This window comes from Aeromonas sp. 603404 (genome assembly GCF_049171775.1).
GTDB classification, from domain to species: Bacteria; Pseudomonadota; Gammaproteobacteria; order Enterobacterales; family Aeromonadaceae; genus Aeromonas; species Aeromonas veronii_A.
In genome coordinates, this window is the sequence record NZ_JAAKPE010000005.1 from 1 (window position 1) to 113,719 (window position 113,719).

Genomic DNA, 113,719 nt, shown 5'->3' on the forward strand with positions numbered 1-113,719 from the left:
CTGACCGTGACCGACGTGAACGGCAAGTCGGTGACCTTCGAGGCGACCGTGAGCGGCGGCAAGTTCAGCACCACCGTGGACCTGGGGGCCAGCGGCCTGGCGGATGGCAAGTTCACCGTCAAGGCGGACGTGACTGACCAGGCGGGCAACCCGGCGACCGACAGCGAGAACGCGATCCTGGACAGCGTAGCTTCCTCAGCACCGACCGTGACCATCGTTGATGACACCAATAATGACCAAATGCTGACCAAGGCCGAGATTGGCAATGATCAGATCCAGGTACGTGCCGGGATCAATCACGCAGACCTGGTTGCGGGCGGCAAGGTGACGCTGACTATCAACAATGGCGGGGTGAACAGCACTGTCCAATTGATGCTCAAGGCCGATGGCACCCTGCTGTCAAGCAATGGCAAGAGCTACGGCTATCAGAACGGCACCATCAGCTGGACGGAAACGACCCCGGCCAACGGCAAGTCGCTGACGGTGACGGCGACCCAGACCGACAAGGCGGGCAACGTCTCACAGCCGGGCAGCGACAACGCGCAGATCCTGAATGAAGCGCCGGAGACGGCGAACAAGCAGGCAAACGGCCAGGAAGATGCAGCCAGCATCGCCATTCCGACCCTCAGTGGCAGCGACATTGATGGCAACGTGGTGAGTTTCACCATCAAGAGCCTGCCTGCCAACGGCATCCTCTATCTGAACGGGGTTGCGGTGACAGTGGATCAGAGCATTGCGGTAGCGGACGCCGGCAACCTCACCTTCACACCGAATACGAACTGGAACGGCAACACCAGCTTCAACTATGCGGCGGTAGACAACGACGGCGCCGTGGATGCGAGTCCCGCAACCGTGACCATCAAGGTGGATGCGGTCAACGATCTGCCGACGCTGACCATCTCCAACGGGGTTGTCGTCTCTGAAGAGGGGTTGGCAAACGGCATTGCCGACACGGTCGGCAATCCGGATACCACCAATGCCATCAAGGCGTCCGGTACCCTCTCGGTGGGCGACATCGACAGCAGCACACTCAACATTTCCCTGAATGGACCGGCCGGGCTGACGTCCGGTGGGGCAAAGGTCCAGTGGAGCTGGGATGCGGGCAGCAAGACGCTGGTTGGCTACACAGGGGTGATTGGCGGCGCCGATTACAAGGCTGTGGTCGAGGTCAAGCTGACGGCACCCAATGCCAGTGGAAAGGGTGAGTGGACCTATGACGTAACCCTCAAAGGTCCCCTCGACCACGGGGATACGACCTCGGAAGACAAGTTGTCGTTCCAGCTGGATGTGGAGGTCTCCGATGGCAGCGGCGTCACCAAGGAAAAGCTGGATGTCAGCGTTGAGGACGACTCCCCCATTGCCGACAACAGCGATGCCGTTTCCGTGGTGAAGACCGATATTCCGAACGTGCTGACCGGGCTCTTTGACCTGACCAGGTACAGTGGCAACCAGAGCACTCTGAACATGGCGGGCTTTACTATCAGCGCCCTGGGCTTCAAGTCGGCAACAGACTCCTCACTGGTAACGGCGGTGGTCAACGGTTCCAGCTCGGGGCTGGGGGTGGCCAGCGGAGCTGCGCCTTACCACAACCTCGCCAACGAGATTGACTTCCGTCACTTTGCCGACGGATCGTCCGCCTCCGAGCAGCTGATCGTCAGGCTGGATGCAGGCAAGGTTGCCTACGGCGCCAACATCAAGTTCAGCAAGATGTTTGGCGGCGAGCTGGAGAGCGGGGTCGTGGAGTTCTATCGCGGTGGTGTACTGATCAGTACCCTGATATTCAACTCTAACGCATCGGGTGGGGAGTTCAACCAGAACTTCCAGGTGCAGCAGGGTGGCTTTGATACCATGGTGATCAAGGCGACCAACAACGGCAGCACCAATACCTCCGACAACAGCGACTTCACCGTACAGAGCATCGAGTTCCTCGGTTCCAACACGGCGCAGGCAATCGCCTATGGTTCTGGCACCGTGACCCCGCAGTGGGGGGCGGATGGCAAGGGCTCCATCGGGCTGGTAATGGACCCGGCAACCTTCGAAAATGGTCTGCGAACGGCTTCCGGTTCTGCCATCGCCATCACCGCCAGCGGCGCTAATACCCTGGTCGGGAAGGATGCGGACGGCAACCTCATCTTCAAGCTGGAGTTTACGCCGGCCACAGGCAAGTGGGAGTTCTTCCAGTATCAGCGCATGTCCAAACCTCTGGGTGATGGCGACATCGACTTCCAGGTCCGGGTGGTGGATGGTGACGGCGACGCCAGCATTGGCTCCTTTGCAACCAAGCCTCTCTTCACGCCGCTGGTTCAGGGAGTCTCCAGCGAGAGCGTAACCGAAGGGGGCAATCTGCTGCACAAAGTCACCCTGTCAGATGCGACCCAGGAAGCGACTGAATACGATTTCGCCATTCGTGGTTCGGGCAACAACCCCGCCTCCAACCAGGATTGGGGCAATGCCCAGTTCAGCAATGGTGTGACCTATAACAGCACTACCGGCAAGATCACGGTACCAGCCGGCGTGTCGGACTTCACTGTGACCATCCCGACGGTGAACGATCGCTTGGTCGAAACGAACGAGACCCTCTCGGTGACCATCGGTGGGCAGAGCGGGACCGGCACCATAGTGGACAACGATCGGGCGCCGGTGACCACGGGTGGCTACAGTGCCGGCAAGGAGGACGCGCCACTGGTGCTGAAGTGGGCCCAGTTTGGTGCCAGCGATGATCAGGCCGCTTCTGACCTGAGCGTGCAGATCAACACCCTGCCGCTGAGCGGCAAGCTGGAATACCTGAACGCTGCTGGCCAGTGGATTGCAGTGAAGGTGGGGGATCTTGTCTCCTACGCCGATATCGACAGCGGCCATCTGCGCTTTGTGCCTAGTCTCAATGAATCCAGCAGCAATGCCCTCAATGGTGGCGGTACGACGACGGGCAACCAGCAAGGGGACTACGCCACTCTGGGTTACCAGATCAGCGATGGTGCCAACCTGAGTAACTCAGGCAAGCTGGTGATCGATATCACGGCGGTCGCGGACAAGCCGGTGGTCGACATCAGCCTGACCGGCAACGGCGTCCCGCTTTATACCCAGTACCCGTCGTCCGGCATCTCCACCGGGGCGTTCCAGAGCAGCAACTTCAACAAGGGCAACTTTGGCATCACCAATAGTCTGACCGACAGCACCACCAGTCAGGATCAAGTGGTGGGCGGCAACGGCAATGACTATATCGTCAGCGTGAAGGGCGGCGGCGATTACTTCGTCGGCGGTGCTGGCAATGACGTGCTGGTCGGTGGCAACTCCACCTCAGGTGACACCCTCGACGGCGGTACCGGCAACGATATCCTGGTGGCCGGATTGGGTGGCGACACCCTGTTTGGCGGCGCCGGTACCGACCTGGCCGTACTGATGGGCTCGCGTGCCAACTATGTCATCGAGCGCAGAAGTGACGGCGGTTTCAACTTCCTGGTGAAGGAGAACGGCGTCACCATCAGCAAGTCGCTCTACGACATCGAGTTGGTGCAGTTTGATGACGGCATTTACCAGTTCAACCAGACCGACGGCACCCTGACGGCGGTAGAGCCGAGTGTGGTGGATTACCCGCTCGAGATCACTGCTTCCCTGACCGACCGTGATGGTAGCGAGCAGTTCGACAGCCTGGTGCTGACCGGCATGCCGACGGGGTCGACCCTCTATCAGGGCTCCACCGTGCTAGGTACCGTGGGGGCCGATGGCACGCTGACGCTGACCGGTCTGTGGAACCAGAGCGCGTTGGACGTCAAACTGACCGGTCTGACCCTGCGGGTGCCGGGCAGCAGTGCCGGCCAGTTCGACCTCAAGGTAGAAGCCATTGCCAAGGAAGTGGCGACCGATCAGACCAGCAGTGCATCGGATCAGGATTCGATCCGCATGAGCTACTTCCTTTCCACCGAAGGGGAGCCGGGCGATCAGAACCGCAGCTATGGCAACGAGCACAATATCGTGGTCGGGGATCTGGATGGCAGCGTGGTACTGCCGGGCCAGAACTACAACATCGCCTTTATGGTCGACAGCTCGGGCAGTATCGGCACCAGCGCCATGAACACCATCAAGAGCCAGTTGGCACAGATCTTCGCCAGCCTCAAAGCGAGCGCAGGTAGCGAAGGGGCTGGTACAGTCAACATCATGCTGGTTGACTTTGATGCTCTGTCGAATGCCAGTATTAGTGTGAACCTGAAAGACAGCAATGCCTTGAATCAGCTGCAGGCTGTAATCGATTCCATGAGTAGCGGAGGGGGGACCAACTATGAAGATGTGTTCAAGACGGTTGCTAACTGGTTCAGTAGTTCTACGGCTCAAAGTAACAGTAATGCCAAGAATCTGTCCTATTTCATTACCGATGGTCAGCCAACTTATTACCTCGGTAACGAAGGCTCCAACCCGAGGGTATTGAATTTCTCAGGTAGCAGCTATGACGTCTATCTCAACAGTCTGCTTGGTGGCACCTATATTCCGGGTCGGGTATATAGCTCCAATGGCTACACCATCATCGACAGCGCTGGCCGAGTGTATGCCGATGGTAGATACAGCAACCCGATCGGTTTTATGCGTCCGGATGGTAGGGGGGGATATACCTACTCAACACTGGATGGTGATGGCGGCACTACCTCCAGCTCAACTATCAATAACTCGGTAGCAGGTTTTGGGCTGCTTACTGGGATGGGGGTTACGGTAGAAGCGATCGGACTGGGGGCCAACATCTCCTACAACGATCTCAAGTCCTATGACTCTGACGGCGTCATCATGACCGGCGTCAACGCCAGCGATTTGGCCAACGCCATCTTGGGCACCTCGGTGAATAACCTGCCGGGCAGTGACCGGATCGACGGCGGTGCTGGCGACGACATCCTGTTCGGGGATGCCATCCACTTCGCCAGTATCAACGGTGAAGGCTACGCGGCCATCAAGCAGTATGTGGCCGGCAAGCTGGGCGCAGGCTCGGTGACCGATGCCCAGGTCCATGACTACATCACGGACCATGCCAGCGAGTTCGATCAGTCCTCCAGCAATGACAAGGCGGACGTGCTGATTGGCGGGGATGGCAACGACATCCTGTTCGGTCAGGGTGGCGATGACTTCCTGTTCGGTGGTGCCGGCAACGACATCCTGTTCGGTGGTGCCGGCAACGACACCCTGTATGGCGAGAGCGGCAACGATACCCTGTACGGTGGCAGCGGCAACGATACCCTGTTTGGTGGTATTGGCGACGTTAACCTGATCGGTGGTCTGGGCAATGACATCCTGGTTGGCGGGCTTGGCAATGACATTCTCAAGGGGGATAGCGGTGCCGATACCTTCACCTGGCTGCAGGGCGATACCGCCGCAGGCAGCGTTGCCAAGGATTACGTGGTCGACTTCTCCAAGGCGGAAGGTGACAAGCTGGATCTGAGCGACCTGTTGGATCACGACGGTTCTCGTAACCAGAACGATCTGAAGAGCCTGCTGTCGGTGTTCGAGGACAATGAAGGGGTACATCTACAGGTCAAGGAGAGCAGTACTGCGTCGGTGACTCAGGAAATAGTGCTGATGAACCATACTTTCGATAGTCTGACGGGGGGGGCAGGTACTACTGCCAACCAAGTGATCGATTACATGTTGACCAACAACATGCTCGATATCGACAAGTAAGCCCAACTCGGGACAGTAAAAAAGCGGCAGAGCAATCTGCCGCTTTTTTTATTTTGGCAGGGAGGCGAAATTAGTTGCCGAGTGTGGCAAACAGGCTCTGCTCAAGGGTGCCGCGGGAGACGCAGACCGGCTTGATGGACGGGGCTGATACGCGCTCGCCTGAGGATTCCACAAAGAACAGCTCGGTGTTGCCTTTGACGTTGACGGTGGCCACGCTGCTGTTGCCGCTCTGGGTGATGATCAGGTTGATCTGCAGGTCAGGGTTGCCCAGTGCTACTTTGGAACCCATGGTGCCGCAGTCCAGCCACTCAAGTCCGTCGGCCGACTGGTTGACATTGGCGGTCATCAGGCCGGCACCGCGCTGACTGTTTTCGATGGTGAGGCCGTGGTCGGTGAACCACTTTTCGGCGCGAGCCCACACCAGATCCACCGGGATCGCCATCTCCTGGGTATTGTTGGTCGCCTTGGCGACCGGCGGGTTGTAGCGATACTCCTCACCACCGTTATTGTCGCCAGCACAACCTGCCAGCAGCAGCGCCAATGCGCACCCCATCATCTTTTTCATCTTGCTTCTCTCGTCCATTTATCAGGCCATTGGCCAACCGGTGCCTATTATCACCTGAGCGACAACCTCTGTCAGCATGCGTGCTGCATCGGTGTAAACGGAGGGGTTACCGGGGGTGCTTTACAAAATTGGTTTGCTATCATAGATTTGCTCGAAATTCCTCCATAAGCGCCCCTGTGACCAACATGCTTACCCCGGATCTGCTTCAGCAGATCATCGACCAGTTGCCAATGAGTATCTTCTGTCGTGATAGGCATGGTCGCTACCTGTTTGCCAATCGTGAATTTGCCATTGAGGCCAAGCTGGGTTCACCCGCCGAGGTGGTCGGCAAGAGTGATGCAGAGATGCCATGGGGCGATGTATTTCGTACCGAGGACGCGCAGTTGCTGACGGGGGGCGTTCCCTTGCTTCATCAACAGTTGCACTGTAATCGGGGTGGTGAGACCTGCTGGATGGAGGTGCACAAGATCCCGCTTTACACGGCTCAGGGTGAGCCATATGCCGTATTCGGAATGGTCAACGAGATTGCCCAGCGCAAGCACCTGGAACAGACGGTCAAAAAACAGCAGGTGTTGCAGCGTTTTCTGCTCGATGCCATCCCTGACCTGATCCGTTTCGATGATCACAACGGTGTGTTGCTGGAGTGCAACCAGGCGTTTCTCGACTTTATTGGTCAGGGGGCGAATGAGGTGCTGGGTCAGCAGCTGCCGTTCCGGCTGGCGGCACCCCAAGGGATGGGCCACGGCGAATGTTGTCTGCTGGATGCCAGAGGGCAGGGACGGCACATGGAGATCACCCGGGTCGATGTCCCCGATGGGGATGGTCACTCCCTCGGGATCCTGACGCTGGGGCGCGATATCACTGGCTTGCGCACCACTCAGGCACAGTTGCAGCAGGAGCAGCACTACGACAGCCTCACCGGGCTGCTCAAACTCTCCCGTTTCTTGCAGACCAGCCGCCATTTGGGGGGCCGCAGCGCCACACTGGTGCTGGTCGATCTGCACCACTTTCGTGAGGTTAACGATCGCTTCGGGATCCGGATTGCTGATCGCCTGCTGAGCCAGGTGGCCAAGCGACTACAGCAATTGGTTCCGCCGCGAACCTTGCTCTGCCGGGTGGCTGCCGATGACTTCTGTCTGTTACTCCCCGATTTCAACGAGCCGTTGCAGGAGTGGAACCAGCATCTGCAGCAGCAGTTGATGGAGTACTATCAGGTGGAAGAGCATCGTATCCAGATCCCGGTGTTTCTGGGGCTGGCTCAGGGGCGGGCAAGCGATGCCGAGCGGTTGCTCAGCCATGCTGAAGCGGCGCTGGCGCAGGGCAAGCGGCAGCAGCAGTACTGCACTCTGTTTGATCCGGCGCTGCACGCCCGGCTCAAGCGGCGTCAACTGATCGCCGCCCAGTTACCGCTCGCCATCAAGTCATCCCAGCTGGTTGCCGTCTACCAACCCATTATCAGCAGCACAACCCATCAGCTTTGTGGTGCAGAATTGCTTTGCCGCTGGCCGCATCCTGAACTTGGCATGATCTCGCCGGAAGAATTTATTCCACTGGCCGAAGAGATGGGGATCATCGGCCAACTTGGTCAACTGATGCTGGAGTTGGGGTGTGCTCAGTTGGCCCAGTGGCAAACCGATCAGCCGGATATGGTACTCTCCATCAACCTTTCGCCGTTGCAGTTTCGTGATCCGGCGCTCTGCAAGCAGGTGCAGGGCTGCATTGCCCGTCATGGTCTGAATGCAGGCCAGCTGGAGCTGGAGATCACTGAAGGAGTCTTGATGGAGAATGCCGATGAGATCGAGACCAACCTGGATAACCTGATCGCCGCCGGTTTTCAACTGGCCATCGATGATTTCGGTACCGGGTATTGCTCGCTGGCCTATCTGCCAAGGCTCAAGGTCGCCACGCTCAAGCTGGATCGCAGCTTCACCCAGGGGTTGGTCAGCAACAGTGCCACCACCGCCATCGTGAGATCGGTCATCGGACTTGGCCATGAGCTGGGGATCTGCATTACTGCAGAAGGGGTGGAAACCGTCGAGCAACAGTTGTGGCTGACCCAGGCGGGGTGTGATCGGCTACAGGGTTATCTGTTCAGCCCCCCGTTGCCGCCCGAGCAGTTTGCCGCCAGTTATTTGTGACAGTCTGCAATAACAGAGAGGCCACCCGCAGGTGGCCTCTCTGTTTGTGGCAGGGATCAATCCTGAAAGTAGGTGCCCCAGCCATCGTAGTCCACCCCGTATTTTTCCAGGATGGGCAGCATCTTTTCGATATCGGCAACGATGGCTTCGACATCCAGCTTGCACTCGATGGTGGCATCGAAGCAGAAGATGGTTGCGCCGTCATCCAGTTCCATCTCTTCGGCATCGGTCACTTCAAAACCGGCCTTGAACAGGTCAACCGCTGCTTTTTCCAGACGGTCGAAATCCTGGCAGGCGAAGTGGTGCTCGATGTCGTAATCCGCATCGGGATTGCTGCCATCGGCCAGCAGTTCGTTGACGATCTCGGTGGTCTCTTCACGCCACTCTTGCATATTCAGACTCATGTTGCCTCCAGGCGGTATCATTGCGGCAAAGCATACTCGCAGAGTGGATTCGGCTCAATGTGGCAAAGCTATAGAGGCCGTGATTTCCCGCGGTTTGGTGATCATTCATATATGAGACGGGTCACGGTTAGGCAGATTTCTGCTCCGAAACGGCTAATAACCGTTCATTGCGTTCAGTTGTTGAGCGAACGTGCTTTTTATCGTGCCATCATGGTTGACACTCTGCGCTGGAAAGGGTTTAATGCGCGCCGTTGCCCAGATAGCTCAGTCGGTAGAGCAGGGGATTGAAAATCCCCGTGTCGGCGGTTCGATTCCGTCTCTGGGCACCACAATTCCTCCTTAGTTCAGTCGGTAGAACGGCGGACTGTTAATCCGTATGTCACTGGTTCAAGTCCAGTAGGAGGAGCCAAATTCGAAAAGCCCGCTCAATTGAGCGGGCTTTTTCATTTCTAGTTGCTGTTGCATGCTGCCAAAAAGAGCGTCGCGCTACAGGTGGCACTGAACAGCAGTATTCCGGTCTGCAGCATGCTGCCAGGGCATGGCTTCTTCTCTCTTTTTCTGGCCCTGATCCACTTCGGTTTCATCACATTCCCTTATCTATTTTGTCGGCCTGAATGGCTGCACTCCTGTGCAGGCGAGCCATCTTTGTTGAATGGCGCCATGGCGTCAATCTCCCCCGCAAAACAATTAATTCAGCACCGTTGAAGAGCTGCTTGTCTGGTGATGTTTCGACCTTTAAGCCATTGTTAACATTTTGGAAAACCGGAGTGACCCTGTGGCTGGGCGAGGATATGATGGGGTCAATGATGTTCCCATCCTGACGGAGAGATCCCAGATGAACAGCCCCTTGAGCTATGTACTGGACGGCATTCATTGCGAGCCGCACTTTTTTACCGTTCCCCTCGATCATGATGAGCCGGATGGTGACAGCATTACCCTGTTTGCCCGCACCCTCTGCTGCAAAGACAAACTCGATGACAAGCTCCCTTGGCTGCTGTTTCTGCAAGGGGGGCCGGGATTCGGGGCGCCGCGCCCGACGGCTAACAGTGGTTGGCTCAAGCGGGCGTTGCAGGAGTTCAGAGTGCTGCTGCTGGATCAGCGTGGCACCGGGATGTCGAGCCCCATCCATGGGCATATTCTGGCCAAAATGACACCGACCGAGCAGGCGGAGTATCTCAGCCATTTTCGCGCCGACAGCATAGTGCAAGATGCTGAGTTCATCCGGCAGGAGCTCAGCCCCAAGCATCGCTGGAGCCTGCTGGGGCAAAGTTTTGGCGGTTTTTGCTGCCTGACCTATCTCTCGCTCTTCCCCGATAGCCTGCGGGAGGTCTATATCACCGGCGGTATCGCGCCGATCAGCCGCAGTGCCGAGGAGGTTTACCGTGCCACCTACCAGAGGGTGGCTGACAAGAACCGTGCCTTCTTCGCCCGCTTCCCCCACGCTCAGGGGATTTCCAACCGGCTGGCCAACCATCTGCACCATCACGATGTGCGGCTGCCCAACGGCCAGCGCCTGACGGTGGAGCAGTTCCAGCAGCAAGGGCTGGATCTCGGCGCTACGGGTGCTTTCGAGGAGCTTTATTACCTGCTGGAGGAGGCCTTTATCGGTGACAAGCTGAGCCCGGCCTTTCTCTATCAGGTGCAGAGCATGCAGCCATTCAATACCAACCCGCTGTTTGCCATTCTGCACGAGGCTATCTACGCCGAAGGGGAGGCGACTCGCTGGGCGGCGGATCGGGTCAGAGGGGAGTTTCCTGCGGTGAACTGGGCGCCCGGCAAGGATTTCGCCTTCACCGGCGAGATGGTTTACCCCTGGATGTTCGAGCAGTTTCGCGAGTTGCTGCCCCTGAAAGAGGCGGCTCATCTGCTGGCCAACAAGGCGGACTGGGGGGCGCTCTATGACCCGGCACAATTGGCCCGCAACAAGGTGCCGGTAGCCTGCGCCGTCTATGCCGAGGATATGTATGTGGAGTTTGACTACAGCCGCGAGACCCTGCGTGGCCTGGGCAACAGTCGTGCCTGGATCACCAATGAATATGAGCACAACGGTTTGCGTGCCGATGGTGAAGCGATTCTTGATCGTCTGATCGCGTTGAATCGCGACCGTTAATTGCCGTTATCGGCAACCATCGCGGGAGCCCGGACTCCCGCGATGGTTGTGATGGATGGTTGTTATGAAAGCGTGACTCCCTGAACCTTGCCCCGTATCCGCCAGACGATGAGTGGATAGCCGGCTGATTAATTTCCCCCTCTTTCACTGTCTCTGTCGATCCCTCACCATATACTTGCCAAACGACTCTGTATTGAGCCGCGGTCCAACCGATTGACCAACCCGTGCTCGTTACCATTAGAAAGTCGCTCTGATGTTCTGTATCCCGCGTATCAGATATACCATCTCTGCATGCCCCGCTATCCGGGGGAGGGGATGGTCGTGCTTTTCAATCAAGATAAGGATGTATGATGAGAAAGTCTCTGTTGGCCTGCTCTCTGTTGCTGTGCCCTGTCGTGTTTGCTGCCACCCCCCACTGGGAATATAGCGGCGAGGCGGGGCCTGCCCACTGGGCCAAGCTGACCCCGGAATTTGGTCTGTGTGCGGGCAGCAATCAGTCTCCGGTCGATCTGAGCGGGCTGGTCGAGGCCAAACTGGCCCCGCTGGTACTCCACTATCATGCGGGTGGCAACACAGTGGTCAACAACGGTCATACCGTGCAGGTCGGTTATGCCCCAGGCAGCACCTTGCAACTCGATGGCACCAGGTTTGAGCTCAAGCAGTTCCACTTCCACGCCCCGAGTGAAAACCTCATTGAGGGCAAATCCTATCCGCTGGAAGGGCATCTGGTGCATGTCAGTGACAAGGGAGAGATCGCCGTGGTGGCGGTGATGTTCGAGGCTGGCAAGGCCAATCCTGCGCTGGCGGCTGCCTGGGGTGAACTACCGGCCAAAGTGGGGGAGATCCAGGCCCTCAAGGCGCCACTCTCTGCTGAGCAACTGCTGCCCGAGAATCGTGACTACTATCGCTTCAGCGGTTCCCTTACTACGCCTCCCTGCTCGGAAGGAGTGCGCTGGCTGGTGATGAAGCAGCCGGTTGAGGTCAGTCAGGCCCAGATCGACGCCTTCAAGGCGGTGATGCACCACCCCAACAACCGGCCGGTGCAGCCACTCAATGGGCGCGTGGTACTACAATAACGCAGCGTTGCAATAGCACAGTAGATAGCAAAAACAACAAGAGGGCCGCGAGGCCCTCTTTTACATGGCGAGGTATCGGCGTGCGATCACAGGCTGGCAGCGATCCGGGCACCGAGGGCCGCGTTGTTCAGTACCAGCTGGATGTTGGCCGCCAGCGAGTTGCCGCCAGTCAGCTCGCAGACGCGGGCCAGCAGGAAGGGGGTAGACGCTTTGCCCTTGATCCCCTGCTCATCGGCTTCACGCAGCGCTTGGGCAATGGCTGCGTCGATATCGGCTTTTGGCATGGCGTGTGCGCTCGGGATGGGGTTGGCAACCACGGCGCCGCCCGCCAGTCCCAGCTCCCACTTGAGGCGCAGCGCCTCTGCGATGGCTGCCGGGGTATCGAGGCGATAATCGACCTTGAAGCCGCTCTCGCGGGTGTAGAAGGCGGGCAGCTCTTCGGTTTGATAGCCGATCACCGGCACGCCCTGGGTCTCCAGATACTCCAGCGTCAGCCCGATATCGAGGATCGACTTGGCTCCGGCGCAGACTACGGCCACTGGCGTTTGTGCCAGCTCCTGCAGATCGGCCGAGATATCGAAGGTCTCTTGCGCACCGCGATGTACCCCGCCGATACCGCCGGTGGCAAAGACCCGGATCCCCGCCATGGCGGCGATGATCATGGTGGAGGCGACCGTGGTGGCCCCCATCCCCTTGCGCGCCAGCACGAACGGAATGTCGCGGCGGCTGCACTTGGTCACGTCGTGGCCAGCCCGGCCCAGCGCTTCCAGCGCCCCCGAATCGAGACCCACTTTGAGGCGGCCGTCGAGGATGGCGATGGTCGCCGGAATGGCGCCGTTATCGCGCACCACCTGCTCCACCTGACGGGCCGTCTCCACGTTTTGCGGATAGGGCATGCCGTGGGAGATGATGGTGGATTCGAGGGCAACGACCGGTTTGCCAGCGGCCAGTGCGGCAGCCACTTCCGGTTGGATATCGAGGTAAGCGTTCAGCATGAGTACTCCTCCAGTATGCGGTCAACGGCGGTCTTGCTCAGACCGGAAAAAACGGTATCGGAACAATTGACGGTGAGGGCGGCGCAGCCCAGGGCAAAGCGGGTGGTCTGGGCAATGTCGAGCTCTTGCAGCCAGGCGTGGGCGAGGCCAGCCATAAAGGCATCCCCGCCGCCGGTGACGTTGAGTACCGGACTGCCCAGCACCGGCAGGTGGCCCTGCTGCTCGCCATCGCTGTAGAAGATCCCCTGTTCACCCAGACTGAGGAACAGTCGCTTGACCCCGGCGCGGTGGAACCAGGCGGCCACCATGGGCCAGGTTTCGGGCCCGGCGATGGTCATGCCGCACAGCTGTTCGGCCTCACTGCGATTGGGTTTGAGGGTGTGGATTTTGCCGAGCCAGGGGCGGATCTTCTCCACTTTGGCCACCGAAACGGTATCGACAAAGATGGCGTGATCCCCCTGCCGTTCGAACAGCCAGTCGAGGGTATGGATGGCCAGATTGGTGTCGAGCACCCAAAGCCGGGCACCGCCGAGAAAGCCTGCGAGGGGTGTCAGGCGGGCAGGCGTGAGCTGCTCGATAATGGCCATGTCATTGATGGCACAGCTCATTTCGCCGCTGCCATCATGCAGGCTGAGATAACAGGAGGTGGTGTGGCCATCGAGCACTAGGGTCTGGCGCACATCGACGCCGGCCCGCTGGCTTACCTCCAGCAGATGATGACCATACTGGTCGTTGCCGACCGCTGTAAGCAGCCGGGTGTCGCTGCCGAGCCGCGCCAGATTCTCGGCGATATTGCGGCCAACACCACCTGCCGAGGTGCGCACCTTGCCCGGGTTGGAGTCGCCGAGCAGCAGGTTGTCATGGCTGGTGCCACAAATATCCATATTGGCACCGCCGATCACCACTACGTAGGGGCCTTCTCGCAGTACATAACCTCTGCCTTGCACATATCCCTGCCGGATCAGGCTGGAGATGTGGCTGGCCAGCGCGGAGCGGCTGATGCCGAGGCGATCGGCCAGATCCTGCTGGGCAATCATGGGATCCTGACGCAGCAGGGCTAGGATCTCTTGTTCACGCTCAGTCATAGACAAACATCCATTTACAAACGTTTGTCCATTATTGCTGGGAAACGTTTGCTGGCTATCGGCTTGTACAAAATTTGTCGGCTTGCGCACAAAAAACCGACATTCAAAGCTGGGTTGGCAAGCGGTTTAGCTGGGGAGGGGACTTTTAACGGGTCGGTGGCCCTGCAACGGCTTATAATGGCCGTCGCAAGATGAGGAGAGATGATGGAAAAGAGTGCATTCTGCTGCGTGGGGTTGGTCAATCCCAAGTCCCCGGAAAATGTCGGTTCCGTGATGCGGGCTGCGGGTTGTTACGGGGTGGACGAGGTCTACTACACCGGCAACCGCTTCGAGCTGGCGCGCCGCTTTGCCACTGATACCAAGCAGATGGTGGAGAAGATCCCGCTGCTCGGGGTGGATGATCTGATGGCGTTTATCCCGCAGGGATGCGTGCCCGTGGTGGTCGATCTGATCGACGGCGCTACACCGCTCCCCGACTATGTCCATCCGGAACGCGCTTTTTATATCTTCGGGCCGGAGGATGGTACGCTCGATCCTGCCCTCTATGGCGCGGTGAAAGATGTGGTTTATGTGCCGACCAGTGGCTGTATGAATCTGGCGGCCTCGGTCAATGTGATCCTCTACGACCGCTTGGCCAAGGGAATGAGGGGAGAGTAATTAGCGCAACGTTATCATTCAGTCTGCAGGACTGGCAGCCACTTTCTGTTCCAGTTCTTCGATAAAACCCTGATAGTAGTCATAGAGTTGATAGTGCTTATAGATCTCTGCCAGACCCCCGCTGCGGATCAACTCAACCATTCCCTTATCCCAGAGCTGTAACATCCGGTTGCCTTGCTGGGTATCGGCAAAAATGGGATAGGTCGGGATCCAGCGCAGGAAGACGCGATGCAGCTCGGGAGGGATAGCCTCATCCACATAGAGCACGCCGGCAGTGAGGTAAAAGCGATATCGCTCTTTACCAAGCAGTTGCAGGGCCAGCTCATCGCTGTCAATTTCATGCCACTGCATGGTGACCGCAATGTACTTGTCGAATGCCCAGCCCCGCCGCCATATCACGGTTTGCCCTTCCAGACTTTTCTCCCCTTGCCACTGGGGTTGCCATTTCTTGAGCATGAACACGGCCAGGTCATCCGCTGATGCCGGATAGCGAGATTGCTGGACGCCGGATACTTCATCGCGATATACCCCCATGGCGATATCTCCCCCTTTTTTTGCAATGACAGCGAGAGCGCGCTTATAGGGCACAATATGGGGGGTTACCTGATAGCCGTGAGGCTGGTAGATGGCTCGCACCAGATCTAGATAGAGGCCTTTGCCATCCTTTTGACAAAAACCGGGCCAATCATCGCAATAAACGTCAATAGACTCTGCCCGGCAATTCGCCGCAGTGAACAGACAACAGAGCAACAGACAGATGCGTAGCATGGTCAGAGCTGGCCTCGCTGGGGCAGAGGAAAAAACACTGATACCCTACTTTATACCATGGCATTGATGGCGACGGCGTACAGAAAAAATCCCTGATGTTCATTTTGCGACAGGGTCGAGAGTTATTTTCAATCTGATGGTTATGATGAACTCAAGATTCAATAGTACCCCAATCAGTAGAGGAGACTGCATTATGCCATCGATCAAAACTCTGCTTTGTCCTGTCGATTTTTCCCAAATGTCCCGGGCGGTACTCGACTATGCCGTATTCATGGCGCAGAGCCATGAGGCCCAGCTCAAGCTGATCCATGTCGTAGACCAACTGCACGGCTTTGACAGTTACAAAATTCTTCATATGACAGCCGTTGAGATCACTCACGAAATGGAGCGTCAGGCCAGAGCCCAACTCAAAGAGCTGATTGCCACCCTGCCTATTCCGGCAACGTTTGATATTCGCTTTGGCAGGGCAGCGGATGAAATCATTATCCAGGCCAAGGAAGACGAGGTTGAACTGATCGTTATGGGGAGTCACGGCCGCTCCGGCATCAGCCATCTGCTGGTAGGCAGCGTTGCCGAATCCGTGGTGCGTCATGCTCCGTGCCCGGTCCTGGTGGTGCGCCAATAACTCGTCCCGTTTAGTGTGAGAGCGTGACAAACAAGGCCAGCGATTGCTGGCCTTGTGTTTTATGGTGTTGTGCCCGTTAGCCGTGGGCGTAGATGACACTGCCCCCTTTTATGGTATCTATGATGGCCCTGGCTTGTTCCTTTGGCAGGGCGGGACAGCCCCAGCTGCGGCCCAGTTTGTCATATTTGCGCAGATGGTTTGGGCTGGCATAGGCGGCGCCATGCACCACGATGGCACGTTTGCGGGCATTGCAGTTTTTGCCGGGGCTGAGCCCATCCAGCCGCAGGGAGTAGCCATGCTTGCCCAAGTAGGTTTCTGCGGTACGATAGACGCCGAGGGAGCTTTGTCGGGAGTTGAGCTGGTTGGAAAAGCGCTCTGCGGCTAGTTCACCTGAGTTGCGGCCATGGCTTACCCAGGTGTGATAAAGCAGTTTGTGACGTTTCATGTCGATGACGAACAGCCTGCGCTGAGTCGAAGGCTTGCTGTAATCAATGATGGTCAGGATGGATTTTTGCTTGCTGCGTACGCTTTGATAGCTGACAAGGGCTTTTTGAAAGGTTTGTCTGTCGAGTTTGCCGGCCAGCCCAAGCTGCTGATAGAGGTTGCGCTCACTACTGGCGGCGCTATTCCCGCTCCAGCCGATGCTCACCAGCAACAGTAACACTGGCCACAGTGGCCCCCACCGTTTTCCGAGTAACTCTGTCATCCCTGCACCCCTCTTTGCGCATCCTTGCTTGTCCAACGGGCTGAAATTACAGCTATCCGCTCGATAGTTATATGCAAGGTGCTGAAAACGCGCAATAAAAAACCGGCCGCAGAGCGGCCGGAAGAAATTCAAACAGTAGACATTGGTTTCACAGGGTATAACCGACAGTCAACCTTTTAGAAGTTGTACTGCAGGGCGACAGCAACAACGTCGTCGGTGTTCTTGCCCAGAGAGTTGGTGGACTTGCCATCAACAGAGTCAAGCAGGTTCAGCTTGTAGTCAACGTAGGCGTTGAAGTTCTCGGTAAAGTTGTACCAGGCACCGATGGATACGTACTCGGTGTAGGTGTCGTCAATGCCGTGGGCAGTATCTTTGACGTCAGTGCGCAGGTAAGCCAGAGAAGGCTTGAACTTGCCGATGGTGTACTGGGCAACGGCTTCGTAACCATCCATCTTCTCGGCGTAGCCGTTGTTGACGAACAGGTGGTTCTCACCGTGGGAATAGGTTGCCGCCAGATAGAGGTCGCCTGCAGCATATTTGGCACCGAAGCCCATCAGCTTGGCATCTTTCTCGCCGCCAAAGGCTGCGTAGCGGGCCTGTTCGGCAGTTTTGCCAGCCTGGTTGTATGCAGCGCCCAGGCTCAGACCCATATCGAAGTCATAGTTGGCAGAGAAGGCAAAGCCCTCTTTGGAACCAGTGCTGTTCCAGCTCTCACCGTTGTAGAGGTTACCGTTGAAGGACTCGGCAATGGCGCTGCGGCCAGCATTTTGCGGGGTATTGTTACCAGTGAACTGGGCACCCAGAGTCAGACCTTCGTAGTTGAAGATGTACTGAGCCAGACCGTTGGTACGGCCGGTACCGAATACTTCGGTATCTTTGCCCAGGCCATCACCACCCCATTCGGGCAGTACGTCGGTATAGTTGTTTACGGCCTTGGTGAACAGACCATCCTGACGGCCATAACTGAAGGCACCGAAGCGATCGTGCTGGATGCCGGCATAGGCGTAACGCAGTTCATCGTTGTCAGAACCGGAGGTCGGCAGGTTGTATTCGGCAAAGCCGAATGCCTTCATCTCGGGAGCGATCTTGGTCTCGCCAGCAACGTGCAGACGGAAGTAGCTCTGATCTCCTTCGGCGCTGTTGTTGTCAGTGCCGTAGTAGGCACCCTGGGCACGGCCACCGATATCCAGCTTGGTGTCGTTCTGGTTGTAAACGGTAGCAGCGTGGGCGCCACTGGCCAGCAGCAAGCTGGAGATGGCCATAGTCAGTGCAGACTTTTTCATATCCTTATTTCCTCTGATGTAAACACTTCCGAACCTGTGGTCGGTTCTATGGAAATCGGAAAGGGTCCGATAGCCACACGGTAGGCGCTTGAACCTTGACTGGGCCTGAATCTGTCGTCGTTTAATTTGGTGCTGAAGGGCGCTGTTGATACTGGATATGACGTTTTTTGACAGGTTAAAAAGAGATTAAATTCAATGAATTATTCTCTATTGGCTGTTTTGACATTAAAGCTGGCCTGACCAATAAGGTCGATGACTCAAGTTGTGAGGCGAATCACGAAGGGGGAGAAGAGTGGCGGGAGGAAAATGGGACAGGAGCACTTGCCGTGCTCCTGTCAGGCGGTCAGCTTGCTTTTTGCCACAGTGTCATCAGCAAATCCTGTTCCAGCTGTGCCGGACCTTGCTGGATAAAGGCATGGCGCTGTTCGCCGTTGGCGCGCCAGCCGAGACGGCTTGTCTCCAGAATAAAGGCGCGCATGGTCTGATCCATAGAGATAGGGAACTGGCAGCGCTCCTGGCTTACCAGTCGGAGACCGGCAAGCGAGGGCCAGCTTAAAGGGTGTTCCATACTCACCGGATTGAGGCTGACCCGCAGTTGCCACTGATGACGGGGGCCCGGCTGCAGATAGAGCAGATAGCCACCGGGGGCCAGCCAGCTGACCAGCTGCTCGGTCTTGACCTTGAGATCGTTGACCAGCAGCACCTGAGCAGAGCCCGGTTGCAGCGGTGCACGGGCGGGATCGGCAATGACAAACTGGCCGTCCGGCTGCGCTTTTTTGGCGGCAAAGATGGTGTTCTTGGCGATATCAACCCCAGCAAACTGCCAGCCGGGCAGGCGCTCTGCCAGCGCGCGGCAGTAGTAGCCTTCACCACATCCCAGATGAACCAGCTCTTGCGGGGCCAGCGGAGCGAGTAGAGCGGCCATGGCCTCAACCAGCGGCAGTTGGTGGCCGGCTTCCAGGAAATGGTGTTTGGCGCGCATCAGGGCGCGGCTGTCGCTGTCTTTGGGGTTTTTCTTGCCGGGGATGAGATCCAGATAACCTTCCGGTGCCGGATCGAAGTGATGCTTGTTGTCGCAATAGCGCCCCTGGGAGGCTTCATGAAGATGGAGCGGACTGCGGCAGCGGGGACATTGAAGATGCATAGTAACTCTCTGGGCGAATGCCGGAACAGTGAAGGGCGTTCGGGATTATAGGGGAGAGGATCAAAAAAGGCTGCCGTAGCAGCCTTTTTTATCCCAAGGCCTCAGTCAGGCCTGCGGATGGGTTATCAGCGAGTGCCAAATACCACAATGGTCTTGCCGTGAGCAGAGATGAGCTCCTGCTCTTCCAGCATCTTCAGGATGCGGCCCACGGTTTCACGAGAGCAGCCGACGATCTGGCCTATCTCCTGACGGGTGATCTTGATCTGCATGCCATCCGGGTGGGTCATGGCATCCGGCTGTTTGGCCAGGTTGAGCAGGGTCTGGGCGATCCGGCCGGTCACATCCAGGAAGGCGAGGTTACCCACTTTCTGGCTGGTGTGTTGCAGGCGCTTGGCCATCTGGCCAGAGAGACGCATCAGAATGTCCGGGTTGACCTGGATCAGCTGGCGGAACTTCTTGTAGGAGATCTCTGCCACTTCGCAAGAGCCTTTGGCGCGAACCCAAGCGGAGCGCTCGGGGTTCTCGTTCTCCTCGAACATCCCCATCTCGCCCAGGAAGTCACCCTGGTTCAGATAGGAGAGGATCATCTCTTTGCCCTCATCGTCCTTGATCAAGACGGCCACAGTGCCCTTGACGATGTAGTAGAGGGTCTCCGCTTTTTCACCCGCATGGATCAGGGTGCTCTTGGCGGGATACTTATGAATGTGGCAGTGCGACAAGAACCATTCCAGGGTGGGATCGCTTTGCGGTTTGCCAATGACCATGAGAATTCCTCTGTAGTGTCTTTTTATGGACTTGTGCGTCCGGGCAAGCTGCCAATCTTGCCATTCCTTGTATTGGTCGCAGTAGGATAAGAGCCTTTGCCTGTGCTGACAAGGCTTTGCGGGCTTTTGACAGAGCCCTTTGAGTAATGCCTGCTGCGCCGCTTCGGCCATTCTAGGGAAGATAGAGGTCGGAGATGTTGATTTTGATCTATTTCCATCCCAACTCCCCCTGTTCGGCAGAGATAAGCGACTGGGTTATGCTAGGGATCCATCATCATGATTAACAGGAGAGAGTGCGAGATGAAAGCCAAGGTCAGCTGGGTGGAAGGGATGAAGTTTGTGGGTGAGAGTGAATCCGGTCACAAGGTGATCCTGGATGGTGCCAACCCCGGTGAGGGGGCCAGCCCGATGGAGATGATCCTGCTGGCGGTCGGTGGCTGCAGCTCCATTGATGTGGTCTCCATCCTCGAAAAAGCGCGCCAGTCGGTGACCGCATGCCATGTCGATGTCAGTGGCGAACGGGTCGATAGCGTGCCCCGGGTTTTCGAGAAGATTAATCTGCACTTCGTGGTGACAGGCAAGGGATTGGCAGAGAAACAGGTGGCCAGAGCGGTCGATCTGTCGATGGAAAAATACTGTTCTGTTTCCCTGATGTTGGAAAAAGCGGTACAAATTACCCATAGTTATCAAATTGTTGAAGCTTGATAACTGACGATTGTTTCGTTGGTACCCTGGCATAAGGCCGTCACATGAGGCCTCTGCACAAGGCCATTACATAAGGCCATCACATAAGGAAAGTGCAATGAAAAAATTGATCGCTCTGCTTCCCCTGTTGGGTCTGGCGGCGTGCAGCAGCCCGCAACCTACCCAGTATCAATACAGCCAATACCAGTGTGGCGAAGAGATGCTGGCCGTTACCTATGATGCCCAGGCTGACATGGTGCAGTTCCCCTATTCTGGGGTTTACCACAAGCTGGCGCGTGTGGAGTCAGAGTCTGGCGCCAAATATTCTGACGGCCAGACCACCTTCTGGAATCAGGAGAAACAGGCGCTCCTCACCCAGAAAGGGGTCACGCTGCTGACCTGTACGCTCAAATAAGTGACCACAGATATCTGAAGGCGTGCAGCTTCGTGTCCCAGTCCGGCCAAGACCAGACTGGGACAAAACTGTGAGACCACAAAAAACGGCTTGCCTGGAGGCAAGCCGTTTTTCTATCCATCCCTTTTCAATAAGCCAGCATTAACTGTTAATTGGTCGGGACGCTATGAAGCAGTTCGGCAGCGAGCTGCTGGCTGAGCGCCTGACGTTGGCTGTCAGCAATGCTCACGTCGCTGGTCAGCTGGATGATGCTGCTCCAGACTGCTTTCTGGGTTTTGCGATCGAGCAGCACTATGGCCAGCGAGCCTTTGCGCTGGTTGGCCGAGGCATAGACCCCGGGCGTCATGCCGAGGCGGGCGAAAATCTCGCCATCGCTCATATCCTTGCCGCCCGCGACGCCTATGGCGACCCACAGATCCGCCTCGTCGAGCGGTGCGCTTTGCCATCCCTTGCCATTGAGCTCCCGGCTCACCGCCTGCTGCATCGGCTCCAGCCACCCTTCCGCCAGCTCACCGGCGAATTGATACTGCTCGGCCAGGGCGTAGCGCGGGGTTGCGCCATAGGTCCAGTTGCCAATCGGACGAACCAGCATGGTGCCGGACTCCAGCGTGGGGGCCGTCGGCCCGCTGCTGCAGCCGCCAAGCAGGGCGGCCAATACCACAGAGATAAACGCTAACCGCATTGTGAACTCCTTGGCTTAAGTGATCTTGCCGGTTTCAAGTAGTTGCTGGATGAGTGGCTTAAGGATCAACTCCATGGCAAACCCCATCTTGCCACCCGGCACGACGATGGTATTCATTCGTGACATGAATGAGCCGTCGATCATCGACAACAGATAGGGAAAATCGACCTGTTTTATGCCGCGAAACCGGATCACCAGCATACTCTCGTCCAGACTCGGGATCACCTTGGCACTGAAGGGATTGGAGGTGTCCACTGTCGGCACCCGTTGGAAGTTGATATGGGTGCGCGAGAACTGCGGGGTGATGAAGTTGATGTAATCATCCATGGAGCGGACTATGGAGTCGGTTACGGCCTCACGGGAGTGGCCGCGCTCCGAGGTATCGCGGATCAGCTTCTGGATCCACTCCAGGTTGACGATGGGCACCACGCCGATGAGAAAGTCCACGTGGCGGGCTACGTTGTGATCCTCAGTGACCACACCACCGTGCAGCCCTTCATAAAACAGCAGGTCAGTGTCGCTCGGCAGATGCTGCCAGGGGGTGAAGGTGCCGGGCATCTGGTTGAAGGGGACCGCCTCGTCAAAGCTGTGCAGATAGCGGCGATACTGGCCGGTGCCATCCTGGCCATAGCCCTGAAAAAAGCTCTCCAGCAAGCCGAAGTCATTGGCCTCGGGGCCAAAATAGCTGATGTGGCGTCCTTGTTCACGCGCCTTGCGGATTGCCACATCCATCTCGGGGCGGGTGTAGCGGTGAAAACTGTCACCTTCCACCACGGCTGCCTGATAACCCAATTGGTGGAACATGGATCGAAAGGCGATGGTGGAGGTAGAGGTACCGGCACCGGACGACCCGGTGACGGCGATAATGGGATGCTTGGCCGACATAGAATGCTCTCTTCCTTGGGAGTTTCGTTATACGGGCGTGAACCCGAGATGGTCAAGACGGCTCATTGAAACGATCGCGTGGCACAATATTGACCGATTCATGCAACTCGCTATAGACGATCACGGCGATGCCTTGCTGTAATTGAGTCCTTACCATAGCGACTTTGGCTTCAAGCGAAACATCATGCTCGCCATATTCGGTGCCTTCTTGCAGCACAAACTGTTCGATCAGGTTGGTCAGGGTATCGGCATCCAACGCTTGCCAGGGGATTATCATGAAGGGATCTCGATGCAAAAGGGTATAACCGTCAGCTATTGTTGTGCGCAATAAAATGAGTGCAACCTCTTTTTACGCGTTTCGTGGAGTGTGAGACATGTTGTCTGAAGAGCAACGCCGGGCCCCCTCAACGATATCGGCTCACATGGATCTTGCTTGTCGCCAGGCCATCAGTCGCGGCATGGTCTGGTTCTGGTTGCTGAACTGGCTGGTTGTGCTGTTTCTGGCGATACGCTACCAGGTCTACAGCCAGGCAGGCCTGGCCAGTGACGGTACTCTGCCATGGCGCTTTCAGAGTGAGCTGGGCTTTGTCATGGTCGTGCTGCTGCTGCTGCCGGTTGCAGCCCTGCTCTGCAATCATCTGCAGGATCGAGTCTGGCTATGGTGCGCATTGGTCGTAATGCTGGTCTGGGGGGGCGTCTGGACGCTGCATATCTTCACCATTGGTGAAGTTGAGCTGCGGGGAGGGGCAAGCTATGCCAACGGGATCATGCGCCTCAATTTACTGGCTGCGCTGATCGCGTTTTATCCCGACCGACGCGTGTTGTATGCCTATCTCAGTGTACCGTTGCTATTTGGCGTTGCGCGTTTGTGGTGGCTGGAGGTGGATTTTCCGCAGCTTTATCTGCTTGAGGTGGTATGTACCATAATGGCGCTGGAGGTTGGTCGCCGGATGCTGCATCGCTGGTTTGAATTGGCCGTGATGCGTGAGCATGACAATCTGGCCCTGTTGCGGCGCCTCGATGCACTGGCCAAGCAGGATCCACTGACTGGTCTTGCCAATCGGCGCCACTTCAGTCAGGAGCTCGAACGCTGCAAAGCCCATAGTCAGTCGAGCGGCGCCCCGCTTGCCCTTATCCTCATCGATGTGGACTACTTCAAACGCTTTAACGATCACTATGGCCATCAGGCGGGGGATGTCTGCCTGCGGGAGGTGGCGCAGTTGATGATGCGTTCGGTGCGCAGTGAGGCGGATCTGGCCGCCCGTTATGGCGGCGAGGAGTTTGTGTTGCTACTGCCCGATGCCGACAGGCAGAGCGCCGCTGCGGTAGCGCGGCGGCTGCAGGATGGGCTGGCCGAATTGCAGCTTGAGCATCTGGCATCCGATGTTGCCAGTCGGGTGACCATCAGTCAGGGGATCGCGACACTGGAAGGCGGGGAGAGTGGTGAGCAGCTACTGGCGCGGGCCGACCAGGCCCTCTACATGGCCAAGGCTGGGGGGCGCAATCAGTTCTGCACCGCTCCCTGAGTCTGTTCGGCAATCCAGTGACTGATCCGCTCATCCAGCCAGAACTTTGGCCGCCAGGGCGTGCCATGCAGAAAACCGACATGGCCGCCGCGCTTGCTCAGCTCATAGCGCACCGTGGGCGAGAGTTGATCCGGCCGGGGAATGACCGCGTGTGACATAAAGGGATCGTCGGCGGCGTGGATAACCAGGGTCGGGATCGGGATCTGGCGCAGCATGGGCAGGCCGGAGCAGCTCTGGTAGTAGTGGCTGGCGCTGTGAAAGCCGTGCAGCGGAGCGGTGACCAGTTCGTCAAAATCACGCAGGGTGGCAATCTGCTCCACTTGCCGGGGCTGCCAGCGTTCACTCGCTTTCTGCTGTTGGCTGATCTTGCTGAGCAAATTGCGGCGCATGGTACGCAGCAGATAGTTCTGATAGACCTTTGAGAAACCCTGATTGACCCGTTCGGCACAGCTGGCCAGTTGCAGCGGGGCCGAGACTACCACTGCCGCTTTCAATGCCGCAGGACAGGCCCGTGCCAGCAAGTTGACCAGCATATTGCCACCCAGTGAAAAGCCGATGGCGATCAGCGGTTTGCCCGGGAAGCGTTGGCTCAGCTCGGCAATCAGCTCCTGCGCATCACCGATGGCGCCGGAGTGATAGGCATGCAGGTGGCGATTGGGCTCGCCGCTGCAGCCACGAAAGTGCATCAGCACGGCCTCTCTGCCCTCTTGCTGCAGATGGGTGAATAATCCCTTGGCATAGTGGGAGTGAATGCTCCCCTCCAGCCCGTGAAAGACCACCACCAGTGGTCGCGAATCTGTCGTGATCTCGCCGCTCCAGGCGAGATCGACAAAATCCCCGTCAGTCAGTTCGAAGCGCTCGGCCACAAATCGGGCCGGAGTCCGGCGCAGCCATTTGGGCAATATGGTCTGCAGATGAGGATTGCGGGCCCACCAGGGGGCGTGGAAGTGGCTTTCGGTCAGCATGGCGTCGTCGGTCTGGGTCGAAGATAGAGGGGCGAGAGGTGTTCAGCTCCCGCCAGTCATTGGCTTATTTCAGCAGGCGATCGTGATGTTCGGCACCGCGCAACATGGCCTGGATCAGCTCGTTGGCCTCGAACTTGGTCAGCGCCTCATGGGCGCCCACCTGATGGGCCCGCTCCACACTGATCTCGCTGGAGAGGGAGGTGTGCAGGATGATGTAGGCCCCCGCCAGTTTGCTGTCGCTCTGTACCTCGAAGGCCAGCTCGTAGCCATCGAGCCCAGGCATCTCGATATCGCTCACCAGAATATCGATGGGGGTCTGCTGGCTGGCACGTTGTTGCATCAGGGTCAGTGCGTCCTTGCCATTGGTACAGACCTCATAAGGGATATTGATGTAATCGAGGGCTGCCATCAGCTGGCGACGGGCGACCGAGGAGTCATCAACCAGCAGGATCCGCATCGGCTTGATCCGCTCCCGCTGCACATCGGTCAGCACCGGATAGAGGTGGCTCGGATCGTCCGGATAGACCCGGGAGAGGATCAGCTCCACATCCAGCAGCTGGATCAGCTGGTCATTTACCCGGGTGACACCAGTCACAAACACATTGTGGCCGAGGGCGGCGGGAGGTGACTCGATATCGCGCCAGTTGCACTCGGTGATCTTGTCGATGCCTCGCACCAGAAAGCCCACCAGGGTGCGGCGGCAATCGGTGATGATGATAAAGCAGTGGGGCATCTCCTCCTTGCTGATGGGGCGATAACCCACCGCCATCGCCATGTCGATCACCGGAATGGTGGCGCCGCGCATATTGGCGGCCCCCAGCACGGTCGGATGCGAGTGCGGCATGGCGGTCAGCTGGGTGTAAGGGACTATCTCCTTTACCTTGAGGGTGCCTATGGCAAAGGATTGCTGGGCTGAAAGGTGAAACAGCAACATGCCCTGGGATTGATTGGCTTTGCTCGTCATGGCAGATGTCCTGTTGGTCGAAAGGTTGGCAGTCACTTCAGGCCTTTAGCATAAAGGATTACGGGGGGGATGGCCCTTCCTTGTTAACGACCATCTGGCAAAAAACTGGACTCGTTCAGCCAATTTAGTTGGCGCATTCATACCTGTGTCCGGTTATTGAGCTCCATCTTCGCCAACACCCCACAGCTGGCAGGTCGCTTGTAATGCGGCCTCATCGGCATAACCCAGCTTGCTGGCCACCTGCGCGGGTTTGCTGCCGCCCTTGAGCAATCTGAGCGCCTGCAGCAGTTGCCACTGTTGTTGCAATTCACTCCCTTCCACCGGCACATCGGCTTGTTGTGCCCACAGTTGCAGAGACTCCGGCTGGCCATTGGCCAGCGCTTGCCAACAGGCTTGCAGCTTACCGTAACCCTGCTGGCTGATGGCGCACTGTTGCAGCTCATCCAGGATCACCTGCAGTCGCTGACCGTAGGCCCCTTGCCACTCTTTTGGACGTTGCCACCGGGCAAGCGAGTCGAGCAGGGCATCGAGCAGAGGCGTGGCCTGCAGCCAGCCAGCCTGCTGCGGCTGAGCCACGCGCAAAGAGACGCTCAGCTGATCGTACTCGCAACCGCTGAGGGGGCTGAAGGCAGCGAGGGCATCGGCGCAGAGCCAGAAGCTGCTGCCTGCCGGCAGCAATAGCTCATGTTGGCCCAGTCTCAGCAGCGCGGCGCCCCGGGTGATCCGCAACAGCTGCCCGACCGGAGTTCGTTTGCGATTGCCGGCGTGCAGGCCCTGGCAGGAAAAATGGTGATATTCGATGGCGTGATGCATGTAAAAACCCTGATATGATGCTGCCTGGAGGTAACAAATATGGAAACCAGACGTAAAAAGCGCTTCATTGCCGGTGCAGTCTGCCCGGCGTGCGGCAAGTTGGACAACATGATGCTGTATCTGGAGCATGGAGTCGAGAAGGTGACCTGCGTCGCCTGTGGCGATACCCAGGTACAAACGCCTGCCGAGGTCGACAAGCAGACTCGCGAGGCGGAAGAGGTGATCGGGGTGTTTCGCCCCTGATAAGGGAACGGTGGGTGGAATGCGGGTCTCCTCGCTGACGCAGTTGCCGTTTTTTTCGTCACTCAGTGGCGCCGCACGGCATATGCGCGGCCCGCTTTTTAGGGTATTCTGAGCCCGTTTTTTTCTATCCGCAGGATCCTGACATGAAAGTAGCTCCTCTGAGCGTGGTTACGCTGGAATACACAGTCACCGACGAGCACGGTGAAGTCATCGACAGCACTGTCGGCAAAGAGCCGCTGGTCTATCTGCACGGCACCCGTTACCTGGTCTCTGGCCTGGAAGCCGAGCTGGAAGGTCGCGCGGTAGGTGAAGCCTTCGAAGTGACTCTGGCACCGAGCCAGGCCTACGGCGAATATGACGAGACACTGGTACAAGAAGTACCGGGCGAGCTGTTCGACGGCATGGAAGTCTCCGAAGGGGATACTTTTGTGGCTGAAACCGACGATGGCCACCGCCCGGTGACCGTGGTTGAAGTGTCCGAAGAGTTCGTCAAAGTGGATGGCAACCATCCGCTGGCTGGCGTAACCCTGGGCTTCAAGGTCGAGATCAAGGACGTGCGTGCCGCCACTGCCGAAGAGCTGGCCCACGGCCACGTTCACGGTGCCGGTGGTTGCGGTCACGATCACGGTCATGACCACGATCACGGCGGCTGCTGTGGCGGTCATGGTCACGACCATGATGAGGATCATGGCCAGGGCGGTTGCTGCGGCGGTGCTGGCCACGGTCACGATCATGGCCACGACCACGGTGATGACCATGGTCACGGCGGCTGCTGCGGTGGCGGCGGTTGTGGTGGCAAGGGCCATCACCACTGATCACGGCCACGCCGATGATAAAAAACCCGCGATTATCGCGGGTTTTTTATTGGCTGACAGCTGTGCCAAGCCATGTTGCCTGACCAGAGATAGTGCCGGATCAGTAGTGCGGCGGCGGGGTCTCTTCGGCCATGCTGGCAATCTGGCTGGGTTGTACGCTTTGCAGTTTGTCGATCAGCAGCTGGATCTGGTATTTGAGTCGATCGAGTTCACGGCCCTGGGTGGTTACCTCGTCGTTGAGCTGCTCTATGGTGTATTCCGCATAGGCGAGACGGGTTTCCAGGGTTTCGATGCGATCGTTAAGTTGCTGACTCATGGGCCTTCGGGTCCTTACTTGATTGTCCAGATTTCGGCCAGACCACTGGAGCTGGCACTGACAAGGTGGCTATTGTCGCGCAAAGCGACGCCGTAGACCACTGCGCTGGGCGGTTTCACCTTGGGTTGCGGCGAGACGCGCCAGCTCTGCAGCAGGGCACCATCGCTCACTTGCCACAGGGAGAGCTGACGGGAAGGGGCGCCGGTGATGAGCCACTTGCCATCGTTGGCAAAGCGGGCGCTGGTGTAGACCTCGAAGCGGTGATCATATTGCAGCTGACTCACCTCCTTGCCGGTTTTCAGGTCCCAGATGCTGGCCCGGCTGCTGTCGGCGGTGAAGGCGTAGCGGCCGCTCGGCTCCAGTCTGGCCATGATCACCCGGCCACCATGGTTGAAGCGCCAGATCACCTGCCCGCTACGGGTATCCCACAGATAAGCGCTGTAGTCGTTGCCACCGGTCAGGGCGTAGCGACCGTTGGCGGAGAGATCCACCGTATTGACCTGTTCGGTGTGCCCCAGAAACTGCAGGCGACGGCCGCTTCGGGTGTCGAGCCACTCGGCCTTGCCATCTTCCCGCCCGATCAGCACATAACGACCGTCGGCAGAGAGCGCGATGTCCCTCAGCCTGGATTCAGGAAGTGAGTAGTAGCCTTGTGATTGCCCGTCGCTCAGCCGCCAGGTTGCAAAGGTGCTGGGGGTGGCGGTGACGGCATGGCTGTTGCCTTCGGAAAAGCGGGTAATGAATACCAGGTCTTCCGCAGAGTCGGATTGCTTCCAGCGCCAGCGTTGACGGTTCTGTTCCAGATCCCAGACGATGATGCCCTGGCTGATGCTGGAGACGATGGCCTGCTTGCCATCACTGGAGAGATCTGCGGTCAGCAGACCCGTGCTGGCGAGGGTCATTTGCTGGTTGGGTTGGGAGCTCTGCTCGCAACCGGTGAGCATTAAACAGAGGCTCACCAGATAAATGGCACTTTTTATCATTTTTGCGGTCTCACGCTTTTGTTACCTGCGATCACGGCGTTAGTATAAGGCGCTTATCACGATAAACCTCTCATTTCACGATGGAACCGAGAGCGGTATTTGGAGTTTGGAGAAACTGATGAACAAATTTCTGAAGGTGTCCCTGTTGGCGGCGGCCGTTGCCGTCGGTCTGACTGCTTGCCAAAAAGACGAGAAGCCTGCTGCGGCCAATACCGCCGAAGTGAAGGCTGAAGCCAGCAAGCCGGCAGAGGCGACCAAGGCCGAAGCCAAGAGCTTTGAAGAGCAATCTGGCTACGCAATTGGCCTCTCCATGGGTCGTTACATCGCCAATACCCTGGAGCGTCAGCAGGAACTGGGCATCAAACTGGACAACGCCGTGATCCTGAAAGGGGTGACTGACGGTCTGGGCAAAGAAGCCAAGATGACTGATGAAGAGATCCAGAAGGTACTGCAGGATTACGACGCCAAGATCAACGAGCTGACCAAGGCCAAGGCCGAGAAAGACGCCGTTGAGAATCTGAAGAAGGGCGAAGAGTTCCTGGCTGCCAACGCCAAGAAAGAGGGTGTGAAGAGCACTGAATCCGGCCTGCAATACGTGGTCGAGAAGATGGGCACTGGCGCCAAGCCGAAATCTACCGATATCGTCAAGGTGCACTACACCGGTACCCTGACTGATGGCACCAAGTTCGACAGCTCCGTCGATCGCGGCGAGCCGGCTACCTTCCCGCTCAACCAGGTTATCCCGGGTTGGACCGAAGGCGTTCAGCTGATGCCGGTTGGCTCCAAGTTCAAGTTCTTCCTGCCGTCCAAGCTGGCCTATGGCGAGCACGGTGCAGGCTCCATCCCGGCGAATGCCGTACTGGTGTTTGACGTTGAGCTGCTGGCTATCGAGAAGCCGACTGCAGACGATGCCAAGAAGTAATCCCTTCTTGTAGTTAAAAACGGCTCCTTAAGGAGCCGTTTTTACTTGTGTATTCCCTGCAATCGCGGGATAACAGAGTTGTCTTGGCGTTGGGTTTGCGCGCGAAAATAAGGCAAAATAGATCGCAGAATCAAATACAAGGATGAGTCCAGTGGCTGAAAATAAATCGCGTGTCCTACTGGTGGAAGATACCCGTAGTCTGGCGGTGGTCTATGAACAGTACCTGCGCCAGGAGGGGTATGAGGTGGTGCTGGCCGATTGTGGTCAACAAGCGTTGGCGCAGTTGCTGGCAAGTCCTCCCCCCGTGGTGCTGCTGGATCTGGAGCTGCCGGATATGTCCGGTATGGATATTCTGCAAATGATCACCGAACAGCAATTGCCCAGCTCGGTGGTGGTGATCACCGCCCACGGCTCGGTGGATGTGGCGGTGGAGGCGATGCGCCTCGGTGCCTTCGATTTTCTGACCAAGCCGTTTGACAGCAAGCGGCTCTGCGCCACCGTCCGCAATGCCTTGAAACACCAGCAGTTGAGCTCGCTGGTTGCCCACTATCGGGAGAACTTCGAGCGCTGCTCCTTCTTCGGTTTTATCGGTGCCTCCATGGCGATGCAGGCGGTCTATCGCATCATCGAGAGCGCGGCGCCCAGCAAGGCGACCGTCTTTATCACTGGCGAGAGCGGCACCGGCAAAGAGGTGTGTGCCGAGGCGATTCACCAGTGCAGTCCCCGCAGCGAGCAGCCTTTTATTGCCCTCAACTGCGCCGCCATTCCCCACGATTTGATGGAGAGCGAGATCTTCGGTCATGTGAAGGGCTCTTTTACTGGCGCCCAGGGGGATCGCAAGGGGGCAGCCAGTCTGGCTGATGGCGGTACCCTGTTTCTCGACGAGATCTGCGAGATGGACCTGGATCTGCAGAGTAAGTTGCTGCGCTTTATTCAGACCGGCACAGTGCAGCGAGTCGGCAGTGGCAAGCTCGAGACGGTGGATGTCCGCTTTATCTGCGCCACCAACCGGGATCCGCTGGTCGAGGTAAAAGCGGGCCGTTTTCGCGAGGATCTCTACTATCGGCTCCACGTCATTCCCCTCACCCTGCCGCCGCTGCGGGAGCGGGGCGAGGATATCCTGCTGCTTGCGCGTACCCTGCTGCAGAGCTACGCCAAGGAGGAGAACAAACGCTTCAAGGATTTCGATGTCGAGGCGGCGCGAGTGCTGCTCGACTACCCTTGGCCTGGCAACGTACGCGAGCTGCAAAACGTGGTGCGCAATATCGTGGTGCTCAACGACAAGGAGCTGGTGAGCCCGGATATTCTGCCGCCACCGCTCAATGGGGTTCGCCCCCAACTGCCGGCTGCGATTGCGGCAGCGGTGGCATCTGCTCCGGCCGCCACCGGAGTGGCCAACGGGCCTATCCGCCCGCTCTGGCTGGTGGAAAAAGAGGTGATCGAACAGGCCATCGCCAGCTGTGACGGCAACATTCCCAAGGCGGCGGCCCTGCTCGAGATCAGCCCCTCTACCATTTACCGTAAAAAGCAGGGGTGGGAGGAGTCCAATCGGGCCTGAACCATCTTGCCAGCAGAAAGGGCGGCTAGCGTGCCGCCCTTGCTATTTTGGGGATCAGAGTTTGGCGAGGCGCTTGAGGCGGGCCAGTCGCTCCCTCTCGTTGGCGCTGAACCAGCGGTCCTGTGACAGCAGAAACCAGGCGCGGGAGAAGTATTCCGCGGCCAGCGGATCGTCCAGCACCAAGGCATTCTCCCCCAGCTCCTCGAACAGATAACCATCCTCAGGTTCGCCAGCCTCGGCCATATCGGCCTTGAGCTGGTGCAGCTCTGCCAGCGCCTGCTGGTGCTGACCCTGGGCCCGAGTCAGGCGAGCCAGACTCCAGCGGGCGATAAACACCTTGGCCGGCTGGTTATGTTGCAGATGCCAGGCCAGGCACTTCTGTTGCTGGATTTTCGCCTCCTCGAAGCGGCCCAGTTCGAACAGGGTCCAGCCCTGATTGTTGTAAAGGGGGGCCAGCCAGCCGCGCACCTTCTCGTCACTGCTGCGTTCCGCCAGCTCCATCGCCAGTTGATGCCAGCGGCTCTGCTCTTCCAGCGGTGCGGCGATAGCGATCATGTGGGCGGCGTCGATAGCAAGATAGGTCTCCTTCTCCTTGAGCCCCCATTGCCAGGCTTGTTCAAACAGCGGTTTGGCACTGGCTTTGTCGCCCGCCGAGTTAAAGGTGCGGCCTCGCTCCAGCAGGGCCCGGATCCGTGCTCTGGGGGTTTGATCGGTGAGGCGAGGCTCTATCTCGTCGAGTTGCTGGTGGGCTTCGGCAAACTGGCGCTGCAGCGAATGGGTACGGGCAATTTGGGTCAGCAACTCCAGTTCGAGTTGCAGGTCGGCGGCGGCGCGCGCTTCGGGAAGAAGGGTATGAAAACGCAGGGCGCTGGCGGCGGGATCCTGATAATCCCACAGCGCCATGAAATCGGGCGGATTGTCCATCTGGCCTCCTTGCTGGTTATCCTGTCACCAAGATGCCTGCTGGCCATTATTTGTACAAGGGGCGCCCGTCACAGAGCGCCCCTTGAGTCATGTTAACGGCTGTGGCCAGTTGGTCAGTAGACCATGGCCAGGCTCATCAGCATCAGACCGAGGGCGGCAAAGGCCCCCTCCTTGATGGCGAGCCGTGGCACCAGCGCCTTGGGCAGGGCCGGAAACAGGCTCAGGGCAAAGCCAAGGCCCGGCATCAACCAGTGGAATGCCGGATCGCGCAGGGCGGGATCGGCGGCTCCATTGATGATGATCAGCAAAATAAACAGGGTGAAGGCCGGCAGGATAAACCAGCGTACCCCACCGGCGGCGACCGCCCGCAGCGGCGAAATGCGATAGAGCAGCATGGTCACAAGAAACAGAACAAAAGGGGCCAGCAGATAGAGCGGAGCGGGGTTCATAACATCTTTCCTGAAAACTGATCGTCAAAAAACCGGTTGTCCGGTGCAAGAGGCGCGGGATTTAACCACTCTTCGCAGGTAATCACCAGCAGCCCGGGCCCGGGCTGTGAAGAGGATCCCGGATAAAGGTTTGCTAGCACGTCTTAGTGCAACCAGAACCAGGCTGCTGCAAATCCCAGCCAGCTCAGCACCAGCAAGATCCAGGGAAGGGGATGCTGATGGCTTACTTCAACCAGTTCAAGCTGATCGTCTTGCTCTTCGGTTTGTGGCGCGTCCTGTGGTTGCCTGGCTTTGGCCTGCATTTTTTTCTGGCGGCTCGCTTCGCGGGCCCGCGCCTTCATCTGCTTCTTGTATTCGTCGATGCCTTTCTGGATCCCTTGCGCAATAAGCTGGGTCTGTTCCTTGGTCTGCCCCGGCTTCTGGTTGGCACGGGCAATTTTCATCGCCTCCTGCTGGGTCTCGGGGGAAATCTTGTCGTACTTGGCCATCAACTCTCTCCTCGGGCATGGTTGGCTGGGGAGTATGCCATAAAGGGGCGTATACGTGGCGCCACCTTGATAACAAGGCGTTGCAAGTGAGTGACATCTCAACGAAAAACTCTAGAAATCAATAAGAAGCTCTATGTTGGGGTGAAGATCACAATTAACGGAATTTGTGAGTCATCGATGAAAAACGGTCATCTGTTGTTTGTTATATTGGCGCCCGACCGGCTGGATAAGGTCATTAAATAACAAAACAATCAAGGTGATATGGATATGAATAATAACTTCATCAAAGGCGGCGTGGCACTGGCCGTGCTTGCTGCACTGACTGGCTGTAATACCTCGAGCAATGACACCGTTGCACCCTGCACCGAAAATGTCTGCAAACTGACCATCCTGCACACCAACGATACCCACGGCCGTTTCTGGCACAACGCCGAAAATGAGTATGGTATGGCTGCCCAGAAGACTCTGGTCGAGCAACTGCGTAGCGAGGCCAAGGCTGCTGGCAGCGAGGTGTTGGTGCTCTCCGGTGGTGATGTGAATACCGGGGTGCCGGAGTCCGATCTGCAGGATGCCGAGCCTGACTTCGTCGGCATGAACAGCATTCGCTACGATGCGATGGCGGTGGGCAACCATGAATTCGACAACCCCCTCAGCGTGCTGGAAAAGCAGCGCAAGTGGGCTCAGTTCCCCATGCTCTCGGCCAACATCTATGACAAGGCCAGCGGTAAACACTACTTTGACCCCTACAAGGTGTTCAAGCTGGAGAGCGGCCTCAAGGTCGCCGTGCTGGGGCTGACTACCGAGGATACCGCCCAGCTGGTGGATCCCAACAACGTGCAGACCCTGGAGTTCCGCGATCCGACCAGCGAGGCGGCCAAGCTGGGCAAACAGATCCGTGACAACAAGGAGGCCAATCTGGTCTTTGCCATCACCCACATGGGCCACTATGCCGATGGTCAGCACGGTAGCAACGCGCCGGGCGATGTAGAGATGGCTCGTGCGCTGCCGGCAGGGACTCTGGATGCCATCATTGGTGGTCACTCCCAGAATCCGGTCTGTATGGAACCGGGCACCACCAACAAGTACGCCAATTTCAAACCGGGTGATAACTGCCAGCCAGATCAGCAAAACGGTACCTGGATCATGCAGGCTCACGAGTGGGGCAAGTATGTGGGCCGCGCCCAGTTTGACTACCAGAATGGCAAGCTGACCCTGACCAGCTATGACCTGATCCCGGTCAACCTGATCAAGCGCAATGCCAAGGGCGAGGCGATCGATGCCAACGGTGCCGTGACCAAGGACCCGGCCAACATGGTGTTGATCCAGGATGAGATCACCAAGGACCCCGAGCTGTATAACACCCTGCTGGGTTATCAGGAGAAAGGTCAGCAAGAGCTGAATGTCGTCATTGGCTCGGCAGATGGCTTGCTGGTTGGTGATCGCAACTCGGTTCGCAACAAACAGACCAACCTGGGTCGTCTCATCACCACGGCGACCAGCAGCAAGCTGGGGGTCGACTTTGGTATCGTCAATTCAGGTGGTGTGCGTGACAGCATCCCGGCCGGTGATATCACCTACCGCAGCGTGCTGCTGGTGCACCCGTTTGGCAACACGGTCAACAAGGCGGCCATGAAGGGGAGTGATCTGGCGACCTATCTGGGCCAGGTGGCAACCAAGACCCGCAATACCGGTGGTTATGCCCAGTTTGGCGGTATCAACATGGCGGTGGATTGCCAAGCCAAGAGCGTCAATATCACCAGTATCGGTGGCAAGGCGTTTGATCCGGCAGCAACCTACAGCTTCGCGATCCCGAGCTTCAGCGCCTCCGGTGGTGACGGCTATCCGAAGATCGATACCATCAATGCCGGGTTGGTCGATGCTGCCGTGCTGAAAGAGTTCATCGAAATCAAGAAGACCATCAACGTGGCCGATTATCAGCCAGGCAATGAGGTGAGCTATCTGAACTCAACGTCTACCGAAGGGTGTAACTGATTCGTCAGCGGGGCGCATAGCCCCAGATGTGATCCGAAAGGGCAGCCGGTGGCTGCCCTTTGTCGTTGTTTGGGTGGCGGTTACAACTCTTCAATCATCAATGACGATAGCCACCGCCTGTATGAGGTCAGGTGAGGGGATGAAATGAAAAGAGGCAGCCCGTGGGCCGCCTCTTGCGTAGTGACAATCTAAACCTTACAGCTGTTCGATACCGACGATATGCCAGGGGGCATTGTTCTTGGCCAGATCGCGCTCGAGGTGCCACACCTCTTTAATGTCTTCCTCGACCTGCTCCTGACGGTCCATGTAGCGGCCGCTGAAGCGCACGCTTACCTGAGCCCAGTCGCTGCCGTAGTCGGCGCGTACCAGCTGGGTATCGACGTACATCACTTCCGTATGCTGGTCGCCAGTCAGTTCGGTGCGCTCGGCTTTGAGCTGTTCAAACAGCTCGGGGCTGACGTACTCGCGCACCTTTTCCAGATCGTTCTTGTTCCACGCCTCTTGCAGGGTGCGATAGTGATCGCGGGCACCGGCCAGGAAGCTGTTCATGTCAAAGCCTGGCGGCAGGCGGAACGGCACATCGCTGTCGGCAAAGCCGGTGGCTTGCGGTGCGCTGTTGCTCTGCTCAAACTGCTGCGGGGCCGTGGATTGCGGTGGCTGATAGCCCGCATAGGCCGCCTGTTGTGGCTGTGGCGTCGCGACCTTGCCCTTGCGCAGGGTACGGATCAGGAAGACGGCACCCAGCGCCAGCAGGGCGATCAGCAGGAAGTCCATTCCTTGCAGACCTTCAAAGGCACCGCTGCCCAGCAGGTAGGCAAACAGGCCGCCAGCCAGCAGGCCGCCCAGCAGGCCACCCATCATGCCGCTCTTTTTCGGCGGCGTCTGGGCATTCAGTGTCGGATTCTTGTTGTCGACCGGTTTGGCCGCAGGCTGGGCCGGCGCAGTTTTGTAACTTTTACCAAAGGATTTGCCGCCGCCAAATTTCTTGGCTTCGGCGTGAGGTGCCCCCAGGCCAATGGCCAGGATCACGGCAAACAGGGTCAGCATCTTTTTCATTTTGACTCTTTTCACTCTCGTCTGTGGGTGGGGCATGCTCCGCTTTGGCAAGCTCAGCAAGGCGCATGGCAGGCTGCCTGTCCCTAATTGTGTCGCAGCTTGTATTCATCAATATCACCTCTGGCATGAATTATTCATGAACGAGGTAGCCGCGATGCGGCGTCAAACAAGAGGAGTAAACCGGATGAAAAGCAGAAGATTGAGTCGCAAGGAGCGCAAAATGCGAAGCAAAATCAAAATGGTCAAGGTAGAGCAGACTCTGGTTTGGCCCTTTATGATGGTATGAGCCGCCAGATAGGGCTCGCCGTAGTTGGCTTTCTTTTGTAAAATTCCCGTCCCCTTCCCGCTGCGGTTTTTATGTGCATGGCAGAGCAAGTGACGGCGAAAAAAGACGCCAAGACACAACAGCTGAAAGTTCCTCCCCACTCTTTTGAGGCCGAACAGTCCGTACTGGGCGGCCTGATGCTGGATAATGATGCCTGGGATCGGGTTGCCGAACGGGTGATCGATCAGGATTTCTACAGCCGTCCGCACCGGTTGATCTTCCAGGCCATGACCCGCCTCTCCAACGCGGGCAACCCCATTGACCTCATCACCCTGCAGGAGGAGCTGGAACGCTCCGAACAGTTGGAAGAGGCGGGTGGCTTCGCCTATCTGGTGGAGATCGCCAAGAACACCCCGAGTGCCGCCAACATCAACGCCTACGCCGAAATCGTGCGCGAGCGGGCGGTGGTGCGGGAGATGATCTCGGTCGCCAACGAGATAGTCGAAGCGGGCTATGAGCCACAGGGCCGCACCTCCGGCGATCTGCTCGACCTGGCCGAGAGCAAGGTATTCAAAATTGCCGAGCAGCGCACCAGCGCCAACGAGGGGCCTCAGCCCCTGAAGCTGATCCTCGAGCAGACTGTCGACAAGATTGAAGAGCTGTTCAAGACCCCGCACAACGGGGTGACCGGGGTATCGAGCGGTTACAACGATCTCGACAAGATGACCGCCGGTTTGCAGCGTTCGGACTTGATCATCGTGGCGGCCCGTCCCTCCATGGGCAAGACCACCTTTGCCATGAATCTGTGCGAGCATGCGGCCCTCACTGCCGACAAGCCGGTGCTTATCTTCTCGCTGGAGATGCCCTCCGAGCAGATCATCATGCGTATGCTCGCCTCGGTCGGTCGCATCGATCAGACCAAGGTACGTACCGGTCAGCTCGATGACGAGGATTGGGCGCGCCTCTCCTCCACCATGGGATTGCTGCTGGAGAAGGGCAAGATGTATATCGATGACGCCTCCGGCCTCACTCCGACCGATGTGCGCTCCCGTGCCCGTCGGGTGGCACGCGAGCACGGTGGCCTATCCATGATCATGGTGGACTACCTGCAGTTGATGCGGGTGCCGGCGCTCTCTGACAACCGTACCCTGGAGATCGGCGAGATCTCCCGCTCCCTCAAGGCGCTGGCGAAAGAGCTGCAGTGCCCTGTGGTGGCGCTCTCCCAGCTCAACCGAAGCCTGGAACAGCGGGCCGACAAGCGCCCGGTCAACTCGGACCTTCGTGAATCGGGCTCCATCGAGCAGGATGCGGATTTGATCATGTTTATCTATCGTGATGAGGTTTATCACGATGACAGCCCGGACAAGGGGATTGCCGAGATCATTATCGGCAAGCAGCGTAACGGCCCCATCGGCCGGGTGCGCCTCACCTTCCAGGGTCAGTTCTCCCGGTTCGACAACTACGCCGGTCCGGCGTTTGACGACGATTATTGATAAGTAACAATCATGGCAATCCTGTGGTCAGGATTGCCACCACCGCTCTGACCCGCTTGCCATTCACTGCAAGGCAGCCCGTCAGAGCCTGTTTTCCCGGTTCGACAATTATGCCGGTCCGGCCTTCGACGACGATAAGTGAGTGGCGGTCTTCTGCCCGATGAGGGGGAGACCATTTGTGCCCTCGTAAGGGAAAACCATGAAAGCGGCTACTGCCCAAATCAACACTGCGGCCTTGCGCCACAACCTCGCCGTGGTCAAGCGCCACGCTCCCGCTTGCAAGATCATAGCTGTGGTCAAGGCCAACGCCTATGGCCATGGACTGCTGCCGGTCGCCCGCACCCTGGTGGATGCGGATGCCTACGCGGTGGCCCGCATCGAAGAGGCGCTGATGCTGCGCTCCTGCGCCGTGGTCAAGCCCATCGTGCTGCTGGAGGGCTTCTTCTCCGCCGATGATCTGCCGGTGCTGGCGGCCAACAACCTGCAGACGGCGGTTCACACCTGGGAGCAGCTCGAAGCGCTGGAGCTGGTCGAGCTGCCAGCGCCCGTGGTGGCCTGGCTCAAGCTCGACACCGGCATGCACCGCCTCGGGGTGCGTGCCGACGAGATGCCCGCCTTTATCGAACGACTCGGCAAGTGCAAGAACGTGGTGCAGCCGTTCAACATCATGACTCACTTCAGCCGATCCGATGAGCTGGAGCAGCCCACTACCCGCGAGCAGATTGACCTCTTCAGCCGTCTCACGGCACCGCTGGCGGGCGAGCGTGCCATGGCCAACTCGGCGGGCATTCTGGCCTGGCCGGACTCCCACTGCGACTGGGTGCGCCCCGGCGTCATCCTCTATGGCGTGTCGCCCTTCCCCAACACGGTGGCGGCCGATTACGACCTGCAGCCGGTGATGACCTTGAAGACCCAGCTGATTGCGGTGCGGGATCACAAGGCGGGCGAGCCGGTGGGCTATGGCGCCAACTGGGTGTCAGATCGCGATACTCGCCTTGGCGTGATCGCCATCGGCTACGGTGACGGCTATCCACGCATGGCCCCCAACGGCACTTCCGTGCTGGTCAACGGCCGCATCGTGCCGCTGGTGGGGCGTGTCTCCATGGATATGAGCACGGTCGATCTGGGGCCGGGCGCAACCGACAAGGCCGGTGACGAGGCGGTGCTATGGGGCGAGGGGCTGCCGGTAGAGCGGGTGGCCGACGAGATTGGCACCATCCCCTACGAGCTCATCACCAAACTCACCTCCCGCGTCTTTATGGAGTACGTCTGATGTGGCAGCAGTGCCTGCTGACTCTTAAGCCCCGTTCGCGGGGCTTTCATCTGGTGACGGACGAGCTGGTGGCCAAGCTGCCGATGCTGGCGGATTACCGGATTGGCATGGCGCACCTGCTGCTGCAACACACCTCCGCCTCGCTCACCCTCAACGAGAATTGCGATCCGAGTGTGCGCAGCGATATGGAGGCCCATCTGCATCGGCTGGCGCCGGAAGATGCCCCTTACTATCGCCACACCTATGAGGGGCCGGATGACATGCCCGCCCACATCAAATCCTCCCTGCTCGGGGTGAGCCTGCAACTGCCGATCCGCGATGGTCAGTTGGCGCTCGGCACCTGGCAGGGGATCTGGCTTGGCGAGCATCGCATCGATGGCGGTGCCCGCAAGGTGTTGGTGACCCTGCAGGGTGAGTAATCAGGCTGCAACCAGCCGAAAGATGACGATAAAAAGAGGGATGGCATTGAGCCATCCCTCTTTTGTTTTAACGGTTTCGCGAGCTATCCGCCTGCCGGTGGCGCGGTGCTCTGCGTGGCTCAGCCGACCTTGAAGGGGGTCAGTTCGGCCAGCGGGGCGGCGTCCATAAAGGCTTGCGGCTCCTGACCCTGTTTGAAGATCTTGAAGTCCTGCTCACGGGCGCTCCAGTACTCCAGACGCTCGCTGCCGTTTGCTCCGGTGATTTGCAGCAGGCTCGCTTCGCGCAGAGCCACCACATATTCGCTCGGGTTGATGGCGCAGAATTCGGCCAGACGCTCGTCGCGGGTCTCGCCCATGTGGCCGCTGATGCTGGCGTCCAGATAGTGCGGGTTGATCTGCAGCGGGAACAGGCCCAGCGCGGGCAGCACGGCGGCGCTGCAAACCGGCATATCGTTGGTGGTGCGGATGCTTGGGGTCGCCACGTTGCAACCGGCGCTCCAGCCCACATAGGGGACACCCCGCTCGCGCACGGCACGCTGGATCGGCACGATCAGGCTGTTTTCATGCAGCATCTGGTTGAGGCGCCAGGTGTTACCGCCGCTGATAAAGATGGCGTCCGCCTGATTGATGGCATCGACCGGGTCATCGAAGTGGTGGATGCTGATGGCATCGACTCCCAGACTCTCCTGCAGCTCGTTGGCGCGGGCATCCCAGTCGCTGCGGATCACCGCGTAGGGGATGAGCAGAATGCGCTTGACCTGTTTGCGAGCCAGCAGGCTCTGAACCCGATCGCGGGCCCAGCCGAGCAGACCCGGAAATTCGTTGGCTTTACCGTTGCTAAGCAGAAGCAGTTCCATCAAATCGTTCCTCAAAAAGTGAAAGCGGAGGAGGGAGGGCCACCGGATCCGCCGTGCGGCCGGATGGCAAGAGGAGGCATGCTACCACCATTGGCGCGGCGGTTCTGTGATCGCGAGGCCCATTCAACTGTTATGGATGGGGGATGCCATGCCAAGCGGTGGATTAATGAGCCGTGGTCAACGCGCCACCCCTCGCCAATAAAAGACCCCGCCGCAGCGGGGTCATGGCAGGGTTAGTCGAGTTTGAGATCGACCCACACCATGCGGTGATCCGAACTGACTCCCTTGGCGATGCCGAGTTTCGCATCATAGACCAGGTGATAACCGGCCTCGAAGCTGGCAGGCCAGTAGACACCGCTCTTCACCGCGTTGAGGTTGGCGGAGGGGATGACGTGATCCAGCTGCAGCACGCTGGAGTTGGTGATGCGTTCCGGGTTGGGGCGAGTGAGGTTTCGTTTGCAGTCGGCCCCTTTGCTGACACACTCCGGGCCCCCTTCGCTGACCGGGATCAGGGTGCCATTGGTGATGGCCTGATTCATCAGCGGGTTGTTTAGCAGATCCTGAATGGCGGTCAGGTCACCGTCACCGGTGAGCGGATCGGCGTTGAGATCGCCGGCGATGACAAACTTGGCGTTTTTGGCCAGCCCACCCTTGGTGCCCTTGTCATCGGTCATGTAGTTGAGACCCTTGACGTAGTCGTTCCAGAAGGCGATCTCGGCGCGGTTGTGCTTGACGGTGTGACGCGCTGCGTTGGCAAAGATTGGCGGGGTCGGGTGGGAGATCAGGAAGTGAATCACCTCTTCACCCTTCTCGGTCTTGATGCGTACCGGCACATCGGCGTGGTTCTTGGAGGAGAGCGGGTACTGCTGCCAAGCTGCGTCTGAATACCAGGCATCACCACACTGGCGGCTGGCAGGGATCTTGACCTTGGGATTGTTGCAGTCATCGATGATGGGGTTCTGCTCGCCCGGCATATCCTTCCACTTGAAGTTCTGGAAGGTGCGGATCTGCTTGGTGTCGATGGGGTATTTGGACATCACCGCAAAGGCATACTGGCCGTGGTAGTTGCCAAAGCCCCAGGCGTCGTCGGGGCCGCTGTTGACCTTGCCATCCAGATTGAGGTCATAACCGCTCATCAGGCCGGTGTTGGTGGCGAAATTCTGCATCACCGGATAGCTGATGGCCGTCACCTCTGCGTGCTGGGCGTGGGCCAGATAGTTGTCGTTGAAGGCTTTCAGATCGGCAGTGCTCTCGCCTTTGCCGTCGTTGTCGAACTCGTTGAGCAGGAACACATCCGGGCGGGTGCGCTGGATGATCTCCGCCACGTTGCGGATCTGCTGCACGTTCTTGGCTTTGGTTTCCGTGGCGCCGCTCAGGCTCCCTTCGGCGAGGCGGGCCAGCAGGGCATCCTGCTCGGTGCGGGTCAAGGCCAGCTCACCGGTCAGCATACCGGCTGCAGTGCGGTCAAAAGAGAGGTTGAAGGTGGCAAAACGAACCATGGGATCAGCTGCCTTTGAGTCGTTGTCGCTGTTGCAGCCAGCCAGCATCCCGAGGGAGATGGCGGCAGCCAGTAGGGTCTTGTTGATATTCTTCATTGTAATTATTCCGTAGCATCAATGAGTTATGCCTTCTATGAGGCGGCGCCATTATAAGTAGACGGCGATGCTGTGGGGATTTTGCCTGAGTAAAGTGTGAGGATATTCACACCACATATCTGGCGATGATGAATGTTAGCAGGGCGATATGGGGTGTGAAAAACCGGTTTATACGCTGCAGTTTCCGGGATGAATGGCGCACTTCCTGCCGTTACCGCACTCTGAATTTGTCACACCACCATCGGCAGGCCGCTCTCGGGGTGGTGGATCACCTGGGCCGGATAGTCATAGAGACGGGCAATCAGCTCGGGGGTCAGCACCTCGGCAGGTGTGCCATCGGCCATCAGTTTGCCCCGCTCCAGCATCACCAGCCGATCGGCATAGCGCGCCGCCAGATTAAGATCGTGCAGGACCACCAGCACCGCAGTATTGCGGCTGGCCAGGGCGCGCGCCATGGCCAGCAGCTGATGCTGGTATTTCAGATCCAGCGCCGAGGTGGGCTCGTCGAGCAGCAGCAAGCGAGGTTGCTCGGCCTGCTCGGTCGGGGAGGGGGCCTGCCAGATCTGCGCCAGCACCCGGGCAAACTGCACCCGCTGCCGCTCGCCGCCGGAGAGCCCGGGATAGAGCCGCTTGGCCAGATGCTCGACTCCGGCATGGGTCATGGCCGCCGCCACTATCTCGCCACGCCGCGCCGCCGGTTCACTGTGGGGCAAGCGCCCCATGGCGACCACTTCCTCGCAGAGAAAGGGGAAGTTGAGGGAGGAGCTTTGCGGCAATACCCCGAGCCGGTGGGCCAGCTGGCTGCTGTCCCACCCTTGGCGATCCGCGCCAAACAGGGTGATGGAACCCTCATATTCCAGCTCGCCGGTCAGGCACTTGAGCAGCGAGCTCTTGCCCGCCCCGTTGGGGCCGAGCAGCGCGGTGAGGGTGCCGCTCTCGAGGTCGAGATTGAGCCCATCCAGGATCTGGCGCTGGCCACGGCGCAGGCTCAGGCGGGTGCAGCTCAACAGGGGGGAGGAGAGTGAGGATGAGAGTGCGGATGAGAGTGGTTGCATAACAGTCCGTATCACAGGGCGCGGCGCCCTTTTACCAGCAGCCAGATGAAGAAGGGGGCACCGAGCAGGGCGGTGATGATGCCTACCGGCAACTCGGCCGGGGCCAGCAGGGTGCGTGCCAGCATATCGGCCGCCAGCAGCAGGGCGGCGCCAAGCAGGGCCGAGAGCGGCAGCAACCTGACATGGTTGGGGCCCGCCAGCAGGCGTACCAGATGGGGCACTACCAGCCCGACGAAGCCGATCATTCCCGATACCGCCACCGCCACCCCGACGCCCGCGGCGGTGAGCAGAATGAGGCGACGTTTGAGGGATTGCACATTGACCCCAAGATGACGGGCCTCCCCTTCACCCAGCAGCAGGGCGTTGAGGGGATTGGCATCGCGCATAAAGAGCCACAGCAGGGCCGCCAGGGTGAGCAGGGCCAGCGCCACATCGGCCGGTTTGCCTGCTGCCAGCGTCCCCATCTGCCACAGGCTCAGGTTGCGCAGCATCTGATCGTCCGCCAGATAGGTGAGCAGGCCGATCACCGCGCCGGAGAGCGCCGTGATGGCGACCCCGGCCAGCAGCATGACAGTGACCGAGGTGCCCCCCTCACGGGTGCCGAGCAGATAGACCAGAGTGGTGGTGAGCGCGCCGCCGAGAAAGGCGAGCAGCGGCAGCAGACCAACCCCTATGGTGGCTTGCAGCTGCTGGCCGAGGGGGGCCAGCAGCACGATGGCGAGCGCCGCGCCGAGCGCCGCACCGCCGGAGACACCTATGATGCCGGGGTCAGCCAGGGGGTTGCGAAACAGCCCCTGCATCACTGCGCCACATAGCCCGAGGATCCCCCCCACTGCGATGCAGAGCAGGGTACGTGGCAGGCGAATTTCCTGCACGATCAGCAGCTTGTGCGACTCTATCCCGCTCTCCTGTCCGGCAAACAGCGCCCGCAGACTCTCGCCCAGGGTGAGGGTCATGGGGCCGGTTGCCAGCGAACCGAGCAGCAACAGCGCCAGTGCGGCCGTGGTGAAGGCCAGCAGCCAGGAGAGGGGTAACCGCATCATGACCCCTGCTTGATCCACTGAGCGATCTGGTTCGCCTGTTGCAGGGAGTTGAGGCTCAGGCCCCCTTGCAGGGCGTGGCCGTCGATGGCGTGAATGGCGTTACGCTTGCCAGCCGGGGTGGCGGCCAGGGCGGGCACTTCTGCCAGCACCTTGGCCGGATCGGCATACTGCTGCCAGTCACGACCGCTGACCAGCACCAGATCGGGCTGCATCTCGATGAGGGATTCGGCGGATACCGGCTTGTAGTTGCGTAATTCGGCGACCGGATTGATGCCGCCTGCCAGCGAGATCAGCGCGCTGGCGGTGGTGTCCCCCCCGGCGATGCTGGTGGGTTGCCCCTTGTGCAGCAGCAGGAAGGCGACCTTGAGCGGTTTGTTCTGTTTGGCTTGCGCCGCCAGCTGATCGGTCTGGGCCTGGATCTCTGCCTTCAGGCGATCGCCAGTGGCTTTGTCGCCCAGCAGGCTGGAGAGGGTGTCGATACGCTGGTTGAGGTTGGCGAGGGTCGGCGCGGTATCCAGCACTTCCACCTTGACCCCGGCACGACGCAGCTGATCCAGGGTCGGGGCCGGGCCCATCTCGTCGCTGCCCACCAGTCGGGTGGGGGAGAGGCTCAGGATCCCTTCGGCGGCCAGCGCCCGGTGATAACCCACCTTGGGCAACCCTTTTGGCAAGGGGCTGCTGACATCGGTGGCGATCAGGCTCGATTCACCGCCAAGGGCCAGAATGAGTTCTGTGGTGGCGGGGCCGATACTGACGATACGCTCTTTCTGTCCGTCGGTGGCAACGGCAGAGAAGGGGGACAGTGAACTGCAGAGCAGGGTGATGGCGAGGGCAAGACGACGGCCCATGCTAACCTCCGAAGGGGTGAATGAAACGGGTGTGCCGCCGAGAATATCAAGGCTTTGGAAAAAATGCACTGATAATGATAGCAATTATCAATTGCATTGATTCCGGTGCTTTATTAGAGTAGCCGCCATGATAAACAGCGGGACAACATGGTCCCGCAGAGGGAGAAAACATGAGCATTGCACAACGCATTCACGCGCTGCTGGAGCAGGATCCCGGCGCTCATCCGTCCACCCTGGCGGCCCAGCTTGCCATCAGCGAATGGGAGGTGGTTCGCCATCTGCCCGCCGAGCTGGTGACCCTGTTGCCCGCCGATCGCGCACAAGGTCTGCTGGAAGATCTGGCCGACTGGGGCCCGGTGACCACCATCGTCGAATCAGAAGGTTCCATCTTCGAGGTAAAAGCCCCCTTCCCGAAAGGCAAGGACGCACGCGGTTACTACAACCTGATGGGCCGGGACGGTGAGCTGCATGGTCATCTCAAGCTCGACAACGTGGCGGGGATTGCGCTGGTCAGCAAGCTGTTCATGGGCAAGGAGGGGCACTCCTTCCAGTTCTTCGGTCACTCCGGCCGCTGCATTTTCAAGGTCTATCTGGGTCGCGACGAGAAACGTCAGCTGCTGGCCGATCAGGTCACCCGTTTTATGGCGCTGCGCCACAACTCTCAAGAGGAAGTCAAAGCATGAGTGAACGTCAGGAGCGTCTGCAGAACCGCCTGCAACCGGAGATCCGCGAGTTTCGCGACAGCTGCCGCACCCTGCAGCTCGCCACCGTCGATGGCGAAGGCAATCCCAACGCCAGCTATGCCCCGTTCGTGCTGCAGGAAGATGGCTACTATGTGCTGATCTCCGAGATCGCCCGCCACGCCCGCAACTTGCAACAGGTGCCGCGGGTATCCCTGATGCTGATCGAGGATGAGAGCGGTGCCCGCGAGCTGTTTGCCCGCAAGCGCTTGACCTTCGATGCGGTGGCTGAAGTGGTTGCCCGTGACGACGCCCGCTGGAGCAAGGCGGTCGCTGCGCTGGAGGGGCGTTTTGGCGAGATCATCAAGGGTCTCTCCAACCTCAAGGATTTCAAACTGTTCCGCCTCAAGCCGGAGCAGGGGCTGTTCGTCAAGGGCTTCGGTCAGGCGTTCGCGGTCTCCGGTGACGAGCTGGTGGATTTCGTCCATCTGGTGGAGGGGCACAAGCGCATCGACAACGGTGCCGAGCTCACCAGCCCGGCCGATGCGCCGGTCTGACGATCCCTGTCGACCACGACAGCCGTCATAACAAAACGGGCAGCCAATTGGCTGCCCGTTTTTATTGGGTCATCTTATCCGCCAGTTCAATCCTGCCAGCTGGCCTTGTTGGGAAAAGCGCGACGATCGGCGTCGGTGGCCGTTTCGTTGCACTCCCCCCGCACCTTCCAGGAGGTCTGGCTCAGTACGATGTAGCCCTGGCGGCAATACTGCTTGGTCGCCAGGGTCTCGGTCAGCAGGTTCTCCTGCAACGCCTCCCGCTGCTCCAGCAGCCGCTGGCTCTGGGCTGCCGATAGGCCGCGCGGCAAGGTGTCGTTGGGCGCGGCTTCAAAGGTGAAGCGCTTGCTCCCCTCCTCGTTGATGTGGGTCAGAAACAGGGGTTCCGGCCCGTCATACTTCTGTCCGGGCAAGCTGGAGCAGGCCGACAGCAGGGGAACAATCAACAACAGGGTGGCAGACAACAGGCGCACGACAGACTCCAGTGAGAAACGAGGCGAGGCTCGCAGATTAGCACGGCTGCAGGGCGGGTGTTACTGCCAGCAGCTCGTCGGTGGTGAGCAGGGTCACATTGCGCCCCTCCGGCAGGCTGAGGTGGCGCCACATCCAGTGATGGTGCTCGGTGATCTGGGCCGCGCTCAGGTGGGGGCGATCGGCGGTGGTGTGACCATCGCTCAATACCAGCACCTCGTACCCATGGGAGGCGGCACTGCGCACCGTGGTGTCGACGCAAAAATCGGTGGCGCAGCCACAGAGGATCAGTCGATCGACCGGCTGCTCGGCCAGCAGGAAGGCAAGCTCGGTATCGAGAAAGCTGTCACAGGCCGTTTTGCGCACCCGGCTCTCTCCCTTGGCCGGTTGCAGCGCACTGTGCAACTGCCAACCCGGGGTGCCCGGTTCCAGTTCGGTACCGGGGGGCGAGTCATGCTGGATATAGATGACCCGTCCCTGTTGCTGCCTGACATGGGCCGCAGCCCGATTGATATTGGCCAGCACCTGCTCCTGGCGGTAACGGGGCTCGTTGAACAAGCCTTGCTGCACATCGATGATCAGTAACACATCCATATTTTACCCGCCGTTTCCTGGAAGATTAGGGTTGCAGCCACTGGCTGCAGTCACGACTGCGGGATTGATGCAGCGCGCCCATATCTTGCTTCATCTCGTCACTGTTTTGCCAGCGCTTAGGCAGCGGCATGATGGTTACCTGCACATCGGCTGCGGGATCTGCAACAGAGGTCTCATCTGTACGGGGGACGACCAGCGCTACCTTGAGGGCCGGATTGCGGCTGGCGATGCGACTGGCGAGCCCAAGCCCCCCCTCGACGTGGAAATTGCCGGCGATATGCATGATCTGCTGGCCCGGGTGCTTGGCGAGATAATCCACCATGCTCTCGGCCATGGTGTCATCCCAGCTGGTCTGGGCTGCGAAGCGGCGGGCGTTGCTGTCGGCATCGCCGTGGTGCATGGAGGCCATAAATTTCTGGCGATAGGGGTCATCCCCCAGCGTCAGCTGGCGGGCCAGCTGGCTGCGACGTGTGGCTGGCAGTTTGTCGAGCCACTCAGCCCCCTCCTGACCGACACAGCTCACCAGCGGCTTGGGGGCGTTGGCGGCGATCACCGGCATCCGGTGAGCCTTGGCAAACTCTACCAGCGGGCGGTAGTCGCTCGGATAGTTGGGCCAGGCGTTGCCTTCGCGGATCAAGGCCGCTTCACCAATCTGATTCGTCAGATAGGCATCCAGCGTCTTCTGATCGGCGCGGCTGAACTGCTCCATGGAGAGGGCCAATGGCCGACCGTGCTGCTGACCTGCGGTGTAGAGCCCGCTCAGCAGGCGCGATTGCAACAGATGCACGGCAGGATGGCTGTGCAGCTCGCCCACCAGAATGATGTCGGCGTCGGCAATGCGCGCGATTGCTTGCTCCAGCGTCAGGTCTGCATCTCCCTCGCTACTTAGCCGGTAGTCATAGAGCGTCTGCAACTGTGATGACACGTTTGGCTGGGTTGGGGTGGCACAGGCTGCCAGTAGCAGCGGCAGGGCGAGCAGGGGAAGTCGTCTAATCATGGGATCTCACGGCTGATATGCCCGGATGCCGGTGCATCTCGGGGGCTAATAGAGAATAAGGGCAACACAGGGCGACAGTGTAAAACCAATTTGGCTCAAAACAAATGAGAATGATTTCGTTTCTTGTTGATCTTTGTCGAGAGCCGGGTAATATGCGGCCTGTTTGATAACAGTTCTCAATAAGGATTCGCTGTGACCCATCATAACGCACTCTCTCTGGTTGCCCTCGCCGTGGCGGCCGGTCTCTCCTCCCAGGTCTTTGCTGCCACCCAGAAGGCGGATGAAGTCGTGGTCGTCAGCGGCTCACGGATGGAGCAAAAACTGGAAGATGTCTCCGGCCCCATCTCGGTGATCACCGCCAAGCAGATTGAAGAGCAGGTCGTCACCAACGTCGCCGACCTGTTCCGCTACGAACCCGGTGTGACCGTGCTCGGCGGTCAGGGGGATGCGCAGACCTTCATCATCCGCGGCATGGGTGAAAACCGGGTCAAGGTGGTGCGCGACGGTGTGCGCCAGAACGATGCTTACAGCAAGGGCGGTGTTGGCCAGAGCTACTTCGATACCGACATGATCAAGCAGGTAGAAGTGGCAAAGGGGCCGGCGTCTGCCGCCTACGGCTCCGATGCGCTGGGTGGCGTGATTGCCATCACCACCAAGGATGCCAGCGACTTCCTCAAGGGCAAGGATAGTTATCTGGATGTGACCAGCGGTTACGCCTCCAGCAGCCACCAGAAGATGGCGGGCTTTACCGGCGCCCTGCGCACTGGTGAAGTGGAGAACCTGCTGCGCTACACCTGGCGCGATGGCGGTGTGACCCAGAATTTCGACTCCACCAAAAACGACTTCGATATCGGTACCCACGCCCTGCTGCTCAAGAGCAAGTGGAACCTCTCCGATGAGCAGTTCCTCAAGCTGACCGTTGACTACCTGACCGATGGCGAGGAGCCGGATGCGGTCAAGCTCAACAAGGTCGGTACCGGCACTGCCCGTGTCTTTGATCAGCCCATCACCGACAAGCAGACCGACAACCTCTCTGTGGTGCTGGATCACGGCATCGCGCTAAATCAAGGTTGGGCCGATCGGATGGATAGCAAGGTTTACTTCGCCCGCACCAAGCAGACGCTGGATCAGTACGCCTCATCCAAGTATCCGGTCAGCCCCGGCAACCCCTATGTGACCAAAAACTCGCTGGATCACAACGTGTTCGATCAGAAGAACATCGGCGCCCAGCTGCAGTTCCACAAGGCGGTCGCCAACCACCGCCTGGCCTGGGGGGCTGAATACGAGCACACCGACAACGAACGTACCCGTTACAAGGGGCCGACGACTCCCGGTGATTTTGTCGGCTACAACGAGCTGAGTTTCCCGGCTACCACCAGCGAGCGCAGCGCCCTGTGGGCCTTTGACGAGATCAAGTTTGGCGAGCGCTGGGTGCTGACCCCGGGTGCCCGTTATGACTACTACCGGATGACCCCGGACAACGATCCGGCCTACACAGGCGACAAGCTGCACAAGTTCTCCGAAGGGGAGTTGTCACCCAAGCTGGGTCTGGTGTTCAAGGCCCACGAGGCGGCCAACCTGTTCGCCCAGTATAGCCACGGTTTCAAGGCCCCCATGTATGACAGTGCCTTCTCCACTCTGAACCATCAGGCGTACGGCTATCGCATCGAGCCCAACCCGAACCTCAATCCGGAGAGCAGCGACGGCATCGATCTCGGCGTGCGTGGCAGCAGCAACGGCTTCAGCTATGAAGTAGCCAGCTTCTACAACAAGTTTGAAGACTTCATCGAGATGGTGGAAGTGGGCAAAGAGGGGCGCACCGCCGTCTACCAGTACCAGAACCTGAGCAAGGCGACCACCAAAGGGGTCGAAGCCAAGGCGGATTACTGGCTCAACGACATCGTCAATGTATGGGGCAACCTCGCCTACATCGAAGGCAAGGATGGGGATGGCAACTACATCAACAGCCTGAGCCCGCTCAACGGCTCCGTCGGTGTGCGTCTGGAACAGTCCCAATGGAACTTCAACACCGCGCTGCGCTTTGCTGACGACATGGACAAAGTCCGTAAAGACAGCAAAGGCAACGATTACGTGAAGAGCGCCGGTTGGGGTGTGGTAGATATATACGCCCAGTTCAACCCGATGACCGACCTGCAGCTCAACGTCGGTGTCTTCAACCTGTTTGACAAGGAGTACACCAGCTACGAGCGCATCGCCGGTCGTGCCGAGGGCTCCGATAACAGCATGATGACCGAACCGGGCCGCAACCTGAGTGCACGGGTCAAATACGTATTCTAAAAAGACAACACACGCAGTGATCTCGGGCTGTTGCCCGCACCGGATCCCCGCCCTGACAGGCGGGGATTTTTTATACATGTAGCCAGGTGTGAGGTGACCCGCTCACACCATGTTATTCATTGGCTTCGCCTTTTTCTTTGTGTTGGCGAGATATTATGCTATTTGATTTATTGTTAATGACATTTAGTAATTCTTTACAACGGGTGTGCCTAGCTTTTGACTTCGACATCGAACTTTTTCCTCGACACCGCCGACGCTCTTGAGCTGATTACCCGCTTCAATGAGGCCTCTGACGAGCAGACCATAGTGGCCCTGCTGCGTACCCTTAGCCAGCAGATGGGTTTTGACCACTTCCGGCTGGGATTCATCTTTCCCAGTTCGATTCAGCGACCTGACGTGAGGATTTTCAACGGCTGTCCTGCCGAATGGGTACAGACCTATGACAAAAAGCGTTTCTTTACGGTAGATCCCGTTGTACGCAAAGGGATGATCCAGAGTACCCCTATCCTCTGGGCCAACCTGATCACCGAGTGTTGCGATCAACAAGATATGGCGGGGCTTGAGGTGATGTTGCAGGCCCATGAGATGGGATTGCGCGACGGGATCACGATTCCCTGGCACGGGCCGAATGGCCATGTTGGCTTGTTGTCATTGATCACACGCACTACACGAACTGAGCATCAGTGGCTGACGGCTGCTCCCTTTTTAAGCTGGCTGGCGGTGCATGTCTTCGAGGCTGTGGCCCGTGTTTGTCTTGCCGTGAAGCTTCCTCAGGAAGAACTGACCCTACGGGAGCTGGAGGTGTGCCAGTGGGCTGCCGAAGGCAAGCAAGTGAGTGATATTGCCCAGATCCTGGGGATCAAGCCCAGAACCGTCACTTTCCATCTTGAACGGATAGCGGAGAAGCTGGGGGCAAGCAGCAAAAATCAGGCGATATCATGGGCGCTGATGCAGGGTATTGTCAGACTGAACATTGACACGGCACAGATTGAAAATGTGGATGATGACAGTGCATGATGCTGTCTAACGCAAAAAATTGCTCATTACACAGATAAAATCACTTAAAATGACAGTTTTGCCAGTGAGTTTGATGATGTTGCGCAATTTATTGCATATGAAGGAATCGTGCGAGAATTGTCTTTTATTTAACTAATTGAAAAATAAGAATAAAAATAAGTGGCATGGTCGCTGCTAAAGGGTTGGTTGAGTGCTATCTCGTTTAACCAACTTATTTAGGAGCATACCCATGCCAACTCCATGTTATATCAGCATCGAAGGTAAAACCCAGGGCAATATCACCGCAGGTGCCTTCACCTCCGATTCCGTCGGCAACATCTTCGTACAAGGTCACGAAGACGAGATGCTGGTACAAGAGTTCCAGCACGTTGTGACTGTCCCGACTGACCCGCAATCCGGTCAGCCAGCTGGTCAGCGTGTCCACAAGCCGTTCAAGTTCACCGTTGCGCTGAACAAAGCCGTACCGCTGATGTACAACGCACTGGCTTCCGGCGAAATGCTGCCAAAAGTGACCCTGAAGTGGTACCGCACCTCCGTTGAGGGCAAGCAGGAGCACTTCTTCTCTACCGTGCTGACCGATGCCACCATCGTTGACATCGACTGCCAGATGCCGCACTGCCAGGACCCGGCGAAGTCTGACTTCACCCAGCTTATCCAGGTCTCCATGGCTTACCGCAAGATTGACTGGGAGCACACTGTTGCCGGTACTTCCGGTGCGGACGACTGGCGCGCCCCCATCGAGGCGTAAGCCTTGCTTCGGTACTTTGGTATTCCTTGTAAGTAGTAATGTGTCTTTGAGCCGGTTGTTCAACCGGCTTCTTGTACTGTGCATTTTCTCCAGCCTGGCCAACGGGTTGGCTGGAGCTTTTCTGTTTTGCCATCCCCCCTGCCGAGGTTTGGTGCCCTGCCGGTGAGTGCGGAGGGATGGCAAAGCACTAAAGGGTGTCCTGTGATGCAGACCCGAACCGCTCGTAACCTGTTAACCCCTTTATCTTTGGTGGCCCTTGCGGCACCGGGGAGGGCGGTAGCGTGGCTGTGCGGTGAGGGATTGTATGGGCGCGAGAGTTGGCAAGGGCTCAGGCACAGCTTGGCCGTGACAAGAGGGGAAAGCCATGGCTAATCAAACCGGATTGCAATTTACCGTCAAGGTGGGGGCGCTGCCCGAGAGCACCTTCGTGGTGGCCAGTTTCCAGTTGGATGAGGGGCTGAACCGGCCGTTCAACCTGCAGCTGGAGTTGGCCAGCAACCAGCCTGATGTCGACTTTGGCGCCGTACTGGACCAGCCGTGCGAGCTGATGGTGTGGTACAACGGCGAGCTGCAACGCCGGGTCTGCGGTGTAGTGAGCGAGTTTGCCCAAGGGGATAGCGGCTTTCGCCGCACCCGTTACAGCCTGCAAGTCAAACCTGCGCTGTGGCGATTGGGTCTTCGCCAGAATTCCCGCATCTTCCAGGCGCAAAAGCCCGATGAAATCCTCAGTATCCTGCTGCAAGAACATGGCATCACCGACTACGCCTTTGCCCTGAAAAACGAGCACGCCCAGCGGGAATACTGCGTGCAGTACCGCGAGACCGACCTCGATTTCGTTAACCGCCTCGCTGCTGAAGAGGGCTTGTTCTACTTCCACGAGTTTGAAGCAGGCAAGCACCGCATCGTCTTTGCTGACGATGCGGCAGCCCTGACTGCCGGCCCCGAGCTCTTCTTCAACCTCGGCAACCGTTCGCTGGAACAAGGGCCCTATGTGCGCCAGTTCCACTACCGCGAGGCGGTGCGCCCCTCGGATGTGGAGCTGAAAGACTACAGCTTCAAGACGCCGGCCTATGGCCTCTCCCACAAAAAGCAGGGAGCAGAGCTTGAGCATCAACGGGATACTTATCAGCACTTCGACTACCCGGGCCGCTACAAGCAGGACCCGAGCGGCAAGGCGTTTGCCCAGCACCGGCTCGATGCGCTGCGCAATGACGCGGTAGCAGGCAGCGGCAAATCCAACAGCGCCGCGTTGCTGCCGGGCCAGCACTTCTCACTCACCGAACACCCCAATGGCAGCCTTAACACCGACTGGCAAATCGTCCATATTTGCCACACCGGTGAGCAACCGCAGGCGCTGGAGGAAGAGGGCGGCAGTGGCCCGACCGTCTACCACAACGAATTTGGCGTAGTGAAGGCGAGCACCACCTGGCGCGCCCGTATCGGCAGCCCCGAGGCACCCCATAAGCCGATGGTGGATGGCCCGCAAATCGCCATGGTGGTGGGCCCTGAAGGGGAAGAGATTTACTGCGACGAACATGGCCGGGTCAAACTGCAATTCCCGTGGGACCGCTACGGCAGCTCCAACGACCAGAGCTCCTGCTGGGTGCGAGTGAGCCAAGGCTGGGCCGGTGGTCAATATGGCATGATGGCCATCCCGCGTATCGGCCACGAGGTCATTGTTAGCTTCCTAGAGGGCGACCCCGACCAGCCCATCGTGACGGGGCGCACCTACCACGCCACCAACCGGCCGCCGTATGAGCTGCCTGCCAACAAGACTCGCACCGTGCTGCGCACCGAAACTCACAAGGGCGAGGGCTTTAACGAGCTGCGCTTTGAAGACCAGGCGGGACAGGAAGAGATTTATATCCACGGTCAGAAAGACCTGAACGTGCTGATTGAAAACGATGCGGCGTGGCATATCAAGCATGACGAGCATCGGGATATCGACTTTGATCGGGTGACACGTATCAGAAAGGTGCCGGGCAAGGATGGCGATCCGCCCAGCCTCGGTAATGACCACCTGACAGTTGAAGGCGAGAAACGCGACCACATCAAGGCGGACTATTCACTGACCGTCGATACCTCCCTGCACCAGAAGCTGGGGCAGGCGCTGCTGGTGGAAGCGGGTGAAGAGGTGCATATCAAGGTGGGTGACAAGTTGGTGCTGGAGGCGGGCTCAGAGATCACCCTCAAGGGGGGTGGCAGCTTTGTCAAAGTTGACCCGAGCGGCATCAAGCTGGTCGGCCCCGCCATCAAACTCAATGCCGGAGGCAGCCCGGGAGCTGGCTCTGGCTGGGCTGGTCAGGCTCCCGTTATTCCCAAAGGGGTTGAGGTGGTCAAAGCTCCAGAACTGGTTGAACTGGTCAAGGCCATTCCTACCGAGAAGGCGATGGAGGCGCTCTTGAAAGAAGAGAAGCCCGCTGCGTTCTACCTCTTTTCTGAATAAGGAGAAAGCATGAAGTTTGCATTTCCCATCCTCACTGCCAAAGGTGAAGAATTCAAGGATGTCAAAGCGCTGACTGCACTTATTAATGGCGAAAAATCCGGTCATTATCTCCTTGGCAATCACAACAAATGGCACGGTGGTATTCATATCAGCGACCAGAGCGCCCCCTGGTGCAAGGATAAATATCCTGTCCGAGCCATTGCTGACGGCAAAGTCGTGGCTTTTCGGATGATGAAGGATTATCTGACCTCTGAATTTCAGGGGGAGTCACTGCGTTATTCCAACTGCTTCTGCCTGGTCCAACACGAATATTGTGAAATCAATGCAGAAACAAAAGCTAAAAACGAGTTCACCTTTTATTCGCTCTATATGCACCTGTTGCCTTGGGATAAGTACCAAAGTACCGAGAGGCTGGTGTTGAAAAAGGGTTGGAATGCTCGCAATTCTGTCCCCCATAGGAATCCCAATGCAGAGCAGCAGCGTGCCGATGCTGCCTTGCCCCGTTTCACTTTGCCTAAGGATACCGAACTGGAGATGGATAGCAGCATTCCCCCCAAAAAGGGGAGTGTTGGGGGCAAGGAGTATGATTTCATCAAGGTAAAGATCAAGAGCAAGCTGTCCAATGCCCAGATAAAAGAGGCTGAAAAGGTGGGGGTATTAGTCAGTGAAGGGAGTTCAGTCTGGATCGCCAATAGCCCGGATGCCGTGACCTTTATCAAGCCCAATGTGCCAACCTGGCTATTCGATCAGATAGATGCAGAGCTATTGAAGGATATGGCTGGGCGTGCAGATCCTGTCTTGGATGATAAAAGTGGTCGCTTGATGGCTGGCAGTGGCAATGTCTCACTGCCAGCTGGCACCAAGTTGCAGTATGATGCCCACCAACTCGAATTCCATTGGATTGGTGATAAAGCGCGCAAGATGGCCAGATGCAAATATGTCATGCCGAGTGGGAGTGACGCTCAGGGGAATTGTGGTCTCGCCTGGGTGTGCGTTGAAGATGAATTTATCAAAGCTAAAAGGCTTCCCCCTTCCCATCTCGACGAGCTATATGTGCTGCCATCTCCCGTGGTAATTGCTGCGGGTGAAACCATAGGCTATCTCGGCTTGGTGGAAACACCGGGGTCCCTGATTGGGGGCAAACAGAGCAAGCATCAGGTTCATCTTGAGGTGTTTACTCAAGATCCCCGTCTGGATGATGTTCTGGCCAACAAGGCGGGAACGCAAGGTGGTGCAATCTATGCCAAAGTGCCTGCCGATTTGATCCTCCATGAGAAGAAGAGTGAGGCAGGCAAATCCAAGTGGGTGGCAACCAAGGATAAAAGCAAGGAAGCGCTGGTTGAAGCACCCAAGCTGGAAAAGGATGCTGCCAAGCAGGAGTGGATTTGTGTCTCATCAGATAAATATGTCAAGAAAGAGCAAGTTGAGTTATTGAGTCAGCATGACTGGTTGAAGATCGGTTTTAAAAAGATCGATGGTAGTGGCTCCGACGGTTATCTGGATCCCGATGCGCCGCCTTCCCTTTTTACTGATTTGGTGAAAAGCTTTGATAAGAATAAGGATGGCAAGCTGAGCAGCGGCGAAATTCATGCTGCTTTGAGCAATCCGAAAAACAGTGAGCAGTTGCACAAGCTCATTGTCAAACATCTCAGCGAGTGGTATGAAAAGTCTTCAGCCAGCAGTTATCAATGGCTGGATAAGCTTATGACCAAGATTGGCCTGCCAAACTTTGATTTACTGGTTGATCATGAAAAGCAGCGTATCGATAAGCTGGAGTGGATGCAGAGTGCGACCAAGTTAAAGCTGGATAAAGAGGTTTGGCATTTTTCACCAATAGGAATAATGGCATTAATAACAGAGCAGCTCCCAAGCAGAGATACAATCGATTTTAATACCACTCTTGGGATTTATAGAATTTCTAAAAAATCTGCGGAATTTATATTGTCTTGGGAAGCATACATGCCCAAACCATATGTCCCCAAAGGAGATCAGTCAAGTGGCGTTACTATTGGGTATGGGTACGATTTAGGACAACAAGAAATCTCATCAGCACGGACTATGTTGAGTGATTATTATACGGCGACACAGGTGGAGCGTTTGTTAACCGCAATTGGCAAAAAAGGGGATAATGCAAGAGCTATTGTTCATGAATTATCTGACATTTCGATTGATAAAGAACGAGCACTAGATATGGCAATGCGTTTAAAGGAACGATACTGTCAAGTTGTTGTCAACACTTACCCACAAGCTATTAACCTACCTCCAGATAGTGCTGGTGCCATATTGTCATTGGTTTATAACAGAGGTCCATCATTAAAAAAACCGAAAATAGGGGATCCAATAGATAGTCGTCGTGAAATGAGAGAAATAGGCGATGATTTTTCTAAAGGGAATATTAAAAACATACCTGCCAGACTAAGGAGTATGAAAAGGCTATGGGCTAACCAGCGGGGCCTAAGAGACCGCCGTGAAGGTGAAGCTAAATTTATTGAAGAAGAATTGGCTGGGGGAGAATGATATGACTAGTATTTTAAGTAGGTTACTGTTCATTTTTATTTTTTTGTTTTCAACATATGCACATGCGTGTGGTAATAACAACAATGCAATTGTTCAGGGCCCTTTCAGAGATATATCCTTCAATGAAGGATATATCTGCTTTCAAAGCACTTCAGATAAAAAAGATATAGAGTTTTATCTTGGGTATGAGTCACCTAAGGGAACGCAAAATCATTTGATTGATACTTTTTATCATTCAGATGCACCAGTGGAATTAATGTCTGTTTTTTTTGTTTCTGTAAATAAAGAGAGGAATGTTGCTATACTTCTTCGCTGGAATGTAAATTATGAAAATAATGGTATAGAATATCCTTATTTTTATGAAATTAAAACATATCGAAAAAGTAAAGAAGGAAAGTATGAACTAAATTTAAGTTCAGAAACTGATGATGCTCTTTCTGGTTATCAGATTGTAAAAAATGGTAAAATGCAAAATTATGCATTAGACAATGCCAAAAAAATTAAAAATTATCTTATTGATAAGTATGGTGCATAAATAAAGGAAGGTTCATAGAGCCCGTAAGCTCGATTTGTACCGTTCTAGTTATCACCTGACACCGGCTTAACGCCGGTGTATTTTTATCTTGAGTTGCAGGATAGCTCGAAGATGTGCTGTATCCAGATGATTTTTCGTTGTGAGGATGGATTTAAATTTGAATCCGAGATGCAGATCCTGATGATGAAGCAAAGTGATTAGGGGACAAAAAAGAAACCCGCCATAGGCGGGTGGAAGGATTGCAACACTAACCAGGAGGAGGTGTTACCAAGTAGACCCTGTACCTTCGGTAATAGTTCAATTTTGTTGAAGTTTTTCCGTTTTCTTAGCGGGGTTTCCATCGGGATCTGTGGGGGCGGATGAGTTATCATTCTGCTCCCGTCATCTGGTTGCAGAGGATCTATGCCCGCGTTCTCCTGGTTAGCGCTCTTTTTCGGCGCCTTCTATTTTGTCTACGGCGCTTACTTGCCGTTCTGGTCGCTCTGGCTGGAGGGGGTGGGCGTCAGCGCCGAGATGATTGGTCTCCTGCTGGGGGCGGGGATGGCGATCCGCTTTGCCGGCAACCTGATGGTGATGGGGCAGATCAAGGGGGCGGGTCATCTGCTGCCGGTTACCCGATTGTTATCTCTGCTCAGTCTGTTCGCCTTCCTTGGCTTCTATCTCAGCCATCACCTCTGGTGGTTGGTCGGTCTCACTCTGATTGCCAACTTTATCTACCCGACCCTGATGCCGGTAGGTGAGGCGCTGGCAACCCGCATGGTGGTGCAGGCGCATATCGACTACGGCAAGGTGCGGCTGTGCGGCTCTTTTGCCTTTATCGTCGCCTCTACCCTGGTAGGGGCGCTGGTGGGCAACTTCGGTAGTGACTGGATTTTGCACACCATGGTGGCGGGGCTGGTGCTGATGCTGCTGCTCAGCTGGCTGCCGCTCTATCCGGCGCCACAGGATAGTCAGGACGAGCGCGCCAAGGCGTCCTTGCTGGCAACCCTGCGCAGCGCACCGGTGCGCCGTTTCCTGCTGCTGACCGCTCTGCTGCAGGGGAGCCACGCCGCTTATTACGGTTTCAGCGCCATCTACTGGAAGGAGCAAGGATATAGCGGCACCATCATCGGCTATCTGTGGGCGCTCGGGGTGGTGGCGGAGATCTGTATGTTTGCCGCCGACAAGCGTTTCTTGCAGCGCTTTGGCGCCCAGAGTCTCTTTATCGCCGGTGCCATCGGTTGTGTGGTGCGCTGGGTATTGCTGGGGGCCTCGACCGAGTTGTGGGTGCTGGTGCTGGGGCAATTGCTCCACTCGGTGACGTTCGGTATGAGCCATCTGGGGGCGGTGCGCTTTATGACCCGTCAGCTACCGGCCGAGCAGTTGATCCCGACTCAGGCGCTCTATGCGGCCCTTGGCCTCGGCATGACGGTGGCGGCCCTGATGGCACTCTGCGGCGTGCTGTTCGAGCCTCTCGGCGGCGGCATCTTCTTCCTGATGGTGCTGGTGGTCTTGCCGGTGTTCTTCCTGCGGCTGCGTCCCTTTGCGCCGTCTGCGCAGGAGAGTGCTCCAGCCTGATATTTGTCTATTTGAATCATCTCCTCACAAAAGGGAGAGCCACGGCTCTCCCTTTTTCGTTGTTGCAGTTTGCGGCGTTACTGCTGCTCGCCAAGATAGAGGCGGCTGAGACGGCGCCAGGTATCCGAGCCGATGGTGCCGGCAAGCAGCTCATTGGAGGCGGCATCAAAGCGTCCATCCGGCAGCCAGCCCAGTTGGGGCAGCAGTTGCGCCAGCGTCACGTCATTGTGTTGCAACTCCCGCTCCAGCGCTTCCCAGAAGGCGCTCCCCTTGACGTAAAAGAGCGGGTAGTAGGAGCGATCGCCCGCCAGCACCTCGCGAGCTGCCCGATAGAGGCCGCTCTCGCGATGGGGCATCTGTTTGCCCCGCTCGGCCAGCTCGTTGACCGCCGTGACTTGATGCAGCCGAAAGCGGCGCAGCGCCTTGATGGCGAGGTACTCAGCGAGGCTCTCGTTGACCCAGGTGGGTTGTGGAGCAGAGTGGCGAGCGCTGAGGATATGCACCGCCTCGTGGGCCGAGGTGCGCAGCAGGCGCAAGGGGGCCTGTGGCGTCGGTTTGCCAGCCTCGGTGGGGTAGTTGGCGACAAACACCTGATCCCCGGCGGCGCCGCCAAGGGAGCGGGTCGCCACATCCCGCCCCAGCCACACCAGTTGCCATGGATGAGTGGGTGGCTCCACATCGAGCTGGAAGGCCAGATAGTCGATGATCTCATTCAGTTGCTGCTGCAAGGCTGGCAGATCGAGCTGGTTGGCGGTCTCGTCATGGCTCAGCACCAGCCGCGGATCCGGCTTGGTGACGGGCACAGTGTCCAGACCAAATGGCAGGATCAGCGGCGGCTGGTTGACATCCGGCAGTGGTTGGCAGCTGCCATCCGGCAGACAAACCTTTCCTTGGCGACTCCCCATCTGGCGCACAAAGTTACCCCACTCGGTCAATAGCCACTGGTCAGGGGCAAACAGCAGCGACTGTTGGGCCGAGGCATCAGCACCCTCTGCCGGAGCCGGTGTGAGCGTGATCTGCCAGCCGATCTCCTTGCAGGAGAAGGGCTGGTTGAGGGCAACCGGCTGGTTGTCTGCAAGGCAGACCAGCGCGGGGGAAACCGGCGTGGCACTGCCCGGCAACTGACGAGCGGGGAGCAGGGTAAAGGGAGGTTTGCCCTGCATAGTGAGGTGCACTTGCAGCACATTGGCGCTGGCGCCCTGCTCGATAAGGTAGCGGGGGCCGTTCGCGTCATTGCCAGCGCAGGCCCACAGCGGCAGCAGCCACAGGGCAAACAGGGTGATATGACGACTCATAAGAGGGTTAGCGCTCCTGCTCGTAGCCCAGCAGATCGCCGGGCTGGCATTTGAGTTCACGGCAGATGGCCTCCAGGGTGGAGAAGCGCACCGCCTTGGCGTGGCCATTCTTGAGGATCGAGAGGTTGGCCTCGGTGATGTCGATGCGCTGGGCCAGCTCGCGGGCGGTCATTTTGCGCTCGGCCAGCAGGGCATCGAGGCGGATGATAATGGGCATATGTTCCTCACACCGTCAGTTGCTGTTCATCGGCCAGCAGTTTGGCCTCGCGCATGACCAGTGCCAGCGCCGAGACGATCAATCCGGCCAGCAGCAACTGAAAGTTTGAGGAGCTGATATTGATGGTGCCGTGCAGTTCAGGGCCTTGCAGAGTGAGCGCTATATCCAGCAGTGGCGTGGTGATGATCTCGGCGATGAAACTGGCACACAGCAGCAGTCCGATCATTTTGTAACGACGGATCTGGTCGAAGGTGAACAGCATGGCGCATCGATAGCCACGAAACAGCTGGAGCAGTTGCCACAGGATGAGCATGAAAACTACATCAGGCAGCAGCATGACCAAGGTCGCCAGCAGGCGGGTACCCACATTGAGGGGGTAGTCGGCAATCGAGGGGGCCGTAGTGGTCACTACTGGTGAGGGCATGTTCAGTGGGACATTACTGAGTGTGGAACCGTCATTCACTGCCAGGGCATCGACCAGCTCCTGATGCAGATAGTCGTTGCCACCCAACAGGTGTGACCAGGCTCCCATGACGGTCATAAGTGGGGTGGCCACCAGTGCAAATAGCAGAACCCACTCGATCAGGCCGCTCATTCGTTCGAGCTTGTTGTGTTTCATCGTTTATCTCCAGATGGAATGTGACAGAAAGATTAGGGCCATGAACGGTGCTGCCAGCAGGGTCAGCAGCAGGCACCATTCGATCAGGTCGCTGATGTGTCCGAGCGTATGGTGTTTCATCGTTTCACCTCTTGCTTGAAAGAGAAAAAAGATGGAGCGTGCGCGCATGAAATTATTGTTTATCAATAAACAGACGCTAGTGTTTATCGTTTTGCGATATATAGTCAAGGCTAAACTTATTGAAAAACGATAATTTCAATCTGTCCGAAGGGGATGACTTTTGGCAGCAGCCTCTCTAGACTGGCGAGGTTGTATACAAAAACTCAACATGGACAAGGAGTTATCGATGCACCAGGGATGGCTGCTGATCGGATTGTCGCTCACCTATCTGGGGCTGCTGTTTCTGATCGCCTTCGTGGCAGACAAGCACAAACGGCACCGTCTCAAGGGGCAACCGCTGCTCTACAGCCTGTCGCTGGCAGTCTATTGCACCTCCTGGACCTTCTTCGGCACCGTGGGGCAGGCGAGTGAATCGCCCTGGTCGCCGGTGCCCATCTACCTTGGCCCCATGCTGGTCTTCCTTTTTGGCTGGCGGCTGCTGGCCCGCCTTATTCTGGTGGCCAAGCGCGAGCACATCACCTCCATCGCCGACTTTATCGCCGCCCGTTACGGCAAATCCCAGCGGCTCGCCATGGTGATCGCCCTCATCGCCATCATGGGGATCCTCCCCTATCTGGTGTTGCAGCTCAAAGCCATCGTCACCGGGCTGGATCTGCTGATGGTCAACAGCGGCGGCATCAGCCCGACCAGCAATACCAGCGAGTTGGCGCTCGGGGTCACCCTGCTGCTGGCGCTGTTCAGCATCCTGTTCGGCACCCGCCATCTCGATGCCACCGAGCACCACAGGGGGATGGTGGTGGCCATCGCTTTCGAGTCGGTGGTCAAATTGCTGGCCTTTATCGCGGTGGGGGGGTTTGCCCTCTGGCTGATTTTGAGCAAACCCGGCGAAGCTCACGAGCAGGTGACCCGCGACTTCTTTGCGCAGGTGGTGGCGGTGAGCCCCGGCAACCTGCTGGAGCTTGCCATTTATACGGTGCTGGCGATGTGCGCCGTTATCTGCCTGCCGCGCCAGTTTCATGTGACTGTGGTGGAGAACAATCAGGGGCAGGATCTGCACTGGGCGCGCTGGATCTTCCCGCTCTACCTGTTCGTGATGGGGCTCTTTATCTGGCCGCTGGCGCTGGCGGGCAAGCAGTGGGTGGGGGCCGACATGGCCTCCGACACCTATGTGATCAGTTTGCCGATGGCACTCGGGTTCGATGGCATGGCGATGCTGGCGTTTCTCGGCGGCACCTCGGCGGCCACCGGCATGGTGATCGTCTGCACCATCGCGTTGGCGATCATGGTGAGCAACGATCTGGTGCTGCCGGTGCTGCTGCGCCGCTTCTGGCGGCAGGGGCGTGACGAGCGGCTGGTACGGCTGCTGTTGCAGGTGCGCCGTGGCGCCATCCTGCTGATCTTGCTGGCGGCCTGGGGGCTCTACCTCTGGCTCGGCGATCTCACCAGTCTTTCCCGTATCGGCTATCTCTCTTTTGGCGCGGTGGCCCAGTTTGCGCCGGCCCTGCTGCTTGGCCTCTACTGGCGTCATGGCAATCGCAAGGGGGTTTATCTTGGGTTGAGCCTCGGGGTGAGCCTCTGGTTCGTGACCCTGCTGGTGGAGAGCGGGCTGCTGGCCGGTTCACCACTGGCCGAATTGCTGGCGCCGCCGGACTGGCCCGCGTTTCGCGAGCTGAGTCTCGGAGCCTGGTGCATCTTCCTGAGCCTGCTCTTCAACCTGCTCGGCTATGTGGCCGGTTCCCTGCTGTCGCGCCCTGCGGTGAGCGAGCGGCTGCAGGCGGCCAACTTTGTCGGCAAGCCGAGCCGCGATACCGCTGCCCTCTATCAGGCGCGGGTCTCGGTCAAGGAGCTGGAGATGCTGGCGGCCCGCTTTGTCGGTTCGAGCCGGGTCAAGCGCGCCTTTGGTCGCTTTGCCGGTGAGCGGGGCGGCACCCTTGCTCCGCAGATGCAGGCTTCGGCCGAGCTGATTGCCCACACCGAGCGGCTGCTGGCGGGGGTGTTTGGTACCTCGTCGGCACGGCTGGTGCTCGCCTCGGCCCTGCAGGGGCGCAACATGCAGCTCGAGGAGATCGCCACCATAGTCGATGAGGCCTCCGACGTGTTTCGCTTCAACCGCGGCCTGCTGCAGGGGGCGATTGAGCATATCGGGCAGGGGATCTCGGTGGTGGACAGGGAGCTTCGGCTGGTCGCCTGGAACCGCCGCTACATCGAGCTGTTCCACTATCCGCCGGGGCTTATTCAGGCAGGGCGCCCCATTGAAGAGATCATCCGCTACAACGCGCAGCAGGGGCTTTGCGGCCCCGGCGATATCGAGGATCACGTGGCGCGGCGCGTCGCCTTTATGAAACGCGGCAGCGCCCATATCTCGGCGCGGGAGCGCCCGGACGGGCGGGTGATCGAGATGCAGGGCAACCCCATGCCCGCCGGTGGTTTCGTCATGACCTTTACCGACATCACCCCGTTTCGCGATGCGGAGCGGGTGCTGCGCGAAGCGAACGAACATCTGGAGGCACGGGTGGCCGAGCGCACCCGTGAGCTCTCCGAACTCAACCGCCAGCTGCTGCTGGTGAACCAGCAGGTGGAGCGGGCCAATCAATCCAAGAGCCGTTTTCTGGCGGCGGTCAGCCACGATCTGACCCAGCCCCTCAATGCTGCCAAGCTGTTTACCTCCTCCCTGCTGGAGATGTTGCCAGATGCTGGCGAGCAGGCCCGCATCGCCCGCCATATCGACGATGCGCTGGGGGCGACCGAGGATCTCATCACCGATCTGCTCGATATCTCGCGGCTCGAAGCGGGCAAGTTCAAGGCCAAGAAGCTCGACTTTGCCCTGCGCGATCTGCTCGACAACCTCAAGGCTGAGTTTGGCGTGTTGGCGCAGGCGGGGGGGATCCACTTCTCGGTGGTGGAGAGCAAGCATGCGGTACACAGCGATGTGCGGCTGCTGCGTCGGGTGCTGCAGAACTTCCTCACCAATGCGTTTCGCTACAACCCGGGTGGCCGGGTGCTGCTCGGTTGTCGCCGGATGGGGGAGAAGATCCGCATCGAGGTATGGGACAACGGCCCCGGCATCCCGCAGGACAAGCAGGAGGCTATTTTTGACGAGTTCTCCCGCCTCGATCACTCCCGCACCGCCAAGGAGCAGGGGCTGGGTCTGGGGCTCGCCATCGCCCGTGGCATCTCGCAGGTGCTCGGTCATCAGCTCACATTGCAGAGCTGGCCGGGCAAGGGATCGGTCTTTGCGGTGACCCTCAATCTGGCGACCCGGCCGGTCACGGCCCATCAGCTGGCGGCGCCGGTGGCGCGCGACAGCCAGCTGGAGGGGGTGGCCGTGCTCTGCATCGACAACGAGCGGGACATTCTGACCGCCATGAGCACCCTGCTTTGCCGTTGGGGCTGCGAGGTGCGCTGCGCCGTCGATCTGGCCGAAGCCGAGGCGCTGGTGGCGGAGGGGTTTGTACCGAGACTGGTGCTCTCTGACTACCACCTCGACGATGGCAAGACCGGGTTGGAGGCGCTCGCTGCGCTGCAACGAGTGTGTGGCGATGAACTGGGAGGCATCATCATCAGCGCCGATCGCAAGAGCGAGCTGCAGGCGCAGATCCGCGAGCGGGGGTATGGCTACATCAGCAAACCGGTCAAACCACTCAAACTGCGGGCCCTGATGAACAGCCTGCTGCTGAGTTAAACAGGGGGAGATGTTTCTTATGGCTCCATAAGGGGCTCAATAAAACCGGCTACCTTGTCGCGGATCTTGGGCTGGGCCGCAGGGGTGGGATGAATACCATCGTTCATCATAAGTTCAGGGCGCAGCGCAATATCATCCATGAAGAAGGGTAGCAGGGGCAGATCGTTAGCCTGGGCCAACTCGGGAAAGATCTGTTCGAACTGGCGCAGATAGCGGGCACCGTAGTTGCGGGGCAGCTGGATTTGGGTCAACACCACACGGGTCTGCTGCTCCTTGGCGAGCGCGATCATGCTGGCCAGATTCTGGCGGGTAATGGTCGGCGCGAAGCCACGCAGGCCATCGTTGCCCCCCAGTTCGATCAGAAGCCAGTCCGGCTTGTGCTCCTTCAGCAGAGCGGGCAGACGGGCCAGCGCCCCTTGTGTCGTTTCACCGCTGATGCTGGCATTGAGCAGGGTGTGTTTGCCCCCCTCTTCCTGCCATTTCTGGTTGAGCAGGGCAGGCCAGCTCTGCTCAACCTGCATCTGATAGCCGGCGCTCAGGCTGTCTCCCAGCACCAGCAGGGTCTGGGCCTGAGCCGACGAGAGCAGGCTGCCGAGGCCAACCAACAAGGCAAACAGAATACGCACCATCAATTCAACTCCCGCTATGGATTGTCATCAAGGGATTGGAACAAAGGATACAGAGCATGAGTTCAACCCCCATTATTGTCGTCAAGGGCCTCGGCAAATCGGTTCGCCTCGGCCAGGAAAGCCTCACCATCCTTGAAGGGATCGATCTGCAAGTCAATAGCGGCGAGACGGTGGCCCTGGTCGGCGCCTCAGGCTCCGGCAAGTCCACCCTGCTGGGATTGCTGGCAGGACTCGATCTGCCGAGTCAGGGGAATATAGAAATCCTCGGCAAATCCCTTGGCGAGCTGGATGAAGAGGGGCGGGCCCGATTGCGCGCCGAACAGATCGGTTTTGTGTTCCAGTCGTTTCTGCTGCTCCCGACCATGACTGCGCTGGAGAATGTGATGCTGCCTGCCGAGCTGCGTGGCGAGCGCCACTGCGAGCCGAGGGCCCGCGAGCTGTTGGCGGCAGTCGGGCTTGGCGAGCGGTTGCACCATCTGCCGCCACGGCTCTCCGGCGGCGAGCAGCAGCGGGTGGCCATCGCTCGCGCCTTTATGACCCGTCCCAGCCTGCTGCTGGCGGATGAGCCGACCGGCAACCTCGACAGCAAGACCGGCGAGAAGGTGATCGAGCTGCTGTTTGAACTCAATCGCAAGCACGGCACCACCCTGGTGGTAGTGACCCATGATCATCAGCTGGCCGAGCGTTGCCAGCGGCAACTGGTCATGACGGCGGGCAGACTGGATCGCGAGGTGGCCCATGATGTGGTGTAACGGGGTGAGCTGCGGATCAGGCGGGAGATACAAGGGATGATGCAGTGGCGATTGGGATGGCGGCTGCTTCGCCGGGAAGGTTTCAGCGGCGAGCTGCGCTGGTTTGTGCTGGCGCTGGCCCTGAGCGTGGCGTGCGTCTTGAGTGTGGCGCTGGTAGCGGATCGGCTCGATGCCGGACTCAAGGCGTCAGGCCGCGACTTTATCGGGGCGGATCGGGTGCTGCGCACCGCCGCCGCCCTGCCGGATGGCTGGCTGGCCCGAGCGAAACTGGATGGCTTGGCGGTGCAGACCACCGTCAGCTTCAACAGCATGCTGTTTCACGGCGATGCGTTGCAGCTCGCCTCCATTCGGGCGGTGCCCGATGGTTTTCCCTTCTATGGCAAGCTCACTCTGGAACCGGCCCGCGCCCCGGCCCCTGGCGAGATCTGGCTCTCCGCCCGGGTGATGCAGCTGCTCAAGGTCAAAACGGGGGATGAGCTGGAGGTGGGCAATACGGTGCTCAAGGTGGCTGGTCTGCTTGGCGAGGAGCCGGATCAGGGTTTCAGCCCCTTCTTGCTGGCGCCGCGTGCACTGATCCATAGCGCAGATATCGAGGCGACCGGCGCTCTGCTCCCCGGCAGCCGCCAGCAGTGGCGCTATCTGTTCAAGGGGCCGCGGGAGCCGCTTGCTCGTTACGAACAGTGGTTATTGCCGCAGTTGCAGGCCGGACAGAAGTGGATCAAACCGGATGACAGCGAATCCCGTGTCGGCCGCTCGCTGGCCAATGCCGAGCGTTTCTTCCGGCTTGCTTCCCTAAGCGGGGTATTGCTGGGGGCGTTGGCGATGGGGATCGCGGTGCGCCACTTTGCCGAGCGCCAGACCAATATGGTGGCGCTGCTCAAAACCCTGGGGGCATCCCGTCGCTCGCTCTGGCAACTGATGGGAACCCTGCTGCTGTCGTTGACGCTGATCGGCGCGTTGCTGGGTCTGGTCGCGGGTACGGCCATGCAGTGGATCACCTTGCAACTGCTGGGGGACCTGCTGCCGCCGGATCTGCCGCCTCCCTCTTGGCGCCCCTTTGCCCTGGGAGTAGCGGTGGCGCTCTTTATCACCCTGCTGCTCGCTTTTGTGCCCTTCTTGCGGCTGCTGAAAGTGCCGCCGCTGCGGGTATTGCGTCGGGAGCTGGAGGCGGGCATTCCCCCCTGGCTGGCCCTGCCGGTCGGGTTGCTCGGGCTGTTTGCGCTGGTTTGGGGCTTTACCGCCGATGTGCGGCTGGCGCTGGGTCTGGTGGGTGGCATGGGCTTGCTGATGGGGCTGCTGGCCCTGCTGGCGGCGCTGATGTTGCGGCTGGGAGCAAACGTGAACGGGCCTCATGCCTTGCGGTTGGCGCTGGCCCACCTGTCGCGCGAGCGCAGCAGCGGCCTGTTCCAACTGGCGGGCTTTGCGCTGGCATTGATGCTGTTTGGCTTGCTCTGGGCGGCAAGGGTCGATCTGCTGGATGAGTTTTCGGCTCGTCTTCCCGTCGATGCACCCAACCGTTTTCTGGTCAATGTGGCCGAGAATGAGCGGGAGGGGATCCTGAGCGAGCTGGCGGCAGCCGGGGCCACCACCTCCGACTTCTATCCCATGGTGCGCGGCAGGCTGACCCATATTGCCGGTGAGGCGGTGGGCGAGGGGGCCAGCAGTGGCCGCGAGGGGGTAGATCGGGAGCTCAACTTCACCACCACGGCTACCCTGCCAACCGACAACAAGCTGGTGGCCGGGAAGTGGCTTGCCGGGTCCGGCGAGGTGTCGGTGGATAGCGAGTTGGCCAAGCGACTCGATATCAAGCTGGGGGACATGCTCGCCTTTACTATCGAGGGGCGCAGCTTCGGCGCCAGGGTCACCAGTCTGCGCAGCATCAAGTGGGACAATATGCGGCCCAACTTCTACATGATCTTCTCCGAGGATCTGCTGGCACCCTTCTCCCGTACCTGGCTTGGCAGCTACCGGCTGCCCGAGGCGGGGCGCACTGCCGAGGTGGAGTTGATCCGCCGCCACCCCACGGTGAGTCTTATCGATGTGGATGACCTGATTGCGCGGCTCACTCAGGTATCGGAGCAGGTGAGCCGGGCACTGGCGCTGATGCTGGGGCTGGTGACAGTGGCCGCGCTGCTGGTGCTGCTGACCCAGACCCAGGCCAGCATGGCTCAGCGTCGGCGCGAACTGCTGCTGATGCGCACCCTGGGTGCCAGCAGCGAACTGCTGAAAAAGATGCTGCGTTGGGAGCTGGTGGCCAGTGGTGCGCTGGCGGGGCTCTGCGCCGCCATGGTGGTGGAGCTCTGCTCCTTTGGCCTGCAGTGGTGGTGGTTCGAGGGGGTGTGGCAGTTCCACTGGGCCATCTGGCTTGGCCTGCCGACTCTGGGGGCGCTGTTGGTGACGCTGGCGGGGCAGGGGATGCAGCGCCAGCTGCTGGCTGGCACCCTGAGCGATCGGCTGCGGGGGCTGGGTCAGGGACTGTTGTAATCCGGCCAGCGCGAGCCGATACACACAAGGTGCAATAGCGCAGCCGCAATAAGCAAGCAGCCCGGCCTTGGTCGGGCTGCTTGCTATGCGAGGTGCTGACGAGTGGACGCAGCGAACAGGTGTGAGTTAGCGGGGCTCGCGCAGCAGATTGGCGAGGGCACTCGGCAGCTCGGGATAGCTGAAGTGGAAACCGGCCTGTTGTAGCCGAACTGGTATCACCTTTTGTCCGGTCAGCAGCAGATCTGCCGCCTCCCCCATCACCAGTTGCAACAGCGGCGCCGGGACGAAGAAGAGGTGTGGACGGTGCAGCGTGGTGGCAAGGGTCTGGCTGAACTCCCGGTTGCTGACCGGATGGGGCGCAGTGCCGTTGAAGATGCCGCTGCACTCTTCGTGCTCCAGTATGAACAGGATGGCGCGCACCAGATCCTGCACATGGATCCAGCTCATCATCTGGCTGCCCGACCCCATGGGGCCGCCGAGTCCGAGTCGGTATGGGGGGAGCATTTTGGGTAGCGCTCCCCCATCCATGCCGAGCACCAGCCCGATCCGCACGATACAGACCCGGGTCTGCTTGCTTTGTGCTTCCAGTGCCAGGGTCTCCCACTGTTGGCAGAGTTGGTGGGTGAACTCGTCGTTGGGAGAGCGGCACTGCTCGTCGAGGGTTTCGGTGCCCTGTCTGCCATACCAGCCGATGGCGGAGGCGTTGATCAGCACCTTGGGCGGCGTTGTGGAGAGCTTGATGAGATCAACCAGCTGCTCGGTCAGCAGCCAGCGGCTGTCGCAGAGCAGCTGTTTACGCGATTCGCTCCAGCGTCCGGCGGCGATGGGTTCACCCGCCAGATTGATCACTGCGTCCACGTCATTGAGGTCATCGAGCCGGTCAAGGTTATCCAATACCTTGATATCGTGACCGAGCAGGGAGTAGGCGCGGCTCCCCTGCCTGCTCAATACCACGACCTCGTGATTGACCTTGAGATGGGCAACCAGCTTGCGGCCGATAAAGCCGGTTCCTCCGGTAATCAGAATCTTCATCGTTGCACGCTCCTGCTGCCGTTTGCTCTACTCTAATGGCGTCGTCCTCCTTCAACAAGTGGACGAGTTTGACACGTTTTGTTCATTCGACTGATGTTAACTCTATCCTCTTCTTGCGACATATTGTTGAACAATAGTTTGAATTGATTGATTTTTGTCGGGTGGACATTTGTTGTTCAATCGCTATTATGGCGACCCTTTCGCCTGTCCACCGGGGCTGTCACCCACTATCCGAGCATCAAAGAGGCCGCCATGCCATTTCGTCGTTTGAAACTTCGCCAGCTTTACTCGAGGATTCTGGTGGCACTACTGATGGGGGGCGGGATCCTGCTGCTGGGGGTTGTTGCCGTTATCTGGCAGACAGTGACCGAGATAGAGCATGATTCCGATTCACGCTTGCAGCATGCCCGGATGATGTTTGATCGCTCCATCGGCCATGCCCGGCAAGCGGCCATCAATGTGGAGGGGATGCTAGGTCACTCCTGCAAGGAGGCGGCACAACTGCTGCGCGAACAGGTGGCCACTGTGCCTGATGTCCGCTCTGCCAATCTGGCTATAGGAAATCGTATCTATTGCACCTCGCTCTATGGTGACTACGATGGCCCCTTCAACCCTGACAGTTATGTGGATGGCAGGCTGCAACTGCTGCCAGGCAATGAGGTCACACCGGATCGCCCCCTGATCGTGCTGCGCCACGAAACGGACAAAGGGAGTGTGCTGATCGGTGTGGATGGCTACTACCTGCGCAATACCCTGGAGATCTCCAGCAAGAACTCCCCGATGGCTCTGGTGGTGGGGCAGAGGGCACTGTTTGGCTCAGGTCAGTTCGGGGCGGCGCCCTCTCCGGCAGAAGAGGGTTATATTGCCCTCGCTTCGGCCGATTTCCCCTATCAGGTCGTCACCCGGATCACGGTGCATGATTACTTGAGCCACGCATGGCGCTACTCCAGAGATACCTTGATCCTCTCTCCACTGCTGGCGCTGCTGATTGGATTCGGCACCTTCAGGCTGATGGGGCGTAGCAGCTCACCAGCGGAGGAGCTCAAGCGGGCGTTGATCGAGGAGGAGTTTATCCCCTACCTGCAGCCGGTGGTCTCCGGTGAGGATGAGCAGTGGCGTGGCTGTGAGGTGCTGATGCGCTGGCAGCATCCCAAGCAGGGGATGATCTCGCCGGATCGCTTTATCCCGCTGGCGGAAGATAGCGGCCTGATCGTGCCCATGACCAGCCTGTTGATGGCCGAGGTGCGTGACCACTTCTCCCCTTATGCCCGCAAGCTGCCGGCAAAGTTTCATTTTTGCTTCAATATCAGCGCCAAGCACTTCCAGGATCTCGACCTGTTGGCTGACTGCAAGGCCTTTCTCGACGCGTTTAAGGACAATCCCGTTGATTTGGGGTTGGAGCTGACGGAGCGGGAGCTGCTGGTGGCTGATGAGACAACCGCCCGGATGTTTGCCGAGTTGCGCAAACTGGGCGTGTTGATCGCTATCGATGACTTTGGCACCGGTCACTCCAGTCTGACCTATCTGCAGCAGTTTCAGGTCGATGCAATCAAGATTGACCGTAGCTTTGTAGAGATGATCGGTACGGATGCACTCTCCAGCCATATCGTTGAAAACGTGATTGATCTGGCGAAGCGACTTGAATTGATCCTGATCGCGGAGGGGGTCGAGAAGCAGTCGCAGGCGGACTACCTGCGGGCTCGCCACGTTGACTATCTGCAAGGATATCGCTACGGCCGCCCCATTCCGATGAAGCAGTTTTGCAAGACCCTGTTTGGCTGAACGGGTGAATGGGGAGCATAAAAAAAACCAGCGAGCGCTCGCTGGTTTTTTGTTAATACGGTTTGGCTTGGGCGTTCAGAGCATCCGCTGGAGGGCGCGGGCCAGCCGCTTGACCCCCTCCTCGATGGTCGCCTCATCGACGCAGGAGAAGCTCAGGCGCAGGGTGTTCTTGATTTCGGGGCGTACATAGAAGGGGGCGCCGGGCACGAAGGCTACCTTCTCCTTGATCGCCTCATCAAACAGGGCCATGGCGCTGATGTGGGCTGGCAGAGTCAGCCAGAGGAACATGCCCCCTTCCGGTCTGGTGTAGCTGACGCCGGGCGGGCAGTGACGGGCCAGTGCAGCCTCCATGGCAGCACGCTGGCGACCATAGACCTCCTTGATCTTCTCCAGATGGGCATCCAGTGAATTGTCGGTCAGGAAGCGGTGCAGCACCTGCTGGCTGAAGGCGTTGCTGTGCAGATCGGTGGCCTGCTTGGCGATGGTCACCTTCTTGCGTAGCCACTCCGGCACCAGCATCCAGCCCAGACGGAAGGCGGGCACCACGGTTTTGGAAAACGAGCCGAGCAGCACGGTATTGTTTGGCGCCAGCTTGGCAATGGGGGGCAGATGCTCCCCTTCGAAGCGCAGCTCGCCGTAGGGATCATCTTCCACCATCAACAGCTCGTGGCGCACCAGTCGCTCGGCCAGTGCCTCGCGGTTGGCACGGTTGTAGGAGACACCGCTCGGGTTCTGGAAGTTGGGCACGCCGTAGAGCAGCTTGGCATTGGATCCGCTTGCCAGCAGCGCATCCAGCGCCGCCAGATCCAGACCCTCTTCTTCAAGGGTGATCGGCTTGAAGGTGGGCTGGTAGACAGAAAAGGCCTGAATAGCGCCAAGGTAACCCGGCTCTTCGATGATGAGATCCTGACCCTTGTCGATCAGCACCTTGCCCAGCAGATCCAGCGCCTGCTGGGAGCCGCTGGTGATCAGGATGTTGTCCGGATTGATCTGCATGCCGTGGCGGGCCAGATAGCGGTCGGCAATATATTGGCGCAGCGGGGCGAAGCCTTCGGTCGCCGCATATTGCAGGGCAGCAGCCCCCTGTTCGCGCAGCACATCCTGACAGGCCTGATCGATCGCCTTGACCGGAAACAGGTGGGGATTGGGCAGGCCACCGGCGAAGGAGATGATCTCCGGATTGGCGGCAACTTTGAGGATTTCACGGATAAAGGAAGGTTCAACCTTCTCGAAGCGCTGGGCAAAAAACGGCTGCATAGACAATTCTCTCGGCATATGGGCGGTCGCTCCATTCGACCGCCAGGTTATCCGTTTGTATCAGATTTCAGAAATGAGGCAATGATTGTCACAAAAATCGCCAAAAAAGGGCAGGTTTGGCACCTGCCCGAATTTTACCTGCCCGTGTGGCTCCCATGAATTGAAATGAGTTAGGGCGATCTTGTTTTGTGGACAAGCAACTGACCTTACAAACCCGGTTCCTTGAGGAAGCGGATCATCAGGTCGGTGTTGGCGCCAAGTTGGCTTTCTACTCTGCCAGGGAATAGTTCCGCCATCTTGTCGAGGCGGTCGTACTGGGTGTGCCAGATTTTTCCCCACTGGGTTTCGCTGTCACGATCGCAGGCGCTCTTGGTGGTGGCGTCATAGCAGTCCCACAGCGCTGGATTGGTGCTTTGGGAGTAGCCGTCATAGCCATCAGCGCCGTTGATGGTGAAGTTGGTCGCTTCAACGTAGGCGATCGGCACCCCCAGGCAGGCAAAGGGAGCGTGATCTGACCAGCTGCCAGTCTCCCCTTCCGGATAACCGCTGTAGCTGGGATGAATGGCAAACGGGGTCGCAGTCTGTTTGGAGAGGGTAAGCAGGCGATCCCGCACCTTGGGATCGAAGCTGTAGCGGCTCGGATCTGTGCAGTTGTATTCGGCGACGTCCGAGTGGGCTGAGTGGACGTAGACGATGTCGCCCCCGGCGATGGTGTCGTAGTTCACCATCGCCAGCAGCTTGGCGACGGCGGTGCTGTCGAGGCTGGCGGCATAGGCTTTGGAGCCGTTGAGACCGTTCTCCTCCGCCCCGAAGAATGCAAAGCGAACCGTGTAGGGCAAGGTTTGTCCTTTAAGCGCCTCAGCCACTGCCAGCAGGGCTGCGACGCCAGCGCCGTTGTCGGTGGCTCCTTCAGAACCTTTCTTGTCGCCCGTACTGTCGTAGTGGGCGCCGATCAGGATCACCTTGTCACTTGTGCCCTTGAGCTCAGCGATCAGGTTTTGGGAGTTTTTACTGGCGCCGCTTTTGGTGTAGGTGAAGGGTTGGCGTTGCACATCGTAGCCCCAACCGGTCAGATGGTCCTGGATCCATGCCGCGGCACGAGTTTCTGCCTCTGTCCCCGTGGGGCGCGCGCCAATCCCTTCTGCGGTTGAGCTCAACTGCACCAGATACTCATAGGCCTGCTCGGCGGCAGCAGGGGTTTGTGAGTCATTTGTTGATGTGTCGCATCCCGCAAGCAAAGTGGTGATGGCAAACGCCAATGCTCTGTATTTCATACTGCAATCCTTTGTTGTGTATGGTTTTATTTGCGCAGGCAGCATGTACTCGACGCGTGACCGATTCTGTGAACGGGTCGGCATTTGTCAACTGTTGTCAATGAAATGGAGAGAGATGAGGGATTTGTTTCGCGAAACACTTGCGCCTTGGGCCTATCTTGGGATAATTCGCTCCCCTGTTTTCGCGGGTCGATGAAATGCCGAGCCGCGAGCGGTCCCGCTAGGGATCGGACACAAGATGTATTACCCGGATTGATGAAATAACGAGACCATTATGCCTGTGACCCAAGATGTATTTAACGAAGACGGCAAGTTCATGCGCAAGATCCGCAGCTTTGTCCGTCGCGAAGGCCGCCTGACCAAAGGGCAGGAGAAGGCCCTGGAAGAGCTCTGGCCGGTCATGGGCATCGATTTCGAGCCAAAGCAGCTCGATCTGGTCGCACTGTTTGGCCGTGAAGCACCTGTGGTGCTGGAGATCGGCTTTGGCATGGGCGCCTCTCTGGTGGAGATGGCCAAGAATGCCCCCGAGAAAAACTTCATCGGCATTGAAGTGCACTCCCCGGGCGTGGGCGCCTGTCTGGGTACCGCTCAGGAAGCGGGCGTCACCAATCTGAAGGTGATCTGCCACGATGCGGTCGAGGTGCTGGAGCACATGATCCCGAACGGCTCACTCTCCTGCCTGCAGCTCTTCTTCCCGGATCCCTGGCACAAGAGCCGTCACCACAAGCGTCGCATTGTACAGCCTGCGTTTGCCCAGGATATTCGCCAGAAGCTGGCCATCGGTGGCGTGTTCCACATGGCGACCGACTGGGAAAACTATGCCGAGCACATGCTGGAAGTGATGAGCGCCGCCGAGGGTTACGAGAATACCTCTGCCACCGGCAACTGGGTGCCTCGTCCGGACTGGCGTCCGCTGACCAAATTTGAACAACGTGGCCACCGTCTCGGCCACGGGGTTTGGGATCTGATTTTCAAGCGTGTCAGCTAAGCTGGCACGTCAACACACCTAGCGTATCAACTAACTTGAGGAGCTATCATGGCCAATCGTAGCCGCCGCCTGCGCAAGAAACTGCGCGTCGATGAATTCCAGGAAATGGGTTTCGACATCAGTTTCAACTTCCCGGTCGGCACTGCCGAAGAGACCATCGATGCGGTAGTCGATGCGATGATCGATGAGGTTGTTGAACCCCGTAAACTGGCTTTTGCCGGCTCCGGTCACCTGGCCTGGGAAGGGATGATCTGCACCCAGCAACTGGGCAAGTGTACCGAAGAAGACCGCGCTGCCGTCAAATCCTGGCTGGAAGGCAAGGGGATGGAAGCCGTGGTCGTTACCGAGCTGTTCGACCTCTGGTACGGTGAACCGGCCTGATACAAGGCTGCCGCATCTGGCGCCTTGTTGTGGGTAACTGAAAAATCCCGCCGCTGGCGGGATTTTTGTCAGTGGGGATGGGATCTCCACCGCTGTTTTAGTCATGGAATCGCTTATTGCTTATGGTGTTGTCATCCGAATTACTGGCCAGCATCCTTGAAGAGGTGCGCCCGTTGCTGGGACAAGGCAAGGTGGCCGACTACATTCCGGCACTGGCTCAGGTACCGGCCGATCGGCTTGGTATCGCAGTCTGTACCGTCGAGGGGGAGCTGTTCACCGCCGGTGACGCTTTTGAACCCTTCTCCATCCAGAGTATCTCCAAGGCCCTGAGCCTGACCCTGGCACTCACCCTCTATCAGGAGGAGGAGATTTGGGCCCGGGTTGGCAAGGAGCCCTCCGGCCAGCCCTTCAACTCGCTGGTTCAGCTCGAGTTCGAGCAGGGGATCCCCCGCAACCCCTTTATCAATGCCGGGGCGCTGGTAGTGAGCGATCTGCTGGAGACCCGCCTCACTGCGCCCCGTCAGCGTACCCTCGAGCTGGTGCGCCGTCTTTCCGGCAATCCGGCCATCATGGCGGATCAGGTGGTCGCCCGCTCCGAATATCAGCACTCTGCCCGCAACGCCGCCATCGCCTATCTGATGAAGGCCTATGGCAACTTCGAAAACGAAGTGGACAAGGTGCTGCAAAGCTACTTCAATGCCTGTGCCATTCGCATGAGCTGCGTCGATCTGGCGCGGGCATTCATCTATCTGGCCAACCGTGGTGTGCCACTGGGCGAGAGCGTGCCACTGTTGCCAGCCCGCACCACCAAGCAGGTCAACGCCCTGCTCGCCACCTGCGGCCTTTATGACGAGGCGGGCGATTTTGCCTATCGGGTCGGCATGCCGGGCAAATCGGGTGTCGGCGGCGGTATCATCGCCCTGATCCCGGGCGAGCTCTGCGTCTGTGTCTGGTCGCCCGAGCTCAACAAAGCCGGTAACTCGCTGGCGGGCACGGCGGCGCTGGAGCTGCTGGCCGAGCGGCTGGGTCGCTCCATTTTTTAACCTTGTTCACTATGAATCGAGAAATCACCATGAAACGACATCTTCGCTTCCTGCAGGCCGCGCTGGCGACCTTACTGCTCTGGTGTGCCCTGCCCGCCGTGGCTGGGGAGTTGCCACCGCTTTCGCTGGCCGATGCCAAGGCCAAACAGGCGGTCATCCTGGATACCCGCGCCAGCTACTTCTATCAGGGGTGGCCGATGGAAGGGGAGAAGCAGGGCGGCCATGTGGCGGGTGCCGAGAACCTCTCTGCCGAGTGGAAATACAGCGATGAAGAGTGGCCAAAGGCGCTCGAGATCAAGGGGCTGAAGGCCGATCGTCCGGTTGCCCTCTACGGTGCGTCCCGCGAAGTGGCCGAGGTGGCCCGTTTGCTGCGCAAGCAAGGGATCAAGCAGCTGTTCGAGCTGCAAGGGTGGCAAGCCGCACCGCGCGAGTCGCTGGCACGCTGGCAGCAGCTGGTCTATCCGCGCTGGTTGGCGGACCTGCAAGAGGGCAAGCCGGTTGCCGCGGCGCCCAAGGGGGACTGGAAGCTGTTTGAAGTGGATTGGGGTTCACCCAAAGCCTACCTCATCAGCCACATCCCGGGGGCCGGTTATATCGATACCAACAGCCTCGAAGAGGAGCCGCTGTGGAACAAGGTCTCTGACGAAGCACTCAAGAAGCTGCTGCTGGATAACGGCATCCGTCACGACACCACCGTCATCCTCTATGGTCGCAACACCATGGCGGCCGCCCGTGCCGCGCATCTGATGATGTATGCGGGGGTGGAAGATGTACGCCTGCTGGACGGTGGCCTGGATGCCTGGTTTATCCAGCACCTGCGCACCGAAACCGGCCTGCCCAACAAATATGAGCCGGTGAAGGAGTTTGGCGTGGCCATTCCCGCTCACCCCGAGTACTACACCACGCTAAGTCAGGCGAAAGAGCTGCTCAAGCAGCCCGATAGCGCACTGGTCAGTGTGCGTACCTGGGACGAGTTTGTCGGCAACACCTCAGGTTACAGCTACATCAAGCCGAAGGGCGATATTCCGGGGGCCAAGTGGGGTCACGGTGGGGTGGATGCCAACAGCATGAGCGACTTCCACAACCCGGACGGCACCATGAAGCCGGCCCGCGAGATCCTCGCCATGTGGGACCAGTGGAACATCGAGCCAACTCAGCAGGCCGCATTCTACTGCGGTACCGGCTGGCGCGCCTCCGAGGCCTTCTTCTACGCCTGGCTGATGGACTGGAAACGGATCAGCGTCTACGACGGCGGTTGGTATGAGTGGAGTTCCGATCCCAAGAACCCGACCGTGACCGGTGAGCGCCAGCCCGCCAAGTCATGATTGCGCTCTTGCGCTTGAAAGAAGAGGCCGGACAGATGTCCGGCCTTTTTGTATCCGCTCGGACCTGCGCCAGCCTGCCACTACACTTTGCTGGTGGCTATCAGGTCGATGGAAGGAGTGGCTGATGAGACGGATATGGACAGGCCTGCTGGTGGCAGGCGTACTGGCACAGGGGGTAATGGCTGCCGAACGGGCTCGTTATCTGGTGCAACTCAAGCCGGGGGCGGAGGCCGCTGTGCTGGCCCAAAGCAAAGGGATGGGGGGCGAGCTGGCCCTGCAACTGCCCGAGCAGCATGCGCTGGCGCTCTGGTTGCCAGCTGCTGCAGCGACAGCGCTGGCGCGCAACCCCAACGTGCTGTGGGTGGAGCCGGATGCCAAGCGTTATGCCAGTGCCGAGACCCTGCCTTATGGCATTCCCATGGTACAGGCGCCACAACTGAGCGATGGTATGGCCGGAGAGGTGCTGGTGTGTATCATTGACTCTGGCTATAGCGGCAATCACCCGGATCTGCCCCATGGGGCGCAGGTGCAGGGTAGTGACAACGCAGGTACAGGCAGCTGGAGCAGTGACGAAAACGGTCACGGCACCCACGTGGCAGGCACCATAGCCGCCATTGGGGGGAACGACATGGGCGTGGTCGGTGTCTTGCCGAATCAGAGTGTCCCGCTGCACATCATCAAGGTGTTTGGCGCCAACGGCTGGGCCTATACCTCCAACCTGGTGGGGGCTCTCAATGCCTGCAAGCAGGGGATGAGCAGTCGTGGCTTTACTCGCATGGTCATCAACATGAGCCTAGGGGGCAATGTGCCCAGCAAGACGGAAGAGCAGGCGTTCAATCAGGCTTACAGCCAGAATGTGTTGAGTGTGGCGGCGGCGGGCAATGCGGGCAACACCAGCAAGTCCTATCCCGCCTCTTACAGCAGTGTGGTGAGCGTGGCTGCTATCGATGGCAGCAAGCAGTTGGCTTATTTCTCGCAACGCAACGATCAGGTGGAGCTGGCGGCCCCCGGTGTTGCTGTGCTGTCGACCGTGCCGAGTGGTTACGCCAGCTACAGCGGTACCTCGATGGCGACCCCTCATGTGGTCGGGGTCGCCACCCTGGCCTGGTCACAGCGGCTGGAGTGCAGCAATGATCAACTGCGCCAGACCCTGCGCAGCAGCGCCCAGGATCAGGGGGCTGTCGGACGGGACAACAGCTATGGCTATGGTCTGGTGCAGGCCAGAGCCGCGGCAGATCGGCTGGCACTTGGCTGTGGTTCCGGTACCGGTAGCAGTGGCAAACCGGGTGGTCGCAAGTAACTGATTTTTGATGGTGATCTCACTTTATTGTGCAAGTTTCCGACTGCCTGCCGGATTGGAGTAGGCTGGATATGACACCCTCGTGGTGAGGGTGAAAGGAGAAGAGTGCGCCTATGAAAAAACTGATGATGATCCTGGTGTGCGCCCTGGGGCTGGTAGCATGCAGCTCCCAATACATCATGAGCACCAAGGATGGCAAGATGATCACCACAGAGAGCAAGCCCAAGCTGGACGAGAGTACCGGTATGTATCGCTATTACGATCATGAAGGGCGTGAGGTGATGATTAATAAAGAAGATGTGACCCAGATCATGGAGCGTTGAGCGCTCATATGCAGTCAGGGCCGCAATATGCGGCCCTTCACATTTTTACCGGCAAATTCCTTCATTTTCTCAGGCAATCGCCCCTCTTTCGCCGCAAATGCGCGTTCGGGTACAGCTTCCGTTATGGTTCGGTCCGTATTATTGCACTCCGTTTTTTATTGGAGGTGTTATGTCCCTGATGTCTATCTGGAATTCCCGTTTTTCCGCGCGCACCCTGCTGGGTGGTGTCTTGCTGGTGGTGGCGTCAGCCAGCCATGCTGGCGATGATCAGTTCACGCTGGGGCGGACTATTTTGCTGGGGGCCGGTGATCATGGTGCGACAATTCCTTTGGTGATTTGCCGTCAGACCAAATATATCAAGGTGAAGGCGGAACGTGATTTGACCCTGGATCGGGTGGTGGTGACCTATGGTGGTGATCGTACCAAAACCATTCGCTTCGATCGGGAGATGAGCAGTGATAAAGAGACCGAGTGGAAATCACTGGGTTCGCGTCGTTGTGTGAAAAAGATCGAAGTGTACGGTAATTCAGAGCGCAGCAAAGCGGGCGTAAAAGTATTCGGCCGTAAATAATCGATGCATTTTGTCTGCACGAACAGATGAGCTAAAAATAATGGCGAGCCGTGGCTCGCCATTATTTTTTATGGTCGGCTTTGCTATTTTTTCGGCCGAAATGGCTTGATGACAGTTTCATCGCACTCGAGATACGGCCCTTCCATCAAATCGATGCAGTAGGGGATGGCGGGGAATACTGCATCCAGACACTCGCGGATCGATTTGGGCTTGCCCGGCAGATTGACGATCAGGGTGTCGTCGCGCAGTCCGGCTGTCTGGCGCGACAGAATGGCGGTCGGCACAAACTTGAGGGATTCGGCCCGCATCAGCTCGCCAAAGCCCGGCATCATGCGATCACACACCGCTTCGGTCGCTTCCGGCGTGACATCCCGCTTGGCCGGGCCGGTGCCGCCTGTGGTGACGATGAGACAACACTGCTCTTCATCCGCCAGCCGGATCAGGGTCGCTTCAATCTGATCCTGTTCATCGGGGATCACCTGATAGACAGGTTCCCACTCCGAGGTCAGATAGGCGTTCAGGGTGTCGATGATGGCCTTGCCGGAGAGGTCTTCATAGATGCCCGCGCTGGCGCGATCGCTGACGGTGACGATACCGATTTTTGCCTTGCTCATGGTCTGCTCTTGAATGTCCGATAAAAGTGGCAATTAAAATAACATAATCAGTGAGATATGTTAAATCGTCGGAAGGAGCTACTGGTCATTTTATGGATGATAAAGAGTCGAATGAAGCAAAATAAGGCCACCCGGATTTTTATTTGCAATAAAAAACAGAAAATCACAACCTAAAATGTATAAGTGTTTTATCTCGCCTGAATTAAAAACAATCGCTTGTTTCCAAACACAATTAAAATAGATAGACACCCTCGTAGTGACCATTGTCCGGTTTAGTCCCCAGTGGATGGATTGAACCCTTTTTAGCCGCATCGTATATACAGATTTATATGGCTGGGACGTGATGGTGTGGTACCGCAGTGTGTTGCCAGCAATAGTCGCCAAGGAGGGCATATGGAGTTGCCTGATTTTGACACCCTGAAGGAGTTGGCCGCGAGAGAGCCTTCCCGGCTGGATGCGATCCTGGAGCAGCAGATCGACCAGTTGATGGCCCGAGCTCGCCCCGATCAGCAGCGCCGTCTGCGCGGGTTGCAGTTCAAGATTGATGGTCAGCGCCGTCTGGCGAAAAACAATCTTGATAGCTGTATCCGGATTACCAACATGATGCGGGAATCTTTTTATTTGATGCGCAGCGAAATGAGCCAGTTCAGAGAAGAGGGGGACCCTCCGCCTGAAAGCGATGGCAGTGGTAAAATAATCCGTCTGGCGGACTATCGACGTCGTAAATAATCTGCAATAACCCCCTTGAATGATATTTCAGCCAAATCGGTGAGGCCATAATAAAGGGGATTCCTGGCGACCTGATTGTTATGGTTTTTAATGTTAGTCGTAATGTATTTGTGATGTAATTTCTTTTCTCCTTCTTGTAATAACTAATTAGTCAGGTTGTGATAGGGGTGGATGAATAACAGTAAAAGTTAGGCTAATATGGCCGAAATTTTTATTGCTACGACTCGAAGGGATTATGAGAAGTATCACACCAAGACGGGTGCTGTCGCGGGAGCAACAGACAGAGATCACCCGCATTATCGTCAAGGTGGGTCAGATGTTGGCCCAGTTCGGGGCGGAGAGCCGGATCATCGAGCAGACCACGGTGCGGTTGGGGATGGCGCTGGGGCTGGAGAGTGTCGAGATGGCCATCTCTTCCAGTGCCATCGTGCTCACCAGCCTCTATCAGGGGGGCTGTGTTACCACTACCCGGCGGGTGCGCGAACATGGCATCAATATGCAGGTGGTGTGCGAGATCCAGCGGATCTGCATCATGGCGGAAAAAGAGCTGATCGGTGCCCGTGAAGTGCGCCAGCGCCTCGAAGCCATCGTCCCTTTCCACTATCACCCCTGGTTGGTGGTCCCCATGGTGGGGCTCTCCTGTGGTGCCTTTAGCCTGCTGTTTGGCGGAGACTGGCCCATCTTCCTGGTGACCTGCTTCTCATCTGCCGTGGCGATGCGGGTGCGCCAGCTGATGGCTCGCCATCACCACAGCCCGCTCATCAACTTTGCCGCCACCGGCTTTATTGCCACCCTGCTCTCCTCCAGCGCCACCTTCTTCAACTGGGGTGACCAGCCCTATCTCGCCATGGCGGCCAGCGTGCTGCTGCTGGTGCCGGGCTTTCCGCTGATCAATGCGGTCTCCGACATGGTGAAGGGCTACTTCAACATGGGGCTGGCCCGCTGGGGGACTGCGACCCTGCTGACCATCAGCGCCGCCATAGGTATCATTTTGGCCATGTCGGTCACCGGGATCTGGGGGTGGAAGGTATGAAGGCTGTCGACTCTGTATCGGCCAGCGGGAACGGGGTTGCCCTGCTCACCATCAGCGCACGGATCAATACCGGCATCATTCTCGCCATGTCGGTCACGGGGATCTGGGGGTGGAAAGTATGATGGATTTGCTCTGGCTACTGGCCAAGGATGCCTTCTGGTCCTCCATCCCGGCGGTGGGGTTTGCCATGCTGTTCAACGTGCCACCACGGATGCTGAAGTATTGCGCCATGGGCGGCGCGCTGGCTCACAGCCTGCGTACCCTGCTGATCCACTATGGCATGCCCATCGAGTGGGCGACGCTGGCGGCGGCGACCACGGTCGGCTTTGTCTGCGTCTACTGGTCGCGCCGTCTGCTGGCACCGCGTCCGGTGTTCAGCGTTGCCTCCATCATTCCGATGATCCCGGGCAGTTATGCGTTCAAAACCATGATTGCGGTGGTAGAGCTCAACATCAACGGCGTGACCATGGAGTTGATTCAGAGTGCGGTGGAGAACGGCCTCAAGGCGCTCTTTATCGTCGGTGCCCTCAGTTTCGGTTTGGCGATCCCCTCTCTGGTCGTGTACCGTAACCGCCCCATAATCTGACAGACGGTGAGAGGCCCCATGAAGATTTCCATGATTGCCGCCATGGCCCACGACAGGGTGATCGGCAAGGACAACCAGATGCCCTGGCATCTGCCTGCCGATCTGGCCCACTTCAAGCGTGTCACCCTCGGTAAACCGGTATTGATGGGGCGCAAAACCTTCGAATCCATCGGTCGACCGCTACCCGGACGGCGCAATCTGGTGATCAGCCGCAACCCCGACTACCGGGCCGACGGCGTGGAGGTGATCGACTCGGTGGACGCGGCGCTGGCGCTGCTGGCCGGCAGTGACGTGGCCGAGCTGATGGTGATCGGAGGCGGTCATCTCTACGGCCAGCTGCTGCCACGGGCCGACAGGCTCTATCTGACCCGCATCGATCTGGCGGTGGAGGGTGATACCCGCTTTCCGGCCTTCGACGAGGGCGACTGGTCGTGCATCGAGCGCGAGTCACATCAGCCTGACGAGAAGAATCCCCACTTCTACTGTTTCGAAACCTGGCAGCGGCGTTGACGGGCGGCGTTACCGCTCTGGCTGATAGCCCCTTGTGTTGCACAAGGGGCTTTTTTCGTACGGGCTATTTGCCAGAAGCTCCGTGCCAGCAGGCCGATTGTCCAGAGGTGGCAGGGCGATCTCATCGCGGCGTGTGAACGCACCTTCATCCTCTGCTCTGCCCCTCCTCTGCTCCTTTTCTTGTCCCCCAATCTGTCCTCATTGTGACCAATAAATAGTTAGATGTGTAATCATTTGGTCGCTGTTGATTATCTGGATGGCGCGTCACACAGTTACCGTCATTAACCTGCATTTTCTTGCGCTTTTTTGATTGTTTTTGAATGATTTTTCCCAGTGCATCTTCGTTTTATATGGAAGATTTTATGGATAAGACCAGGCTTTGTTCGGTTTTTATTGATAAAAATAACTTTTTAAAATCAATTGTTTATTTTGTGGTTTGCCTTTGGGGACTCTATTGGTCCTTTTGTTTTGGGTGTTTATTGCTTAGTGTAAAAAGCAGTTGGCTCGCGTTCGGCAGGTTAATCACCAAGATGTCGACCATGAAAAAAGGACAGTATGACAGTCAAACTCGAGGTTAAATCACTCTACAAAATCTTCGGCGATCAGCCGGAAAAAGCGTTCAAATTGCTGGCGAAAGGGCATGACCGCGCCAGCATCCTGCAAAAAACCGGGCAGACCCTGGGGGTCCAGGATGTCAATCTGGCCATCGACGAAGGGGAGATCTTCGTGGTGATGGGCCTCTCCGGCTCGGGCAAATCCACCCTGGTGCGTCTCTTCAACCGGCTGATCGAGCCGACCCGCGGCCAGGTACTGATCGATGGCGAGGACATCGCCGCCATCTCCGACGGCGAGCTGCGTCAGGTGCGGCGCAAGAAGATCAGCATGGTATTCCAGTCCTTCGCCCTGATGCCGCACCTGAGCGTGCTGGAAAACACCGCCTTCGGGCTGGAGCTGGCCGGTGTGCCGCTGGCGGAGCGCCAGCAGAGCGCCCGCCAGGCGCTCCATCAGGTGGGGTTGGGTCAGTGGATCGATGCCTTCCCCGATGCCCTCTCCGGCGGCATGAAGCAGCGGGTCGGCCTGGCCCGCGCACTCGCCAACGACCCTGACATCCTGCTGATGGACGAGGCTTTTTCGGCGCTGGATCCGCTGATCCGCACCGAGATGCAGGACGAGCTGCTCAAGCTGCAGGCCAGCCAGCAGCGCACCATCGTCTTCATCTCTCACGATCTGGACGAGGCGATGCGTATCGGCGATCGCATCGCCATCATGCAGGACGGCCAGCTGGTGCAGGTCGGCACCCCGGACGAGATCCTCAACCAGCCCGCCAATGACTATGTGCGCGCCTTCTTTCGCGGGGTGGATCTGGCCAACGTGTTCAGCGCCCGCGACGTGGCCAGCCGCAAGCAGATGCCGCTCATCAAGAAGCACACCACCGACGGGCCGGGCAACGCCCTGCGCCAGCTCAAGGAGCAGGAGCGGGAGTTCGGTTACGTGGTGGATCGCCGGCGTCGCTTCATCGGGGTCGTCTCGGTGGAGTCGCTCGGTCATGCAGTCAGGGCCAAAGGCAGCCTGGAGCAGGCGCTGCTGGCGGACATCCGGCCCATTATGGCGGACACCGCCCTCAACGAACTGATCAGCCAGGTGGCGGCCGCCCCCTGTCAGGTGCCCGTGGTCGAGGAGGATGGCACTTATCTGGGCCTCATCTCCAAGGCCAACCTGCTGAACACCCTGGACAGGAGTACCCCGGCATGAAGCTGATGAATCCCAATTTTTTACTGAGCGGGCTGCTGGCCCTGGTGCTGCTGGCGAGCCCCGCCCTGCGTGCCGATGAGGTGGCGGCCGACCCTTGGGGCGCCACGGCTTCTAGTGCCACCGAGGTGGCCGATCCCTGGAGTGATACCGCCACCGCCGCCACCGACTGGCAGAACCAGATCGAGACGGTGGATACCACAGCTGCCGTCGACTGGCTGGATCCCTTCCAGCAGGCGTTGGTGCCACTGGACAGCTGGGTCGAGGATGGCATCGGCTGGCTGGTGGACAACCTGCGTCCCGTGTTTCAGCTGATCCGTGCACCGGTGGAGCTGGCGCTGGGCGGCATGACCCATCTGCTGCAGACGGTACCTTCCACCCTGATGATCGGTCTGCTGACCCTGATCGCCTGGCAACTGGTGAACGCTCGCATGGCGCTGGGAACCCTGTTCTCGCTAGTGGTGGTGGGCCTTATCGGCGCCTGGTCCGATGCCATGGTGACCCTGTCGCTGGTGCTGACCTCGCTGTTCTTCTGCGTGCTGATCGGGCTGCCGGTCGGCATCCTGCTGGCGAGGAGCGAGCGACTGTCGCGCTGGACACGGCCGCTGCTGGATGCGATGCAGACTACCCCGGCCTTCGTCTACCTCATCCCCATCGTCATGCTGTTCGGTATCGGCAACGTGCCCGGGGTGGTGGTGACCGTCATCTTCGCGCTGCCGCCGATGATCCGGCTGACCATGCTGGGCATTCGCCAGGTGCCTGCGGATCTGGTTGAGGCGGCCCACTCGTTCGGTGCCAGCCCCTCTCAGCTGCTGTTCAAGGTACAACTGCCGCTCGCCATGCCCACCATCATGGCCGGGGTCAACCAGACCCTGATGCTGGCACTCTCCATGGTGGTGATCGCCTCCATGATTGCGGTGGGGGGCCTCGGCCAGATGGTGCTGCGCGGCATCGGCCGGCTCGACATGGGGCTCGCCTCCATCGGCGGCCTCGGCATCGTATTGCTGGCCATCGTGCTCGACCGCCTGACCCAGGCGATGGGACAGCCGGATCGCAGTCGTACCGGCCGCTGGTATCAGCGCGGCCCCGCCGCCCTGCTGCTGCGCCTGCTCGGCCGCGACAAGTCTATCGATTACAAAGGAGTAAATGCATGAGGCTCATTACCAAGACGCTGACCCTGGGTTCCCTGCTGTTGAGCTCCCAACTGCTCGGCCCGCTCGCCATGGCCAGCACCGAGCTGCCGGGGGAGGGAGTGCGCGTCCAGCCCCTGCAGAGCTCATTGCCGGAGGAGAGTTTTCAGACCTTGTTGGTCAGCAAGCTGATGGCGCGCCTCGGCTATGACGTCCAGCCGGCCCAGGAGGTGGATTACAACGTGGCCTACGCCTCGGTGGCGCAGGGGGATGGCACCTTCCTCGCCTTCAACTGGATACCGCTGCAAAACAACAAGTATGAGCAGGCTGGCGGCGACAAGGTGTTCTTCCGTGAGGGCACCTATGTGGCCGGGGCCGCCCAGGGCTATCTCATCGACAAGCAGACCGCGACTCGCTACGGCATCACCAATCTGGGTCAGCTCAAGGATCCCAAGCTGGCGGCGCTGTTTGACGGCGATGGCGACGGCAAGGCCGACCTGGTGGGTTGCAATCCGGGCTGGGGCTGCGAAGAGGCGATCAACCGTCATCTGGCCGGGTTTGGCCTGACCCCGACCGTCACTCACAAGCAGGGCAACTACGCGGCGCTGATCGCCGATACCCGTGCCCGTTACCAGGCCGGCAAGCCGGTGCTCTACTACACCTGGACCCCCTACTGGCTCAGCAGCGAGCTGGTGCCGGGCAAGGACGTGGTGTGGCTGGAGGTGCCCGCCGACGGCCCTGATGCGGCCAAGACCCGGCTGCCGAACGGCAAGAACTATGGCTTCCCGGTCAACACCATGCATATAGTGGCCAACAAGCAGTTCGCCGAGGCCAACCCGGCAGCCGCCAGGCTGTTCTCCATCGTCAAGCTTCCGCTCAATGACATCAACGTGCAGAACGGCCTGATGAACAAGGGGCAGAACAAGCCGGCGGATGTGGAGCGTCACGCCGACGCCTGGCTCAAGGGCCACGAGGTGCTGGTGAACGACTGGCTGACCCAGGCGCGCGCCGCCAAGTAATGAGGGGTGGAATGCCACCCTTTTGCGCAAATTAAAACGCCCGGCTGTTGCCGGGCGTTTTTTTATGAAAGCCGTGCGGGTGGACAGCTTGGCTCAGATGCCTGAGCCGTCGTTCTCGCCATTTTCCTCGTGCAAACCGCACTCGCGCTTGAGGCCGAAGAAGCGGGTCTGCTCCTCGCTCATGCCCGGCTCCCACTTGGCGGTGGTGTGGATATCGCCCACCGAGAGATAACCCTGCTCCCACAGCGGGTGGTAGGGGAGGTCGAACTCCTTGAAGTAGTAGAAGACATCCTTGTTGCTCCAGTCGATCACCGGCAGGAACTTGAAGCGGCCGCGCTGGATGCCCAACACCGGCAGCTTGCCACGGCTGCCGGACTGCTCCCGGCGCAGGCCGGAGAACCAGGTCTGGGCCCCCAGCTCACGCAGGGCGCGGTCCATCGGCTCCACCTTGTTGAGCTGGTTGTAGCGGGTGATGCCCTCTACCCCCTGCTCCCACAAGAGACCAAATCGCGCCTCCTGCCAGGCGGGGCTGAGCTCGGCCCGATAGATCTTGAGATTTAGCGCGAGGCGCTCGGTCAGCTCGTCGATAAAGCGGTAGGTCTCGGGGAACAGATAACCGGTATCGGTCAGCACCACCGGCACATCGGCCCGCTCGCGGCTCACCAGATGGAGCATCAGCGCCGCCTGAATGCCGAAGCTGGAGGAGAGCACATGCTCCCCCGGCAGATTGGCCAGAGCCCAGCGCACCCGCTCGGGGGCGCTCATGGTATCCAGCTCGCGGTTGAGGGGCGCCAGCGCCTCGGCCTGCTCTTCACGGCCGAGGGCCAGCAGTGCCTGCAGGTCAAGGCGGCCATATTCAGTGACATTAAGCGGCATAGAAGTCTCTCGCAGAGTCGATAACGGGGGCAATTACCCCAACCCGGATCACGAAGTCGCCGAAGCACTCACCCTGATTTCGCTCGGTGGCCCAGCGGCCGATCAACGCGTCGAGTTCGGCCAAAATCTGCGGCTCGGTGATGTTCTCGAGGTGCAGGCGCGGAATGCGGGTCCCCTCCAGATTGCCCCCCAGATGCAGGTTGTAGCGGCCCGGCGCCTTGCCCACCAGACCTACTTCCGCCAGCATGGCGCGGCCGCAGCCGTTGGGGCAACCGGTGACCCGGAAGATGATGGCGTCATCCGCCAGCCCATGTTTGGTGAGCAAGCCCTCGATGTCGGTGACAAACGCCGGCAGCATGCGCTCCGCCTCGGCCATCGCCAGCGGGCAGGTAGGCAGGGCCACACAAGCCATGGACTGCTTGCGCTGCTCGCTCACGCCGTCATCCAGCAGGCCGTATTGGCGTGCCAGCCCTTCGATGCGGGCCTTCTCGCTGGCAGGCACCCCGGCGATGATCAGGTTTTGGTTGGCGGTCAGGCGAAAATCCCCCTGATGCACCTTGGCGATCTCCAGCATGCCGGTTTTGAGCGGCTTGCCCGGGAAGTCCAGCAGGCGGCCATTCTCGATAAACAGGGTGAGGTGGTGCTTGCCGTCGATCCCCTCGACCCAACCGAAGCGATCGCCCCGGCTGGTGAACTCATAGGGGCGAACCGGTCCGAACTGGATGCCAGCTCGGCTCTCCACCTCGGCCTTGAACGCTTCGACGCCGACACGCTCTAGGGTGTACTTGGTCTTGGCGTTCTTGCGGTTAACCCGGTTACCCCAGTCGCGCTGGGTGCTGACGACGGCGGCGGCCACCTCCAGCACGTGAGAGAGCGGAATAAAGCCAAAATCGCTCGCCTTGCGCGGGTAGGTGCTGGTGTCGCCGTGGGTCATGGCCAGGCCGCCGCCCACCAGCACGTTGAAGCCTACCAGCTTGCCGTGTTCGGCAATCGCCACGAAGTTGAGATCGTTGGCGTGGATATCCACGTCGTTGTGGGGCGGGATCACCACGGTCGTCTTGAATTTGCGCGGCAGGTAGTTGGAACCCAGGATCGGCTCCTCATCCTGCCCCAGTTTTTCACCGTCCAGCCAGATTTCCACGTAGGCGCGGGTCTTGGGCAGCAGGTGTTCGGATATCTTCTTGGCCCACTCGTAGGCCTCCTGATGCAGCTCGGACTCCACCGGGTTGCTGGTGCAGAGCACGTTGCGGTTCACATCGCCCGCGGTGGCGATGGAATCGATGCCGGTGCTGTTGAGGGTCTGGTGCATCAGCTTGATGTCGCGCTTCAATACCCCGTGGAACTGGAAGGTCTGACGGGTGGTCAGGCGGATGCTGCCGTAGAGGCTGTGCTCTTCGGCGAACTTGTCGATGATCTGCCACTGGGCCGGGGTGATGATCCCACCCGGCAGGCGGGCACGCAGCATAACGTTGTGCAGCGGCTCCAGCTTCTGGGCAGCGCGCTCCGGGCGGATGTCGCGGTCATCCTGCTGATACATGCCGTGAAAGCGGATCAGCTGGAAGTTGTCGCCGTTGAAGCCGCCGGTGAGCGGGTCCTGCAGATCTTGCTCTATGGTGCCGCGCAGGAAGTTGCTCTCGCGCTTGAGGCGCTCGTTGTCGGCCAGCGGCCCTTCGACCGGTCCCGCTTTGGGGTGAGAAAGAGGTTGTTTGCTCATCAATAGACATCCCTTTGATAACGTTTGGCACGACGCAATTCGCTCAAATACTCTTCTGCTTCCTCACGGCTCTTGTGGCCGTGTTCGGCAATCACTTCCAGCAGGGCCTCCTGTACATCCTTGGCCATCTTGTTGGCGTCGCCACACACATAGACGTGAGCGCCTGCTTCCAGCCACTGGTAGAGCTCAAGCCCTGCCTCGCGCAGGCGATCCTGCACATAAATCTTGTTGGCCTGATCCCGGCTGAAGGCCAGGGAGATCTTTGACAGCAGCCCCGATTTCACATAACGCTGCCACTCCACCTGATAGAGGAAATCCTGGGTAAAGTGGGGGTTGCCGAAGAAGAGCCAGTTCTTGCCCTCGGCACCTTGGGCTTCCCGCTCCTGCATAAAGGCGCGGAACGGGGCGATGCCGGTGCCCGGGCCCACCATGATGACGGGGGTGTCGGGGTCTTGCGGCAGGCGGAAGTTGTCGTTGTGCTCGACGAATACCCGTACCTCGCCATCCTCAATCAGCCGATCCGCCAGATAGGAGGAGGCTGCGCCGCTGCGCACTGTGCCATCTTCCTGCGGGTAGCGCACCACGCCGACGGTCAGGTGCACCTCCTCTTCCACTTCGCTCTGGGCGGAGGCGATGGAGTAGAGGCGCGGGGTGAGGGGACGCAGCAACCCGATCAGCTGCTCGGCCGTGAGGGCGGTCGGGAAGCGTTTCAGCACATCCACCACCTGAGCGGAGGCCACCAGTGCATTGACCTGGGCCTTGTCACCGGCCAAGTCTTTCAGCGCCGCGTTGTCCGATATGTCAGCGAGTCCTGTGATAAAGCCGCCGTGCAGCCGGGTCAGTTCGAAGTGACCGGTCAGTGCGGCGCGCAAGGTGCCGTGAGCCGTGGTTTCATCGCCAGAGAGGCCGGTCAGGGCCAGCACTTCGTCCACCAGTTCGGCGTCATTGTCGAACCAGACACCGAGGGCATCCCCCGGCTGATAGGTGAGGCCGGAGTCGGCCAGATTGATCTCTATATGGCGGATATCCTTGGTGGAATCCCGGCCGGTGATCTTCTGATTGACCGACAGGCGGGCAGGGAAGGGATTCTCCTTGCTGTACTGGCTGTGGCCAACCGCCTGCTGCACCGCGCTGGCTACGCTGCTGCTGGCCGCACCGGTAGAGAGGGTCGCGGTGATGGCGTTGAGTGCCTGTTCGCCCCACGCCTTGGCGGCATCCTGATAATCCACATCGAGGCTGGCGAGCTCATAAACCCGCTCGGCCCCTGCTTTGGCGAGGAAGTCGTCAAAATCTTTGCCGGTCTGGCAGAAAAATTCGTAGGAGCTGTCACCCAGCCCCAGTACCGCGAACTTGAGCCCGTCCAGCTTGCCAATCTTGCCTTTTTTAAGCTGCTCGAACAGATCGACGGCGCTCTCCGGCGGTTCACCCTCCCCGTAAGTGCTCACTACCACCAGCAGGTGGCTCTCTTTCTTGAGCTGCTTGGGTTTGTAGTCGGCCATCGACGCTAGGGTGACGGGGAGGCCTCGGGCCTCGGCCTGCGCCTTGATGGCAGTGGCGACCCCTTTGGCGTTGCCGGTCTGGGAGCCGTAGAGAATGGTCAGGCTGCCGCTGGGCGCAGCCACGGCGGCGCTGGCAGCAACGTTCTGGTGACCGGTCTGGGAGAGGCCGTAGAGATATCCGCTCACCCAAGCCAGTTGCTGGGTATTGAGAGTCGAGAGTACCTGGCCCAGCTGACGTTGCTGCTCGTCAGAGAGGGGGGAGAGGTTGAATGGGGAATCCTTCAATTGCATCACACGCGTCTTCCATGGTCTGATTTTTGGCCAGATTAAAGGGCGTGTTGGATAACAACAAAGAATAAAAATGTCTTCTTTATTCTATTAATGCATTAAAGGGGCAGAGGTACGCCTGTTCCCGCAGCAAAAGAGGGGCGTGGTATAAAGGGCGTTAAATGAGAGCCACTTGATAACATAGGAAGTGCCATGTCCAATATCAGATTGTTTCATGTCAATGCGTTCAGTCGGCAGCCCCTTGGTGGCAACCCCGCAGTGGTTGTATTGGGACCCGCCCTGCCGGATGCCAGCCAGCTGGCGATGGCGGCCGAGTTCAACCTCTCCGAGACAGCCTTTCTGGTACAACTTGGCAGAGCCCATTATCAGTTGCGCTGGTTCACGCCGAAAGTCGAGGTTGATCTCTGCGGTCATGGCACCTTGGCGGCTGCTCATGTGTTGTGGCAGACAGGGGCGGTAGCTGCACACGAGACTATCCGCTTCGAGACCCGTAGTGGTGAGCTGCTGGCCCAGCGCGAAGATGAGTGGATTTGGCTCGATTTTCCGCGTATCGCATTGACTCCACTGACTCTGGACCTCGCCTATGCTGCCGCGCTCGGCTGCCAACCAAGACAAACCCTGGCGGCCGGGGCCAAGTTCTTGCTGGAACTGGCAAGTGAAGAGGAAATCCGTGCGCTTTTGCCAGATTTTCATGCTCTGCGTGCTTTGCCGGGACGGGGGGTGATAGTGACGGCGCCCTCAAACGACCCGAACCATGACTTTGTCTCCCGCTATTTCGCCCCTTGGGTGGGCGTCGATGAGGATCCGGTTACTGGTTCCAACCACTGCGCTCTGGTGCCCTTCTGGGCCGAACGGCTTGGTAAACGGCAACTGCGGGCCCGTCAGATTTCGGCCCGTGGTGGTGAGTTGCGGCTTGAACTGCAGGAGGCGCGGGTACTGATGGCCGGTCAGGCCGTCACCTTGTGGCAGGGAGAGTGGCTGCTACCGCCAGCCTCATAAGCGGTAAGCATTCGTCAATTGTTGTGAGCATTATAAAAAAACGCCCCGCAGTCGCGGGGCGTTTTTATGGGCTATCACGCTCGGGATTGACCCAAGGGATTTAGCTGGCTTCTGTGGGCCTTACTTCTGCGGACGCAGGGCAGGGAACAGAATAACGTCACGGATGGTGTGGCTGTTGGTGAACAGCATGACCAGACGGTCGATACCGATACCCTGACCGGCCGTCGGCGGCAGGCCGTGTTCCAGTGCGGTGACGAAGTCTGCGTCGTAGAACATGGCTTCGTCGTCGCCAGCTTCTTTCTGATCAACCTGATCCTGGAAGCGCTTGGCCTGATCTTCTGCATCGTTCAGCTCGGAGAAGCCGTTGGCCAGCTCGCGGCCACCGATGAAGAATTCGAAGCGGTCGGTTACGTCCGGGTTCACGTCGTTGCGGCGAGCCAGCGGAGAAACGGCGGCCGGGTACTCGGTGATAAAGGTCGGTTGCAGCAGCATGTGCTCCACGGTCTCTTCGAAGATCGCGGTGATCACGTGGCCCAGCTCCCAACCCTTCATCAGCTCGATGTGCAGACGCTTGGCAACGGCCTTGGCGCTCTCGAGGGTAGCCAGATCATCCAGGGTCACATCCGGATTGAACTTCAGGATGGACTCGACCATGGTGAGGCGCTGGAACGGCTGACCGAAATCGATGGTCAGGCCCTCTTCGCCCTCTTTGGCGTAACGGATCTTGGTGTCGCCCAGGATGTCCTGCGCCAGGGTGCGCAGCAGCTCTTCGGTCAGGTCCATCAGATCGATGTAGTCGGCGTAGGCCATGTAGAACTCGATCATGGTGAACTCGGGGTTGTGACGAACCGAGATACCTTCGTTACGGAAGTTGCGGTTGATCTCGTAGACACGCTCGAAACCACCAACCACCAGACGCTTCAGGTAGAGCTCCGGAGCGATACGCAGGTACATGTCGATGTCCAGCGCATTGTGGTGAGTGACGAACGGACGTGCGGAGGCACCACCCGGGATGACTTGCATCATCGGGGTTTCCACTTCCATGAAGCGCTTTTCGTTGAAGAACTTGCGGATACCGGCAACTACCTGGGTGCGGATCATGAAGGTCTTGCGGGACTCTTCGTTGGCGATCAGATCCAGGTAGCGCTGGCGGCAGCGAGCTTCCTGGTCGGTCAGGCCCTTGTGCTTCTCGGGCAGCGGACGCAGCGCCTTGGTCAGCAGGCGGATATCGGAAACGTGAACGGAGAGCTCACCGGTCTGGGTCTTGAACAGGGTACCTTCGACACCCACGATGTCGCCCAGATCCCACTTCTTGAACTGCTCGTTGTAGAAACCTTCCGGCAGGTCGTCACGGGTGACGTAGACCTGGATCTTGCCGGCCATGTCCTGCAGGGTGGCGAAAGAAGCCTTGCCCATGATCCGGCGGGTCATGATGCGACCGGCAATCTTCACCCGTTTACCCAGGCTCGTCAGCTCCTCGGCGCTTTTGTCGTCGAACTCTGCGTGCAGATCGCCAGAGAGGCTGTCGCGACGGAAGTCGTTGGGGAAAGGATTACCCTGGGCGCGCAGGGCGGCCAGCTTGGAACGACGCTCGGTCATCTCGTTGTTGAGTTCGAGAGTTTGGTCGACTTCCGGAGTGATGGTTTGTTCAGACATGGTGATTCCTGCTTGTTTACAGACCTGATTTCAGGCTGGCTTCGATAAACTTGTCCAAGTCACCGTCGAGCACCGATTGGGTATTACGGGTTTCGACGCCGGTGCGCAGATCCTTGATACGGGAGTCATCCAGCACATAGGAACGGATCTGGCTGCCCCAACCGATATCAGACTTGGTCTCTTCCAGGGCTTGTTTCTCAGCGTTCTGCTTCTGAATTTCCAGCTCGTAGAGCTTGGCTTTCAGCTGCTTCATACACTGGTCTTTGTTTTTGTGCTGGGAACGGTCGTTCTGGCACTGTACCACGACACCGGTCGGAACGTGGGTAATACGTACCGCGGATTCGGTTCGGTTAACGTGCTGACCACCGGCACCGGAGGCACGGTAGACGTCGATCCGCAGATCCGCCGGGTTGATCTCGATATCGATATCGTCGTCGATCTCGGGGTAGACGAACACAGAACAGAAGGAGGTGTGACGGCGGCCACCGGAATCGAACGGAGACTTGCGAACCAGACGGTGTACGCCGGTTTCGGTACGCAGCCAGCCGAATGCATATTCGCCGGTGAACTTGATGGTGGCGGATTTGATACCAGCCACGTCGCCTTCGGAGCATTCAATCAGCTCGGGCTTGTAGCCGTGGGCATCGCCCCAGCGCAGGTACATGCGCAGCACCATGTTGGCCCAATCCTGCGCTTCGGTACCACCGGAGCCGGATTGAATATCGATATAGCAGTCGGAGCCGTCGTGCTGGCCGGAGAACATGCGGCGGAACTCGAGGTCCACCAGCTTGGCTTCCAGTTGCTCGGATTCGGCGATAGCTTCGTTGAAGGTCTCTTCGTCTTCTCCTTCCACGGCCAGGCTCACCAGCATCTCGACGTCATCCACGCCCTGGGTCAGGGTGTCGATGGTGCCGACCACGTTTTCCAGCGCGACGCGCTCTTTGCCCAGCGCCTGTGCGCGCTCGGGTTCATTCCATACGTCCGGCTGTTCCAGCTCGGCGTTGACCTCTTCTAGACGCTCTTTCTTGGCGTCATAGTCAAAGGTACCCCCTAAGAAGCTCGGTCCGCTCAGACAGCTCCTTAAGTTTATTTAATACGGGATTAACTTCGAACATCGTGAAAACTCTCAGGGTCGATGTGATTTAAAAACGGGATATTCTAGCCAATTGTGGAAGGAATAAACAGGGTTGCCTTGGCTTGTGCGGCTCATGCCGTCAATTTCTGGTGCACTTTTCTCCACCTCGGTAGAAAATATCGCCCGCCGACCCATTTTCAGGTTCAGTTTTGGCCATTCGGGTCGCTAATGACTACGTGTAGTGTTGTGCAATTTAGGGAAAAACCCGCTCCTCACCTCAATAAGAAGAACACATGATGAAAAACCTGTCACTCAAGCAGAAGATACTGTTGTCAGTGGTGATCGCCCTTTCGCTGGTGATCTCGTTGCTCTCCTGGCAGAGCTATAGCAGCCAGAAGAGTCTGTTGCTGCAAGGCAGCCAGGAGCAGTTGCAGCGGTTGGGCACCCAGCAGGCCGAGCGTGTCAGCGACTGGCTCGCCGCCCGTCGCGACGTCATTCAGGCGCTTGGCAACAAGGCCGGTGTCGACCCCCTCAATGCCTTGCAACAGGCACAAGTTTCCGGCCGTTTCCAGCTCACCTATTTCGGTGAGAGCAGCGGCAAGATGAATGACTCCGATCCCTCCATCAACCGCGATGGCTACGACCCGCGCTCCCGTGGCTGGTATCAGGAAGCAATGGGCAAGGGCGGCCTGATTGTCACCAAGCCCTATCTCGACGTGGCTTACAACATCATGGTGGTGACCCTGGCCCAGCCGGTTTCTGGCGGGGTAGTCGGTGGTGACCTCTCCATCGCCTCGCTGGTGGAGGACGTCACCAAGATGAAGCTGCCGGCCGATGGTTTTGCCATCATGATGCACAAAGACGGCACCATCATCGCCTACAAGGATGCCGCCAAGGCGATGAAACCGGCCACCGAGATCGACAACGATCTGACCAATGCGCTGATCGAGCAGAGCAAGGCCAGCAACGGTCTGGTGGCGGCCTACTTCGACAACGAAGGACGTGACAAGCTGCTGTGGGCGGTCGATATCCCCGACACCGACTGGGAACTCGTGTTGGTGCTGGACAAGGCCGCGCTGGAAGCGCCGCTCTCCTCCCTGCTGATGACCCAGCTGGGCATGGCGCTGCTGGTGCTGGTGGGCAGTATCCTCGCTATCTCCTGGCTGGTCAGCATGCTGCTGGGCCCGCTCAGCAAGGTCTCCCAGGCACTGGCACGCATTGCCGATGGTAACGGCGATCTGACCCAGCGCATCAAGATCGATGCCAACGATGAAGTGGGTCAGCTGGCGAACAGCTTCAACCGCTTCGTCGGCAGCCAGCACCAGCTGATCGGTAATATCCGCCAGCTGGCCAACGAGCTGAACGCCGATGCCGAGCGCAGTCTGGTGACCAACCAGGCCGCGGTGGACGAGCTGCAGCGTCAGCAGCAGGAGGTGACCATGGTCGCCACTGCGGTCACCGAGATGGCGAGCGCCACCATGGAGATCGCCGGCAACGCCGAGAACACCGCCGCCGCTGCCCAGCAATCTGCCCAGAGCAGTGAGCAGGGCAAGATGCTGGTCAACAAGACCCGCCAGTCCATCAATGGTCTGGCTGAAGAGGTGGGGCAGGCGACCGAGGTGATCGGCGAGCTGAGCCGTCACGCGCAGGCGATCACCAGCATTCTCTCCACCATTCAGGGGATTGCCGAGCAGACCAACCTGCTGGCGTTGAACGCGGCCATCGAAGCGGCCCGTGCTGGTGAGCAGGGTCGTGGTTTTGCGGTGGTGGCTGACGAGGTGCGGGTGCTGTCTCGCCGTACTCAGGACTCCACCCAGCAGATCCAGTCCACCATCGAGACCCTGCAACAGACCACCGCCCGCGCGGTGAGCCTGATGCAGACCAGTCAGGGGCTGGCGGATAACAGCGTGCAGGATGCGGATCAGGCGGTGCGCGCACTGGAAGAGATCACCAGTGCCATCTCCCTCATCTCCGACATGGCGGGCCAGATCGCCACTGCCGCTGAGGAGCAGACCCAGGTGACCGGCGAGATCACCCAGAACACCACCGCCATCAAGGATGTGAGTGACGAGATCACCGCCGCCGCCATGCGCGATCTGGATCAGGCCCAGAGTCTCAAGGGACGGGCTGCTGACCTTAACCAGCAGGTGTCGACCTTTATCCTGTAAGGTGCAACTCTCGGCCTGTTCCGGCTGAGATAAAAAAGCCCCGCCCTCTGTCGAGTGCGGGGCTTTTTGTTGTTCGGGGAAGTGCGGGATATAGGGATTCCGGGTTGCTCGCGGGTCACCCTGGTGGCGGATACGAGCCCCGGCTCTGCCTGCGTCACCTGGCGAGTCGATAACAAACAAAGAGCCCACCGAAAGGTGGGCTCTGATCATATACGTCTGACGGAAAGGGAATTACAGGAATGGCATCGCCATAAACAGCTTGATCACCATGGCGTTGATGATGTCGATAAAGAAGGCGCCCACCATGGGCACCACCAGAAACGCCAGGTGGGAGGGACCGAAGCGCTGGGTGATGGCCTGCATGTTGGCGATGGCGGTCGGGGTGGCCCCGAGGCCAAAGCCGCAGTGACCTGCCGCCAGCACGGCTGCATCATAGTTGCTGCCCATGACCCGGAAGGTGACGAAGATGGCGTAGAGCGCCATTGCCACGGTCTGGGCGGCCAGCAGAATGAAGATGGGCAGGGCCAGGCTGGCCAGATCCCACAATTTCAGGCTCATCAGTGCCATGGCGAGGAACAGCGACAGGCTGACGTTGCCCAGCAGGGAGACCTCGCGATCGCTCACCTCATGCCAGTTCAGCAGGGTTAGGACGTTGCGCAGCAGCACGCCGACAAACAGCACGCAGACAAAGATCGGCAGCTCGAAGGCGCCCCCTTTGAGAGAGGCCGAGAGCAGCTCGCCACCCTTGAGGCTGATGGCTATCAATGCCAGCGTTTCGATAACGCTGAAAGTGGTGAGGGGGCGCTCCATATCTGGCATTTCGAAGCCCTGGGGGGCCTCATCCTGATTGTGCTCCTCACCGGGCACCTGCACTTTCTTCACCAGATAGCGAGCCACCGGGCCACCGATCAGGCCGCCCAGCACCAGACCGAAGGTGGCGCAGGCGATGGCGAGTTCGGCAGCGGATTGCACGCCGTATTTCTCGGAGAAGGTGGCACTCCAGGCCGCCCCGGTGCCGTGGCCGCCGGAGAGAGTGATGGAGCCGGCCAGCAGCCCCATATGGGGATCCAGACCGAGCAGGGTCGCCAGACCGACACCCAGACTGTTCTGCACCAGCAGCAGGCCGGTGACCACCATCAGGAAGGTAACCACCGCCTTGCCGCCGCGTTTCAGGCTGGCGAGATCGGCGGAGAGACCGATGGAGGCGAAGAAGGCCAGCATCAGCGGGGTTTGCAGGCTGGTATCAAATTGCAGCTCCATCTGCAGGGTGGAGCGCAGCAGCAGCAGTACCAGCGCGACCACCAGGCCGCCGGCTACCGGTTTGGGGATGTTGAAGGTACGCAGCAGCCCGACTCGGGTAACCAACACCCGGCCAAGCAGCAATACCAGAGTGGCAGCGACCAGCGTTGCGTAGGAATCAAGTTGTAACATTCAGTACTCCCATGTTGATTGGCTGTGTCTTTCATAGCAAAAGACTTACAGATTCAGCCGGGATGAAAACAGTGTGGCTCATGCGCCAACAAAGAAGGGGAAACATCTCCCCGCCCCAGGAAAGATGGGGCTTGTGCGGGCCTGAAATGCTCAGGCATCCAGATGAGATTTTAGTAAAATCCGGCGGATTGTAGCAAAAAGCATCGTTTAATTCCATCTTTGTCGTATTAATGCTCGTTTTAGTGGTTTATTGTGACATTTAGCACTATGTAGGTAGAGGGCAGAAAAGCCGAAAAGGGTGCATGGAACGGCTGTCATTTGGGGCGCCAGTCTCTATAATTCGCCGGTTTCCGCTGCACGCAGAGGCGCTGGCGGGCGTTGACATTGTGGTTCACCCCGACATGGTTCATGTTCCGGCGGTGTTCACTTCATCAAGAGGAGAGGGTGTGAAGAAGTCTATCTACATTGCCTACACAGGCGGCACCATTGGGATGCAGCGTTCCGATCACGGCTACGTGCCGATGGCGGGCTTTATGGAAGACTGTCTGGCGCGGATGCCCGAGTTCCACCGCCCCGAGATGCCGGATTACCATATCCACGAATATGCGCCCCTCATCGACTCCTCCGACATGACCCCGGCGGATTGGCAGCGCATCGCCGAGGATATTCGCGACAACTACGAGAAATACGATGGTTTCGTGATCCTGCACGGCACCGACACCATGTCGTTCACCGCCTCGGCGCTCTCCTTCATGCTGGAAGATCTGCACAAGCCGGTCATCATCACCGGCTCCCAGATCCCGTTGGCCGAGTTGCGCTCCGACGGTCAGCAGAATCTGCTCAACGCCCTCTATATCGCGGCCAACTACCCGATCCACGAGGTGACGCTGTTCTTCAACAACCAGCTCTATCGCGGCAACCGCAGCAAGAAGGTGCATGCAGACGGCTTCCACGCCTTCGACTCCCCCAACTATCCGCCGCTGCTCAATGCCGGGATCGCCATCTCGCTGGAGGCGGGCGAGCTGGGCGTGCCCTCCGAGCGGCCGCTGGTGCTGCACGACATCACCCCCCAGCCCATCGGCGTGGTGACCCTCTATCCGGGGATCTCCAGCGAGGTGATCGCCAACATCCTGCAACAGCCGGTGAAGGCGCTGATCCTGCTGTCATTCGGGGTCGGCAATGCGCCGCAAAACCCGGCCATGCTGGCGCTGCTCTCCGAGGCTTCGGCCCGCGGCGTCATCATCGTCAACCTGAGCCAGTGCCTGCACGGCAAGGTCAATATGGGGGGCTATGCCACCGGCAACGCCCTGTCGCGGGCCGGGGTGATCTCGGGCTTTGACATGACCGCTGAAGCTGCACTCACCAAGCTGCACTTCCTGCTGAGCCAAGACTTGCCATCCCACCGCATTCGCGAGCTGATGCAGCAGTCCCTGCGCGGGGAGCTGACTCCCTAAGCGATGCGGCCCTCACCCTAACCCTCTCCCGGCGGGAGAGGGGATAGCTCGAGGTGCGGTTGGCCGCAAGGCTTGCCATGAAGAGCGTTGGCAGGTGGCCCGTTCACTGTTCGCAGGTGCGAGCCTGCTCCCTTCTCCCCCTGGCGGGAGAAGGGTTGGGGATGAGGGGGATGAGTCACCCGGCATCGATAGGAAAAAAGAGGGGAGCCATCATGGCTCCCCTCTCTGTTGTGGCCGCCACGAGCGGCCTGCCGGGTCAGGCTCAGTGGTTGAGGTCGACCCGCACTATCTCTTCCTCATCGCGATACTGACGCTTGAGCTCGCTCTTGCTCTTCATCACAATCTCGCCGTCACGGCCGATGTTCATATGCTCCGGGTTGTCGAGATGCATCGCCTGCCAGGCCATCACGGCTTGCAGGGAGGTGGCCTTCTGCTCGTCGGTCAGGGGCTTGCCATCGGGCCACTTGCCCAGCTCGACTGCGGTCTTGAGCCGCTCGTACACCTCTGCGGGCATCTGCCTGATTGCTTGCAAAAACTCACCCTGTTGAAACGACATCCGGCCTCTCCTTGAACTATTGAGCCATAAACTGCGGGATATGACGGGTCATGCAGGTAGACTCTATCGGTCTATGCAGGCAGATCCTGGCGGACTACGCCAGCCATCTGCTCCATCACCCGCACTACCTGACAACTGTACCCGAACTCGTTGTCATACCATACGTAGAGCACACAGTGATCCCCCTCGGCGATGGTCGCCTGGGAGTCGACGATGCCCGCATAGCGGGAACCCACCATGTCGGAGGAGACCAGTTCGGTGCTGGCGCTGAAGTCGATCTGGCGATGGAGCTCCGAGCTTAGCGCAATCTGCTGCAGATAGGCGTTGAGGCTCTCCCGATCGGTGGCCTGCTCCAGCGACAGGTTGATGATGGCCAGCGAGACATTGGGTGTGGGCACCCGGATGGCGTTGCCGGTCAGCTTGCCCTTGAGTTCCGGCAGCGCCTTGGTCACCGCCTTGGCGGCGCCGGTGCTGGTCATCACCATATTGAGGGCCGCGCTGCGACCGCGCCGCTCCCCCTTGTGATAGTTGTCGATGAGGTTCTGATCGTTGGTGTAGGAGTGGACCGTCTCCACGTGGCCGTGGCGGATGCCGTACTGCTCCTGCATCACCTTGAGCACCGGGGTGATGGCGTTGGTGGTGCAGGAGGCGGCGGAGATGATCTTGTCATCCGGGCCTATCACCTCATGGTTGACCCCGAACACCACGTTCTTCATCTCCCCCTTGCCGGGGGCGGTCAGCAGCACCTTGCCAGCACCGCGCGCTTTCAGGTGCTCGGAGAGGCCAGCCTCATCGCGCCAGACCCCGGTGTTGTCGACGATCAGCGCATCGTGAATGCCGTAAGCTGTGTAGTCGATGTCAGCCGGGCTATTGGCGTAGATCACCTGAATGAAGGTGCCGTTGGCGATGATGGCGCTGCGCTCCACATCCACCTCGATGGAGCCATTGAAGGGACCATGTACCGAGTCGCGGCGCAGCAGGCTGGCGCGTTTTTCCAGATCCCCGTCGCGACCACCGCGTACCACGATGGCGCGCAGGCGCAGCGGATTGGCGGCGCCGGTACGCTCGATCAGCAGGCGGGCCAGCAGGCGGCCGATACGGCCAAAGCCGTAGAGCACCACGTCGGTCGGCTGCGGCATCTGGTTGCGGCCAAGGGCCGGTGCCAGTCGCGCTTGCAGATAGTCCTCGATCCCCGCCTCATCCTGATGATCCTGCCAGTAGCCGACTGCCAGCTTGCCAAGGTCTACCTCGGCAGCGGTGGGTTTGAGGGCAACGATGGCCTGAAGCAGGGGGAAGCTTTGCTGGATGGGGAGGGGAGCGCCCTGGTGGCGGCGGACGACCCGGTGGGCCTTGAGGATATCGATGGTGGAGGCGTTTTGCAGTGGGCGGCCGTAGAGGGTGATCTCGACCCCTTGTTGTCGGTAGAGGCGACCAATCAAGGGTTGCATGGCTTCGGCGAGCTCCTGGCTCTCCTGCCACGCTTGCAAGTAGTGCTCGTGGGTCATTGACCAGATCCTTTATTTCACGTTGTTGGTGTAAATAGAAAATTCGTCGAATGCAGATCAGTGTAGGGGTCTATATTTCGTTATATTATTCTGCAATCGCGGCCTTATATGGCGCGCATTGTAATGGATATGTAACCGGTTTGCTAGCCGGTGGTGGCCGACAGAGGCTTCAGTTGTTACCAACCCGCGTTACCAACAAGATGTGAATCATGGCCAATTTCCCCCTGCGACAGACCTTCATCATGCTTTCAGTCGGCCTTGCCGTAGCTGGCTGCAATGACGATCGGATCCACAATATCTGCAGCAACCATGCCGAGCTCTGTCAGGATCTGGTGGACGATGGCTGGTGTCGCTACGAGCGTACCGATGTGATCCGCAGCCGCTTCTATCTCAAGGAGGAGGGAACGGATCGGCGCAAGTACGAGCTGATGCGCAACCTTGAGCGCTATCTTAAGTGTGCCGAGCGCTCTACCAACATCGAGTATAAGAATGCCCGCGAGCAGAAGAGCCCACGGGTGGAGGGGATGCTGGCGGCTGGCGAACAGTTGGCCCAGCTCGATGTGGCCACCCGCAACTCGCAGGATCCCTACTTGCTGCTCTGGCACTGGACCAACAACACCAACGAGCTGGCCCGTCAGCAGTTTATGGCGCTGGAAGGTAACAAGGTGCTCGACGAACCGGAACTTCAGCTGGCCCTTGGCGGAGCCTACGCCAAGAGCGACCCCGAGAAAGCTATTTCCATCATGCATCACGGCCTCTCCCTCTATCGGGAAGGTGACAAGATAAACAGCCGCCTGCTCACCTCCCTCAGCACCCTCTATATGGGCCAGAAGCAGTACGGGCTGGCCTATCTGTGGGGCAAGGTGAGTGAGTCTTTTCAGGATGCGCCAGAGGTCTCTGCCAGGCGTTTTGGTATTTATCACACCCTGAGCAAAACAGATCAGGATGCCTACGACGTGCGAGCGGCTGAAATAGTCGATCAACTGAAACATGGCAGCTATCGGCACTGAGGCTCTGATGATTGCACTATCCCCGGCCAGCTGCTGGCCCGCACCTTTTTCCCTCTCGTTTGTCCATGGCGAGGTGATCACCGATGGCCATACCCTGGAACGCCTTACGGTACGTGCCGTAGTACTCCGTGGTGACGAGTTGCTGCTGGTCCACTCCCGGGTCAACGGTGATCTGATGTTTCCTGGCGGCGGCGTTGAAGCGGGGGAAAACCACCATGTGGCGCTGGCCCGCGAGCTGAAGGAGGAGTGCGGTGCCGAGTTGCTGGAAGTAGGGACCCTGCTTGGCGAGACCCGGGAATACCGCGCCGCCCGCGAGCCGGGGTTCGATGCCTACTGCATCCGCTCGCTGTACTACTTGTGCCGGATTGGTGATCAACTGGTGGAGCCACAGCCACAGCCCTACGAGATCCGCCTTGGCTTCGTGCCCGGCTGGTTTGGCCTCGACGAAGCGCTGCAGACCAACAAGACCCAGCTGGCGGGGCCCTGTCCCCAGTGGACGGCGCGAGAGACCCGGGTGTTGGCCCAGTTGCAACGCTGGCATCAGCAGGGGGTCTTCGACCACGGCTGATGAGTAGATCAAGCTGCAACGGTCAGTGACACCAACAGAAAGAGCGCCAATAGGCGCTCTTTTTCATTGCGAGGGTGGCGGTTACTGGCCGCTCTATCGTGCGAGGTTACTTGACCTCTTCGCCCTTGGCTTGCAGATCCGCGTGATAGGAGGAGCGCACGAAAGGACCGCAGGCGGCGTGGGTAAAGCCCAGCTCCATGGCGACATCTTTCAGCTCGTCAAACTCTGCTGGCGGCACGTAGCGCTTGACCGGCAGGTGGTGGCGGCTTGGCTGCAGATACTGACCCAGGGTCAGCATGTTGACGCCGTGAGCGCGTAGATCCTTGAGCACCTCGACGATCTCTTCGTTGGTCTCGCCAAGGCCCATCATCAGACCGGACTTGGTCGGTACATGGGGGTGCATCTCCTTGATACGGCGCAGCAGCTCCAGCGACCACTTGTAGTCGGCACCCGGGCGAGCGACGCGATACATGCGCGGCGCAGTTTCCAGGTTGTGGTTGAATACGTCCGGCGGCGTTTCGCGGAACACCTCAAGGGCCTGCTCCATCCGGCCACGGAAGTCCGGGGTCAGGATCTCGATGCGGGTCTGCGGGCTGTGCTCGCGGATCTCGCGGATGCAGTCGGCGAAGTGCTGGGCACCGCCGTCGCGCAGATCGTCGCGGTCCACCGAGGTGATCACCACATACTTGAGGTTCATCTCCTTGATGGTGAGCGCCAGCTTCTTCGGTTCTTCCGGATCGAGTGCCAGCGGGCGGCCGTGGGCCACGTCGCAGAAGGGGCAGCGACGGGTGCAGATCGCGCCCATGATCATGAAGGTGGCCGTGCCGTGGTTGAAACACTCCGCCAGGTTGGGGCAGGAAGCCTCTTCACAGACCGAGTGCAGCTTGTTCTTGCGCAAGGTGCTCTTGATGTGTTCGATCTTCTGGCTGGAAGGGGGGAGTTTGATCCGCATCCAGTCCGGCTTGCGAAGGATTTCTTCGTTGGGATCCGGCATGAATTTCACCGGGATCAGGGCCATCTTGTCGCCATCGCGCAGCTTGACGCCCGGCTCCATACGAACGGGTTTGCTCATGATTCACTCTCGGTGTTTGTTATTGTCTGATAGCCAATCAGGCTGGCCAGTTCGGCCACCAGAATGGATTGCGCCTCGGCCACGCTCTGCGGGCCGCCCAGGGCGCTGGTCTGGGTCATGGCCATGCCCGCATAGCCGCACGGATTGATGTGCAGGAAGGGGGTCATGTCCATGTTGATGTTGAGGGCCAGCCCGTGGAACGAGCAACCCTTGCGGATGCGCAGTCCCAGCGAGGCCAGTTTGGCCTCCATGCCAAGGTCATTTTTCACATAGACCCCGGGGGCATCTGCCTTGGCATAGGCCTGGATATTGCTTTTGGCCAGGGTGTTGATGATGGCTGTTTCCAGCGCGGTCACCAGCTCGCGCACCGAGAATTTGCAGCGGCGGACATCCACCAGGACGTAGAGCACCAGCTGGCCCGGGCCGTGATAGGTCACCTGACCGCCGCGATCGCTCTGCACCACCGGGATATTGCCCGGATTGAGCAGGTGTTCGGCCTTGCCGGCCTGGCCCTGGGTGTAGACGGGGTCATGTTCGACCACCCAGAACTCGTCCGGGGTGTCGCTGGTGCGGTTGTCGGTGAAGGCTTTCATGGCGTCCCATACCGGCTGGTAGGGGCGGCGACCCAGCTGCCTGACTATCAGGCTGTGCTGAGCGGGGATCTGGGATGACATGGTGTCCTCGTGGCGTGCTGCGGCCAAAAACAGTCGCCCCGCAGAACGGGGCGAGAGAGAAATTACAGTACGTATTTCACCAGCTCGATCTTGCCAAGCGCAGTGTACATCGCTTCGATGTGCTCTTTGCTCTGGGCAGTCACGGTCACGCGAACCGAGTGATAGTTGCCCTTGGAGCTGGGCTGGACGGTCGGGCTGTAGGTGCCCGGAGCATGCTGCTGCAGCACTTCAACCACCATATCCGGCAACGCAGGATCCGCGATGCCGAGTACCTTGAACGGGAATTTGCAGGGAAACTCCAGCAGTTCATCAAACTTGGTATTCATTTACTCACCTTTTTCGTCATCAGCATGATGACTTCATCTTGGATGGCTAGTGGCCGATGGCCCGTGGAGGCCGCCATTTCAAGTCTGTATGGGTGCGGCTAAACCCTATATGGGCGCCGCACACTCCGGGATCAAGGCCGGGAGCGGTCAGACAAGGATGGAAGTGCTGCTTTTTACCACAAATCAGGGTAAGGCGGAACCTGCAGTTTACAGGGTTATTCACTGCCATTGTCCGGCGCAGACAGCAGCGGCGCCTGTTGGCGCCGCTGTTTGGTGAGGATTGTGCGTCGGATTACTTGAACCAGCTGGTGACCAGCAGTACCAGGTAGTCCCACAGACGGCTCATTAAGCCACCTTCCTGCACCTCTTCCAGAGCGACCAGCGGTACCTGCTTGATCTCTTTGTCACCCTGCTTCAGGAACACGGTACCAACGCGTTGACCCTTGGCCAACGGGGCTTTCAGCTCGCTGTCGAGCTGGAAGTCTGCCTTGAGGTTGTTGCCCTGACCGCGGGTGACCAGCACGGAGACATCCTTGTCGACGCCCAGTTTCACTTCAGATTTGTCGCCCATCCAGATCTTCTGGGTGACCAGCTCGGTGCCTGCCTTGTACGGAGTCAGGCTCTGGAAGAAGCGGAAGCCGTAGGTGAGCAGTTTCTTGCTCTCGGCGGCGCGGGAGGCTTCGCTGCTGGCGCCCAGTACCACGGCGATCAGGCGCATGCCTTCGTTGTTGGTGGCAGAGGAGACCAGGTTATAGCCGACCTGGCTGACGTGGCCGGTCTTGATGCCATCCACTTGCAGGGATTGATCCCACAGCAGGCGGTTGCGGTTGTGCTGGGTGATACCGTTGAAGACGAAGGATTTCTGGGAGTAGATCTTGTACTCCTCCGGCTGATCATGGATCAGTGCCTGACCCAGGCGGGCCATATCACGGGCTGTACTGTAGTGACCCTCTTCATCCAGACCGTGGGGGTTCTTGAACTGGGTGTCCTTCATGCCGAGCTTGGCGGCCCAGGCATTCATCAGGCTGGCGAAGGAGTCGGTACTGCCGGCCAGATGTTCGGCCATGGCGACGCAGGCATCGTTGCCGGACTGGATGATGATGCCCTTGTTCAGGTCATCGACAGAGACCTGCTTGCCCACCTCGATAAACATCTTGGAGGAGTCTGAGTAGTTCTTGGACCAGGCGTTCTGGCTGATGGTCACCATGTCGGTGCCCTTGATGTTCCCCTTGTGCAGCTCGTCGCCAACGATGTAGGAGGTCATCATCTTGGTCAGGCTGGCAGGGGGCAGACGCTCGTCGGCGTTCTGCTCGGCCAGCACCTGACCGGAGTAGTAGTCGATCAGGATATGGGCCTTGGCGGAGATCTCCGGCGCGGCGGGAACCACCACTGGGTTGGCGTTCGGCGTGGGTGTCGGCACCGGCGTATTGGCCTGAGCGGTTACGCTGATCAGTGAGGCCAGAAGAACTGAACGGGCAAATTTGGACATCTTGAAATTCCTGCGAGCCAGATGGGGATAAAATGCGGGCCTAACTATACCAGATGCGCCCGCAGGTTATAGTCCGACATGGCGATCATGACTGGTTTTTTATCCATCAATCCCTGCCATCACGCCATAAAGCGACGTGATGGCGGGGCCGGGAGATTGGTTACCGCCGCTGTCAGAGGAGGGATCAGGGCACGATAAAGGCCTGTTCCAGTCCCCCTTGCCGTACTTTTTCCAGCAGTGCGGCTTGTTTATCCGCCTCCACCGGGCCGATCAAGACCCGGAAGATGGCGCCATGGGCTTCAATCCGGTAGGGCACACCATGGCGCTGGGTCATCACCTTGCCCATCGCCTCGGCCCGATCCCGGGAGCCGCTGGCCAGTACCTGGATCATCTTGCCATCACCGCTGCTGGCAGGAGCTGCGGTCTTGGCGGGAGCTGGCTTGACAGGTGCCGCTTTGGCGGGCGTGGTCGCGGGCGCCTTGACGGGAGCGGGTTCGGCGGCGGGGGTCGCCATCGCCAGGGCGGTCGGTTCACCCAGGAAGCCATCTTGCGCCACTGTGTTGGATGCCGTTGCTGGCGGGGTGGTCGGGGTCATCTCGATGGGCTTCATCGGTTCCATGATCACCATCTGGTCCGGGGTGTCGTTGATCAGCTCCAGTCGAACGCGAGCTGTGCCGCTATCGACCATCTCCAGCTGCTTGGCCGCCGCATAGGAGAGGTCGATCAGGTGAGGGCTGTTGAAAGGGCCGCGATCGTTGACTCGTACTATGGTCTCCAGCCCGTTGTCCAGATTGGTGACCCGCACATAGCTCGGGATGGGCAGGTTGCGATGGGCGGCGCTGAACAGCTTGCTGTCCAGCACATCGCCGTTGGCGGTATTCTGGCCATCCAGATCCGGTGACAGCCAGCTGGCGGAACCCTCTTCGCTATAGTGCTTGATATCGCGCCACACCTCGTTTTTCTGTTTGCCAATCCAGTAGTCCCGGTTGCCGCTCGCGCTCAGGGGCTCCGGGCGTGGGATGGCGCCGGTGGCTTGCGGGATCTCGATAACGGGTGGCTTGCTGACCGGTGCAGGCGGCTCGACAGGGGCGCTCTGTTCCGGCTGGCTGCTACAGGCGGCCAGCAACAAGCTCAGACTGAGCGGGAGGAGTTTGTGACGAAGATGCATACGCTTCCTGAATAGCTTGGCTAAGTTGATACACCGCCATCGCGTAGAGTGGGCTGCGATTGTAGCGGGTGATCACGTAAAAGTTATGCCGTGCGACCCAGTATTCCGGTCCATCGGCTTGGGCAAGCGCCAGCAACTTGACCGGCGTCTGCGGGGCCAGCGGCGTGGCGAGCTCAATCCCTGCCGCCGCCAGTTCTGACCACTGTTGTGTGAGCTCGGGCTCAGATCTCAGCAAAGGTTCGACCGCCATTAGCCCGATCTGGGCTGGTTCCACCACGGATTCGCCCCAGCGCCACTGGTGGCTGGCAAAATAGTTGGCCACGCTGCCGATGGCATCGACCGGGTTGGCAAACAGATCCCGCTTGCCATCCCCGTCAAAATCGACGGCATAGTGGCGGTAGCTGGAGGGCATGAACTGCCCCATCCCCATGGCGCCGGCATAGGAGCCCTTGAGGGCATCGAGTTGCCACCCTTCCTCTTTGGCCAGCACCACCAGCTGGGCAAACTCCTTGGCAAAGAAGTCGCTGCGCTCCGGGTAGTGGAACCCCAGGGTGTAGAGGCTATCGAGCACCGGATGACGGCCCATCTGGCGACCGTAGAAGGTCTCGACCCCTATGATGGCCACGATGAGCGAGGCGGGCACCCGATAGGTCTGCTCCGCGCGGGTCAGTGTCTCGGCATGTTGCTGCCAGAACTGCTGGCCGTCACGGATGCGATCTGGGGTAACAAACAGCGGCCGGTAGCGATGCCAGGGTTTGGCCTCCCACGGCTTGCTGATGGTGTCTAGTACCTCCTGCCGCAACTGGGCGCGGGCCACTGCCGCCTGCAACTCCGCCAGCGGCACCTGCTGCTGTTCGGCGAGCAGGGCCAACCGATCCGGCGCCACGGCGGCGGTTGCCATCGTGGTGGCGAGAGAGAGCAGCAATCCGACCCGTTTCATCAGGCCAGCAGCCTTCTATGAGTCTGGATGGACATCAGTATGCCAAAGCCGGCCATCAGGGTCACCATGGAGGTGCCGCCATAGCTCACCAGCGGCAGGGGAACCCCCACCACCGGCAGGATGCCGCTCACCATGCCCATGTTGACGAACACATAGACGAAGAAGGTGAGAGTGATGGCGCCGCCCAGCAGTCGCTCGAAGCTGTTCTGGGCCTGCATCGAGATAAACAGACAGCGGCTGATGACGTAGAGGTAGAGCACCAGCAGCAGGGCAACCCCCACCAGACCAAACTCCTCGCTAAATACCGCGAAGATGAAGTCGGTGTGGCGCTCGGGCAAGAACTCCAGCTGGGACTGGGTCCCTTGCAGCCACCCCTTGCCGAAGACGCCACCGGAGCCGATGGCAATCTTGGACTGGATGATGTGGTAGCCGCGGCCGAGCGGGTCTTTCTCCGGGTCGAGCAGCATCAGCACCCGCTGGCGCTGGTAGTCGTGCATCAGGAAGAACCAGAGCACCGGCATAAAGGCCAGCATCAGTAGAACCGCCAAGCCGATCAGCCACCAGCTGAGCCCCGCCAGAAAGATCACGAAGAAGCCGGAGGCGGCCACCAGAATGGAGGTGCCAAGGTCCGGCTGGGCGGCGATCAGCAGGGTGGGCAGCAGCACCATGATGAGGGCGATCACCACATGGCTGAACTTGGGTGGCAGCGAGTGGCGACTGAGCCAGGCCGCCACCATGATGGGCATGGAGAGCTTCATCACTTCGGAGGGCTGGAACTTCATAAAGCCCAGATCGAGCCAGCGCTGGGCCCCCTTGCCGATGTGGCCGAACACGTCCACCGCAATCAGCATCAGCACCACCACGGCGAACAGCGGCACCGACCAGCGGGCGTAGAGGGAGGGGGGCAGCTGGGCCAGGCCGATCATCAGGGCAAAGGCGAGACCGCCGCGCACCAGCTGGCGCACGATGGAGTCCATATCCTGACCGGAGGCGGAGTAGAGCACCACCATGGAGAGGGTCATCACGGCCAACAGACCGAGCAGCAGGGGCAGGTCGATATGCAGCTTGTACCAGATACTCTGCTGGCGGGCTGAATTACTCATGGGGGGCGACCTCACTCGGTTGGGACGGCTTTTCCGGTGCCGGTGGCAGTTGCGGATCTGGGGGCAGCAGATAGGCATCCAGCATCTGGCGTGCAATGGGCGATGCAGCCCGGCCACCACCACCACCAATGGAGTTTTCCAGCACCAGTGCGACGACCGCTTTGGGCGCCTCAAAGGGGGCATAGGCAACGAACAGGGCGTTATCGCGATGTTCCGCCTTGACGGTCTTGATGTTGTAGACCTGATTTTCCTTCAAACCGACTACCTGCGCAGTGCCTGATTTACCACCTGACGAGTAGGGGGCCTTTGCAAATGCATGACGGCCACTGCCTTCACTGCCATGGTTGACGCGCCACATGCCGTCCTGGGCTACTTTCCAGTAGCTGTCGCTCTTGAGCTTGAGGGCGATGTTGGGGTTGACCGGGGCATCGACCACCCCCGCCTGCGAAGCGGTGCTCTTGAGCAAGTGCGGCGTCACGTCGTGGCCGTTTTGGGTCAGGATGCTGATCGCCTTGGCCAGCTGGAGCGGTGTCGCGCTCCAGTAGCCCTGACCGATACCGACCGAGATGGTGTCACCCTGATACCAGGGCTGGCGCCAGCGGGCCATTTTCCAGTCGCGAGACGGCATGACGCCCTTGGTCTCTTCATAGAGATCGACGCCAGTGTACTGACCGAAACCGAACTTGGTCATATAGCTGTGGATCTTGTCGATACCGACCCGATAGGCGAGATCGTAGAAGTAGGTATCGGCCGAGACCTCGATGGCGCGATAGACATCGAGCCAGCCGTGGCCCCAGCGGCGCCAGTCACGGAACTTCTTGGTGGTGCCGGGAATGGAGAAGCTCGGGCCGCCGAAATAGCGGTAGCCCGGGGTAATGGCCCCCTCGTTGAGGCCCATGATGGACATCATGGGTTTGACGGTGGAGGCGGGGGCATAGATCCCCTGAGTGGTACGGTTCACCAGCGGCCGTGCCGGATCGTTGAGCAGTGCCGAGTAGTTGGCGCTGGATATGCCTGTCACGAACAGGTTGGGGTCATAGCTCGGGCTCGACTCCAGCGCCAGGATGGCACCGGTTTTCGGGTTCATCATCACGATGGCACCACGCTGGCCGGCCAGCAGTTGCTGGGCCTTGAGCTGCATCCGGACGTCGATATTGAGGTAGATATCCTTGCCCGGAACCGGAGGCTGGAACTTGAGGGTGCGGACAATCCGGCCGCGGTTGTTGACCTCGACCTCCTGATAACCCGCCACCCCGTGCAGCTCATCCTCGTAATACTTCTCCACCCCCTGCTTGCCGATATCCTTGGTGGCGGCATAGTTGGCGAGTTTGTCCTCTTTTTCGAGACGCTCCACGTCGCGGGTGTTGATCTTGGCCACATAACCCAGCGCATGGGTCAGGGTGTCGCCAAACGGGTAGTAGCGCTTGAGGTAAGCCTCGATACTGGCTCCCGGATAGTTGTGCTGGTTGACCGAGAAGAGTGCCACCTGATATTCGGTCAGCTTTTCGTAGAGAGGGACCGGCTTGAAGCGACGTTGGCGTTTCACCTCGGTCAGAAACTTCTCTTTGGTGCCTTCCGGCAGCCCCAGCAGGGCGATCAGCTGGTCAGCGGTTTTTTCAAGATCCCTAGTCTCTTCCGGGACGATTTCCAGACTGTAGACCGGGCGGTTCTCCGCCAGCAGCACGCCGTTGGTGTCGTAGATGAGACCCCGGGGTGGCGCCACCGGCACTACCCGGATGCGGTTGGAGTTGGAACGCGTCTGGTAGGTGTCGTAGGACTCGACC

General features: G+C 59.0%; 103 protein-coding genes and 2 tRNA genes (1 of these 105 cut by a window edge). 52 read left to right on the forward strand and 53 right to left on the reverse strand.

Going from position 1 to position 113,719, the window contains the following annotated elements:
* On the forward strand, positions 1–5,658 hold a 5,658-nt coding region (locus tag G5306_RS08730; RefSeq protein ID WP_421312747.1), incomplete at its 5' end, for a type I secretion C-terminal target domain-containing protein.
* A gap of 70 nt (positions 5,659–5,728) precedes the next feature.
* Here G5306_RS08730 and G5306_RS08735 read toward each other — a convergent pair.
* Positions 5,729–6,223: a hypothetical protein gene (locus G5306_RS08735; protein ID WP_216952967.1), complete on the reverse strand. Its 495-nt coding sequence runs from the start codon at positions 6,221–6,223 to the stop codon at positions 5,729–5,731.
* A 185-nt stretch (positions 6,224–6,408) separates the two neighbouring features.
* Between G5306_RS08735 and G5306_RS08740 the strand changes: the two genes are divergently transcribed.
* Positions 6,409–8,361 (forward strand): EAL and GGDEF domain-containing protein, encoded by a 1,953-nt coding sequence (locus tag G5306_RS08740; RefSeq protein ID WP_421255407.1) that lies wholly within the window; start codon positions 6,409–6,411, stop codon positions 8,359–8,361.
* Positions 8,362–8,417: 56 nt separating this feature from the next.
* On the opposite strand, the gene rraB is transcribed toward G5306_RS08740, so the two are convergent.
* On the reverse strand, positions 8,418–8,753 hold the full coding sequence (rraB, locus tag G5306_RS08745) for a ribonuclease E inhibitor RraB (protein ID WP_216954308.1): 336 nt from the start codon (positions 8,751–8,753) through the stop codon (positions 8,418–8,420).
* Between the two features lie 265 nt (positions 8,754–9,018).
* On the opposite strand from rraB, the gene G5306_RS08750 reads away from it, so the two are divergent.
* From G5306_RS08750 to G5306_RS08765, 4 genes are all read left to right on the forward strand, one after another.
* Positions 9,019–9,094, forward strand: a tRNA-Phe gene (locus G5306_RS08750).
* A gap of 4 nt (positions 9,095–9,098) precedes the next feature.
* Positions 9,099–9,174: transfer RNA gene (locus tag G5306_RS08755), tRNA-Asn, on the forward strand.
* 426 nt (positions 9,175–9,600) lie between these two features.
* A complete protein-coding gene (locus G5306_RS08760; protein WP_201989823.1) occupies positions 9,601–10,875 on the forward strand; it encodes an alpha/beta hydrolase in 1,275 nt (424 codons plus the stop codon).
* A 350-nt stretch (positions 10,876–11,225) separates the two neighbouring features.
* Positions 11,226–11,951 (forward strand): carbonic anhydrase, encoded by a 726-nt coding sequence (locus tag G5306_RS08765; RefSeq protein WP_201989967.1) that lies wholly within the window; start codon positions 11,226–11,228, stop codon positions 11,949–11,951.
* An 86-nt stretch (positions 11,952–12,037) separates the two neighbouring features.
* On the opposite strand, the gene G5306_RS08770 is transcribed toward G5306_RS08765, so the two are convergent.
* Together G5306_RS08770 and G5306_RS08775 are read right to left on the reverse strand one after the other, a co-directional pair.
* Positions 12,038–12,946 carry a pseudouridine-5'-phosphate glycosidase gene (locus G5306_RS08770; RefSeq protein ID WP_247823348.1) on the reverse strand — a complete coding sequence of 303 codons (909 nt, stop codon included), beginning with the start codon at positions 12,944–12,946 and terminating at the stop codon, positions 12,038–12,040.
* The gene (locus G5306_RS08775; RefSeq protein ID WP_247823347.1) at positions 12,940–14,031 is read right to left on the reverse strand and encodes a PfkB family carbohydrate kinase; all 1,092 of its coding nucleotides are present in this window, start codon (positions 14,029–14,031) and stop codon (positions 12,940–12,942) included. The genes G5306_RS08770 and G5306_RS08775 overlap by 7 nt, the downstream gene beginning before the upstream one ends.
* Before the next feature lie 204 nt (positions 14,032–14,235).
* Here G5306_RS08775 and G5306_RS08780 point away from each other — a divergent pair, with 204 nt between their 5' ends.
* Complete coding sequence (locus tag G5306_RS08780; RefSeq protein WP_216954310.1) at positions 14,236–14,688, forward strand: RNA methyltransferase; 453 nt, start codon at positions 14,236–14,238, stop codon at positions 14,686–14,688.
* 18 nt (positions 14,689–14,706) lie between these two features.
* Here G5306_RS08780 and G5306_RS08785 read toward each other — a convergent pair whose 3' ends face one another.
* The gene (locus tag G5306_RS08785) at positions 14,707–15,456 is read right to left on the reverse strand and encodes a substrate-binding periplasmic protein (RefSeq protein ID WP_421312748.1); all 750 of its coding nucleotides are present in this window, start codon (positions 15,454–15,456) and stop codon (positions 14,707–14,709) included.
* Between the two features lie 193 nt (positions 15,457–15,649).
* On the opposite strand from G5306_RS08785, the gene G5306_RS08790 reads away from it, so the two are divergent.
* Entirely contained in the window at positions 15,650–16,081 is a 432-nt protein-coding gene (locus tag G5306_RS08790; protein ID WP_216952973.1) for a universal stress protein, read from the forward strand.
* A 76-nt stretch (positions 16,082–16,157) separates the two neighbouring features.
* Here the strand turns inward: G5306_RS08790 and G5306_RS08795 are convergent, their stop codons facing one another.
* The 4 genes from G5306_RS08795 to crp all read right to left on the reverse strand — a co-directional run bounded on the left by G5306_RS08795 (position 16,158) and on the right by crp (position 19,978).
* Positions 16,158–16,787 carry a murein L,D-transpeptidase catalytic domain family protein gene (locus tag G5306_RS08795; protein ID WP_216952974.1) on the reverse strand — a complete coding sequence of 210 codons (630 nt, stop codon included), beginning with the start codon at positions 16,785–16,787 and terminating at the stop codon, positions 16,158–16,160.
* A gap of 176 nt (positions 16,788–16,963) precedes the next feature.
* Positions 16,964–18,070 carry a porin gene (locus tag G5306_RS08800; RefSeq protein WP_227342031.1) on the reverse strand — a complete coding sequence of 369 codons (1,107 nt, stop codon included), beginning with the start codon at positions 18,068–18,070 and terminating at the stop codon, positions 16,964–16,966.
* A gap of 343 nt (positions 18,071–18,413) precedes the next feature.
* A complete protein-coding gene (locus tag G5306_RS08805; RefSeq protein ID WP_247823346.1) occupies positions 18,414–19,214 on the reverse strand; it encodes a putative RNA methyltransferase in 801 nt (266 codons plus the stop codon).
* A 125-nt stretch (positions 19,215–19,339) separates the two neighbouring features.
* Entirely contained in the window at positions 19,340–19,978 is a 639-nt protein-coding gene (gene crp / locus G5306_RS08810) for a cAMP-activated global transcriptional regulator CRP (RefSeq protein WP_005335304.1), read from the reverse strand.
* 300 nt (positions 19,979–20,278) lie between these two features.
* Here crp and G5306_RS08815 point away from each other — a divergent pair, with 300 nt between their 5' ends.
* Both G5306_RS08815 and G5306_RS08820 read left to right on the forward strand, forming a co-directional pair.
* The gene (locus G5306_RS08815; protein WP_005362569.1) at positions 20,279–20,683 is read left to right on the forward strand and encodes an OsmC family protein; all 405 of its coding nucleotides are present in this window, start codon (positions 20,279–20,281) and stop codon (positions 20,681–20,683) included.
* Between the two features lie 97 nt (positions 20,684–20,780).
* The gene (locus G5306_RS08820) at positions 20,781–21,077 is read left to right on the forward strand and encodes an MliC family protein (RefSeq protein ID WP_421312749.1); all 297 of its coding nucleotides are present in this window, start codon (positions 20,781–20,783) and stop codon (positions 21,075–21,077) included.
* 148 nt (positions 21,078–21,225) lie between these two features.
* On the opposite strand, the gene G5306_RS08825 is transcribed toward G5306_RS08820, so the two are convergent.
* Genes G5306_RS08825 through G5306_RS08835 form a run of 3 tightly spaced genes read right to left on the reverse strand, consistent with a single transcriptional unit; the run spans position 21,226 to position 22,921 of the window.
* The gene (locus tag G5306_RS08825; RefSeq protein ID WP_216952979.1) at positions 21,226–21,759 is read right to left on the reverse strand and encodes a DUF4136 domain-containing protein; all 534 of its coding nucleotides are present in this window, start codon (positions 21,757–21,759) and stop codon (positions 21,226–21,228) included.
* A 15-nt stretch (positions 21,760–21,774) separates the two neighbouring features.
* A complete protein-coding gene (locus G5306_RS08830) occupies positions 21,775–22,644 on the reverse strand; it encodes a phosphoribulokinase (RefSeq protein WP_157162054.1) in 870 nt (289 codons plus the stop codon).
* Between the two features lie 52 nt (positions 22,645–22,696).
* Entirely contained in the window at positions 22,697–22,921 is a 225-nt protein-coding gene (locus G5306_RS08835) for a YheU family protein (protein WP_216952980.1), read from the reverse strand.
* A 145-nt stretch (positions 22,922–23,066) separates the two neighbouring features.
* Here G5306_RS08835 and G5306_RS08840 point away from each other — a divergent pair, with 145 nt between their 5' ends.
* Complete coding sequence (locus tag G5306_RS08840) at positions 23,067–24,170, forward strand: GGDEF domain-containing protein (RefSeq protein WP_337072492.1); 1,104 nt, start codon at positions 23,067–23,069, stop codon at positions 24,168–24,170.
* Here G5306_RS08840 and G5306_RS08845 read toward each other — a convergent pair.
* The 3 genes from G5306_RS08845 to G5306_RS08855 form a co-directional block, all read right to left on the reverse strand.
* On the reverse strand, positions 24,149–25,135 hold the full coding sequence (locus G5306_RS08845; RefSeq protein ID WP_337072491.1) for a hydrolase: 987 nt from the start codon (positions 25,133–25,135) through the stop codon (positions 24,149–24,151). The two genes, G5306_RS08840 and G5306_RS08845, sit on opposite strands and share 22 nt — an antisense overlap.
* Positions 25,136–25,199: 64 nt before the next feature.
* Entirely contained in the window at positions 25,200–26,099 is a 900-nt protein-coding gene (locus G5306_RS08850) for a chemotaxis protein (RefSeq protein ID WP_227342036.1), read from the reverse strand.
* Positions 26,100–26,252: 153 nt separating this feature from the next.
* Positions 26,253–26,912 (reverse strand): hypothetical protein, encoded by a 660-nt coding sequence (locus G5306_RS08855; RefSeq protein WP_421172145.1) that lies wholly within the window; start codon positions 26,910–26,912, stop codon positions 26,253–26,255.
* 39 nt (positions 26,913–26,951) lie between these two features.
* Here G5306_RS08855 and G5306_RS08860 point away from each other — a divergent pair, with 39 nt between their 5' ends.
* Entirely contained in the window at positions 26,952–27,155 is a 204-nt protein-coding gene (locus tag G5306_RS08860; protein ID WP_005335287.1) for a YheV family putative zinc ribbon protein, read from the forward strand.
* Positions 27,156–27,298: 143 nt separating this feature from the next.
* A complete protein-coding gene (slyD, locus tag G5306_RS08865) occupies positions 27,299–27,970 on the forward strand; it encodes a peptidylprolyl isomerase (RefSeq protein ID WP_005348264.1) in 672 nt (223 codons plus the stop codon).
* A 100-nt stretch (positions 27,971–28,070) separates the two neighbouring features.
* Here the strand turns inward: slyD and G5306_RS08870 are convergent, their stop codons facing one another.
* Both G5306_RS08870 and G5306_RS08875 read right to left on the reverse strand, forming a co-directional pair.
* A complete protein-coding gene (locus G5306_RS08870) occupies positions 28,071–28,286 on the reverse strand; it encodes a SlyX family protein (RefSeq protein WP_005335285.1) in 216 nt (71 codons plus the stop codon).
* A gap of 14 nt (positions 28,287–28,300) precedes the next feature.
* Positions 28,301–29,269: a hypothetical protein gene (locus tag G5306_RS08875; protein WP_421254239.1), complete on the reverse strand. Its 969-nt coding sequence runs from the start codon at positions 29,267–29,269 to the stop codon at positions 28,301–28,303.
* A 118-nt stretch (positions 29,270–29,387) separates the two neighbouring features.
* On the opposite strand from G5306_RS08875, the gene fkpA reads away from it, so the two are divergent.
* The gene (gene fkpA / locus G5306_RS08880) at positions 29,388–30,191 is read left to right on the forward strand and encodes an FKBP-type peptidyl-prolyl cis-trans isomerase (protein ID WP_005335283.1); all 804 of its coding nucleotides are present in this window, start codon (positions 29,388–29,390) and stop codon (positions 30,189–30,191) included.
* A gap of 151 nt (positions 30,192–30,342) precedes the next feature.
* Positions 30,343–31,749 (forward strand): sigma-54-dependent transcriptional regulator, encoded by a 1,407-nt coding sequence (locus tag G5306_RS08885; RefSeq protein ID WP_421312750.1) that lies wholly within the window; start codon positions 30,343–30,345, stop codon positions 31,747–31,749.
* A gap of 54 nt (positions 31,750–31,803) precedes the next feature.
* Here G5306_RS08885 and G5306_RS08890 read toward each other — a convergent pair whose 3' ends face one another.
* From G5306_RS08890 to G5306_RS08900, 3 genes are all read right to left on the reverse strand, one after another.
* Positions 31,804–32,673, reverse strand: coding sequence for a hypothetical protein (locus G5306_RS08890; RefSeq protein WP_421312751.1), 870 nt, complete (start codon positions 32,671–32,673; stop codon positions 31,804–31,806).
* Between the two features lie 113 nt (positions 32,674–32,786).
* A complete protein-coding gene (locus G5306_RS08895; protein WP_005358483.1) occupies positions 32,787–33,122 on the reverse strand; it encodes a hypothetical protein in 336 nt (111 codons plus the stop codon).
* Between the two features lie 143 nt (positions 33,123–33,265).
* Positions 33,266–33,610 (reverse strand): DUF2956 domain-containing protein, encoded by a 345-nt coding sequence (locus G5306_RS08900; RefSeq protein ID WP_167556727.1) that lies wholly within the window; start codon positions 33,608–33,610, stop codon positions 33,266–33,268.
* 267 nt (positions 33,611–33,877) lie between these two features.
* On the opposite strand from G5306_RS08900, the gene ushA reads away from it, so the two are divergent.
* A complete protein-coding gene (gene ushA, locus G5306_RS08905; protein ID WP_158114150.1) occupies positions 33,878–35,602 on the forward strand; it encodes a bifunctional UDP-sugar hydrolase/5'-nucleotidase UshA in 1,725 nt (574 codons plus the stop codon).
* A gap of 195 nt (positions 35,603–35,797) precedes the next feature.
* Here the strand turns inward: ushA and G5306_RS08910 are convergent, their stop codons facing one another.
* The gene (locus G5306_RS08910; protein WP_421250705.1) at positions 35,798–36,658 is read right to left on the reverse strand and encodes a Tim44 domain-containing protein; all 861 of its coding nucleotides are present in this window, start codon (positions 36,656–36,658) and stop codon (positions 35,798–35,800) included.
* 363 nt (positions 36,659–37,021) lie between these two features.
* On the opposite strand from G5306_RS08910, the gene dnaB reads away from it, so the two are divergent.
* The 3 genes from dnaB to G5306_RS08925 all read left to right on the forward strand — a co-directional run bounded on the left by dnaB (position 37,022) and on the right by G5306_RS08925 (position 40,108).
* On the forward strand, positions 37,022–38,416 hold the full coding sequence (dnaB, locus tag G5306_RS08915; RefSeq protein WP_026035132.1) for a replicative DNA helicase: 1,395 nt from the start codon (positions 37,022–37,024) through the stop codon (positions 38,414–38,416).
* 199 nt (positions 38,417–38,615) lie between these two features.
* On the forward strand, positions 38,616–39,689 hold the full coding sequence (alr, locus tag G5306_RS08920; protein WP_421312752.1) for an alanine racemase: 1,074 nt from the start codon (positions 38,616–38,618) through the stop codon (positions 39,687–39,689).
* A complete protein-coding gene (locus G5306_RS08925; RefSeq protein ID WP_042052785.1) occupies positions 39,689–40,108 on the forward strand; it encodes a secondary thiamine-phosphate synthase enzyme YjbQ in 420 nt (139 codons plus the stop codon). The genes alr and G5306_RS08925 overlap by 1 nt, the downstream gene beginning before the upstream one ends.
* 119 nt (positions 40,109–40,227) lie before the next feature.
* On the opposite strand, the gene pepE is transcribed toward G5306_RS08925, so the two are convergent.
* From pepE to G5306_RS08950, 5 genes are all read right to left on the reverse strand, one after another.
* Positions 40,228–40,965 (reverse strand): dipeptidase PepE, encoded by a 738-nt coding sequence (pepE, locus tag G5306_RS08930; protein WP_421208842.1) that lies wholly within the window; start codon positions 40,963–40,965, stop codon positions 40,228–40,230.
* A gap of 233 nt (positions 40,966–41,198) precedes the next feature.
* On the reverse strand, positions 41,199–42,560 hold the full coding sequence (locus tag G5306_RS08935; RefSeq protein ID WP_107683517.1) for an endonuclease/exonuclease/phosphatase family protein: 1,362 nt from the start codon (positions 42,558–42,560) through the stop codon (positions 41,199–41,201).
* Positions 42,561–42,790: 230 nt separating this feature from the next.
* The gene (locus G5306_RS08940) at positions 42,791–43,615 is read right to left on the reverse strand and encodes a heme ABC transporter ATP-binding protein (protein WP_139408988.1); all 825 of its coding nucleotides are present in this window, start codon (positions 43,613–43,615) and stop codon (positions 42,791–42,793) included.
* 11 nt (positions 43,616–43,626) lie between these two features.
* Complete coding sequence (locus G5306_RS08945) at positions 43,627–44,658, reverse strand: FecCD family ABC transporter permease (protein WP_005335261.1); 1,032 nt, start codon at positions 44,656–44,658, stop codon at positions 43,627–43,629.
* A complete protein-coding gene (locus G5306_RS08950; RefSeq protein ID WP_139408990.1) occupies positions 44,655–45,506 on the reverse strand; it encodes a heme/hemin ABC transporter substrate-binding protein in 852 nt (283 codons plus the stop codon). The genes G5306_RS08945 and G5306_RS08950 overlap by 4 nt, the downstream gene beginning before the upstream one ends.
* 170 nt (positions 45,507–45,676) lie before the next feature.
* On the opposite strand from G5306_RS08950, the gene hutX reads away from it, so the two are divergent.
* Together hutX and hutZ are read left to right on the forward strand one after the other, a co-directional pair.
* Positions 45,677–46,189: a heme utilization cystosolic carrier protein HutX gene (gene hutX / locus G5306_RS08955; RefSeq protein WP_005362516.1), complete on the forward strand. Its 513-nt coding sequence runs from the start codon at positions 45,677–45,679 to the stop codon at positions 46,187–46,189.
* Positions 46,186–46,743 (forward strand): heme utilization protein HutZ, encoded by a 558-nt coding sequence (gene hutZ, locus G5306_RS08960; RefSeq protein WP_005335257.1) that lies wholly within the window; start codon positions 46,186–46,188, stop codon positions 46,741–46,743. Before hutX ends, hutZ begins: the two co-directional genes overlap by 4 nt.
* A gap of 86 nt (positions 46,744–46,829) precedes the next feature.
* On the opposite strand, the gene G5306_RS08965 is transcribed toward hutZ, so the two are convergent.
* From G5306_RS08965 to G5306_RS08975, 3 genes are read right to left on the reverse strand one after another with little or no spacing between them, the layout of a single operon-like run.
* Positions 46,830–47,213, reverse strand: a complete 384-nt coding sequence (locus G5306_RS08965) for a hypothetical protein (RefSeq protein WP_005335256.1) — start codon at positions 47,211–47,213, stop codon at positions 46,830–46,832.
* A gap of 37 nt (positions 47,214–47,250) precedes the next feature.
* On the reverse strand, positions 47,251–47,805 hold the full coding sequence (locus tag G5306_RS08970; protein WP_064340768.1) for a cysteine hydrolase family protein: 555 nt from the start codon (positions 47,803–47,805) through the stop codon (positions 47,251–47,253).
* A gap of 25 nt (positions 47,806–47,830) precedes the next feature.
* Positions 47,831–48,802 (reverse strand): ChaN family lipoprotein, encoded by a 972-nt coding sequence (locus G5306_RS08975; protein WP_421312753.1) that lies wholly within the window; start codon positions 48,800–48,802, stop codon positions 47,831–47,833.
* A gap of 192 nt (positions 48,803–48,994) precedes the next feature.
* Here G5306_RS08975 and G5306_RS08980 point away from each other — a divergent pair, with 192 nt between their 5' ends.
* From G5306_RS08980 to G5306_RS09010, 7 genes are all read left to right on the forward strand, one after another.
* Complete coding sequence (locus G5306_RS08980; protein WP_421312754.1) at positions 48,995–51,100, forward strand: TonB-dependent hemoglobin/transferrin/lactoferrin family receptor; 2,106 nt, start codon at positions 48,995–48,997, stop codon at positions 51,098–51,100.
* 306 nt (positions 51,101–51,406) lie between these two features.
* On the forward strand, positions 51,407–52,117 hold the full coding sequence (locus G5306_RS08985) for a LuxR family transcriptional regulator (protein ID WP_421312755.1): 711 nt from the start codon (positions 51,407–51,409) through the stop codon (positions 52,115–52,117).
* Between the two features lie 229 nt (positions 52,118–52,346).
* Complete coding sequence (hcp1, locus tag G5306_RS08990) at positions 52,347–52,865, forward strand: type VI secretion system effector Hcp1 (RefSeq protein WP_010634242.1); 519 nt, start codon at positions 52,347–52,349, stop codon at positions 52,863–52,865.
* Between the two features lie 364 nt (positions 52,866–53,229).
* Complete coding sequence (tssI, locus tag G5306_RS08995; RefSeq protein ID WP_421312756.1) at positions 53,230–55,311, forward strand: type VI secretion system tip protein TssI/VgrG; 2,082 nt, start codon at positions 53,230–53,232, stop codon at positions 55,309–55,311.
* Between the two features lie 9 nt (positions 55,312–55,320).
* Positions 55,321–57,828: a pesticin C-terminus-like muramidase gene (locus G5306_RS09000; protein WP_421312757.1), complete on the forward strand. Its 2,508-nt coding sequence runs from the start codon at positions 55,321–55,323 to the stop codon at positions 57,826–57,828.
* 1 nt (position 57,829) lies between these two features.
* Complete coding sequence (locus G5306_RS09005; RefSeq protein WP_216978141.1) at positions 57,830–58,363, forward strand: hypothetical protein; 534 nt, start codon at positions 57,830–57,832, stop codon at positions 58,361–58,363.
* A 402-nt stretch (positions 58,364–58,765) separates the two neighbouring features.
* Positions 58,766–59,920 (forward strand): 3-phenylpropionate MFS transporter, encoded by a 1,155-nt coding sequence (locus G5306_RS09010; RefSeq protein WP_216978142.1) that lies wholly within the window; start codon positions 58,766–58,768, stop codon positions 59,918–59,920.
* A gap of 77 nt (positions 59,921–59,997) precedes the next feature.
* Here G5306_RS09010 and G5306_RS09015 read toward each other — a convergent pair whose 3' ends face one another.
* The 3 genes from G5306_RS09015 to G5306_RS09025 are packed head-to-tail and all read right to left on the reverse strand — an operon-like array spanning position 59,998 to position 62,051.
* Complete coding sequence (locus G5306_RS09015; protein ID WP_216978143.1) at positions 59,998–61,215, reverse strand: hypothetical protein; 1,218 nt, start codon at positions 61,213–61,215, stop codon at positions 59,998–60,000.
* Between the two features lie 7 nt (positions 61,216–61,222).
* Positions 61,223–61,432 (reverse strand): helix-turn-helix domain-containing protein, encoded by a 210-nt coding sequence (locus G5306_RS09020; RefSeq protein ID WP_005335250.1) that lies wholly within the window; start codon positions 61,430–61,432, stop codon positions 61,223–61,225.
* A gap of 7 nt (positions 61,433–61,439) precedes the next feature.
* The gene (locus G5306_RS09025) at positions 61,440–62,051 is read right to left on the reverse strand and encodes a DUF2975 domain-containing protein (protein ID WP_201949613.1); all 612 of its coding nucleotides are present in this window, start codon (positions 62,049–62,051) and stop codon (positions 61,440–61,442) included.
* A gap of 346 nt (positions 62,052–62,397) precedes the next feature.
* On the opposite strand from G5306_RS09025, the gene G5306_RS09030 reads away from it, so the two are divergent.
* Positions 62,398–65,853, forward strand: coding sequence for a NahK/ErcS family hybrid sensor histidine kinase/response regulator (locus G5306_RS09030; protein ID WP_421312758.1), 3,456 nt, complete (start codon positions 62,398–62,400; stop codon positions 65,851–65,853).
* Positions 65,854–65,870: 17 nt separating this feature from the next.
* Here the strand turns inward: G5306_RS09030 and G5306_RS09035 are convergent, their stop codons facing one another.
* Complete coding sequence (locus G5306_RS09035) at positions 65,871–66,482, reverse strand: arylesterase (protein ID WP_421312759.1); 612 nt, start codon at positions 66,480–66,482, stop codon at positions 65,871–65,873.
* Between the two features lie 56 nt (positions 66,483–66,538).
* Between G5306_RS09035 and G5306_RS09040 the strand changes: the two genes are divergently transcribed.
* Entirely contained in the window at positions 66,539–67,234 is a 696-nt protein-coding gene (locus G5306_RS09040; RefSeq protein WP_421312760.1) for an ABC transporter ATP-binding protein, read from the forward strand.
* Positions 67,235–67,270: 36 nt separating this feature from the next.
* Positions 67,271–69,718 carry an ABC transporter permease gene (locus tag G5306_RS09045; RefSeq protein WP_421312761.1) on the forward strand — a complete coding sequence of 816 codons (2,448 nt, stop codon included), beginning with the start codon at positions 67,271–67,273 and terminating at the stop codon, positions 69,716–69,718.
* A gap of 126 nt (positions 69,719–69,844) precedes the next feature.
* On the opposite strand, the gene G5306_RS09050 is transcribed toward G5306_RS09045, so the two are convergent.
* Complete coding sequence (locus G5306_RS09050; RefSeq protein WP_216953000.1) at positions 69,845–70,750, reverse strand: TIGR01777 family oxidoreductase; 906 nt, start codon at positions 70,748–70,750, stop codon at positions 69,845–69,847.
* Positions 70,751–71,002: 252 nt separating this feature from the next.
* On the opposite strand from G5306_RS09050, the gene G5306_RS09055 reads away from it, so the two are divergent.
* A complete protein-coding gene (locus tag G5306_RS09055; protein WP_144714306.1) occupies positions 71,003–72,532 on the forward strand; it encodes an EAL domain-containing protein in 1,530 nt (509 codons plus the stop codon).
* Between the two features lie 75 nt (positions 72,533–72,607).
* Here G5306_RS09055 and G5306_RS09060 read toward each other — a convergent pair whose 3' ends face one another.
* Both G5306_RS09060 and G5306_RS09065 read right to left on the reverse strand, forming a co-directional pair.
* On the reverse strand, positions 72,608–73,789 hold the full coding sequence (locus G5306_RS09060) for a PLP-dependent aminotransferase family protein (protein ID WP_421208822.1): 1,182 nt from the start codon (positions 73,787–73,789) through the stop codon (positions 72,608–72,610).
* Between the two features lie 206 nt (positions 73,790–73,995).
* Positions 73,996–75,063, reverse strand: coding sequence for a M28 family metallopeptidase (locus G5306_RS09065; protein ID WP_144714311.1), 1,068 nt, complete (start codon positions 75,061–75,063; stop codon positions 73,996–73,998).
* A gap of 274 nt (positions 75,064–75,337) precedes the next feature.
* On the opposite strand from G5306_RS09065, the gene trmB reads away from it, so the two are divergent.
* From trmB to G5306_RS09100, 7 genes are all read left to right on the forward strand, one after another.
* Positions 75,338–76,051: a tRNA (guanosine(46)-N7)-methyltransferase TrmB gene (trmB, locus tag G5306_RS09070; RefSeq protein WP_005335228.1), complete on the forward strand. Its 714-nt coding sequence runs from the start codon at positions 75,338–75,340 to the stop codon at positions 76,049–76,051.
* Positions 76,052–76,099: 48 nt separating this feature from the next.
* Positions 76,100–76,432 (forward strand): YggL family protein, encoded by a 333-nt coding sequence (locus tag G5306_RS09075; protein ID WP_005348158.1) that lies wholly within the window; start codon positions 76,100–76,102, stop codon positions 76,430–76,432.
* 122 nt (positions 76,433–76,554) lie between these two features.
* Entirely contained in the window at positions 76,555–77,475 is a 921-nt protein-coding gene (gene glsB, locus G5306_RS09080; protein ID WP_005348151.1) for a glutaminase B, read from the forward strand.
* A 29-nt stretch (positions 77,476–77,504) separates the two neighbouring features.
* A complete protein-coding gene (locus tag G5306_RS09085) occupies positions 77,505–78,800 on the forward strand; it encodes a sulfurtransferase (protein ID WP_319920095.1) in 1,296 nt (431 codons plus the stop codon).
* A gap of 124 nt (positions 78,801–78,924) precedes the next feature.
* On the forward strand, positions 78,925–80,100 hold the full coding sequence (locus tag G5306_RS09090) for a S8 family peptidase (RefSeq protein ID WP_216954981.1): 1,176 nt from the start codon (positions 78,925–78,927) through the stop codon (positions 80,098–80,100).
* Between the two features lie 113 nt (positions 80,101–80,213).
* Entirely contained in the window at positions 80,214–80,423 is a 210-nt protein-coding gene (locus G5306_RS09095; RefSeq protein WP_129503426.1) for a YgdI/YgdR family lipoprotein, read from the forward strand.
* Positions 80,424–80,592: 169 nt separating this feature from the next.
* Positions 80,593–80,994, forward strand: coding sequence for a DUF2541 family protein (locus tag G5306_RS09100; protein WP_129503427.1), 402 nt, complete (start codon positions 80,593–80,595; stop codon positions 80,992–80,994).
* An 83-nt stretch (positions 80,995–81,077) separates the two neighbouring features.
* Here the strand turns inward: G5306_RS09100 and mog are convergent, their stop codons facing one another.
* Positions 81,078–81,608: a molybdopterin adenylyltransferase gene (gene mog, locus G5306_RS09105; protein WP_005354170.1), complete on the reverse strand. Its 531-nt coding sequence runs from the start codon at positions 81,606–81,608 to the stop codon at positions 81,078–81,080.
* Between the two features lie 393 nt (positions 81,609–82,001).
* Between mog and G5306_RS09110 the strand changes: the two genes are divergently transcribed.
* From G5306_RS09110 to proX, 8 genes are all read left to right on the forward strand, one after another.
* Positions 82,002–82,337, forward strand: a complete 336-nt coding sequence (locus G5306_RS09110; RefSeq protein ID WP_421230636.1) for a DUF3135 domain-containing protein — start codon at positions 82,002–82,004, stop codon at positions 82,335–82,337.
* A 235-nt stretch (positions 82,338–82,572) separates the two neighbouring features.
* The gene (locus tag G5306_RS09115) at positions 82,573–83,370 is read left to right on the forward strand and encodes a threonine/serine exporter family protein (RefSeq protein WP_005348133.1); all 798 of its coding nucleotides are present in this window, start codon (positions 82,573–82,575) and stop codon (positions 83,368–83,370) included.
* Complete coding sequence (locus G5306_RS09120) at positions 83,367–83,492, forward strand: hypothetical protein (protein ID WP_005335209.1); 126 nt, start codon at positions 83,367–83,369, stop codon at positions 83,490–83,492. The genes G5306_RS09115 and G5306_RS09120 overlap by 4 nt, the downstream gene beginning before the upstream one ends.
* Positions 83,489–83,956 (forward strand): threonine/serine exporter family protein, encoded by a 468-nt coding sequence (locus G5306_RS09125; RefSeq protein WP_026035076.1) that lies wholly within the window; start codon positions 83,489–83,491, stop codon positions 83,954–83,956. The genes G5306_RS09120 and G5306_RS09125 overlap by 4 nt, the downstream gene beginning before the upstream one ends.
* 18 nt (positions 83,957–83,974) lie before the next feature.
* Entirely contained in the window at positions 83,975–84,466 is a 492-nt protein-coding gene (folA, locus tag G5306_RS09130; protein ID WP_421205079.1) for a type 3 dihydrofolate reductase, read from the forward strand.
* A 555-nt stretch (positions 84,467–85,021) separates the two neighbouring features.
* Positions 85,022–86,218 (forward strand): glycine betaine/L-proline ABC transporter ATP-binding protein ProV, encoded by a 1,197-nt coding sequence (gene proV, locus G5306_RS09135; RefSeq protein WP_216953005.1) that lies wholly within the window; start codon positions 85,022–85,024, stop codon positions 86,216–86,218.
* Positions 86,215–87,369, forward strand: coding sequence for a glycine betaine/L-proline ABC transporter permease ProW (proW, locus tag G5306_RS09140; protein ID WP_216953006.1), 1,155 nt, complete (start codon positions 86,215–86,217; stop codon positions 87,367–87,369). Before proV ends, proW begins: the two co-directional genes overlap by 4 nt.
* A complete protein-coding gene (gene proX / locus G5306_RS09145; RefSeq protein WP_227342055.1) occupies positions 87,366–88,364 on the forward strand; it encodes a glycine betaine/L-proline ABC transporter substrate-binding protein ProX in 999 nt (332 codons plus the stop codon). The genes proW and proX overlap by 4 nt, the downstream gene beginning before the upstream one ends.
* A gap of 93 nt (positions 88,365–88,457) precedes the next feature.
* Here the strand turns inward: proX and G5306_RS09150 are convergent, their stop codons facing one another.
* Genes G5306_RS09150 through G5306_RS09160 form a run of 3 tightly spaced genes read right to left on the reverse strand, consistent with a single transcriptional unit; the run spans position 88,458 to position 92,744 of the window.
* On the reverse strand, positions 88,458–89,240 hold the full coding sequence (locus G5306_RS09150; protein WP_421312762.1) for a phosphoadenylyl-sulfate reductase: 783 nt from the start codon (positions 89,238–89,240) through the stop codon (positions 88,458–88,460).
* The gene (gene cysI, locus G5306_RS09155) at positions 89,230–90,954 is read right to left on the reverse strand and encodes an assimilatory sulfite reductase (NADPH) hemoprotein subunit (protein ID WP_421312763.1); all 1,725 of its coding nucleotides are present in this window, start codon (positions 90,952–90,954) and stop codon (positions 89,230–89,232) included. The genes G5306_RS09150 and cysI overlap by 11 nt, the downstream gene beginning before the upstream one ends.
* On the reverse strand, positions 90,954–92,744 hold the full coding sequence (locus tag G5306_RS09160; RefSeq protein ID WP_421312764.1) for an assimilatory sulfite reductase (NADPH) flavoprotein subunit: 1,791 nt from the start codon (positions 92,742–92,744) through the stop codon (positions 90,954–90,956). Before G5306_RS09160 ends, cysI begins: the two co-directional genes overlap by 1 nt.
* A 189-nt stretch (positions 92,745–92,933) precedes the next feature.
* Between G5306_RS09160 and G5306_RS09165 the strand changes: the two genes are divergently transcribed.
* A complete protein-coding gene (locus tag G5306_RS09165; RefSeq protein WP_421312765.1) occupies positions 92,934–93,740 on the forward strand; it encodes a PhzF family phenazine biosynthesis protein in 807 nt (268 codons plus the stop codon).
* Positions 93,741–93,860: 120 nt separating this feature from the next.
* Here the strand turns inward: G5306_RS09165 and lysS are convergent, their stop codons facing one another.
* On the reverse strand, positions 93,861–95,396 hold the full coding sequence (gene lysS, locus G5306_RS09170) for a lysine--tRNA ligase (protein WP_005335201.1): 1,536 nt from the start codon (positions 95,394–95,396) through the stop codon (positions 93,861–93,863).
* Positions 95,397–95,412: 16 nt separating this feature from the next.
* Positions 95,413–96,511, reverse strand: a protein-coding gene (gene prfB / locus G5306_RS09175) for a peptide chain release factor 2 (protein ID WP_100645262.1) whose coding sequence is annotated in 2 segments (ribosomal slippage) — positions 95,413–96,435 and positions 96,437–96,511 — 1,098 coding nt in all. Because the reading frame shifts where the segments join, the coding sequence is not laid out codon by codon here.
* Positions 96,512–96,767: 256 nt separating this feature from the next.
* Between prfB and G5306_RS09180 the strand changes: the two genes are divergently transcribed.
* Positions 96,768–98,639, forward strand: coding sequence for a methyl-accepting chemotaxis protein (locus G5306_RS09180; RefSeq protein WP_201946356.1), 1,872 nt, complete (start codon positions 96,768–96,770; stop codon positions 98,637–98,639).
* A 231-nt stretch (positions 98,640–98,870) separates the two neighbouring features.
* On the opposite strand, the gene gltS is transcribed toward G5306_RS09180, so the two are convergent.
* Complete coding sequence (gltS, locus tag G5306_RS09185) at positions 98,871–100,070, reverse strand: sodium/glutamate symporter (protein ID WP_108614086.1); 1,200 nt, start codon at positions 100,068–100,070, stop codon at positions 98,871–98,873.
* 446 nt (positions 100,071–100,516) lie between these two features.
* On the opposite strand from gltS, the gene ansA reads away from it, so the two are divergent.
* On the forward strand, positions 100,517–101,524 hold the full coding sequence (ansA, locus tag G5306_RS09190; protein ID WP_005335195.1) for an asparaginase: 1,008 nt from the start codon (positions 100,517–100,519) through the stop codon (positions 101,522–101,524).
* Positions 101,525–101,786: 262 nt separating this feature from the next.
* On the opposite strand, the gene G5306_RS09195 is transcribed toward ansA, so the two are convergent.
* Positions 101,787–102,080, reverse strand: a complete 294-nt coding sequence (locus G5306_RS09195; RefSeq protein ID WP_011707127.1) for a YeaC family protein — start codon at positions 102,078–102,080, stop codon at positions 101,787–101,789.
* Positions 102,081–102,151: 71 nt separating this feature from the next.
* A complete protein-coding gene (locus tag G5306_RS09200) occupies positions 102,152–103,585 on the reverse strand; it encodes a glyceraldehyde-3-phosphate dehydrogenase (RefSeq protein ID WP_227342059.1) in 1,434 nt (477 codons plus the stop codon).
* A 209-nt stretch (positions 103,586–103,794) separates the two neighbouring features.
* Between G5306_RS09200 and G5306_RS09205 the strand changes: the two genes are divergently transcribed.
* A complete protein-coding gene (locus G5306_RS09205) occupies positions 103,795–104,595 on the forward strand; it encodes a DUF2989 domain-containing protein (RefSeq protein WP_227342060.1) in 801 nt (266 codons plus the stop codon).
* A gap of 7 nt (positions 104,596–104,602) precedes the next feature.
* Positions 104,603–105,163: an NUDIX domain-containing protein gene (locus tag G5306_RS09210; protein ID WP_227342061.1), complete on the forward strand. Its 561-nt coding sequence runs from the start codon at positions 104,603–104,605 to the stop codon at positions 105,161–105,163.
* Positions 105,164–105,269: 106 nt separating this feature from the next.
* Here G5306_RS09210 and lipA read toward each other — a convergent pair whose 3' ends face one another.
* From lipA to mrdA, 8 genes are all read right to left on the reverse strand, one after another.
* Positions 105,270–106,235 carry a lipoyl synthase gene (lipA, locus tag G5306_RS09215; protein WP_139740976.1) on the reverse strand — a complete coding sequence of 322 codons (966 nt, stop codon included), beginning with the start codon at positions 106,233–106,235 and terminating at the stop codon, positions 105,270–105,272.
* Positions 106,232–106,909 (reverse strand): lipoyl(octanoyl) transferase LipB, encoded by a 678-nt coding sequence (gene lipB, locus G5306_RS09220; RefSeq protein WP_216953013.1) that lies wholly within the window; start codon positions 106,907–106,909, stop codon positions 106,232–106,234. Before lipB ends, lipA begins: the two co-directional genes overlap by 4 nt.
* A gap of 62 nt (positions 106,910–106,971) precedes the next feature.
* A complete protein-coding gene (gene ybeD, locus G5306_RS09225; protein ID WP_005348100.1) occupies positions 106,972–107,235 on the reverse strand; it encodes a DUF493 family protein YbeD in 264 nt (87 codons plus the stop codon).
* Positions 107,236–107,527: 292 nt separating this feature from the next.
* Positions 107,528–108,724, reverse strand: a complete 1,197-nt coding sequence (locus tag G5306_RS09230) for a D-alanyl-D-alanine carboxypeptidase family protein (protein ID WP_216953014.1) — start codon at positions 108,722–108,724, stop codon at positions 107,528–107,530.
* A gap of 184 nt (positions 108,725–108,908) precedes the next feature.
* Positions 108,909–109,892: a septal ring lytic transglycosylase RlpA family protein gene (locus G5306_RS09235; RefSeq protein ID WP_421208814.1), complete on the reverse strand. Its 984-nt coding sequence runs from the start codon at positions 109,890–109,892 to the stop codon at positions 108,909–108,911.
* Entirely contained in the window at positions 109,834–110,832 is a 999-nt protein-coding gene (mltB, locus tag G5306_RS09240; RefSeq protein ID WP_421205117.1) for a lytic murein transglycosylase B, read from the reverse strand. The genes G5306_RS09235 and mltB overlap by 59 nt, the downstream gene beginning before the upstream one ends.
* Positions 110,832–111,935, reverse strand: coding sequence for a rod shape-determining protein RodA (gene rodA, locus G5306_RS09245; RefSeq protein WP_005335170.1), 1,104 nt, complete (start codon positions 111,933–111,935; stop codon positions 110,832–110,834). Before rodA ends, mltB begins: the two co-directional genes overlap by 1 nt.
* On the reverse strand, positions 111,928–113,719 hold the 3' portion of the coding sequence (gene mrdA / locus G5306_RS09250) for a penicillin-binding protein 2 (protein ID WP_216953017.1). 131 nt of this gene lie beyond the right edge of the window; only the last 1,792 of its 1,923 coding nucleotides appear in the window; its start codon lies beyond the right edge, outside the window — the gene reads right to left on this strand; it ends in the stop codon at positions 111,928–111,930. The genes rodA and mrdA overlap by 8 nt, the downstream gene beginning before the upstream one ends.

Excerpts from the sequence above, each read along its gene's own strand:
- G5306_RS08735 (WP_216952967.1), bottom strand. The coding sequence starts at position 6,223 with ATGAAAAAGATGATGGGGTGCGCATTGGCGCTGCTGCTGGCAGGTTGT.
- G5306_RS08740 (WP_421255407.1), top strand. The coding sequence starts at position 6,409 with ATGCTTACCCCGGATCTGCTTCAGCAGATCATCGACCAGTTGCCAATG.
- rraB (WP_216954308.1), bottom strand. The coding sequence starts at position 8,753 with ATGCAAGAGTGGCGTGAAGAGACCACCGAGATCGTCAACGAACTGCTG.
- G5306_RS08760 (WP_201989823.1), top strand. The coding sequence starts at position 9,601 with ATGAACAGCCCCTTGAGCTATGTACTGGACGGCATTCATTGCGAGCCG.
- G5306_RS08765 (WP_201989967.1), top strand. The coding sequence starts at position 11,226 with ATGAGAAAGTCTCTGTTGGCCTGCTCTCTGTTGCTGTGCCCTGTCGTG.
- G5306_RS08770 (WP_247823348.1), bottom strand. The coding sequence starts at position 12,946 with ATGCTGAACGCTTACCTCGATATCCAACCGGAAGTGGCTGCCGCACTG.
- G5306_RS08775 (WP_247823347.1), bottom strand. The coding sequence starts at position 14,031 with ATGACTGAGCGTGAACAAGAGATCCTAGCCCTGCTGCGTCAGGATCCC.
- G5306_RS08780 (WP_216954310.1), top strand. The coding sequence starts at position 14,236 with ATGGAAAAGAGTGCATTCTGCTGCGTGGGGTTGGTCAATCCCAAGTCC.
- G5306_RS08785 (WP_421312748.1), bottom strand. The coding sequence starts at position 15,456 with ATGCTACGCATCTGTCTGTTGCTCTGTTGTCTGTTCACTGCGGCGAAT.
- G5306_RS08790 (WP_216952973.1), top strand. The coding sequence starts at position 15,650 with ATGCCATCGATCAAAACTCTGCTTTGTCCTGTCGATTTTTCCCAAATG.
- G5306_RS08795 (WP_216952974.1), bottom strand. The coding sequence starts at position 16,787 with ATGACAGAGTTACTCGGAAAACGGTGGGGGCCACTGTGGCCAGTGTTA.
- G5306_RS08800 (WP_227342031.1), bottom strand. The coding sequence starts at position 18,070 with ATGAAAAAGTCTGCACTGACTATGGCCATCTCCAGCTTGCTGCTGGCC.
- G5306_RS08805 (WP_247823346.1), bottom strand. The coding sequence starts at position 19,214 with ATGCATCTTCAATGTCCCCGCTGCCGCAGTCCGCTCCATCTTCATGAA.
- crp (WP_005335304.1), bottom strand. The coding sequence starts at position 19,978 with ATGGTCATTGGCAAACCGCAAAGCGATCCCACCCTGGAATGGTTCTTG.
- G5306_RS08815 (WP_005362569.1), top strand. The coding sequence starts at position 20,279 with ATGAAAGCCAAGGTCAGCTGGGTGGAAGGGATGAAGTTTGTGGGTGAG.
- G5306_RS08820 (WP_421312749.1), top strand. The coding sequence starts at position 20,781 with ATGAAAAAATTGATCGCTCTGCTTCCCCTGTTGGGTCTGGCGGCGTGC.
- G5306_RS08825 (WP_216952979.1), bottom strand. The coding sequence starts at position 21,759 with ATGCGGTTAGCGTTTATCTCTGTGGTATTGGCCGCCCTGCTTGGCGGC.
- G5306_RS08830 (WP_157162054.1), bottom strand. The coding sequence starts at position 22,644 with ATGTCGGCCAAGCATCCCATTATCGCCGTCACCGGGTCGTCCGGTGCC.
- G5306_RS08835 (WP_216952980.1), bottom strand. The coding sequence starts at position 22,921 with ATGATAATCCCCTGGCAAGCGTTGGATGCCGATACCCTGACCAACCTG.
- G5306_RS08840 (WP_337072492.1), top strand. The coding sequence starts at position 23,067 with ATGGATCTTGCTTGTCGCCAGGCCATCAGTCGCGGCATGGTCTGGTTC.
- G5306_RS08845 (WP_337072491.1), bottom strand. The coding sequence starts at position 25,135 with ATGCTGACCGAAAGCCACTTCCACGCCCCCTGGTGGGCCCGCAATCCT.
- G5306_RS08850 (WP_227342036.1), bottom strand. The coding sequence starts at position 26,099 with ATGACGAGCAAAGCCAATCAATCCCAGGGCATGTTGCTGTTTCACCTT.
- G5306_RS08855 (WP_421172145.1), bottom strand. The coding sequence starts at position 26,912 with ATGCATCACGCCATCGAATATCACCATTTTTCCTGCCAGGGCCTGCAC.
- G5306_RS08860 (WP_005335287.1), top strand. The coding sequence starts at position 26,952 with ATGGAAACCAGACGTAAAAAGCGCTTCATTGCCGGTGCAGTCTGCCCG.
- slyD (WP_005348264.1), top strand. The coding sequence starts at position 27,299 with ATGAAAGTAGCTCCTCTGAGCGTGGTTACGCTGGAATACACAGTCACC.
- G5306_RS08870 (WP_005335285.1), bottom strand. The coding sequence starts at position 28,286 with ATGAGTCAGCAACTTAACGATCGCATCGAAACCCTGGAAACCCGTCTC.
- G5306_RS08875 (WP_421254239.1), bottom strand. The coding sequence starts at position 29,269 with ATGATAAAAAGTGCCATTTATCTGGTGAGCCTCTGTTTAATGCTCACC.
- fkpA (WP_005335283.1), top strand. The coding sequence starts at position 29,388 with ATGAACAAATTTCTGAAGGTGTCCCTGTTGGCGGCGGCCGTTGCCGTC.
- G5306_RS08890 (WP_421312751.1), bottom strand. The coding sequence starts at position 32,673 with ATGGACAATCCGCCCGATTTCATGGCGCTGTGGGATTATCAGGATCCC.
- G5306_RS08895 (WP_005358483.1), bottom strand. The coding sequence starts at position 33,122 with ATGAACCCCGCTCCGCTCTATCTGCTGGCCCCTTTTGTTCTGTTTCTT.
- G5306_RS08900 (WP_167556727.1), bottom strand. The coding sequence starts at position 33,610 with ATGGCCAAGTACGACAAGATTTCCCCCGAGACCCAGCAGGAGGCGATG.
- ushA (WP_158114150.1), top strand. The coding sequence starts at position 33,878 with ATGAATAATAACTTCATCAAAGGCGGCGTGGCACTGGCCGTGCTTGCT.
- G5306_RS08910 (WP_421250705.1), bottom strand. The coding sequence starts at position 36,658 with ATGAAAAAGATGCTGACCCTGTTTGCCGTGATCCTGGCCATTGGCCTG.
- dnaB (WP_026035132.1), top strand. The coding sequence starts at position 37,022 with ATGGCAGAGCAAGTGACGGCGAAAAAAGACGCCAAGACACAACAGCTG.
- alr (WP_421312752.1), top strand. The coding sequence starts at position 38,616 with ATGAAAGCGGCTACTGCCCAAATCAACACTGCGGCCTTGCGCCACAAC.
- G5306_RS08925 (WP_042052785.1), top strand. The coding sequence starts at position 39,689 with ATGTGGCAGCAGTGCCTGCTGACTCTTAAGCCCCGTTCGCGGGGCTTT.
- pepE (WP_421208842.1), bottom strand. The coding sequence starts at position 40,965 with ATGGAACTGCTTCTGCTTAGCAACGGTAAAGCCAACGAATTTCCGGGT.
- G5306_RS08935 (WP_107683517.1), bottom strand. The coding sequence starts at position 42,560 with ATGAAGAATATCAACAAGACCCTACTGGCTGCCGCCATCTCCCTCGGG.
- G5306_RS08940 (WP_139408988.1), bottom strand. The coding sequence starts at position 43,615 with ATGCAACCACTCTCATCCGCACTCTCATCCTCACTCTCCTCCCCCCTG.
- G5306_RS08945 (WP_005335261.1), bottom strand. The coding sequence starts at position 44,658 with ATGATGCGGTTACCCCTCTCCTGGCTGCTGGCCTTCACCACGGCCGCA.
- G5306_RS08950 (WP_139408990.1), bottom strand. The coding sequence starts at position 45,506 with ATGGGCCGTCGTCTTGCCCTCGCCATCACCCTGCTCTGCAGTTCACTG.
- hutX (WP_005362516.1), top strand. The coding sequence starts at position 45,677 with ATGAGCATTGCACAACGCATTCACGCGCTGCTGGAGCAGGATCCCGGC.
- hutZ (WP_005335257.1), top strand. The coding sequence starts at position 46,186 with ATGAGTGAACGTCAGGAGCGTCTGCAGAACCGCCTGCAACCGGAGATC.
- G5306_RS08970 (WP_064340768.1), bottom strand. The coding sequence starts at position 47,805 with ATGGATGTGTTACTGATCATCGATGTGCAGCAAGGCTTGTTCAACGAG.
- G5306_RS08975 (WP_421312753.1), bottom strand. The coding sequence starts at position 48,802 with ATGATTAGACGACTTCCCCTGCTCGCCCTGCCGCTGCTACTGGCAGCC.
- hcp1 (WP_010634242.1), top strand. The coding sequence starts at position 52,347 with ATGCCAACTCCATGTTATATCAGCATCGAAGGTAAAACCCAGGGCAAT.
- tssI (WP_421312756.1), top strand. The coding sequence starts at position 53,230 with ATGGCTAATCAAACCGGATTGCAATTTACCGTCAAGGTGGGGGCGCTG.
- G5306_RS09000 (WP_421312757.1), top strand. The coding sequence starts at position 55,321 with ATGAAGTTTGCATTTCCCATCCTCACTGCCAAAGGTGAAGAATTCAAG.
- G5306_RS09005 (WP_216978141.1), top strand. The coding sequence starts at position 57,830 with ATGACTAGTATTTTAAGTAGGTTACTGTTCATTTTTATTTTTTTGTTT.
- G5306_RS09010 (WP_216978142.1), top strand. The coding sequence starts at position 58,766 with ATGCCCGCGTTCTCCTGGTTAGCGCTCTTTTTCGGCGCCTTCTATTTT.
- G5306_RS09015 (WP_216978143.1), bottom strand. The coding sequence starts at position 61,215 with ATGAGTCGTCATATCACCCTGTTTGCCCTGTGGCTGCTGCCGCTGTGG.
- G5306_RS09020 (WP_005335250.1), bottom strand. The coding sequence starts at position 61,432 with ATGCCCATTATCATCCGCCTCGATGCCCTGCTGGCCGAGCGCAAAATG.
- G5306_RS09025 (WP_201949613.1), bottom strand. The coding sequence starts at position 62,051 with ATGAAACACAACAAGCTCGAACGAATGAGCGGCCTGATCGAGTGGGTT.
- G5306_RS09030 (WP_421312758.1), top strand. The coding sequence starts at position 62,398 with ATGCACCAGGGATGGCTGCTGATCGGATTGTCGCTCACCTATCTGGGG.
- G5306_RS09035 (WP_421312759.1), bottom strand. The coding sequence starts at position 66,482 with ATGGTGCGTATTCTGTTTGCCTTGTTGGTTGGCCTCGGCAGCCTGCTC.
- G5306_RS09040 (WP_421312760.1), top strand. The coding sequence starts at position 66,539 with ATGAGTTCAACCCCCATTATTGTCGTCAAGGGCCTCGGCAAATCGGTT.
- G5306_RS09045 (WP_421312761.1), top strand. The coding sequence starts at position 67,271 with ATGATGCAGTGGCGATTGGGATGGCGGCTGCTTCGCCGGGAAGGTTTC.
- G5306_RS09050 (WP_216953000.1), bottom strand. The coding sequence starts at position 70,750 with ATGAAGATTCTGATTACCGGAGGAACCGGCTTTATCGGCCGCAAGCTG.
- G5306_RS09055 (WP_144714306.1), top strand. The coding sequence starts at position 71,003 with ATGCCATTTCGTCGTTTGAAACTTCGCCAGCTTTACTCGAGGATTCTG.
- G5306_RS09060 (WP_421208822.1), bottom strand. The coding sequence starts at position 73,789 with ATGCAGCCGTTTTTTGCCCAGCGCTTCGAGAAGGTTGAACCTTCCTTT.
- G5306_RS09065 (WP_144714311.1), bottom strand. The coding sequence starts at position 75,063 with ATGAAATACAGAGCATTGGCGTTTGCCATCACCACTTTGCTTGCGGGA.
- trmB (WP_005335228.1), top strand. The coding sequence starts at position 75,338 with ATGCCTGTGACCCAAGATGTATTTAACGAAGACGGCAAGTTCATGCGC.
- G5306_RS09075 (WP_005348158.1), top strand. The coding sequence starts at position 76,100 with ATGGCCAATCGTAGCCGCCGCCTGCGCAAGAAACTGCGCGTCGATGAA.
- glsB (WP_005348151.1), top strand. The coding sequence starts at position 76,555 with ATGGTGTTGTCATCCGAATTACTGGCCAGCATCCTTGAAGAGGTGCGC.
- G5306_RS09085 (WP_319920095.1), top strand. The coding sequence starts at position 77,505 with ATGAAACGACATCTTCGCTTCCTGCAGGCCGCGCTGGCGACCTTACTG.
- G5306_RS09090 (WP_216954981.1), top strand. The coding sequence starts at position 78,925 with ATGAGACGGATATGGACAGGCCTGCTGGTGGCAGGCGTACTGGCACAG.
- G5306_RS09095 (WP_129503426.1), top strand. The coding sequence starts at position 80,214 with ATGAAAAAACTGATGATGATCCTGGTGTGCGCCCTGGGGCTGGTAGCA.
- G5306_RS09100 (WP_129503427.1), top strand. The coding sequence starts at position 80,593 with ATGTCCCTGATGTCTATCTGGAATTCCCGTTTTTCCGCGCGCACCCTG.
- mog (WP_005354170.1), bottom strand. The coding sequence starts at position 81,608 with ATGAGCAAGGCAAAAATCGGTATCGTCACCGTCAGCGATCGCGCCAGC.
- G5306_RS09110 (WP_421230636.1), top strand. The coding sequence starts at position 82,002 with ATGGAGTTGCCTGATTTTGACACCCTGAAGGAGTTGGCCGCGAGAGAG.
- G5306_RS09115 (WP_005348133.1), top strand. The coding sequence starts at position 82,573 with ATGAGAAGTATCACACCAAGACGGGTGCTGTCGCGGGAGCAACAGACA.
- G5306_RS09120 (WP_005335209.1), top strand. The coding sequence starts at position 83,367 with ATGAAGGCTGTCGACTCTGTATCGGCCAGCGGGAACGGGGTTGCCCTG.
- G5306_RS09125 (WP_026035076.1), top strand. The coding sequence starts at position 83,489 with ATGATGGATTTGCTCTGGCTACTGGCCAAGGATGCCTTCTGGTCCTCC.
- folA (WP_421205079.1), top strand. The coding sequence starts at position 83,975 with ATGAAGATTTCCATGATTGCCGCCATGGCCCACGACAGGGTGATCGGC.
- proV (WP_216953005.1), top strand. The coding sequence starts at position 85,022 with ATGACAGTCAAACTCGAGGTTAAATCACTCTACAAAATCTTCGGCGAT.
- proW (WP_216953006.1), top strand. The coding sequence starts at position 86,215 with ATGAAGCTGATGAATCCCAATTTTTTACTGAGCGGGCTGCTGGCCCTG.
- proX (WP_227342055.1), top strand. The coding sequence starts at position 87,366 with ATGAGGCTCATTACCAAGACGCTGACCCTGGGTTCCCTGCTGTTGAGC.
- G5306_RS09150 (WP_421312762.1), bottom strand. The coding sequence starts at position 89,240 with ATGCCGCTTAATGTCACTGAATATGGCCGCCTTGACCTGCAGGCACTG.
- cysI (WP_421312763.1), bottom strand. The coding sequence starts at position 90,954 with ATGAGCAAACAACCTCTTTCTCACCCCAAAGCGGGACCGGTCGAAGGG.
- G5306_RS09160 (WP_421312764.1), bottom strand. The coding sequence starts at position 92,744 with ATGCAATTGAAGGATTCCCCATTCAACCTCTCCCCCCTCTCTGACGAG.
- G5306_RS09165 (WP_421312765.1), top strand. The coding sequence starts at position 92,934 with ATGTCCAATATCAGATTGTTTCATGTCAATGCGTTCAGTCGGCAGCCC.
- lysS (WP_005335201.1), bottom strand. The coding sequence starts at position 95,396 with ATGTCTGAACAAACCATCACTCCGGAAGTCGACCAAACTCTCGAACTC.
- G5306_RS09180 (WP_201946356.1), top strand. The coding sequence starts at position 96,768 with ATGAAAAACCTGTCACTCAAGCAGAAGATACTGTTGTCAGTGGTGATC.
- gltS (WP_108614086.1), bottom strand. The coding sequence starts at position 100,070 with ATGTTACAACTTGATTCCTACGCAACGCTGGTCGCTGCCACTCTGGTA.
- G5306_RS09195 (WP_011707127.1), bottom strand. The coding sequence starts at position 102,080 with ATGTCGTTTCAACAGGGTGAGTTTTTGCAAGCAATCAGGCAGATGCCC.
- G5306_RS09200 (WP_227342059.1), bottom strand. The coding sequence starts at position 103,585 with ATGACCCACGAGCACTACTTGCAAGCGTGGCAGGAGAGCCAGGAGCTC.
- G5306_RS09205 (WP_227342060.1), top strand. The coding sequence starts at position 103,795 with ATGGCCAATTTCCCCCTGCGACAGACCTTCATCATGCTTTCAGTCGGC.
- G5306_RS09210 (WP_227342061.1), top strand. The coding sequence starts at position 104,603 with ATGATTGCACTATCCCCGGCCAGCTGCTGGCCCGCACCTTTTTCCCTC.
- lipA (WP_139740976.1), bottom strand. The coding sequence starts at position 106,235 with ATGAGCAAACCCGTTCGTATGGAGCCGGGCGTCAAGCTGCGCGATGGC.
- lipB (WP_216953013.1), bottom strand. The coding sequence starts at position 106,909 with ATGTCATCCCAGATCCCCGCTCAGCACAGCCTGATAGTCAGGCAGCTG.
- ybeD (WP_005348100.1), bottom strand. The coding sequence starts at position 107,235 with ATGAATACCAAGTTTGATGAACTGCTGGAGTTTCCCTGCAAATTCCCG.
- G5306_RS09230 (WP_216953014.1), bottom strand. The coding sequence starts at position 108,724 with ATGTCCAAATTTGCCCGTTCAGTTCTTCTGGCCTCACTGATCAGCGTA.
- G5306_RS09235 (WP_421208814.1), bottom strand. The coding sequence starts at position 109,892 with ATGCATCTTCGTCACAAACTCCTCCCGCTCAGTCTGAGCTTGTTGCTG.
- mltB (WP_421205117.1), bottom strand. The coding sequence starts at position 110,832 with ATGAAACGGGTCGGATTGCTGCTCTCTCTCGCCACCACGATGGCAACC.
- rodA (WP_005335170.1), bottom strand. The coding sequence starts at position 111,935 with ATGAGTAATTCAGCCCGCCAGCAGAGTATCTGGTACAAGCTGCATATC.